This window comes from Methylophilus sp. 14 (assembly GCF_015354345.1).
In the GTDB taxonomy this organism is placed as follows: domain Bacteria; phylum Pseudomonadota; class Gammaproteobacteria; order Burkholderiales; family Methylophilaceae; genus Methylophilus.
Window position 1 is genome coordinate 452,401 of sequence record NZ_JADKYS010000002.1, and the last position, 114,432, is coordinate 566,832.

General features: G+C 45.7%; 114 protein-coding genes, 1 tRNA gene and 1 pseudogene (2 of these 116 cut by a window edge). 70 read left to right on the top strand and 46 right to left on the bottom strand.

Annotated features, from left to right (window positions below; genetic code table 11):
• Positions 1-1,121, bottom strand: partial view of a histidine kinase gene (locus tag INP78_RS07440; protein WP_194741532.1) — the 5' portion only. Its footprint begins 253 nt before the window's first position; the window shows 1,121 of its 1,374 coding nt (coding positions 1-1,121); it begins with the start codon at positions 1,119-1,121; its stop codon lies off the left edge, out of view.
• 361 nt (positions 1,122-1,482) lie between these two features.
• On the opposite strand from INP78_RS07440, the gene INP78_RS07445 reads away from it, so the two are divergent.
• The 15 genes from INP78_RS07445 to INP78_RS07515 all read left to right on the top strand — a co-directional run bounded on the left by INP78_RS07445 (position 1,483) and on the right by INP78_RS07515 (position 16,228).
• Positions 1,483-3,384, top strand: coding sequence for a PQQ-dependent dehydrogenase, methanol/ethanol family (locus INP78_RS07445; RefSeq protein ID WP_194741533.1), 1,902 nt, complete (start codon positions 1,483-1,485; stop codon positions 3,382-3,384).
• Between the two features lie 234 nt (positions 3,385-3,618).
• Positions 3,619-5,208 carry a quinoprotein dehydrogenase-associated putative ABC transporter substrate-binding protein gene (locus tag INP78_RS07450; RefSeq protein WP_228522756.1) on the top strand — a complete coding sequence of 530 codons (1,590 nt, stop codon included), beginning with the start codon at positions 3,619-3,621 and terminating at the stop codon, positions 5,206-5,208.
• Between the two features lie 121 nt (positions 5,209-5,329).
• Positions 5,330-5,896 carry a c-type cytochrome gene (locus INP78_RS07455; protein ID WP_368667975.1) on the top strand — a complete coding sequence of 189 codons (567 nt, stop codon included), beginning with the start codon at positions 5,330-5,332 and terminating at the stop codon, positions 5,894-5,896.
• Positions 5,897-5,919: 23 nt separating this feature from the next.
• A complete protein-coding gene (locus tag INP78_RS07460) occupies positions 5,920-6,876 on the top strand; it encodes a beta-propeller fold lactonase family protein (RefSeq protein ID WP_194741535.1) in 957 nt (318 codons plus the stop codon).
• On the top strand, positions 6,873-7,457 hold the full coding sequence (locus INP78_RS07465; RefSeq protein ID WP_194741536.1) for an SRPBCC family protein: 585 nt from the start codon (positions 6,873-6,875) through the stop codon (positions 7,455-7,457). Before INP78_RS07460 ends, INP78_RS07465 begins: the two co-directional genes overlap by 4 nt.
• Positions 7,457-8,017, top strand: coding sequence for an SRPBCC family protein (locus INP78_RS07470; RefSeq protein ID WP_194741537.1), 561 nt, complete (start codon positions 7,457-7,459; stop codon positions 8,015-8,017). Before INP78_RS07465 ends, INP78_RS07470 begins: the two co-directional genes overlap by 1 nt.
• Positions 8,018-8,039: 22 nt before the next feature.
• Positions 8,040-8,582, top strand: a complete 543-nt coding sequence (locus INP78_RS07475; protein WP_194741538.1) for an SRPBCC family protein — start codon at positions 8,040-8,042, stop codon at positions 8,580-8,582.
• Between the two features lie 169 nt (positions 8,583-8,751).
• A complete protein-coding gene (locus tag INP78_RS07480; RefSeq protein ID WP_194741539.1) occupies positions 8,752-9,714 on the top strand; it encodes a beta-propeller fold lactonase family protein in 963 nt (320 codons plus the stop codon).
• A 28-nt stretch (positions 9,715-9,742) separates the two neighbouring features.
• Positions 9,743-10,489 (top strand): quinoprotein dehydrogenase-associated SoxYZ-like carrier, encoded by a 747-nt coding sequence (locus tag INP78_RS07485; protein WP_194741540.1) that lies wholly within the window; start codon positions 9,743-9,745, stop codon positions 10,487-10,489.
• Positions 10,490-10,658: 169 nt separating this feature from the next.
• A complete protein-coding gene (locus INP78_RS07490; RefSeq protein WP_194741541.1) occupies positions 10,659-11,678 on the top strand; it encodes a MoxR family ATPase in 1,020 nt (339 codons plus the stop codon).
• 4 nt (positions 11,679-11,682) lie between these two features.
• Complete coding sequence (locus INP78_RS07495) at positions 11,683-12,597, top strand: DUF58 domain-containing protein (protein WP_194741542.1); 915 nt, start codon at positions 11,683-11,685, stop codon at positions 12,595-12,597.
• 20 nt (positions 12,598-12,617) lie between these two features.
• Entirely contained in the window at positions 12,618-13,526 is a 909-nt protein-coding gene (locus tag INP78_RS07500) for a hypothetical protein (protein WP_194741543.1), read from the top strand.
• On the top strand, positions 13,523-14,632 hold the full coding sequence (locus INP78_RS07505; protein ID WP_194741544.1) for a VWA domain-containing protein: 1,110 nt from the start codon (positions 13,523-13,525) through the stop codon (positions 14,630-14,632). Before INP78_RS07500 ends, INP78_RS07505 begins: the two co-directional genes overlap by 4 nt.
• On the top strand, positions 14,613-15,224 hold the full coding sequence (locus INP78_RS07510) for a hypothetical protein (RefSeq protein ID WP_194741545.1): 612 nt from the start codon (positions 14,613-14,615) through the stop codon (positions 15,222-15,224). The genes INP78_RS07505 and INP78_RS07510 overlap by 20 nt, the downstream gene beginning before the upstream one ends.
• The gene (locus tag INP78_RS07515) at positions 15,221-16,228 is read left to right on the top strand and encodes a vWA domain-containing protein (RefSeq protein WP_194741546.1); all 1,008 of its coding nucleotides are present in this window, start codon (positions 15,221-15,223) and stop codon (positions 16,226-16,228) included. Before INP78_RS07510 ends, INP78_RS07515 begins: the two co-directional genes overlap by 4 nt.
• Before the next feature lie 2 nt (positions 16,229-16,230).
• Here INP78_RS07515 and INP78_RS07520 read toward each other — a convergent pair whose 3' ends face one another.
• Both INP78_RS07520 and INP78_RS07525 read right to left on the bottom strand, forming a co-directional pair.
• Positions 16,231-16,887 carry a hypothetical protein gene (locus INP78_RS07520; protein ID WP_194741547.1) on the bottom strand — a complete coding sequence of 219 codons (657 nt, stop codon included), beginning with the start codon at positions 16,885-16,887 and terminating at the stop codon, positions 16,231-16,233.
• Positions 16,888-16,973: 86 nt separating this feature from the next.
• Entirely contained in the window at positions 16,974-17,378 is a 405-nt protein-coding gene (locus INP78_RS07525; RefSeq protein WP_194741548.1) for a hypothetical protein, read from the bottom strand.
• 334 nt (positions 17,379-17,712) lie between these two features.
• Here INP78_RS07525 and INP78_RS07530 point away from each other — a divergent pair, with 334 nt between their 5' ends.
• From INP78_RS07530 to INP78_RS07540, 3 genes are read left to right on the top strand one after another with little or no spacing between them, the layout of a single operon-like run.
• Entirely contained in the window at positions 17,713-19,095 is a 1,383-nt protein-coding gene (locus INP78_RS07530) for a histidine kinase (protein WP_194741549.1), read from the top strand.
• On the top strand, positions 19,086-19,724 hold the full coding sequence (locus tag INP78_RS07535) for a response regulator transcription factor (protein WP_194741550.1): 639 nt from the start codon (positions 19,086-19,088) through the stop codon (positions 19,722-19,724). Before INP78_RS07530 ends, INP78_RS07535 begins: the two co-directional genes overlap by 10 nt.
• 14 nt (positions 19,725-19,738) lie before the next feature.
• A complete protein-coding gene (locus tag INP78_RS07540) occupies positions 19,739-20,539 on the top strand; it encodes a tetratricopeptide repeat protein (protein ID WP_194741551.1) in 801 nt (266 codons plus the stop codon).
• Between the two features lie 369 nt (positions 20,540-20,908).
• On the opposite strand, the pseudogene INP78_RS07545 reads toward INP78_RS07540, so the two are convergent.
• Positions 20,909-21,210: pseudogene (locus INP78_RS07545) on the bottom strand (transposase); the annotation flags it as partial.
• 95 nt (positions 21,211-21,305) lie between these two features.
• Here INP78_RS07545 and INP78_RS07550 point away from each other — a divergent pair.
• Together INP78_RS07550 and INP78_RS07555 are read left to right on the top strand one after the other, a co-directional pair.
• Entirely contained in the window at positions 21,306-22,226 is a 921-nt protein-coding gene (locus INP78_RS07550) for a hypothetical protein (RefSeq protein ID WP_194741553.1), read from the top strand.
• Complete coding sequence (locus INP78_RS07555; RefSeq protein WP_194741554.1) at positions 22,214-22,963, top strand: hypothetical protein; 750 nt, start codon at positions 22,214-22,216, stop codon at positions 22,961-22,963. The genes INP78_RS07550 and INP78_RS07555 overlap by 13 nt, the downstream gene beginning before the upstream one ends.
• 194 nt (positions 22,964-23,157) lie before the next feature.
• Here INP78_RS07555 and INP78_RS07560 read toward each other — a convergent pair whose 3' ends face one another.
• The 7 genes from INP78_RS07560 to INP78_RS07590 form a co-directional block, all read right to left on the bottom strand.
• Positions 23,158-23,847, bottom strand: a complete 690-nt coding sequence (locus INP78_RS07560; RefSeq protein WP_228522736.1) for an alpha/beta fold hydrolase — start codon at positions 23,845-23,847, stop codon at positions 23,158-23,160.
• A gap of 391 nt (positions 23,848-24,238) precedes the next feature.
• A complete protein-coding gene (locus tag INP78_RS07565) occupies positions 24,239-24,817 on the bottom strand; it encodes a PEP-CTERM sorting domain-containing protein (RefSeq protein WP_194741556.1) in 579 nt (192 codons plus the stop codon).
• A 127-nt stretch (positions 24,818-24,944) separates the two neighbouring features.
• Positions 24,945-25,655: a hypothetical protein gene (locus INP78_RS07570; RefSeq protein ID WP_194741557.1), complete on the bottom strand. Its 711-nt coding sequence runs from the start codon at positions 25,653-25,655 to the stop codon at positions 24,945-24,947.
• The gene (locus tag INP78_RS07575; RefSeq protein ID WP_194741558.1) at positions 25,652-26,812 is read right to left on the bottom strand and encodes a hypothetical protein; all 1,161 of its coding nucleotides are present in this window, start codon (positions 26,810-26,812) and stop codon (positions 25,652-25,654) included. Before INP78_RS07575 ends, INP78_RS07570 begins: the two co-directional genes overlap by 4 nt.
• A 148-nt stretch (positions 26,813-26,960) precedes the next feature.
• A complete protein-coding gene (locus tag INP78_RS07580; protein WP_194741559.1) occupies positions 26,961-27,236 on the bottom strand; it encodes a hypothetical protein in 276 nt (91 codons plus the stop codon).
• Positions 27,237-27,427: 191 nt separating this feature from the next.
• Positions 27,428-27,829 carry an SH3 domain-containing protein gene (locus tag INP78_RS07585; protein ID WP_194741560.1) on the bottom strand — a complete coding sequence of 134 codons (402 nt, stop codon included), beginning with the start codon at positions 27,827-27,829 and terminating at the stop codon, positions 27,428-27,430.
• 13 nt (positions 27,830-27,842) lie between these two features.
• Complete coding sequence (locus INP78_RS07590) at positions 27,843-28,229, bottom strand: hypothetical protein (RefSeq protein WP_194741561.1); 387 nt, start codon at positions 28,227-28,229, stop codon at positions 27,843-27,845.
• Between the two features lie 134 nt (positions 28,230-28,363).
• Between INP78_RS07590 and INP78_RS07595 the strand changes: the two genes are divergently transcribed.
• From INP78_RS07595 to INP78_RS07615, 5 genes are all read left to right on the top strand, one after another.
• The gene (locus INP78_RS07595) at positions 28,364-29,506 is read left to right on the top strand and encodes a sensor histidine kinase (protein WP_228522737.1); all 1,143 of its coding nucleotides are present in this window, start codon (positions 28,364-28,366) and stop codon (positions 29,504-29,506) included.
• The gene (locus INP78_RS07600) at positions 29,503-30,270 is read left to right on the top strand and encodes a LytTR family DNA-binding domain-containing protein (protein ID WP_194741562.1); all 768 of its coding nucleotides are present in this window, start codon (positions 29,503-29,505) and stop codon (positions 30,268-30,270) included. The genes INP78_RS07595 and INP78_RS07600 overlap by 4 nt, the downstream gene beginning before the upstream one ends.
• 79 nt (positions 30,271-30,349) lie before the next feature.
• The gene (locus tag INP78_RS07605; RefSeq protein ID WP_194741563.1) at positions 30,350-30,979 is read left to right on the top strand and encodes a hypothetical protein; all 630 of its coding nucleotides are present in this window, start codon (positions 30,350-30,352) and stop codon (positions 30,977-30,979) included.
• A 216-nt stretch (positions 30,980-31,195) separates the two neighbouring features.
• Positions 31,196-31,924, top strand: coding sequence for a hypothetical protein (locus INP78_RS07610; protein WP_194741564.1), 729 nt, complete (start codon positions 31,196-31,198; stop codon positions 31,922-31,924).
• 256 nt (positions 31,925-32,180) lie between these two features.
• The gene (locus INP78_RS07615) at positions 32,181-32,864 is read left to right on the top strand and encodes a hypothetical protein (RefSeq protein WP_194741565.1); all 684 of its coding nucleotides are present in this window, start codon (positions 32,181-32,183) and stop codon (positions 32,862-32,864) included.
• A gap of 334 nt (positions 32,865-33,198) precedes the next feature.
• On the opposite strand, the gene INP78_RS07620 is transcribed toward INP78_RS07615, so the two are convergent.
• Complete coding sequence (locus tag INP78_RS07620) at positions 33,199-34,260, bottom strand: exodeoxyribonuclease VII large subunit (RefSeq protein WP_194741566.1); 1,062 nt, start codon at positions 34,258-34,260, stop codon at positions 33,199-33,201.
• 331 nt (positions 34,261-34,591) lie between these two features.
• Between INP78_RS07620 and INP78_RS07625 the strand changes: the two genes are divergently transcribed.
• Complete coding sequence (locus tag INP78_RS07625) at positions 34,592-34,906, top strand: DUF1905 domain-containing protein (protein ID WP_194741567.1); 315 nt, start codon at positions 34,592-34,594, stop codon at positions 34,904-34,906.
• Positions 34,907-35,146: 240 nt separating this feature from the next.
• A complete protein-coding gene (locus INP78_RS07630) occupies positions 35,147-35,725 on the top strand; it encodes a hypothetical protein (RefSeq protein ID WP_194741568.1) in 579 nt (192 codons plus the stop codon).
• A 129-nt stretch (positions 35,726-35,854) separates the two neighbouring features.
• Here INP78_RS07630 and INP78_RS07635 read toward each other — a convergent pair whose 3' ends face one another.
• The 4 genes from INP78_RS07635 to INP78_RS07650 all read right to left on the bottom strand — a co-directional run bounded on the left by INP78_RS07635 (position 35,855) and on the right by INP78_RS07650 (position 39,927).
• The gene (locus INP78_RS07635) at positions 35,855-36,187 is read right to left on the bottom strand and encodes a cupin domain-containing protein (RefSeq protein WP_194741569.1); all 333 of its coding nucleotides are present in this window, start codon (positions 36,185-36,187) and stop codon (positions 35,855-35,857) included.
• Between the two features lie 26 nt (positions 36,188-36,213).
• A complete protein-coding gene (locus INP78_RS07640) occupies positions 36,214-38,475 on the bottom strand; it encodes a nitric-oxide reductase large subunit (protein ID WP_194741570.1) in 2,262 nt (753 codons plus the stop codon).
• Between the two features lie 437 nt (positions 38,476-38,912).
• Entirely contained in the window at positions 38,913-38,999 is an 87-nt protein-coding gene (locus tag INP78_RS14700; protein ID WP_194741755.1) for a D-alanyl-D-alanine carboxypeptidase family protein, read from the bottom strand.
• A gap of 16 nt (positions 39,000-39,015) precedes the next feature.
• A complete protein-coding gene (locus tag INP78_RS07650; RefSeq protein WP_194741571.1) occupies positions 39,016-39,927 on the bottom strand; it encodes a LysR substrate-binding domain-containing protein in 912 nt (303 codons plus the stop codon).
• A 121-nt stretch (positions 39,928-40,048) separates the two neighbouring features.
• Between INP78_RS07650 and INP78_RS07655 the strand changes: the two genes are divergently transcribed.
• The 6 genes from INP78_RS07655 to INP78_RS07680 all read left to right on the top strand — a co-directional run bounded on the left by INP78_RS07655 (position 40,049) and on the right by INP78_RS07680 (position 44,889).
• On the top strand, positions 40,049-40,708 hold the full coding sequence (locus tag INP78_RS07655) for a cupin domain-containing protein (RefSeq protein WP_194741572.1): 660 nt from the start codon (positions 40,049-40,051) through the stop codon (positions 40,706-40,708).
• On the top strand, positions 40,705-41,862 hold the full coding sequence (locus tag INP78_RS07660; RefSeq protein ID WP_194741573.1) for an FAD-dependent oxidoreductase: 1,158 nt from the start codon (positions 40,705-40,707) through the stop codon (positions 41,860-41,862). The genes INP78_RS07655 and INP78_RS07660 overlap by 4 nt, the downstream gene beginning before the upstream one ends.
• Positions 41,859-42,902, top strand: a complete 1,044-nt coding sequence (locus INP78_RS07665; RefSeq protein WP_194741574.1) for an alcohol dehydrogenase catalytic domain-containing protein — start codon at positions 41,859-41,861, stop codon at positions 42,900-42,902. The genes INP78_RS07660 and INP78_RS07665 overlap by 4 nt, the downstream gene beginning before the upstream one ends.
• Before the next feature lie 52 nt (positions 42,903-42,954).
• Complete coding sequence (locus INP78_RS07670; RefSeq protein WP_194741575.1) at positions 42,955-43,842, top strand: c-type cytochrome; 888 nt, start codon at positions 42,955-42,957, stop codon at positions 43,840-43,842.
• 17 nt (positions 43,843-43,859) lie between these two features.
• A complete protein-coding gene (locus INP78_RS07675) occupies positions 43,860-44,321 on the top strand; it encodes a DsrE family protein (protein WP_194741576.1) in 462 nt (153 codons plus the stop codon).
• A 73-nt stretch (positions 44,322-44,394) separates the two neighbouring features.
• Complete coding sequence (locus tag INP78_RS07680) at positions 44,395-44,889, top strand: hypothetical protein (RefSeq protein WP_194741577.1); 495 nt, start codon at positions 44,395-44,397, stop codon at positions 44,887-44,889.
• Positions 44,890-45,000: 111 nt separating this feature from the next.
• Here INP78_RS07680 and INP78_RS07685 read toward each other — a convergent pair whose 3' ends face one another.
• Complete coding sequence (locus INP78_RS07685) at positions 45,001-45,450, bottom strand: MarR family winged helix-turn-helix transcriptional regulator (RefSeq protein ID WP_194741578.1); 450 nt, start codon at positions 45,448-45,450, stop codon at positions 45,001-45,003.
• Positions 45,451-45,552: 102 nt separating this feature from the next.
• Between INP78_RS07685 and INP78_RS07690 the strand changes: the two genes are divergently transcribed.
• Positions 45,553-45,921: a VOC family protein gene (locus tag INP78_RS07690; RefSeq protein ID WP_194741579.1), complete on the top strand. Its 369-nt coding sequence runs from the start codon at positions 45,553-45,555 to the stop codon at positions 45,919-45,921.
• 106 nt (positions 45,922-46,027) lie between these two features.
• Here the strand turns inward: INP78_RS07690 and INP78_RS07695 are convergent, their stop codons facing one another.
• Genes INP78_RS07695 through INP78_RS07705 form a run of 3 tightly spaced genes read right to left on the bottom strand, consistent with a single transcriptional unit; the run spans position 46,028 to position 49,189 of the window.
• Complete coding sequence (locus INP78_RS07695) at positions 46,028-46,558, bottom strand: TlpA disulfide reductase family protein (protein ID WP_194741580.1); 531 nt, start codon at positions 46,556-46,558, stop codon at positions 46,028-46,030.
• A gap of 9 nt (positions 46,559-46,567) precedes the next feature.
• The gene (locus INP78_RS07700) at positions 46,568-47,431 is read right to left on the bottom strand and encodes an MBL fold metallo-hydrolase (RefSeq protein WP_194741581.1); all 864 of its coding nucleotides are present in this window, start codon (positions 47,429-47,431) and stop codon (positions 46,568-46,570) included.
• 12 nt (positions 47,432-47,443) lie between these two features.
• Complete coding sequence (locus INP78_RS07705; protein WP_194741582.1) at positions 47,444-49,189, bottom strand: SulP family inorganic anion transporter; 1,746 nt, start codon at positions 49,187-49,189, stop codon at positions 47,444-47,446.
• A gap of 318 nt (positions 49,190-49,507) precedes the next feature.
• Here INP78_RS07705 and INP78_RS07710 point away from each other — a divergent pair, with 318 nt between their 5' ends.
• Positions 49,508-50,764: an FAD/NAD(P)-binding oxidoreductase gene (locus INP78_RS07710; protein WP_194741583.1), complete on the top strand. Its 1,257-nt coding sequence runs from the start codon at positions 49,508-49,510 to the stop codon at positions 50,762-50,764.
• Between the two features lie 182 nt (positions 50,765-50,946).
• Positions 50,947-52,101, top strand: a complete 1,155-nt coding sequence (locus INP78_RS07715; RefSeq protein ID WP_255526773.1) for an MFS transporter — start codon at positions 50,947-50,949, stop codon at positions 52,099-52,101.
• A gap of 26 nt (positions 52,102-52,127) precedes the next feature.
• On the opposite strand, the gene INP78_RS07720 is transcribed toward INP78_RS07715, so the two are convergent.
• Genes INP78_RS07720 through INP78_RS07735 form a run of 4 tightly spaced genes read right to left on the bottom strand, consistent with a single transcriptional unit; the run spans position 52,128 to position 55,956 of the window.
• Entirely contained in the window at positions 52,128-52,580 is a 453-nt protein-coding gene (locus INP78_RS07720; protein WP_194741585.1) for a copper chaperone PCu(A)C, read from the bottom strand.
• A gap of 1 nt (position 52,581) precedes the next feature.
• The gene (locus tag INP78_RS07725; RefSeq protein WP_194741586.1) at positions 52,582-53,772 is read right to left on the bottom strand and encodes a cytochrome-c peroxidase; all 1,191 of its coding nucleotides are present in this window, start codon (positions 53,770-53,772) and stop codon (positions 52,582-52,584) included.
• Between the two features lies 1 nt (position 53,773).
• Positions 53,774-54,553 carry an SCO family protein gene (locus INP78_RS07730; RefSeq protein WP_194741587.1) on the bottom strand — a complete coding sequence of 260 codons (780 nt, stop codon included), beginning with the start codon at positions 54,551-54,553 and terminating at the stop codon, positions 53,774-53,776.
• A 47-nt stretch (positions 54,554-54,600) separates the two neighbouring features.
• Positions 54,601-55,956, bottom strand: coding sequence for a selenium-binding family protein (locus INP78_RS07735; protein ID WP_228522738.1), 1,356 nt, complete (start codon positions 55,954-55,956; stop codon positions 54,601-54,603).
• 460 nt (positions 55,957-56,416) lie between these two features.
• Here INP78_RS07735 and INP78_RS07740 point away from each other — a divergent pair, with 460 nt between their 5' ends.
• Both INP78_RS07740 and INP78_RS07745 read left to right on the top strand, forming a co-directional pair.
• On the top strand, positions 56,417-57,751 hold the full coding sequence (locus INP78_RS07740; RefSeq protein WP_228522739.1) for a sigma-54-dependent Fis family transcriptional regulator: 1,335 nt from the start codon (positions 56,417-56,419) through the stop codon (positions 57,749-57,751).
• 260 nt (positions 57,752-58,011) lie between these two features.
• A complete protein-coding gene (locus tag INP78_RS07745; protein ID WP_194741589.1) occupies positions 58,012-58,764 on the top strand; it encodes a hypothetical protein in 753 nt (250 codons plus the stop codon).
• 205 nt (positions 58,765-58,969) lie between these two features.
• Here INP78_RS07745 and INP78_RS07750 read toward each other — a convergent pair whose 3' ends face one another.
• On the bottom strand, positions 58,970-60,229 hold the full coding sequence (locus tag INP78_RS07750) for an OmpP1/FadL family transporter (protein ID WP_194741590.1): 1,260 nt from the start codon (positions 60,227-60,229) through the stop codon (positions 58,970-58,972).
• A 119-nt stretch (positions 60,230-60,348) separates the two neighbouring features.
• Here INP78_RS07750 and INP78_RS07755 point away from each other — a divergent pair, with 119 nt between their 5' ends.
• Positions 60,349-60,513, top strand: coding sequence for a hypothetical protein (locus tag INP78_RS07755; RefSeq protein ID WP_194741591.1), 165 nt, complete (start codon positions 60,349-60,351; stop codon positions 60,511-60,513).
• 13 nt (positions 60,514-60,526) lie between these two features.
• Here INP78_RS07755 and INP78_RS07760 read toward each other — a convergent pair whose 3' ends face one another.
• On the bottom strand, positions 60,527-61,144 hold the full coding sequence (locus INP78_RS07760) for a TetR/AcrR family transcriptional regulator (RefSeq protein ID WP_194741592.1): 618 nt from the start codon (positions 61,142-61,144) through the stop codon (positions 60,527-60,529).
• A gap of 386 nt (positions 61,145-61,530) precedes the next feature.
• Here INP78_RS07760 and INP78_RS07765 point away from each other — a divergent pair, with 386 nt between their 5' ends.
• The 13 genes from INP78_RS07765 (at position 61,531) to INP78_RS07825 (ending at position 72,845) form a co-directional block, all read left to right on the top strand.
• Positions 61,531-62,070: an OsmC family protein gene (locus tag INP78_RS07765; RefSeq protein ID WP_194741593.1), complete on the top strand. Its 540-nt coding sequence runs from the start codon at positions 61,531-61,533 to the stop codon at positions 62,068-62,070.
• Positions 62,071-62,123: 53 nt separating this feature from the next.
• On the top strand, positions 62,124-62,507 hold the full coding sequence (locus tag INP78_RS07770; RefSeq protein ID WP_194741594.1) for a rhodanese-like domain-containing protein: 384 nt from the start codon (positions 62,124-62,126) through the stop codon (positions 62,505-62,507).
• Positions 62,508-62,541: 34 nt separating this feature from the next.
• Positions 62,542-62,925, top strand: a complete 384-nt coding sequence (gene gcvH, locus INP78_RS07775; protein WP_194741595.1) for a glycine cleavage system protein GcvH — start codon at positions 62,542-62,544, stop codon at positions 62,923-62,925.
• 58 nt (positions 62,926-62,983) lie between these two features.
• A complete protein-coding gene (lipA, locus tag INP78_RS07780; protein WP_194741596.1) occupies positions 62,984-63,922 on the top strand; it encodes a lipoyl synthase in 939 nt (312 codons plus the stop codon).
• Between the two features lie 46 nt (positions 63,923-63,968).
• On the top strand, positions 63,969-65,423 hold the full coding sequence (lpdA, locus tag INP78_RS07785; RefSeq protein WP_194741597.1) for a dihydrolipoyl dehydrogenase: 1,455 nt from the start codon (positions 63,969-63,971) through the stop codon (positions 65,421-65,423).
• Between the two features lie 70 nt (positions 65,424-65,493).
• On the top strand, positions 65,494-66,159 hold the full coding sequence (locus tag INP78_RS07790; protein ID WP_194741598.1) for a hypothetical protein: 666 nt from the start codon (positions 65,494-65,496) through the stop codon (positions 66,157-66,159).
• An 87-nt stretch (positions 66,160-66,246) separates the two neighbouring features.
• Positions 66,247-66,936: a DsbA family oxidoreductase gene (locus INP78_RS07795; protein WP_194741599.1), complete on the top strand. Its 690-nt coding sequence runs from the start codon at positions 66,247-66,249 to the stop codon at positions 66,934-66,936.
• A gap of 89 nt (positions 66,937-67,025) precedes the next feature.
• Positions 67,026-67,361 (top strand): carboxymuconolactone decarboxylase family protein, encoded by a 336-nt coding sequence (locus tag INP78_RS07800; protein WP_194741600.1) that lies wholly within the window; start codon positions 67,026-67,028, stop codon positions 67,359-67,361.
• Between the two features lie 140 nt (positions 67,362-67,501).
• Complete coding sequence (locus INP78_RS07805) at positions 67,502-67,888, top strand: DUF2946 family protein (protein ID WP_255526774.1); 387 nt, start codon at positions 67,502-67,504, stop codon at positions 67,886-67,888.
• A gap of 278 nt (positions 67,889-68,166) precedes the next feature.
• On the top strand, positions 68,167-68,916 hold the full coding sequence (locus tag INP78_RS07810; protein ID WP_194741602.1) for a hypothetical protein: 750 nt from the start codon (positions 68,167-68,169) through the stop codon (positions 68,914-68,916).
• A 54-nt stretch (positions 68,917-68,970) separates the two neighbouring features.
• Complete coding sequence (locus INP78_RS07815) at positions 68,971-69,720, top strand: PEP-CTERM sorting domain-containing protein (protein WP_194741603.1); 750 nt, start codon at positions 68,971-68,973, stop codon at positions 69,718-69,720.
• 43 nt (positions 69,721-69,763) lie between these two features.
• Positions 69,764-72,031 (top strand): TonB-dependent siderophore receptor, encoded by a 2,268-nt coding sequence (locus INP78_RS07820; RefSeq protein ID WP_194741604.1) that lies wholly within the window; start codon positions 69,764-69,766, stop codon positions 72,029-72,031.
• Between the two features lie 121 nt (positions 72,032-72,152).
• Positions 72,153-72,845 carry a hypothetical protein gene (locus INP78_RS07825; protein WP_194741605.1) on the top strand — a complete coding sequence of 231 codons (693 nt, stop codon included), beginning with the start codon at positions 72,153-72,155 and terminating at the stop codon, positions 72,843-72,845.
• Between the two features lie 710 nt (positions 72,846-73,555).
• Here INP78_RS07825 and INP78_RS07830 read toward each other — a convergent pair.
• From INP78_RS07830 to INP78_RS07850, 5 genes are all read right to left on the bottom strand, one after another.
• A complete protein-coding gene (locus INP78_RS07830; protein ID WP_228522741.1) occupies positions 73,556-74,050 on the bottom strand; it encodes a ProQ/FinO family protein in 495 nt (164 codons plus the stop codon).
• Positions 74,051-74,156: 106 nt separating this feature from the next.
• Positions 74,157-74,297, bottom strand: coding sequence for a hypothetical protein (locus INP78_RS07835; RefSeq protein WP_194741606.1), 141 nt, complete (start codon positions 74,295-74,297; stop codon positions 74,157-74,159).
• On the bottom strand, positions 74,291-74,677 hold the full coding sequence (locus INP78_RS07840; RefSeq protein ID WP_194741607.1) for a hypothetical protein: 387 nt from the start codon (positions 74,675-74,677) through the stop codon (positions 74,291-74,293). Before INP78_RS07840 ends, INP78_RS07835 begins: the two co-directional genes overlap by 7 nt.
• Before the next feature lie 122 nt (positions 74,678-74,799).
• A complete protein-coding gene (locus INP78_RS07845; RefSeq protein WP_194741608.1) occupies positions 74,800-75,432 on the bottom strand; it encodes a PEP-CTERM sorting domain-containing protein in 633 nt (210 codons plus the stop codon).
• Positions 75,433-75,471: 39 nt separating this feature from the next.
• Positions 75,472-76,305: a hypothetical protein gene (locus INP78_RS07850; RefSeq protein ID WP_194741609.1), complete on the bottom strand. Its 834-nt coding sequence runs from the start codon at positions 76,303-76,305 to the stop codon at positions 75,472-75,474.
• A gap of 77 nt (positions 76,306-76,382) precedes the next feature.
• Between INP78_RS07850 and INP78_RS07855 the strand changes: the two genes are divergently transcribed.
• Positions 76,383-76,619, top strand: a complete 237-nt coding sequence (locus tag INP78_RS07855; protein ID WP_194741610.1) for a helix-turn-helix domain-containing protein — start codon at positions 76,383-76,385, stop codon at positions 76,617-76,619.
• A 15-nt stretch (positions 76,620-76,634) separates the two neighbouring features.
• Here the strand turns inward: INP78_RS07855 and INP78_RS07860 are convergent, their stop codons facing one another.
• The 3 genes from INP78_RS07860 to INP78_RS07870 are packed head-to-tail and all read right to left on the bottom strand — an operon-like array spanning position 76,635 to position 78,936.
• Positions 76,635-77,432, bottom strand: a complete 798-nt coding sequence (locus INP78_RS07860) for a hypothetical protein (RefSeq protein WP_194741611.1) — start codon at positions 77,430-77,432, stop codon at positions 76,635-76,637.
• A gap of 27 nt (positions 77,433-77,459) precedes the next feature.
• On the bottom strand, positions 77,460-78,710 hold the full coding sequence (locus tag INP78_RS07865) for a site-specific integrase (RefSeq protein ID WP_194741612.1): 1,251 nt from the start codon (positions 78,708-78,710) through the stop codon (positions 77,460-77,462).
• Positions 78,703-78,936 carry a hypothetical protein gene (locus INP78_RS07870; protein WP_194741613.1) on the bottom strand — a complete coding sequence of 78 codons (234 nt, stop codon included), beginning with the start codon at positions 78,934-78,936 and terminating at the stop codon, positions 78,703-78,705. The genes INP78_RS07865 and INP78_RS07870 overlap by 8 nt, the downstream gene beginning before the upstream one ends.
• A 148-nt stretch (positions 78,937-79,084) precedes the next feature.
• Here INP78_RS07870 and INP78_RS14705 point away from each other — a divergent pair, with 148 nt between their 5' ends.
• From INP78_RS14705 to INP78_RS07900, 6 genes are all read left to right on the top strand, one after another.
• Positions 79,085-79,291: a helix-turn-helix transcriptional regulator gene (locus tag INP78_RS14705; RefSeq protein ID WP_194741614.1), complete on the top strand. Its 207-nt coding sequence runs from the start codon at positions 79,085-79,087 to the stop codon at positions 79,289-79,291.
• Between the two features lie 316 nt (positions 79,292-79,607).
• A complete protein-coding gene (locus tag INP78_RS07880) occupies positions 79,608-80,540 on the top strand; it encodes a hypothetical protein (RefSeq protein WP_194741615.1) in 933 nt (310 codons plus the stop codon).
• Positions 80,533-85,779, top strand: a complete 5,247-nt coding sequence (locus INP78_RS07885; protein ID WP_194741616.1) for a DEAD/DEAH box helicase — start codon at positions 80,533-80,535, stop codon at positions 85,777-85,779. Before INP78_RS07880 ends, INP78_RS07885 begins: the two co-directional genes overlap by 8 nt.
• Positions 85,776-86,975: a Druantia anti-phage system protein DruA gene (locus tag INP78_RS07890; RefSeq protein ID WP_194741617.1), complete on the top strand. Its 1,200-nt coding sequence runs from the start codon at positions 85,776-85,778 to the stop codon at positions 86,973-86,975. The genes INP78_RS07885 and INP78_RS07890 overlap by 4 nt, the downstream gene beginning before the upstream one ends.
• Positions 86,976-86,977: 2 nt before the next feature.
• A complete protein-coding gene (locus tag INP78_RS07895; RefSeq protein WP_194741618.1) occupies positions 86,978-88,537 on the top strand; it encodes a competence protein CoiA family protein in 1,560 nt (519 codons plus the stop codon).
• Positions 88,538-88,540: 3 nt separating this feature from the next.
• Positions 88,541-91,078 (top strand): hypothetical protein, encoded by a 2,538-nt coding sequence (locus tag INP78_RS07900; protein WP_194741619.1) that lies wholly within the window; start codon positions 88,541-88,543, stop codon positions 91,076-91,078.
• A gap of 187 nt (positions 91,079-91,265) precedes the next feature.
• Here INP78_RS07900 and INP78_RS07905 read toward each other — a convergent pair.
• A tRNA-Arg gene (locus tag INP78_RS07905) sits at positions 91,266-91,342 on the bottom strand.
• Positions 91,343-91,500: 158 nt separating this feature from the next.
• Here INP78_RS07905 and INP78_RS07910 point away from each other — a divergent pair.
• The 6 genes from INP78_RS07910 to chrA all read left to right on the top strand — a co-directional run bounded on the left by INP78_RS07910 (position 91,501) and on the right by chrA (position 97,927).
• On the top strand, positions 91,501-92,640 hold the full coding sequence (locus INP78_RS07910; RefSeq protein ID WP_194741620.1) for a sugar phosphate nucleotidyltransferase: 1,140 nt from the start codon (positions 91,501-91,503) through the stop codon (positions 92,638-92,640).
• Between the two features lie 105 nt (positions 92,641-92,745).
• On the top strand, positions 92,746-94,230 hold the full coding sequence (locus tag INP78_RS07915) for a choice-of-anchor I family protein (RefSeq protein WP_194741621.1): 1,485 nt from the start codon (positions 92,746-92,748) through the stop codon (positions 94,228-94,230).
• A gap of 149 nt (positions 94,231-94,379) precedes the next feature.
• The gene (locus INP78_RS07920) at positions 94,380-94,883 is read left to right on the top strand and encodes a cytochrome c5 family protein (protein ID WP_194741622.1); all 504 of its coding nucleotides are present in this window, start codon (positions 94,380-94,382) and stop codon (positions 94,881-94,883) included.
• Positions 94,884-94,960: 77 nt separating this feature from the next.
• Positions 94,961-95,800 (top strand): symmetrical bis(5'-nucleosyl)-tetraphosphatase, encoded by an 840-nt coding sequence (locus INP78_RS07925; RefSeq protein WP_194741623.1) that lies wholly within the window; start codon positions 94,961-94,963, stop codon positions 95,798-95,800.
• Positions 95,801-95,814: 14 nt separating this feature from the next.
• The gene (locus tag INP78_RS07930) at positions 95,815-96,579 is read left to right on the top strand and encodes a TSUP family transporter (RefSeq protein ID WP_194741624.1); all 765 of its coding nucleotides are present in this window, start codon (positions 95,815-95,817) and stop codon (positions 96,577-96,579) included.
• The gene (chrA, locus tag INP78_RS07935; protein WP_228522742.1) at positions 96,566-97,927 is read left to right on the top strand and encodes a chromate efflux transporter; all 1,362 of its coding nucleotides are present in this window, start codon (positions 96,566-96,568) and stop codon (positions 97,925-97,927) included. Before INP78_RS07930 ends, chrA begins: the two co-directional genes overlap by 14 nt.
• Positions 97,928-97,934: 7 nt before the next feature.
• On the opposite strand, the gene INP78_RS07940 is transcribed toward chrA, so the two are convergent.
• From INP78_RS07940 to INP78_RS07960, 5 genes are all read right to left on the bottom strand, one after another.
• A complete protein-coding gene (locus INP78_RS07940; RefSeq protein ID WP_194741625.1) occupies positions 97,935-98,684 on the bottom strand; it encodes a 1-acyl-sn-glycerol-3-phosphate acyltransferase in 750 nt (249 codons plus the stop codon).
• Between the two features lie 16 nt (positions 98,685-98,700).
• Entirely contained in the window at positions 98,701-99,489 is a 789-nt protein-coding gene (locus INP78_RS07945) for a GNAT family N-acetyltransferase (protein ID WP_194741626.1), read from the bottom strand.
• A 177-nt stretch (positions 99,490-99,666) separates the two neighbouring features.
• Positions 99,667-100,125 (bottom strand): glycine zipper 2TM domain-containing protein, encoded by a 459-nt coding sequence (locus tag INP78_RS07950; protein WP_194741627.1) that lies wholly within the window; start codon positions 100,123-100,125, stop codon positions 99,667-99,669.
• Positions 100,126-100,155: 30 nt separating this feature from the next.
• Complete coding sequence (locus tag INP78_RS07955; RefSeq protein WP_194741628.1) at positions 100,156-101,124, bottom strand: carbohydrate kinase family protein; 969 nt, start codon at positions 101,122-101,124, stop codon at positions 100,156-100,158.
• 85 nt (positions 101,125-101,209) lie between these two features.
• Positions 101,210-101,776: a TetR/AcrR family transcriptional regulator gene (locus INP78_RS07960; protein WP_194741629.1), complete on the bottom strand. Its 567-nt coding sequence runs from the start codon at positions 101,774-101,776 to the stop codon at positions 101,210-101,212.
• 150 nt (positions 101,777-101,926) lie between these two features.
• On the opposite strand from INP78_RS07960, the gene INP78_RS07965 reads away from it, so the two are divergent.
• The gene (locus INP78_RS07965) at positions 101,927-102,424 is read left to right on the top strand and encodes an SRPBCC family protein (protein WP_194741630.1); all 498 of its coding nucleotides are present in this window, start codon (positions 101,927-101,929) and stop codon (positions 102,422-102,424) included.
• 54 nt (positions 102,425-102,478) lie between these two features.
• Here the strand turns inward: INP78_RS07965 and INP78_RS07970 are convergent, their stop codons facing one another.
• Genes INP78_RS07970 through INP78_RS07980 form a run of 3 tightly spaced genes read right to left on the bottom strand, consistent with a single transcriptional unit; the run spans position 102,479 to position 104,141 of the window.
• Positions 102,479-103,219 (bottom strand): hypothetical protein, encoded by a 741-nt coding sequence (locus INP78_RS07970; RefSeq protein ID WP_194741631.1) that lies wholly within the window; start codon positions 103,217-103,219, stop codon positions 102,479-102,481.
• Positions 103,220-103,223: 4 nt separating this feature from the next.
• The gene (locus INP78_RS07975) at positions 103,224-103,634 is read right to left on the bottom strand and encodes a CopD family protein (RefSeq protein WP_194741632.1); all 411 of its coding nucleotides are present in this window, start codon (positions 103,632-103,634) and stop codon (positions 103,224-103,226) included.
• Entirely contained in the window at positions 103,635-104,141 is a 507-nt protein-coding gene (locus tag INP78_RS07980; RefSeq protein ID WP_194741633.1) for a peroxiredoxin, read from the bottom strand.
• 95 nt (positions 104,142-104,236) lie between these two features.
• On the opposite strand from INP78_RS07980, the gene INP78_RS07985 reads away from it, so the two are divergent.
• Complete coding sequence (locus INP78_RS07985) at positions 104,237-108,106, top strand: DUF3683 domain-containing protein (protein ID WP_194741634.1); 3,870 nt, start codon at positions 104,237-104,239, stop codon at positions 108,104-108,106.
• A gap of 57 nt (positions 108,107-108,163) precedes the next feature.
• Here INP78_RS07985 and INP78_RS07990 read toward each other — a convergent pair whose 3' ends face one another.
• Positions 108,164-108,289, bottom strand: a complete 126-nt coding sequence (locus INP78_RS07990) for a DUF3149 domain-containing protein (RefSeq protein WP_194741635.1) — start codon at positions 108,287-108,289, stop codon at positions 108,164-108,166.
• A 168-nt stretch (positions 108,290-108,457) separates the two neighbouring features.
• Between INP78_RS07990 and INP78_RS07995 the strand changes: the two genes are divergently transcribed.
• Both INP78_RS07995 and INP78_RS08000 read left to right on the top strand, forming a co-directional pair.
• Complete coding sequence (locus INP78_RS07995) at positions 108,458-109,474, top strand: quinone-dependent dihydroorotate dehydrogenase (RefSeq protein ID WP_194741636.1); 1,017 nt, start codon at positions 108,458-108,460, stop codon at positions 109,472-109,474.
• On the top strand, positions 109,474-110,094 hold the full coding sequence (locus INP78_RS08000) for a glutathione S-transferase (protein WP_194741637.1): 621 nt from the start codon (positions 109,474-109,476) through the stop codon (positions 110,092-110,094). Before INP78_RS07995 ends, INP78_RS08000 begins: the two co-directional genes overlap by 1 nt.
• An 846-nt stretch (positions 110,095-110,940) precedes the next feature.
• On the opposite strand, the gene INP78_RS08005 is transcribed toward INP78_RS08000, so the two are convergent.
• Both INP78_RS08005 and miaB read right to left on the bottom strand, forming a co-directional pair.
• The gene (locus tag INP78_RS08005) at positions 110,941-111,894 is read right to left on the bottom strand and encodes a PhoH family protein (RefSeq protein ID WP_194741638.1); all 954 of its coding nucleotides are present in this window, start codon (positions 111,892-111,894) and stop codon (positions 110,941-110,943) included.
• Between the two features lie 2 nt (positions 111,895-111,896).
• Positions 111,897-113,234 carry a tRNA (N6-isopentenyl adenosine(37)-C2)-methylthiotransferase MiaB gene (gene miaB / locus INP78_RS08010; protein ID WP_194741639.1) on the bottom strand — a complete coding sequence of 446 codons (1,338 nt, stop codon included), beginning with the start codon at positions 113,232-113,234 and terminating at the stop codon, positions 111,897-111,899.
• A 109-nt stretch (positions 113,235-113,343) separates the two neighbouring features.
• On the opposite strand from miaB, the gene cysG reads away from it, so the two are divergent.
• On the top strand, positions 113,344-114,432 hold the 5' portion of the coding sequence (cysG, locus tag INP78_RS08015) for a siroheme synthase CysG (protein ID WP_194741640.1). Its footprint extends 303 nt past the window's final position; 1,089 of the gene's 1,392 nt are visible here — the first part of the coding sequence; it begins with the start codon at positions 113,344-113,346; the stop codon falls past the right edge of the window.

A 114,432-nucleotide genomic window follows, 5' to 3' on the forward strand; every position in this document is an offset into this window, starting at 1 on the left:
TGGCTAATGACTGTGATGGCAATAGAAATCTCGCTTGCCTCGGCATGCTTTGTAATATTCGTTAATCCTTCTTGAATGATCCGATAAGCGACGATATTGATATCATCATTTAATCTCTCTTTATCGGCGTGCATTTCTGCATGGCAGATTACAAAGGGATTCAACTTCCTCCAGTCATTGATCAATAGCTCTACTGCGCCTATCAAGCCAAGTGAGTCAAGGGATGGTGGACGTAAATGCTTGATTAACGCCCTAATTGATTGTTGGACATGCTGCGTGTTGGATGCAATTCTGGCCGCAATCGCGTTTGCCTGTTCGGGGCTGCTTTTTTGTAACGCCATGACGTCCATACGAATAGCAGTCAGGTATTGCCCAGTTTCATCATGAATTTCGCTGGCGATATATTTGCGCTCCTGCTCCTGAACCAGAATTGCATGGCGAGCAAGCACGCGGTTCTCTTTTAGCGTGCGTTCCAGATCAAGCTCAATGGTGTATTGCTCGGTCATATCGACTAAGTAAGCATGAATTTGGGCCTGATCAGTTTCCGTTGCACCCAGAACATAGACAAAGCGGGCCTCTACGAAGCAAGGCCGATGGTCGGGGCGCTGAACCTTGAGTTTATTAAAATTGATTTCTTTATGCTGGATAAGCTGTAAAACAAAAGTCGGCCAGTCAAAAGAAAACAAATGGCACGCACTCAGGTCTTGATGAACCGGACCGCAGATCCGATGAAATGCACGATTGTGCATGCCGATATTGCCGTTTATATCAAGAACAACATTTCCTGTCAGGTCACCATCAAAAAGTGTTTTGTACAACTGCTGGCTGTTGCTCAGTTGCGCTTCGGTTTGTTTGCGTCGTTGGATCTCGGCCCGAATTTCCTGCATGCGTCTTCGGCTAAACCAAACGCTCAGCAATGCATACACAAAGAGGGGAAATGGAATTTCATCTAGCTGCACACTTTCATATCCAGCAAACCAATGATTGAGTTCTTCGGATAGGTTGAAATATAAAGAAATGCTATATGCCAATATGACACCTAAAACAACAGCTAGGCTATCTTTGCCAGAATGGCTTAAGTTTTCATATTTCCTGAAAGCATGAATCAATGGAGTTCGCATATTGATATCTAATAGTTTAGGCAGCGGAATGCACGGATGCATCCATTTAGGCATTGAAACTATAGACCACAACAATCATCCGTGTGATGTGAAAAATTCCCGTTATTAATCATCTGCAAAAATAATAATAGCTGCCTTGTCTCTCAACGCCGGCGCTCTTAAACGAGGGGTAATGTTCACTTCTGCGAGTCTTTTAAGCGCAGTTGTCATTACGCATTCATTCCCGGTATGTCAGTGAATAATTCCCAACTCCTTGCGGGAACTCATCTCAATCCTAACTGAAAACAAAAAATTATAGTTCCCACACTCGGATCAGAAGTAATGCCGGGGTTCATAAACACACTAAGATTAGGAGGGTTGCATGAAGCAACAATGGACAATGAAAGCCGTTATGGCGGCTGTCGGCGCCATCACCTTGTTTGGCATGGGGACACAAACCTGGGCCAACGAGGAGATTATCAAGCGCAGTCAAAACCATAATATGTGGGCAGCACCTGGGCAAAACTTTGCACTACAACGGCACAGTGAGTTGAAAGACATCAACACTGGTAACGTAAAAAATCTGCAAATGATCTGGTCCCAGTCATCCGGTACATTGCGTGGTCATGAAGGTCAGCCAGTTGTGGTTGAGCACAATGGCAAGCCGATGATGTACATGGTCTCCGGCTGGCCGAACATTGTGCAGGCGCTGGACTTGTCCGATCCTGATCATCCTAAACAAATCTGGAACTACACCAAAAAGTCTGACCGTGATGAATCTGCAGTGCCGCGTGCCTGTTGCGATACGATCAACCGTGGTTTGAACTACGCAGATGGCAAAGTTGTGTTTCATACACTGGATGGCTTCCTGATAGCATTAGACGCTACTACCGGTAAAGAAATCTGGGTCACCAAGCATGCGTTCCCAGATAAAGGCGAAACCCATTCAGGCCCCGCCATGGTTGCTGAGAACCTCGTTCTGGCAGGCTTCGGTGGTGACGAATTTGCAGCGCGTGGCCGTGTCGTTGCTTATGATCTGAAAACCGGTAAAGAGGTATGGAAATGCCACAGTACTGGTTCAGACGAAGACATGTGTATGACTAAAGATACCAACAAGGCTAACCCACATTACGGCGTGGCTGGCATCAATGTTGGTAAAACTTATCCAGGCGATGAGTGGAAAATTGGCGGCGGCTCTCCATGGGCTTGGTTCAGCTTTGATCCAAAACTGCGCATTGCATACATGGGTACTGGTAACCCGGGCCACTGGTCTCCAGCCTACCGTTGCGGCTTCACAGGTAAAGACTTGACACACGAGAAGTGCAACACGCCTGATGCTAAAACAAACGTTGGCCCTTACGATAACAAATGGTCTATGACCATTATGGCGCGTAAGGTTGATACCGGTGAACTGGTTTGGGCGTATCAAAAAACCCCTTACGATCAGTGGGACTATGACGGCGTGAACGAAAACATCCTGGTGGATAACCTGGAAGTGGACGGTAAAAAACATGACGCCTTGGTGAACTTTGACCGTAACGGTTTTGCGTATGTACTGGACCGTAAAGACGGTACATTGCTGCGTGCCAACAAGTTTGTGACTGTAAACTGGGCTGAGAAAGTTGACCTGAAATCAGGTCGTCCAGTGAAGGTGAAAGAGCACTCACCATTTGCGCGTGATGTGAATACACAAGCTTGTCCTTCTGCGATGGGTGGTAAAGATCAGCAACCTGCTGCAGTGGATCCAAAAGAACCTAACTTATTCTACGTACCCACCAACAACTGGTGCATGGAAGACGAACCACAAGAGCGTACTCACACCCAGCAAGGCACTGTTTACGTGTTTGCTAACGTTTACATGTATCCCGAAAAACCAGGCGTGACCGGTAAGTTCAAGAAGTTTGACGTGGTTTCTGGCAAGACCGTTTGGGAAATTCCTGATCCATATCCAAACTGGGGTGGTGCTTTGGTGACCGATGGCGGCCTGGCTTTCTACGGCTCCCTGGGCGGTGATTTCCGTGCGGTAGATCGCAAGTCCGGTAAAGTGCTGTGGCAACGTAAATTGGCCTCCGGCATCATTGGTAACCCAATCACTTACAAAGTGAAAGGTAAGCAATACGTGTCTGTTTGGACAGGTATTGGTGGCTGGATCGGTTTACCAGTGACAGCAGGGCTGGACATGGATGACAAGTACGGCGCGATTGGTGCAACGGCCATGGCTAAAGCGGCAGGATTGGACAAGATCCCACAAGGCGGTACTTTGTTCACTTTCCGTGTTGACTAATGATCGTGCGGGTTAATGCATGACATTCGGATAGATTGAAACGTATACCGCTCACAGAAATGTGAGCGGTATTTGTCTTTAAACATTCTGATGAATGCGTTTCTAAAGAGAGCATTCATCAGGCTGAATAGATCGCAGTCTGTTATCTAAAGCAGTTTTTGGAGAAGAGAAATGCAAGTGCGTATGAACAAAATAATTTCTGCCTTATGTGCTGGCTTAACAATCGCTGTCCAAATGGCCAGCGCTCAAGCTGAAGAGTCAGTATTGCCTAAACGAGCTGAGCCCCTCAGGGTCTGTGCGGATCCCGGCAATATGCCCATGTCGAATGATAAGGGTGAAGGTTATTCCAATAAGATTGCAAGCATTATTGCGGAAGGAATGGGCACCACGGTCAGTTACTTCTATCGCCCATATTTGAATCGTGGCCTGACGCGTCAAACATTTGATAATAATGAGTGCGATATTCTGATGGATATGACGCCGGATGATGAGCGCATGATTACGACAATCCCCGTATTCAAAAGTACCTTTGTACTGGCTTACCGTAGTGACAGAGACATCAAGATTGCCTCGCTGGATGATCCTAAATTACTCAATGATTATCAGGTTGGCGTCTTCCAGCATTCTGCGATTCGCACCGTGTTGCAAGAGCACGGACTCAAACGGGAAAACACCCATGTACGCACGATTGCACATGATGCCGATTTGAGACCTGAGCGCCAGCCACACATGGATGTGCAAAATATGCTGGATGGCAAGCTGGATGTGGCCGCTTTGTGGGGGCCTATGGCTGGCTGGTATAAAACCATGAAGCATGCGCCTATTGAAATTGTGCCGGTCCATCGTATGGATGACAGAACCCCCATGGAATTCCCGCTGGCGATTGGTATGAAGCGTGGCGCCAAAGACCTGAAGGCTAAAATTGAAGCAGTGATGCTTAAAGAGAAGGACCGGATTAAACAGGTTTTTGTTGATTATGGTGTCCCGCTGGTTCAATGTGATGAATGCGTAGTCTCTGGGGACATCCCCTCACACGGGGCCTATCAGCCAGTCGTGCGCCATGCCGAGATCCCCCCCCAATCTGATGTTGCAACCTTGCCTGCAAGAATTGATGAGGCCTTAAAACAGGGGTCTACGCTTGAGCAAGAGCTGTTTAGTGCGGTCATCGCACGCGACAATCCCCGCATTGAATATTTGCTCAAACGAGGGGCCAAGATTGATACGCGCGATCAGGATGGTCAAACACCTTTGATGACGGCGGTAAAAAGTGGTGATTTGAGCATCATTAATGGACTACTGGCCTATCAGGCGAATCCCAACTTACAGGATCATGATGGCTGGACAGCGGCCATGTATGGTGTTCGAAGCAATGAACCCAAAATTTTCCGTTTGTTAGGCAAATTTAAAGCCGATTTTAACAAGATCAATAAAGATGGATTAACGGCCTTGGCGCTCGCTGTGATTGATAACAAAGCGAATGCTGCTGTGGCCATGCTCGATAATCAGGCGAACCCGGATGTCGCTATGGGTGAGGCGAAATATAACGCCATGATGCTGGCAGTGAAAAAAGGAAATCTGCAACTGGTGCAGACCTTGCTGCAATATAAAGCCAATCCTAATGCAAAAAATGCGGCGGGTCTTACGCCATTGATGATTGCAGCGTTTGATAACCAGGAGATGATTGCCACGCTATTGCTTAAGTCAGGGGCAAATCCTGATTTGAAAGATGTCGATGGTAAAACGGCATTGAACCTTGCAACCGAGAATCAGGCTGAGAAGACGCAGGCTGTCTTAACTAACATTCATTCGATCCCTAAATCTTAAAGGAAGAATTCCCACTGTAGGTGGGATGATGTCCTTCATCAAAAGCCCAGCCAAAAGCGTTAAATACGCTCTTGGCATTTTATTCAGCCTGTCATCAAACACATAATAGTAAGGAACTTCTGTGAACATCATTAAACCTTTTTCTCTGCTGCTGGGAGTAGCAGTGGCTTTTGCCATCATGGGTAATCAAGCCTTTAGTGAGCCTGAGACGTCAGCCGAGGCACCGGCACCTGTCGTTCGCACAACCGCTGAAATCACAGGTGTGGATCAGGCTAAAATTACCATCATGCAAAGACCGCCCCTGGATGCCGTCAAAGATACGCCCGTAGGGCAACTTAAAAACCCGTTTAATGCCGATAATAAGGAACTGGTTGAGCTGGGCCGTAAGCGTTATTTGGGCGCCAGTTGTAACGGATGTCATGGTGGAAGCGGTGGTGGGGGTATGTGCCCGCCATTATCGAATGAGGTCTGGGTGTATGGTAGCGATGATGACACTTTGTTCCGGTTGGTTTCGTTGGGCTCTGTTGAGTTGACTGCTCAGACCGGGCTCAGCCGCAAGGGCCGTGAAAATGTGGTTGGCCCCATGCCGCCACATGGCACGATTGTGAAAACCGAGGAAGATTTGTGGAAAATTATTACCTTTATCCGCTCTAATTACCGGGGCGATCCAGCCAAAAAAACCTGGTAGTCAGCAAAGTTAATCAGTTTTTTATGCAACAGTTGTTAAGTCGACTGCTTCTACTTGGGTGTTTATACCCGGGCCTGTTGTCAGCGAGTGATTTTGCATACATCACCAATCAGGGTGAGCATACCGTGTCGGTGGTCAACCTTAAAGATAGGCAGGTAGTGTCTACCTTAAAGGTTGGCCAGGCACCTGTCGGTGTCGCTGTCGATAGCCTCAACCACAAGGCGTATATCAGCAATGTTGAGGGCCGATCCATTAGTGTGATCAATACCTTGCAGCAACGGGTAGAGCAAACGTTTAATTTGCCGATTGCACCGGTAGGCATTGCGCTCAGTAAGAGCGGTGACCGTTTATTTGCAGCAGACTGGTACCACGATGCACTGGTGGTGCTGGATGCGACTAACGGTCACACGCTGGCGCAGGTGCAGGTTGGTAAAGCGCCGGGTGGATTGCAGTTGAGCCGGGATGGCACCACGCTGTATGTCGCCAACCGGGACAGTAACGATATCAGCGTGATTGATACCCGCTCATATCAGGAAATTCATCGGGTTGCAGTCGGGCAACATCCTTTCGGCTTGAATTTAAGCCCGGATGGCAGACAGCTTTATGTGGTGAATGTGTACTCAAATTCAGTCAGTGTGATGGATACCCGTAACGATAAAGTGGTTGATTCGATTGCTGTGGGTGATCACCCTTACTGCGTTACCGCAGATAGCGATGGGCGCCGACTGTTTGTGACCAATACTGGCGAAGACTCTGTCTCGGTGATTGATCTGGCCACAAAAAAAGAAATCCAGAAGTTGCGCGTGCCGGGCACACCAGAAGGTGTTGCTTATGATGCCGAACATCGGCAAGTGCTGGTGGCTAGCTGGATGGACAATGTGCTGGTGGTCATTGATAGCAGCAGCCTGAAGTTATTACCCTCGGTGACTGTTGGCTCCCAACCGCGCGCATTTGGCAACTTCATTGGGAGCATACATTGAACCTGCGTTGCACATTCGGCTTATTGTCTTTGTTCATACAGCCATCGGTATTTGCCTGTGGGCCTACGCCACAAAAGGTGGTTGAAACCATAGAAATACATGCACCGGTGAATGCGGTTGTAGAGGTATTAACACATCCAGAATTAATGCCACGCTGGCATCCCATGGTGGAGAAAGTGGCCACGACACCCGCCTTGAGTCTCAGTGAAGGGGCTTTTCCCGAGCAACGCAGGGAACTCATGTTGCGCAATGGCCAGACCTTGCACGAACGCCTGCGCCAGCCCGGCAAGCCTACAGTGGTTGAAGACAGTCTGATGGCTGGAGGTAATTTCCCCATGAGCCAGTATCGGGGTGTTCTGGAAGTTCGCCCTTCTGATAAGGGGGACGTCGTGACCCTGGTCTGGTCGGCGCGATTCAATAATCAGGCCAATCTGCTGGATGCACCAGCCGGGCAGGATAACGCGACCGCGATAGCAGCAGTGACAGCGTTTTATCTAAAGGGGTTGCAGGGGTTAAAACACTACCTGGAAACAAGCCCTGATCAATATTCATATCACACACCTCAAACAAAGGAAAATTAATGAAGTTCTTTAAACATCTCACCTTATTTGTTGCTTGCGCGCCGTTGGTCTTGTTGCCGACAGTCACACAGGCCGCAAATGCACCTTCACAGCAGAAAGTCATCCGAGAAGTGGTCTTGAAAGCCAGTCCGGCAAAAGCCTGGTCAGTCGTGAAAAATTTTGGCGGGATTGATAAATGGCACCCTGCCGTTGCAGAAACCAAAACGGAAACCAAGCAGGATGAAACAGGGACTGAGCTTCTGCACCGCATGCTCACTCTTAAAGGTGGCGGCACGATTCTTGAGAAGCAAACAATCAACTCCGATGAAGAAATGAAGCTGGAATACCGCATTGTGGAAGGGGTGCTGCCAGTGAGTGGCTATCGTTCAATCATGCAAGTGAAAGCAGGGCCTGGTGCCAATGAATCTACCATCACCTGGACTGGCCGCTTTTACAACAAGGCAAATGATGTGCATGCAAAACCGGGAGAGGATAACGAGACGGCTGTGAAAGCCATTGAAGGTGTATATGACAGTGGCATGCCGGCACTCAAAGCCTATATCGAAGGTTTGCCAAATTAAATAATGATTGAAGGATAACACTATGAAACGTTGGATGTTAATGGCTCTGGCTTTTGTCGCGTTTACCGCGCATGCACATGGACCCAGTGGTCAGAAGGTTGTGAAAGAAATGGTGATTAAAGCGGCACCCGAAAAAGTTTGGCAGGCCATCAAGCAATTTGATGCCATCAAGCAATGGCATCCTAATATTGCCGAGTTGAAATTAGAGGATCGTAAGGATGCGGAAACGGGTAATACGCTGCCGTTTCGTGCGATCAAAATGAAAGATGGCGTGACCTTGCTGGAGAAGTTGCGTGAGGCCAGCGATGAAGAGATGAAAATTGATTACAAACTGGTAGATGGTGCCGAGAGCTCGATTGCAGTCAGTAATTATCGCTCAGTGATGCAGGTGAAAGCGGGTCCAGGCGCGGGCGAGTCTACAGTGACATGGACAGCCCGTTTCTATAATAAGGCCAATACGATGGAAGCGCCTGCCGGGCAGGATAACCCTGCGGCGAATGCAGCCATTAACGGTTTTTACAATACAGGTGCCGAAGGCCTGAAGGCCTATTTGGAAAAGAAATAGGGTCGGGATTTTTTCATGATTGATTGCGGGATAGTTGCCGCTGTCAACAAACAATTGCGTGTTTATTATGAGGCGTCAATTAAATTTCGGATTTAACTGACTTGCATAAAGTATATCTCTGTACAGGCCAGTTGTTGCAGCAACTGGCCGTTTTTTTGAAGGAATGGTAATGCAAAGAAAAGTTTTAAATGTAGTGGTCACTTGTGTTTTATCCGCCCTGGCTATGACTGCAATCGCTCAGCCCCTGGCCTATGTGCCAAATGAAAAAGATGGAACCGTTTCAGTGATTGATACGGTGACGGATGAAGTGGTGAAAGTGCTTCCATCCAAGAATAAACTAGGTAAGAAGATTCAAGCAGCCGCAATTCATCCAACTAATCATCAGCTATATGTGGTTGTCAGGGATAAGAACGCGGTTGCAGTGGTCGACGTTGATTCGGGCAAGCAGACGGCGTTAGTCAAAGTAGGCGATGAGCCTGAAGGCATCAGTATCTCTCCGGATGGCAAGCTACTGGCTGCCTGTCTGGAGGAAGAAAACGCGGTTTCACTGGTCGATCTGCAAACAAACAAGTTGCAGAGAACCATCCCTACCCAAGGCCAGAATCCTGAACATTGCGTTTTTTCACCTGACCAGCAATGGCTGCTGGCCAGCAATGAGAAAAGTAATAATGTGGATGTAATCAATCTTAAAACGTTTAAATCCGAGCATTTGATTGCTGCAACAAAGCATCCCCGCGGGATTGGTTTCAGCCCTGATGGCCAATGGGCATATGTGGCTAACGAAGCTGCAAGCCTGCTGGAAATCGTCTCTGTGGCCGACTGGAAGGTGGTCGGTAATATCAAAGTCGGGCTGCGTTCTAACGGTGTATTAGTGAATGCGGATGGTAGTCGAGTGTATGTCAGCAATGGCGGTGACCATAATATCAGCGTGATTGATCCTGCCGCGCGTAACATTGTGGCGACGGTAGCGGTGGGCCAGCGACCCTGGAATATGGCGCTCACACCGGATGGAAAAAAGCTGTATGTTGCGAATGGGCGCAGTAACAGTGTCTCGGTGATTGACACCCAAACTAACACCAAGCAAAAAGATATTGCAGTAGGTCAACTGCCCTGGGGTGTCGTCATCCAGTAGCTGAATGCGTTAACCGGGAAGGCTGTCCATGTTTAAGCGAGCTCTGGTTGGCTGCTTATTGCTTTTTCAAGCAATTCCAGCGATTTCAGCACCTGTCGTAGATCATTGGTCAGTCATTGCTGAATCTTTTTTCAAAGACCGGGCTGTGATTGAAAAGCCTGACACAATTTCAATCACAGCGCCCCTCCAAGCCGAAGATTCTGCTTTAGTACCTATTAGCATTCATTTTGCTGAATCTCACGGCTTTGTTAAATGGTATCTGTTCGTGGATGCCAATCCCATCATGTTAACGCTGACAACCCGGATGCCCGATTTAAAACGTGCGTTGTCACTGTCTACTCGCATTCGCCTGGATGCCAATAGCCAGGTGCGTGTCATTGGTGAGAGGCCTGATGGTCAACTGAACATGGCAGTGGTGGCGATTAAAACGCCTGGAGGCGGGTGTGGCGGGGCGGTGAGCCAGGATGAAGCGGCCTTGCGAGCCAGCGCCGGTAAAATGAAATTACGCCAGGCGGATGATGGGGAGGCTGTGGTATTACAAATTCAGCACCCTATGCGCACCGGATTTGAACGTACGGTGTATGGCTATTATGCCAAGGCATGGTATGTAGACAAGATCGCGCTGTTATCGGCCGGTGAGCCTGTGCTCGATTTGCAGCTGGGTCCTGGCATCAGTGCAAATCCTTATTTCAGGATTGAGCTTCCTCTCGATATTTCAACGCTTTCTGTGCGGGCCTCTGATAACGAAAACCAGACGTTTCGCTATCCTTTGTAAAAATTTTCGCTGCTTCAATCTTTCACAGTGTTTGTAGGGATATTTTCCCTAGAAACCGGGTTGTCATTTCTGTTTCACTATCGACAAATGAATTCTCGAAAATGAATTCGCAAAAAAATCAAAATTGGCCGATTGATCACATTTCGGCATTTATATTGTGGGTTACAGGATGCAACAAACAGAACAACTCCTCAGCGATTGGCGTAGTCGGGCACTGGCATTTGAAACTGAATTAAATGATATCGTCCTGGGCTTGGCACCTGCAATCCGTCTGTTATTGATCAGCATTTTTTCACGCGGGCATGTACTGCTGGAAGGTAATGTCGGGGTGGGTAAAACCACCTTGCTGAAAGCTGCTGCGCGTGGGATCGGTGGTGGCTATCAGCGCATAGAAGGCACGATAGATCTCATGCCGCAGGATTTGATCTACTACACTTACATCAATCAGGATGGCAAGCCGCAGGTAGATCCCGGCCCTATCCTGACCAATGGCGAAGATCTCTCGGTGTTTTTCTTTAATGAAATAAACCGTGCCCGCCCACAAGTGCATTCACTGCTGTTGCGGGTCATGGCAGAACGTAGTGTGACGGCCTTCAATCGCGATTTCCAGTTCCCGCATTTACAGGTGTTTGCTGACAGGAATGCGGTCGAAAAGGATGAGACTTATGAGCTCCCCGGTGCATCCAGAGACCGTTTCTTGATGGAAATTGAAATTGCGCCTGATTCCTCTTCCGATATCCATAAACAACTGAGTTTTGATACTCGTTTTCATGACACTGACCTCTTAATCACACAGGTACAACCTCAGCAACTGGACTATCGTGCCTTGAATGAAGTGGCTCATGAGATTCAGTCTGGCGTGCAAGCCAATACGGCCATGCAGGATTATGTCGAGCGTTTACGCCAGGCCAGTCATAAACCGCAGGATTTCAATATCCAGATGGATGATATTGATGTGCATGAATTGGTCATGGCTGGAATCGGTCCGCGTGGCAGCAGTATGCTGGTGCGGGCTGCACGTGTGGCTGCCTGGTTAGATGGCCGATTGAACTTGATGCCTGAAGATATTGCACAGGTGTTTCCAGCCGTGGTTGGGCACAGGCTGTTTTTCTCACCCATGTATGAGTTACAGCGTGCTCAAGTGTCGAAAGCATTCACCCGTGCCTTGCTAGCACAGGTGCCTGCCTGATTGTATGCGCTGGTGGCATAAAGAGTCAGCGCCAGGCTTGTTCAAGGGCAGTCCTGCAACCCACATGCATTTGCCATCAGGCCTGGTGCATTATCGGCTAGGCTGGAAACCAAGGGGGAATCAGGCCGGGCTGGTGAGTGGTAGCAGCGCGGGCATGGGAGATACGCTACGGGCAGTAGTGCCATGGCTGGAATATCCTGACCCACGTCGCCTGGATGTGAGGGCCACTTTACGCGACCCTTTTGAAAAGTTATGGGTGAGGGATTTTAAACTGGACACAGCGATTCCGGTGATTGCATTGGTGGATAGCTCAGCTTCGATGGGCTATCAAGGGGTTTACGACAGAAAGCAGGTGATCGCACGTATCCTGACTGTGTTAGCCCGGTCTGCTTATGCAGCGGGGGATGCCTTTGGCATGGTTGTCGCCAATGCAGATATCCACCCTAAATTGAGATTGCCTCCCAAAATACACCGTTCAGCCCCTTTATGGATCGCCAAACATTGGCCGCTGTTTCATCCTGAAGGAAATACTGCGCAAGGCTTGTATCGATGCATACCCACCTTGCCCAAGCGCAAATCGCTGTTATTTTTAATCTCGGACTTTCACTGGCCGGAGCCGTTGCTGCTTGGCCTCTATAAAAGCCTCTCGCACCATGATGTCGTCCCCCTGATGTTGCGCGATCCGGCAGAGTCAGAAAAATTGCCGTCGTCCGGGTTTGCGCAATTACAGGATGTAGAACGCGGTGACAGGGTGTTTGTCTGGATGAATCATCGCGTTCAACAGCAGATGCAGCATCGTGCCAATGATCATCTGGCGTGGCTGACCGAACGTAGCAAACGATTTGGTATTGTGCCTCATGTGATTGCTGATGATTTCAATCCCCAAGCTTTGACGCAATATTTTTTAAAACGCCAATGAATCACACTCTGAAATGGATCATGCTTTTGTTTTGGTTATGCGGCCTCCCCTTGCAGGCCGCGATCAACCAAAACGTTGATATGTCACCGATAGTCAAAGTCGACATGCGCCAGCATGGATATCATCTGGGCGATATGATCGAGCAGAAAGTGCAGATACAGCATAGCGCAACGCAGGTGCTGGATAGCAAAAGCCTGCCGCTCCCTGGGCCCGTGACGCCTTGGCTGGATTTGAAGGCAATCAAGGTGACCCCAGCCAAAACGATGACTGTGATTGAGCTGCGTTGGCAGATTTTTGCGACGGTGGAAACTGCGCAGGAATTGCCGATGCCAGCATTCTCAGTAAATATGATTGGGCAGCCAGCGGTGACAGTGAAAGTGCCGTCGCTCACACTATTTCAGTCCCCCGTGTTTGGTCATTCGGTGAATCAGATCGTACGCAAACCAAGCAGGCCACCCTTAATGTATGCCTTGACGCAATGGCAATGGTTAACGATTGCTTGTTTGATAGTCAGTGCATTTGCCGCAGTGACTGCACTTTGGCTAAGAGACCGGATTCCTGGATTACCTTTCCGTCCAGGGCCTTTGCTACGCGTTAAACGTAAAATGTTGCGTGCGGATTCTTCCGCAGATGAGGCAGCACTGAAAATGGTGTATCAGGCACTTTGCGAGTGTGCCGGGCAAACATTGCATAACACCAATATCAATCGCCTGTTTGAACGGGCAAGTTACTTGTTGGTGCTTCAGCCGCAAATTTCCGAGTTCGTCGTTTCATATAGCCGTCAGGCATTTGGATACCGGCCAATTGATGGGCAGCAATCCGCTGACTATTCCTCTAAAAACCCTGCCGAAATGTTAGAACAACTACGCACCTGGTTACCCAAGGCCGTATTGCTTGAGCGCATCGCCCGGAACACATCCAGAAAATGACTTCTTTGCATTTTGCACAACCGGCGATGTTATGGGCAATGCCCCTGGCGTTATTGCCTTTAATGTATTTAGGGGTGAGGTCATTTGAGTTCCCGAATACACAAGGCTGGAAACTGCCATGGCATGCCCGTGTGATGCCTTGGCTATTGCGTATGCTTGCTTCAGCCACAATGGCCTGCCTGGTGCTATCTATGGCAGGGCCCTATAGCGAAGGCGGAATAGAGACGCGGATTGGCAAAGGCGCTGAGATTGTGATCGTGCTGGATAGGAGCGGCAGTATGTCGGAAGGCCTCAAAGGGCGCGACGTCAACCGCCAGGATGCAGAGGCGGGGGTTTCGGACGACCATTTTTTAAGCAAAATCGAAGCAGCCAGGGCCGTGTTGCTGAAGTTCATGCAACAACGCAGTGGCGATACTTTTGGCGTGGTGGCATTTAATTCATCACCGATCAATGTGGCGCCGTTAAGTGCAGATCGCGAGCTGGCGGAAGCTGCATTATTGAGCGCACAAAGCCAAAGTACAGGCTTTACCGCATTGAGCCGGGCTCTGGGAATGGCGCTGGAGTATTTTGAGGGGCGCCCAAAAACCGCGACGCGTGTCATCTTGCTGGTGTCTGATGGCGATGCCATCATCGAAGCAGAAGACCAGGCAATTTTGCGCGATGCTTTCCAGCATTATGGTGTCCAGTTGATGTGGATTTATGTGCAAGGGGAGCGGGAGCATTCGATACTTGATACGGTCCTTGCCGGAGATAACGAAATGATTACCCAGGAAGATAAGGCATTTGCCCAGAGCAAACAGTCTGCCAATATGCATCAGGTCTTTTCTGAGCTGGGTATGCCTTACCAGGCCTTCGAAGTGAATAGTGAGATTGGCTTCCGGCAGGCTTTGCAGGCGGTCTCTAAGGCCACCAACCAGCCCAGTCGCTATGAGTACCGCTTGCCCAGGCAAGACCTGGCAGGGGCGGGTTACCTGATGACTTTGATCATGGTCATGGCATTGGCCTGGGTCAGGCAAAAGATGCTGACTGCATGGGTTCCATTCGTATCCGCCAGGCAAGCGGAATCAGTTGTAAAAGGAGGACGTAGTGCACTGGCTAAATCCTGAGCAGGTCCAGATCTGGTGCCTGAGGCACCTGACCATGATAGAGCGCATGCTTTGGCTGGTGAGCATTACTGCCATGATAGTGGCGGTTGCCAGTGCCTGGCATTGGTCAGTGCTTTCCAGCCGCAATGCACGCATGTCACAACCTCAGGCAATTCTGGCACTGAAACCTCAACCGGGTGATGAAATCTGGGCATATGCCAAAGCATACGCCTCAGAATCGCACCCTGAGCAATCACTCAAGCTGTTTTATCAGCCAGAAAACAGTCAGCATGGCCGCTTGCGGGCGAACACCAAGTTTGCAATTGGTAATTTGTATTTCGACTGGGCGATGGCGCATCATGACGTGGAAAAAGGGGGGGCGCATCAGCAACAGGTAGCAATGATTATGCTGGCACGGGAGTCTTACAAGGATGCGTTACGGATAGATCCTGATTTTGCAGATGCCCGCTTCAATTTGGAGCTGCTGGATAGACGTAGCCCTGAAAAAAGAACGCAGGGGTGGGAGTCTGGTACCGATGGCTCTACCTTGAAACCCTTCAAGCGCAACGGGACGGCAATGATGCGGGATAACCAGCGCCGGGGCCTGCCATGAGTTTGCGCGGTCAATTGAAACGGATCCCGCATCCATGGCAATGGCGTGTATGGCTGAAACATCAATATTACCGGGGTAATATTGCTTTTTTTATCGCCGGCATATTACTACTAAGCACTTTCACTTATCCGACCATGCAGCAACCCAGTCTGGTGAAGGACGTATTGTTTGTACTCGATATTTCGGAGAGTATGAATGTCCCTGATGCCTCCCACCCGCATACAGGCAGCCTTCGCTTACAGCATGCCAAGACGCTCATAGGCGCGATGATGGCAGACCTGCCTTGCGGTTCACGTACCGCTGTAGGGTTGTTCGCCGGGGATGACACCGTCCTCCTGTTTGAACCCCTGGAAGTCTGTGCACATTATCCAGCCATGGAAAAAGTAGTCAGTCAATTAGACACGCGCATGCGCTGGATCGGTGATTCCTATGTCGTGCGTGGCGTGAAATCTGCCCTTGATATCGCCAAAAAAAATCAATTGCATCTGGTCTTTGTCACAGATGCAGATGAAATGCCGCACCATGAACATCCGCGGGTGGCAGAGCTTTTGACCTATAGAAAACAAGTGAAGGGGATATTAATCGGGGTAGGGAATACCAACCTGTCACCGGTTCCGCATCTTGATGTAAAAAAGGAAATCACTGGCTACTGGACCCCCGAAGAGGCGGTGATCCAGGGACACTACCCGAATTTACTGGCCTTGGTCAAAGAGTTGCCGCCAGGAGAGGCGATGCCGGCCGATATGGCGGCCGAAGTCAAAGAGCACTTAAGTCAGTTGAATGAGGCGCTGTTGCAGCAGATTGCCTCAGCGCTTGAACTGACCTACTTGCGTGCAGGAGAGACACAAACTGCATTGTCCACACTACACCAGCTGGACATGACTCAACAATCTGAAACCCCGCAAGATGCCCGTTGGATACTAGGTTTTTTTGCGGTAGTGATGATTCTTGTTGGCTGGTTCTGGCCGATGTGGATGCGCAAATTAAACTTGCGGCATGCGTAGCATCAATGCTGAGGGTTAATCTGGGTATGATCAATATTTTCAGTAAGCGATTTAATCAGGCTTAGATGGCGGACCAATAATATTTCGCATGCCCCATCCCCGTCATCATTTCTCACCCGCGAAGTACTCCAGATAAATCCATCCGGTTTTTTGACATCGGTTAAATGGCCTTGCAGGCTGATGACATCCCCTGGTTTCAATGTGAATAGTTTTTCCCGGATCACGGTGTCATGGGGAATCAGATGTAGATTGGTACTATACAACTCAATCTCGTGACGCGGGATTGGGAACTCATCCACATGCCAGAAGTAGAAACGATTGTCCTGTTCAATATGTATCTGGCTTAGGACCTCGGGATTGGACATTTTCTGCCAGCCGATCACGATATCCATGGGTGAAATGTCAGAGATGTCATCGTGATGAGTTATATCGTAACGATGTATGGACAGGACCACGCCTTGAATCAGGAAGGTGTCCGTCAAGCCTAGCTGATATTCTCCATGCGCTACCCACTCAAAGTCAGTTAAGGCATGTTGTTCTGGTTCTGCTTCGACCTGTATGCCCGGCGCTAACCGGGCGAATAAGCGTTGATTTTCAGTAGGAGGACTACCAGGCTGGATGATGGAGAATACTGTTTCTGCCCTGGATAGTACGGACATGATGCCGCAGATGAAGCATGCACATGCCATGCATAACACAAGAATATTAAATGAACGAACGTACGCTTTCACGCCTTTGGGATTGGTTAAATACGCTTGAAGGGGCCTACGCAGCTGCTGGTGTCGGGGGTGTCACAGGAGACATAGAGTTTGCCAGAGGGGTGAAACATGACATATTTCTGGTAACTTTCCCCGGTATTATTTTCCACGCTTTCGCCACAATCTTGGCCACCTTTATCTTCCACGATTTTAAGCGTCACAGCATAGTAACCATTGGCGTCTGGTTTCTCGCTGATGGTATAACTGGCCACAGAGCGTTCATCCCCACTGGTAATGAAGCCGGTGCCATCAACCCCAAAAATATATTCCTCGCGGCAACTGTTTTTGATATTCACCCATTCCCAGGTGCCCTGTAAAGGATTGCCCAAAGCCAAGGCAGGACACAACGTAAGTGACACAACTGCAAATGTTAGCGAATGGGCCAGTTTCATGACGAGGTGCTCCCTATCAATGTGTTATTGAAATATGACAGAAATTCAGAACGCCCACAAAGGGAAATATTCCTATGTTTTTTGCGGAGATATTTCTTGTCTCGGTAAGCCTACCTATTCACTAACCGTTTAGCACTTAACGTGAAGGAGGCAGAGTGATTAAAAGCCGCTAATAACTAGTTTTTTGAGGGTAGCCGTTTGATTTGAAACGCATGCATGAAATCAAGCGGCAGGGCCCACAGCGGCAAGTTTTACTGTAAGGCTATCTCCCATGAAAACGAGGGAAAAATTCCCGATAGCTTTTGATTGAAGCCCGCTAGTATCTGCATTGACCATGAAATCACTTAGTTTACAGATTAAACTGCATCTCATTATAAGCCTGTTGCTGATTGGGCTCTTGCTGTCTTGGGCTGGGTCTGTGATTAAGAATGCGCGTGAGGATGTCCTCGCAGAAGTGGAGTCAACGACCAATTTAGTGATCCATTTACTAGACGCGGAAGTTGTTCATTATATGACTGACTATGGCTGGTTGAATCGTGGTGCAGATGGTAAGACGAATATCTTCCGGTTGGAAGAACTGACGGATATCCGACATTTGCAAGTGGACTTTTTTGATGTTAACGGTCATTTGCGCGAGTCAAATCATGCTGCGAGATTACAGTCTGATGAGGATCAGCCGCCCAAATGGTTCGTGCAACTACTTGATATATCAAGTGTGTTAAGTGAGCCGAAACGTAAAAGTATTATTTTAAGTGGACGGTTTGTTGGCGAGTTAGTGATTACGCCAGACCCTAGTTATGAGTTGAAGGAAATATGGGAGGATACGTCCGGCCTGCTGACGATTGCTGGAGTGTTTGGAATAAGCGTCCTTTTTTTCGTGAACTACGCTGTGCGATTCACCTTTAAGCCTGTGAAGCAGATTATTCACGGCTTGAATCAAATTGAGCGTGGAGACTATAAGAGCCGCCTTCCCAGTTTCGAACAAATTGAGTTGAGTGAAATCAGTGAAAAATTCAACAAAATGGCGACAACACTGGAATCAAGTATTCGTAATAATCACCATCTCACTCAGCAAATTATTCATTTGCAGGAAGAAGAGCGTAAAAAGTTAGCACGTGATCTTCATGATGAAATTGGCCAGTATTTGACGGCTGTACACATAGATGCCAGCGCAATAGTGGCAGCAAATAAATTAACCGCTGCGCGGGAAAGTGCTCAGGCGATTTCTCAAATCACCCGGCAGATGATGTTTACTATCCAGGATTTGCTTGCCCGCCTGCGCCCGACGGTATTAGATGAGTTAGGACTAAACCTTGCCTTGGCAGAGTTGATTCATCATTGGCGTGATCGCAACCGTAATATTCTGGTAGCAAGCAATATTCCAAACCATACCATTCAGGCTGATGAATCAGTCAATGTGACGATTTATCGCATCTTGCAAGAGTGTCTCACTAACATCAGTAAGCACGCCTCTGCTACCCAAGTAAAGATTGGCATAGAAGAGGCAGAAGGTAGCCTTTCTATGTTCGTGGAAGACAATGGCCGCGGTTTTGATACCACTATTCAGCGACGTGGTTATGGGTTAGCAGGCATGCTGGAAAGAGTAGAGGGCTTAATGGGTACCATGAAAATTATCAGCTTCCCTGATCAAGGTGCGAGGATAGAAGTTAATTTCAGAACAGATGAGTCTTGGAAAGGGCAAGCATCGTGGCAGTGAGGGTCATACTGGTAGATGATCATACCGTGGTCCGTTCAGGCTTGAGACGGTTGCTGGAAACACATAAATCCATAGAGATTGTCGCTGAAGCCGGCACGGGTGAGGCAGCCTATCAGGCCTATGGGGAAATTTTGCCAGATATTGTGCTAATGGATATTTCAATGCCAGGCATGGGTGGGCTGGAGGCGGCAAAACGCATTTTGCAGCGCTACCCCAAAGCCAAGATCATCATTTTTTCTATGCATGAAGCGGTCTCATTTGCAGCCCAAGCCCTGAAGGCTGGGGTCAAGGGATACATCACTAAAACAGGTGTGGCAGAAGACTTACTCCAGGCTGTCCTCGATGTTTCTAATGGCCATACTTTTATCAGTCAGGATGTGGCCCAAAAAGTAGCATTGCAAACATTGATAGGGGAGAGTAATCCCTTGCACCAATTGACATCACGCGAGTTTGAGGTTTTTCGTCTGCTCGCTGAAGGTAAGCGGGTTGAGGAAGTGTCGGATATGCTGAAAATTAGCCAGAAAACAGTCGCAAACTACTACACGATGATCAAACAGAAATTATCGGTAAATAGTCCCGTAGAAATGGTAAGGCTAGCCATGAAACACGGTTTGATTGATACAGAATAGAAGTGGGGGGATGAGTGAACAAGATTTTAATTGGATTATTAAGTTTGTTTTTGGCTGGCAATGCATGGGCAGATTTTCAACAAGGTAAAGCGGCGTTTGTTGCAAGAGATTATGCCAAAGCCCTAAAAGAATTTGAGCCATTGGCAAAGGAGGGCAACGCTCAGGCGCAGCATATCCTTGGCATGATGTATGATGAAGGCCAGGGCGTGACGCAAAACTATGCCACGGCAGCGGAGTGGTACCTGAAAGCTGCCAGTCAAGGTGATCAGGATAGTATGTACAATCTTGGTGTTATGTATGCCCAAGGCCAAGGGGTTCCTAATGATGACGTCAAATCTGCTCAGTGGTTTGAAAAAGCAGCAGAAAAAGGACATGTCATGTCACAGTTTGCTTTGGGTAGGCTTTATATTCTGGGGCGCGGAGTCAAGGCAGATGGTGAGAAAGCCAATGCATGGTTTAAGAAAGCGGCATTGCAGGGACACTATAAAGCGCAATTAGCGCTGGGTAAAAATTATCTGGACGGGAATGGAATTAAGAAAGATATTATTCAGGCAGAGCAATGGATAAGGAAGTCTGCAGAGCAGGGACATCACAAAGCGCAATTCGAATTAGGGCAGTTATATCGTGATGGTATTGCATTGCAAAAGAATGCCAAGCTCGCTTATATGTGGTTCGACCTGGCAGCGAAACAGGATCACGTAGGTGCACAACAAGCACGGGAGCAGTTAGCAAAAACCATGAAGGCAGAAGACATTGCCTCAGCAAGACTGCTCTCTAACCAATGGAAACCCCAGAGCACCGACATTCATTCTTAAGATGCGGCTTTAAAACTACCCTCAAAAGTAAAAAGCACCCAATTGGGTGCTTTTTAGAAATGGTCAATATGCAGTTAACCGTATGCGGTTAGGGTTTGGTTTACCCCGCCAAAAACGAGTTGCATCATTTCTGATGGTCCTAGTGGTAAATCAAGCCCTGAATCCATATTGCAGGATGTATTTATTGTGTATATGGGAATTTTTTCCTGCCTATATGGGAGTCGACATTTCAAGATGACGATTCAGGTAAAAGTTATTTAAGTAGTAAATGTTAAGGCACAGCTCGATATTGGTGCAGGGTCAGCAGGGCCGAGCCCCGCATCTAATCCCTGTTCTGTTCAGTTAAAATTTAGAATCAGACTGCCGATGATGTTCGCGAATGAATGCGTACTTTACTGCGACACTTTTGCAAAGTACGCGGCGGCCTTTTTTAATATGTCACGCTCTTCAGTGACGCGTTTAAGTTCTTTGCGAAGACGGAGTATCTCTGCGTGATCCGCAGTCTTCGCTTGGGAAGCGTCCGAATTGGGGCCGTAGGCTTTTAGCCATGCGTACAGGCTATGTGTTGAAACGCCCAAACGGGAGGAAACCTCTGCAACAGAGTACTGCCGTTCGTTGATCAATCTGACCACTTCTTGTTTGAATTCCTCAGTGAATCTTTTATTGCTCATTTAATACTCCTGTTAACCTCAATTATGAGGCTAAAAAGTATCTAATGCAGCCGGGGCGATTCAATATACCACTCAGAAAAATGTTGGATTTAGGATTGTCTAAGATTAAATTAACCTCCCAGGTATTAGAGAAATGGCTAGGGATAAAGGCTAATACGATTAGAAAGCATGTAAGTAATCATGAGTTGGGCCCTCAGGCATATTATTGGAAACTCATGTTCACACCGTACAAAGGTGACTCTTCTTTCCCTCATCAAGGCGCTTTGATTGCGACCTCAGTAGCACAACTTCCTGGATTTTTAAGTGCTAATTTTTCTCTTGGCTTTCAATGTGTATTCGATGTGCTACACGATATGGTTTCGGATATATCAACTCAAGACATTTTACTGAAAAATGGATTAACCATGGAGGCTTTTCAACTGATTCAGATAAGTCTTGCAAACACCCTGAGTAAATACAAATTTGCTAGTGAGTTGGAAATTGATTACCACGACAACTTAACGATGGTTGATTTGAAAGAACTGAAATTGTTTGGCTTTGATTTCGAACAGGTTCGACAAAATAAGTACCTACCAATCTATCAGTATTTTCTAAAACTAAAGCCTAATCAAGCATGGGAGCAATTGGATGGTTGCAAGGCATGGGCTATTCTTAAAGGTGAACGGAAAACCCCATATTTAAGTCTTGAAAAAATCAAATATCTAGACCAGTTTTTTAGATTATTGAAGTCTGCCCGACTGAACATCTCAAACATAGCTATTTTATATGGGCCCAAAGCGTATCAAGAAGAGCTACATTTACGTGTTGGTGAGGTATTCATTTCATCTTTTGGAAGAAGGCCGTATTTCTTTGAGGTAAAGAATCACCGAAGTCATCCAAAAATTTACATGTCGTTATGCAATAAAGAATTGATGCCAGACAAAGTGGCATACGGCAGCGCAACGAGTATGGCAGGATTTAACGCAATTTTTCTTGCGGCCTTAATATGGATCGGATGTGTGACATGCAATCCATAATATTAGTGACTTGTCCTATTCTTCCAGTTGATTCAGAGTTTTCAATAGAAAAAATGCTCCTCCGCAGTAATCAAGCTATGAAAGAGTTAAGAGCGAAGGTTCCTTGTTTAACACAACGATATTTTCAACTTGTATATGATTTTAAAATCTCAAAAGAGTGGTTAGCAATCGTGGTAAAAGCCATTGATGTACAAATCAATTTAGAGCTAGGTGATTCGAAACCAACATTGACTGAATTCAAAAGAAATGTCAGATCTGAAATTGCAAGTCTTCAAACTCGACTAAATTTCATAGTTCTACAAGAGCTTACTGAGGACGTATTTGAGGCTTCTGTAAAAATGACTCTTACTCCAGAAGATGAGTTGAGAGCCTATCTGAAGAAAAAATCAGGTAAAGAAGATCTATACGAGTTTGATGGGCAAAGGCAATTAGTTTTTAATCCGGAGTCTAAGGAGAATAAATCAAATGACCCTCCTAGAAAAATTCAATGCGTCATAAGAGATAAGCTTCGGTTTCATGCAGTAATTACTCAAGTACGCGATCCGAGTGAGCTAACTCCAATAAAGCCTAATAAAGCTTTTAAATTGAATGTTGAAGACTTTATGATTAACGATGCTTTTCACATTCATATTGGACCCTACATGCGCTTTGCATCCATAATTCAGCTTGAGGTAAAGCCAATTCGGAATGCAGCTACTAACGATATCAAAGAATATCTACTGGTTGATTACAATTGAGCGATTCATTTTTACCAACTATCGATCAGTCAGAGTGCCGGACTCATAATTCGTTGGTGCTGTGTTCTACTCACAGATGGGCAACCAATAAAATAAAAGGGTTACGTAAATTCGCAACCCTTTTATGTCTAGTAACCGCATAGTAGCCGCGGGTGAAATCAAATATATATAAGATTTTCGTAACCAAGACAATTTCATTTATTGGGCTCTATAGACATTAAGACTTCACGAATGGCTGAGGCAACAGATTCAGGTTCTTCTAAAGGAATCGCATGACCGCTATCAACCCAAACTTGCTTGCTTCCAGGATAAAGCCTCATAAAATCCTTACGCTTATCGTTCGCATAATCTGCCAATTCAGACTTATTTTTCATTGGTTGTGATGCACTCAATATGATGACTGGCTTTTCGGTGAAAGAAGGCAGGCTTAAAACAGCCTCTCCTGTTTGATTGATATATTCCATTTCGTCTTTCTCCACTTTCGATGTCCATAGGCTAAATGCCACCTTGAACCATGAAGGCCAATTATCTGGCGCTCCTTTACCTTTGAATTGTTCCGGATGGGTGGAGTCGACAAGTATTAGTGCACTGACTTGATTGGGGTATCGCCGAGCGAAAAGCTGCATATAAAGCCCGCCAAGTGAGTGCCCAACCAGCAAATAAGGGGGATTTAAACCTTTGCTTTGGAGTAATGACCGCAACTCATCAACCACATGAGTACCATCCCGAGGTGTTGAAACCTCATCGCTCCTACCGTAGCCTGGTCGGTTATATAAGAATGTCGTGGTATCACTTGATATCTTTGGGATTACCTTATTCCAATATTCCATCCTACCGCCCAAGCCATTCTCAAAAACGATAGGTATCGTGTCATGCTTAGTCAAGGCGAACTCGACGTTTCGATCTCGTATTTTTTCAGTCGTAGTATTGGGTAAGGATGCGCATCCTGATACTAAAGTCGCTAATAAAATCCCTAGGAGTGTTGAAAATGACCGTACATTCATTTTTGTATCTCGTTGTGAAAATTGTGTTAACTCAACCACACTAAATGATGAAGATAAGCTCTTAAATGTGCTCTGTTATAAAACGGCCTGCTAGCTAAATACCTTGTGAGTTCACTATGCACTTTGGTTCCAAAGCATAGGGGGACTTTTCTTAGATATAAAAACTTACATGGCTGTAGCTCATAGTCTTGATAGCACCTTATAGATGCTGCTTCATTCAATCCCTTTATAGAGCTACGCACCTAGTCTTTAGTATTATTAAGTACTTTGGTTAATTCCTACATTTCCGACCTCTCAGCGCAAGAGTCATTAGGCCCATCACAATTAACCCATATGTCGATGGCTCTGGGACGGCACTTACTTCATAGGTGAGGTTGTCTATAGCCATGCCCTCAGCGCCTCCTCTAAGTACAATCCTGTCCACTAGGCCATGATAGTCAGAGTTTAGCCATACGAGCCCGTTGCCCGATTGGGGGTCTTGAATGGAGTGTACTGAAATACCTTTGTAGAAAAGTTCGATACTAACAATCGGGTCACTTGCACCGTAGGATTTATAATATGTGCCTTGAAAAACGACAGGAGCATTGTCGAAGGTTAACTCGCCACCATTCCCATAAAATAGGTTGGCGCCTATCCCTTCATTCAGGCCATCGGCATATCCATAGACGGCACCTGCTGACTGCCAGCCTGAAATACCGCCATACCCGTCGCTCAACTGAGCGGTGCCATACAAAGGGGAGTCTGTTTGTTGGACGTCTACATCTTCAAACGTGAGTACAGTCGCAAATGCCGGGGTGGCCATTGCCAGAGATAGAGTACTTGTGAAAGCAAGCTGCTTGAGGTTTATCATGGAGAACTCCTGATTTAGTGGTTAATAAATATTGCTGTGCGCGTAAACTGTTTGCGTGAATTTTTTACTTCTGGAAGCCAGGCACTCTTCTCATGACTAGCTTCCACCATATACATTTTGACTATGATCATATAGCGTCTTTCAAACGGCTTTTATCGTCAAAGGGTTTGCCTAAAAGACATTTTTTTAGTTCTTCGCGAGCTTTGGTTCCAGAATGCCAAGCAATATCTGCAATAGATTTATTCTGATAAATCAGTTCAAAGCTCCATTTGTCCTCCATGACTGTCATCAAATCATCCATACTGGGTACTGCAAAGGCAATCATAGGTAATGCTGTTTTACCTACAGTCATATAGAAGGCGTTGAGTGTGGTGGGCATTTCGTTACCCTGCTTGAGCGTAATGAGTACTTTTTGCCCGGCATTTAACCTAGGAAAGACGTGATCTTCTGATAACGGGGTAAAAGCAAGCAGGGCACCACGATAATCTCCGCCCGGCCCAAACAAGGTGATGGCGACGCCTTCCTTGAATCCATCTACACCGTGATCGCGCACTTCACGTTTGGCACGCATAAAGGTTGCGGTACAGTACTCGCCTGGTTTTGCCGTTGAATTTGCCTGCATGAACTCCCACCATCCCGCGACGAGCTTTTCCCTAAATTGCTCTGCATCTTCTTTGTTGCCTTTGAGGATCGCTTTAGCATTGATCTCTTTTTTTGTTTGATCCATGACTGAGCCAAGTACATCGAATGTGTCTTTTTGCACATTTGATCCCGCGTGTACGGGCATGGTCAACAAGGTGCTGACTAATCCAGCGCCTGTCAGTAGATTTTTAATCATGAGGGTTTCCCTGTGTTTAGATGGAGTGTGCGGCTGGCTGTGCTGGCCAGGTCCTGGCATAAGTCTTTAGTTCTTCCTAAACCCGCATCTTCATAATCGGATCTGACCAAGATATCGGCGACACTCCATCCCCCTTGCATATTCTGTCGGGTTTGAAATTCCACAAAGCACTCAGCATACCCGCCCACCTCGCCACCAATCACCTCACCTCGTACGTTGTATGCTGTGAGACCGGATTTCTCCCAATATTTGGTGTATCGCAAGAATCGACTTTCCCCAACCTGGTTGAATTCAGGATTGCCCATGACTTGAATTACCTCGGTTTCGGACCTTCCTCGCCATAAAGTCAGTAGATTGGATTCTATAGGGGTCATTTTCTTACCATCTGGACGGGTGGCAAGCGTGGCTCTGGCGGATCTCTCCGCTTGGCTCTTCTGTATCTCGTTACTTAGACTTTGCTTGGCGGCTTCAATCTCTGGTTGCATTCTCTTTTGTGTTTCGTCTAGCTTTTTGAGGGCAGCCAGTTTCTCGGCTGGAGTCACTTTCTTTGCCCATTTGCCACTTGGATCTGGGCGCCTGCCTGCAGTAACTGCGTCATGCCATAATTGGCTCCAGGCAAAATCTAGAAATTCAGTAGAGAGGGATTGGCCGAGTAAAGGCATTTCTGATGACAATCCGAGTTTGCTGATGCGTGTGTAAAAAGCCTCCATATTAAATTCGGTGTCGTGGATGGCGGCATGTAAGGCCTGGTCGAATTCAATATGATTGCAGGCAATAGTTCCTGCTTTTGAGAGCATGCTCGAGGTAGATGTTTTCCAGTTACTGACAGGAACTGGCTCTGAGTTTAAATCTGCGCGGCGCAGGGTATAACTCCCCTCACCCAGCTTGAATGTCACTGTATCACCTGCTTTGATTTTTCTGGGATTCTCTGTGAGTTTGTAGGATTGCATATCCATAGAAAAAGCAATGGGACACGCAAACTGCAATTTCATATGTACAAATTCCGGTTTGCTGGGATGTTCATATACCGCGGTAATCACTATTTCCCTTATCTCTGTCTTTTCCTTCATTTGTTCAGCCGAGGTGCGATTTGAAATGGTGCGCACGTCTGCAAAATAAGCCTCTCTATCCCCTGGCTCACCTTGATAGTGCAGCAAAACTCCAAACGCGTGCGCGCTAGCGGTATGGCAAGCCAGAGTGATTAGGCACCAGCATCTGGCAAGCCATAAGGGCAATACAGACTGGGCAAAGTGCCTGAATGTTGGATGCAAGCGCAGCTGACAGATATGGAGCCAAGGCATATGCTTAAGCCTGTGTATCGATTCTGACGGGCATGACCATCCCATCCAAATGTTTGATATTGCTAAGGACCTGATTTAAAAAATCCACGTTCTCGCCTCTGCTTTGTTTGAAGGCAATATGCGCTTCAATCTGCCCGATAAAATCGACCTTAGCATTGACGTCAGATGATGGCTCCTTAGCGTCAACAAGGGCACCAGGTATGGCAGGCAGAATGTCCAGCAATCCATCTACTCCAGCTTGAATCAGCGTGTTGATTTCTTGCAAAGAGACACTATGCATATTCAGCGTTCTTGCAGGTGCGGGCAGACTGGTAGTTGCTGCTGGAACTTTCGGTGAGTCCTGACCAACTGGTTGACGAGCCCCCCCATGACGAGATTCAATGGGTGGCAGAGTTATACTGGATATCTTCACACACAGTCTCCGATTATCTATGGATGTAAAAATAGTAGTTTGAGAATTTCTCTATATGGCTAGCGTTTCTTTACCAGTATTTTTTCTACCCAGGCATCATCTTTGTTACTAGTTGTTACAGAATAAAATCCATCTACTTGATTGCCGGTGTAGATCATTTCATCTTGTTTACTCAAGGTCCCGATGGACACGGATTTCTTTGAAGGCTCTTTGAATAGCTTGATATTGGAAATTTTTGCTACCAGAATGTCGCCCTCTTTGACTCCTTGCCTAGTGGTGCCTGCGCTCTCGTTGGCATCACTGTTCCTAGAGTCCTCGGTGCTCCCGGCAAAGCTACCCAATTCTTTACTGGTTTTGGCTGTTTCGGATATGGTGCTTCTTAACTGACGCAAATCAGAGGCAAGGTCAGCACGGGATTCAGAGTAAAGCATCAGCAACAATACACAAGCTAAGGTGCGCATGACGTTTTCCTTATTATTTGCACTGATGTGCGGCTTTGGACAAGGCGTCACACTTTTTTGCGCCTGATGCGTTTAGATCGTCGCATAACGCCATGTCACCATTAGAGCCTAGAGCGCTTGAGACATTGCACCGCAGTTTTTTTCCGCTTTGAAAGCTGACATTAAAGTATGTCTCGGTGGTGTTCCAGTGCTTTTGCTGGTCAATATCGCTGATCTTGAAACTCGCACGGTCAACACCATATTGTCTTGCAATCAGTTTATACAAGTCGTCTTCGTTTTCAGAAAATGCGCCTGACTTTTGTCCGCCAACCACGGCTGCTGGTGCCAAAGCAGCAATGCATCCGGTCAATAGTGAAGCCACGGCAAAAATGACCGTCAAACGTAGTAAAGTACTCTTCATAACCACCCCTTGTGCTGATTGTGTTAACTGTTGAAGATGGATTATATTCAGGAGGGTCGCGAATTTTTTTGTATGTTCGATAGTCGTGCGTAGGGCCGGTACCAATGACAAGATAATCGACGAATGGCTCAAAAATGCCGATCAACGACATGAGGTTAACGCTGGTGGTAAGTGATAATACTGACATGGATACAGCAGTTAAAGATGGCGTAGCAAGCCAATCAGACGATACATGTGGCGTCATACAGGCCGCATTTCGTCTCAACATACTCTATTGGATATGCATGTTTTTTGCTGATAGCGTACTTGGCTATTTCATCAAAATTGACCCGATTGATTCGGCTCCACTAAAGCTTGTGTTATTCGGAGTTAGCGGGGTGATGACTTATGGCATGGCCAGGTTACTGATACACCTGCGAAAACTCTCGTTTCCGCAAAAAGCCTTGCTTTGCTTTGGTATGACCATGCTGGCAGCACCCGTTTATACTGGAATTGACTTTATTAACTACACAATTTGTCAGTATCCCAAAGCGGTTACTTTTGATCCAATGTATTCCGGTTATACCCTGATCGAAGGCGCATCTATATTGTTTGGCTGGAACTGTCTTTTTGTGGCCGTCATCGATAATTTTGAAATCGTGGACAGAGAGCGTCAGCTTGCTGCTATGCGCGAAGAATCCTTAAACGCGCAGATGCAGGCGCTTCGCTATCAAATCAATCCTCATTTTCTTTTCAATACCTTGAATTCAATAGCCGGGCTTATCGAGGAGGGCGCCGCCACGCGTGCCGAGCGTATGGTTCTCTCACTCTCAACATTCATGCGAACAACGCTTTCCATGGACCCTATGAGTGATGTGACCTTGGCGGATGAAATAGCCTTGCAGCAAGAGTATCTGGAAATCGAGCGTGAACGCTTTCAGGATCGAATGACCTTTGAAATTCATATTTCTGAGGAGGCGAAGCAGGCATTGATGCCAAGCCTGATTCTGCAGCCGCTCATTGAAAATGCGATTAAACATGGGGTTGGTGCTTCCACAGGGCATGTCAACATCTCCCTTTCCGCGCGACGCGAGTCTGACCGTTTGCACCTCTTGATAGAAAACGATATGCCTCAGTTGCAAGGCTCTTACAAGGCTCCTTTGGGTATGGGGGTAGGCCTGAAAAATGTGGCAGAGCGACTGCGTTTACGCTTTGACGGCAATAGCCAGTTTTCCTCCGGTGAGACGACGCTTGGGCATTATCAAGCAGAAATATATCTGCCCTGGAGAATACAATGACGGGGTTGCATGTACTGGTTGTAGATGATGAGCCTTTGGCTAGACGACGCCTTATCAGATTGCTTCGTAAGCTTGAGTGGGTGGATCGCATCGATGAGGCAAAACATGCCGCCGAGGCTAAGTTTAAAATAGAGCAAGAGACTCCTGATATTCTTCTGCTGGATATACAAATGCCTGGCGGAAGTGGTTTCGACATGCTGGCTGAGCTGAAAGCTTCCCCACCGGTTACCTTGTTTGTGACTGCATTTGACCAGTATGCCTTGCGTGCATTTGAAGCCAGTGCGATTGATTATTTAACCAAGCCTATTGATGCAGGCCGTTTTTTTGCTGCCATGCAAAAGGCCAGGTCTGCCGTTGGTTGCCGCTTCCAGACGGATAAGATTGCTGAGCTACAGGAAGTGATTGCCTCGCTAAAAGCCGCCCTCAAGCCGCATACGCGTCACAAGCATGAGTTATGGGTGAAGTCATTGGGAGAGTACGTTCGCCTCTCTCAGGATGATATTATTCGACTTCAAGCTGAGCGCGACTATGTGCGCATTCATGTGTCTGGTAGCAGCTATCTTCACCACGAGACACTGACTTCGCTCGAGCAACGACTAGATCCTGATGAGTTTCTCCGAATTCACAGGAGCTGGATGATCAGAAGAGATGCTATTGCACGGCTAAAGAAAGCACCTTTTTCAACATTAATAGTCGTTCTGAGTGATGGTACTGAATTGCGTGTCGGTCGATCCTACGCTAAGAAGTTAGCACATATGCTTTAAACGACTTTTGGATTTCGCATTGACTTGCTGATGGCTTTGATTTAGTGCATTGTTAGGAAAAATTCAGAAGAAGCTGATAATGTCAGATAGCCATGTGCACCTTATTTTAGAACGATCTGAGCAACTTGATAGTGAGATTATTTCTAGATTCACACCATATAAGTCTACAAATAATAAAGATCAAATCACACAAATCTGTAGTGACCTTTCCTTTCAGCATGCCAAATCATTACGCGTATTGTATGATTTAGAACTGGATGGCACTGCTACAGCAATACTGCGGATGCAGTTTGAGTCAGTCGTAAGGTTGATGTGGCTTCATTTTTCGGCACCGGATAGCTTCATTCAAAGCTACTCAGGAAGCATTTCTGTTGATAATCCACCTAAAGACTTTCCAACAATCACCAAAATGTTAGAGAAAATAAAAAGGTCTGGTGTTAAAGGTCCAGGGGAAACTCTTGAAGAGTTCAAAGAGGTTGCGTGGAGGGGTATGAATAATCATATCCATAATGGTTATTTAGCTCTCTCACGTCATGTGAATAGCTACCCGGAGAAGTTGGTAATTCAAATTGTCAGAAATTCAAACGCTCTTAATTTGATGACAGCGATGGTCTTGGCAAGAATCGAACAGAGTCAAGATGACGTGAGTTTTGTCAAGAATTTACAGTTAAGCTATCAAGACATAATGCCCGAGTTAAGATTTAATTAAGTACTCAAAATCACCCGACGTACTCGAAGACTCGTCGCCTTTCGATGCTCTACAGGGTTTTCTGGATGGCGACGGTAATCCCGATAGAAGTCGTTGTCCGTTTGTTGACTTGGTGAGCAATTTTGGATTTGTATTGAGGTGTGGGGTAGTCCACACGCCTCAACGGGGACACCTAATGGGGCCCTTACTCAAACGTTATGTCATAAGGGAGTCTACGTGAGTCTTCAGGTATTCCGTGATCGATTACAGCATCAAAAGGCAAAAGGAAAACCTAATACTATTTTTCCTGAAGGTTGCTATGGAGCATCCAACGCGCCACTCGTGTTCGTAGGACCAAGTCCAGGTGGTGGTAACACTGATACGGCATATTCTGAACGGGCCTCTGACGGTGATGGTGCTTATTGGAATTTTGAATTTAAGGAGCCGTTTGAAGAATGGAGTAATGGTTTTAGAACTTCATTGAAGCCAATTGTCGAGACAATGCTGCAAATTCCGTTAGCTGAGGGTGCAAATAAGCTATTTGCATTTATTAATTTTGATTGGATTCAAAATCCAGACTCATCAAAGGTACCTTCGGTAAGGATTAATGAAGGGAAAGAGATAGTTTTAAGCGTATTGAAGGAAGTTAACCCTAAAATAATCGTCGCCCTTGATGCAAGAGCATATCAGGCTTTGGTTCAGGTGATTGAGAAAGATTATTGTTTGGTTGATTTAAAAAAACAAAATGTACGGGTTCGGACAGCAAGCTCTAATAGCTTCCATCGAGAGGTAAAGGCCCATTTAATAGTGGGTCATGGCGAGCTAAGCGGAACTGTATTTTTAAAGTCACTCCAACACCCTGCTCGTATTTATAATGCTGATTATGCAGAGCGGGTATCAATTACTCTTCGAAAAGCTTACGAGGCCGTTGTTAATTCGGAGGAGTTGTGCGTAATTCTAGAATAGCTCTTGTGTTGGCTTAGCGTTGGAGTTGCGACTTGAACATGCGGAAGTGACTTGGTATTGTAATCAGATTCGATTGTTAGCTGGCAATGCTTCATGAGAGACTCAAGGTTAACGCTTTGGGTCTTTTTTTTGTGTAGCTAGCCTACAAGAATTGCGATTACCGTAGTTAAGTTTTAATGAACTCAGCACTAGCTACTACTTTAACGGGATAGAGCCTACGTATACTTGCAGGCTTTCGTTATATGGCCTATCACCAATGTTCAAGTTAATTGTCAGTCTAGCCATCTCAGTCTTTTGTACGCATGTCTCTGCCGCAATTCAAGAGCGCGATTTAATACCTAACTCAGATGACGGGCTTATTTCATACGACACCGTTAATAACCTTGAGTGGTTAGATTTAACCTATACAAATGGGCGAACAGTTTATGAAATTCAAAGCAACTGGGGAGGTTTGTTAGATTTGGGGTTTAGATATGCCACCTTGTCTGATTTAACAAAATTGTTTAATTCCTTAGGTTTGGAGATTGGCAAGAACTATACAACTGCTCCATATTATGCTGATAGCAGCACAATTTATTCGATCGAAGCTACAAGTTCCATTATCGATGTCATCCATAAGTTCGGTGTACTTATGACCACTGATAATGCAGGGGTTATACAGCAGGAGTGGACACTTGGTATGTATGGATTAGATCAACCAGATGAATATTTCCGCTACTCATATTTAGTTATCAATTACCAAATTACGAGCTATATCAACTCTTCAATCTATACGGCAATGTCTTCGAACGGGGCTATTAAGCTTGGTGGGGGCCCAATGGGAAGTTGGTTGGTTCGAAATGTCCCATCTCCTGTACCAGAAATAGATACTTGGGCGATGATGTTAATTGGTGGATTCATGGCTTTAATAGTCAAGAAACGCCGATTTAATAGATATTGAGCAGTAAGATACCAGGGGCGAGGTTCAAATCTATTTTTTTAGATTGGAATCGCCCATGTGCATGATACTTACCACTTGCGCCCGAAACTCTGCCCATAGTCGCACGTCTTGAGCCGAAGGTATGCAAACCGGAGCTGGCCGATAAACGATCTGGTGGTAATCGTTGGCCATTATGTTGGTTTAGCGTGTGGGGATTTGCCCTGGTGGGGGTAAGCGAGAGTCGCATAACGTTTACTTTTGAGACGATAAGCTCAGAACTATCATTGCAGGCGCTTTTTTGCTTTCACAGTTTCTGTAGATAAATCACTAGGTTTGTGTAAATAGATTAGTTAATTCACTGAATTAATTGATTTATCGCATGGTGATTAAAAATATACGTGTACGCCAGATAAATCACCACAATCACCAAGACAGCGTTTATCACCATACCTGCTTTGCTGTTTGTATTTTTCTGAATTGGAATTTCTCTTGTTGGAGCAAGGATTGGGGTTTCTTTTTTCATTCGCTCGATCTCAGCTTTAAATCCATAAACTTGCTGATTAAGATTTTGAATTTGTTGATTTTGCTGCATGCGGTCTTTCAGCAATTTAAGGTATTGTTCATATTTTTCCCGGATATCTACCGCAAGCTGCGTGGGGGTATCGCCAGAAAAATCAGCAATAAGATCGCAATATGTCGCGTCTGATGCGTGCCCCAGGCCCACAGTCCTGTACCCCTTAAATTCAGCAAGGGCAGTCATTACTTCTGGTTCATTGAAGACTTGAAATTCCGAAGCGCTGCCACCGCCACGAATGATTGCGAGAATGTCTCCCTTGGCCTCTGTAATCGTTTTTGTAATTGCGTCCTTATCCAGCATGCTCACATACACTGGCTTAACTTGAATAAAATCATTTATAGGTAATAGCGCGTTATTGAAATCATCTTCAACTTTTGAATGAATGCCAGTGATATAAGTAATCGACAGACGTTCTTTAAGTGGAAATGATCTGCTGCCAGGATTGAGGTTTAGTAGTTTCTGAACTCTCTCTTGATTCTCCCTGTGCTTTTCACTCTGTACAGGGGATTCAGTTGCCTGAATCGCAGTCACATCTATTTTGAATTGAAGCTTATTGTGTGTGTAACTAGAAATATCGGGTTTGATGGTTCCGGTGACCTTCACATACTGTTTCGTATAAATACTATTGCCTTCTATGAGTGTCTTTGGGATATCCAGACTGACGTAATCAGTACCTTGCGATAACTTAACGCCGAACAGGGTTGCATAGTTCTTGACGGTGACATCACCTATTTCACCCTCCACCTGGATAAGATGGCCATGATGATCTTTGGTCAGATTAATGGCTTGTTCTGTGATTGATTTAAATAATTGGTTTAACGTGTTGATAGTGTAGATCATGATAACTCTAGTTTTTCTTATTCAAATGACGGTAGGTTGCTACCCTCATTTAATGATGGCAACCTCAAGTGGTCGGCTATATGAATCAAGGGGATACAAGCTGTTTTAGGATGGTCTTGTTTTACCGGCTTTAATCATCTTAAGTCTCAATCACAAGTTTTCGTTGTATTACCAGTCTTCATGCGTTATGTATCCCTCCATTACTTTAAAAACTGCCAATCGATACGCTAAATACCGTCGTGGTAAGGATTCAGTGATTAGCAGTGGAACTAATTTTTATATTCTAATTAATCTCTGGCTAATTTAAATATTTTTAATCATAATTTAATTTATGACAATTCACTTTCCTATTACCATTCAGGCTGTATTGCAATTAACCGATCCACGGTTGCCTGTCTTTGTTGTTATTCCGTTCTATATCGTAGAGGCTTGGAATCAAACTGGTTCCAATATTGTGGAGGTCATAATTGATGGTTATGAAACAGGGCGGAAAACTCTTAAAAAGATTGGTAGCTCTGATCAATCTGACTGGTTTGTTGAGTTGACTTTACCTTTCTGCAGAATTGCTAACATCAAAGTTGGAGACACTTTAGATGTGTCTATCAAAGTTGCAACTAATGAATTTGCATCTGATGTCATTGGCTAGCTCAGAGAATGAGTTCCAATCGTGTCTTGTATTGCCCGCGGTTGTGCCCATTCATTCAGGCAAAGTTGTGTCCGCGTGGATTGATCCCGAGTTTCTGGAAGAGCTGAACAACAGATGATTGGCCGCCAGACCGTTAAAGCTGCAGTCGAGAGGGACAGGCAACAAGCTGAGCTTGTTGGTTTCCTTCGTGCTTCGTACCCCGGCAGCCTCTCACTTTTACGTTAAGCAGCAAAGGGAAATATGGGACTCAAATCTGATTTTGATGAGGTGCTAGAGGCTTGGCCAAAGTATCCTTGGATACTTCGTTTTTGGCTGATCATCTCCGCGTTTACGGCATCTGGAGCAATTGCATCATTGAGCGAGACTGTGTTCAAGTGGAAGGGCTTTCTGTTAGATGCAGTAGTGTTCTATCGATCATTTCTTTCCGAGCCGCTCGCACAATGTATCCATGTACAAAACCCTCACATTGGCCCAGCGATGGCTGATGCTCTACTGCTTGCCACAGTATCTTCACTGGCCCAAGTAGTCGTTTCCGTAGAGCAAAATGAACCACCAAGTCTTCGTTTACGCAGAGAGTTCCAACTCGCTTTTCTTTTAGTCGTTTTCCTTTCAATTGGGGGAATGATTGAACGTCCTGCTCTGAGTCTGGAGTCTCTGCTTGTGTGGTGGTGGTTAGGTATATTGGGGTGGCAGCTAATTCAATACATCAGGCTTCGAGGGAGTACCAGGCTATTAGGCTTGTCTTCCTTACTATTTCCATTTGTGCTACTTGGGATCGCGGCTGCCATTAATGCGGGTCTTTCTCGTGTTGCAGCCTAACTCTGCGCTCACGCGAGACTGCGCAAAAAGAGCGCGACCCCTTAGCTCCACGTTTGTGATCATGACAATTTGAGTCCTTGTTTCAGTTTTGCTCTTTACGATGCTTCCTACATCATAGCCTGCTTTGTATTATTCGCGTTGAAGTAAGATGGTAATCAGTAGCGTACTGTCCAAAAGAGCTTTAACTGTATGGGCGGCTCCCGCACTCAAATAAATTAGATTATTTGCTTTCAAGACTCTGATTTGTCCTGCCAGATTCAATTCAACCTCACCTTCAATACACTGAATAGTGACAGCACCGGCTGCTGTATGCTCTGGTGTGGTTTTGCCTGCGTTTAAAATAAACCTGAAAACCTCAATATGGCTTTCGCGTATTAAGGTTTCCGATTTGGCAGACTCAAATTTGGCGCCATCAGGACTAATGTTGATCACTTCACCTGGCGCGTAGTGTTGAATGCTCATATGGAAACCCTTCTGCTCAATTGTAATTAAACAGTACTTATATGATGGTACGGCTTCCTATCCAAAAGACTCAGTGTAACTTGGCTTGCAATGGATAAGGCCCCAATAATGAAGACAACATCCCCAAAGGTTCTTACCCATCTTAGGGTTTGCAATAATGGTTGTTGCATGAACTCCTCACTACGTGCGTACCAGAGGCCTTCGTTAAAGCTGGCTTGGAATTGCATAAAACCAATCGGCAAGAGGCTGGTAAATATCATTAACAATAATCCGATATTGAGCGCCCAAAAGCCTGTTCTCATTAGCTTTTCGTTAAAGATTACGTGCGGGCGGATATATCGTAACACTAGCAGGCAGAAGCCGATAGCAAGGAAGCCATATACACCAAACAGTGCAGCATGAGCGTGTACCGCTGTCGTGTTGAGCCCTTGAATGTAATATAGAGAAATAGGTGGATTGATTAGAAAACCAAATACGCCTGCGCCCAGCATATTCCAGAAAGCGACCGCTGCAAAGCAACATAAAGGCCAACGTAAGTTCTCAAGCCATATTGCTCGTTTATGCAAGTGCCAGTGATGCCACGCTTCATGACCGAGCACAAGTAAAGGAACAACTTCTAGCGCACTGAAACTGGCGCCGATTGCCATAACTGGCGTAGTCGTTCCAGAGAAATAAAGGTGATGGAACGTACCCGGAATGCCACCAACCATAAACAACGATGCTGATGCCAAGCTAGTGGTTGTTGCAACAGACCTAGATACCAGGCCAAGTGACATAAAAATGTAGGCCAACGCTGCAGTGGCAAATACCTCGAAAATACCTTCCACCCACAGGTGCACAACCCACCAACGCCAGTATTCCATCACCGAGAGATTGCTATGTTCACCATAGAACAGGCCACTGCCATAAAATAAACCAATCGCAATCACCGAAGCGGTCAATAATGCCAGTAGATTTTTATCGCTATCTTTTGCCTTAAGCGCGGGGATCATGCAGCGAAGCATTAAACCTAGCCACAATAACAGGCCAACAAATAATGCAATCTGCCAGAAACGGCCAAGGTCTATATATTCATAGCCCTGATGCCCAAACCAGAAATTAAATGCAGTTGGTATTAGGTGAGCGATCGCTGAATATTGGCCAAGGAAAGAACCTGTGACCACAATCAGTAAAGCGATAAACAGAATATTCACCCCTAGTTTTTGATATGCAGGATCTTTGCCGCCATTAATGATCGGTGCCAAAAATAATCCAGCGGCCAGAAAGCCGGTGGCGATCCAGAATAAAGCACTCTGGATGTGCCAGGTACGGGTGAGTGAATAGGGAAACCATTGTGATACGTCAACGCCATAAAACTCTTGGCCTTCTACCGTGTAATGTGCAGTAAACCCACCAATAAACACTTGGAATATCAGCAAGGCAACCACAATAAACAGGTATTTTCCTAGGGCTTGCTGCGAGGGTGTTAATGCGAAACTGGTAATAGGATCAAGCTTGCCTGCTTTGGGAGGTACATCATCTTCTTTGCGTAATGCTGTCCAGCCTAAAATTAGCAGCCCTATGCCAGCCAACAAAAATACAATACTGCCCATGGACCAAAGGATATTCTCGCTGCTCGGTTTGTTGGCGATCAAGGGCTCATGAGGCCAGTTATTGGTGTATGTTACCGCTCCCTCGGCACGCTCGGTTGCTGCTGCCCACGATGTCCAGAAAAAGAAATATGCCATCTTTTGCCTGGCCTTCGCATCGGGCAATGTATTGTCTTTCATGGCATATGCGATACGGGTTTTCTTAAGCTCTGGTGCATCAGAAAACAATGCTCCGTAATATGCGGCGGTTTGTTGCACCGCTTTAGCGCGACGTGGTGTCAGTGACAAGATGCCTTGGTCATCCAGTCGATTGCTGCGATATTCTTGCTTGAGCATCTCACGCAGGCCTGCTTGTTTAACCGGATCCAGCATGTCATAACTTGAACTATAGGTTTCCTGAGCTGCTAAATTCAGCCAAGCGATCAATTCACGATGTAACCAATCGGCAGTCCAGTCTGGCGCCTGGTAAGCGCCATGTCCCCATATTGAGCCCATTTGCATTCCACCAATTGATTGCCAGTGTGATTGCCCCGTCAGAATGTCAGCTTCTTTAAATTCAAGTTGATGGTCATTGCTCATCACGCTGTTGGGAATCGGTGGTGCTGAACGATAAACCTCGGCGCCCATATAGCCCAGAATAGTAAATGTAACGATGAGTACTGCAATGAGGATGAGCCAAAGCTTTTTATATATACCCATGAAACGCTCTCTTTCTTATATAGAGGCTGCTGTACAAAATAAATACAATTTGCACAGTGCATTATTAATGTGACCGTGACGATGATGCAAGTCTAGACTATAAAATATGTCCCTCTTTGAGCTTGCGATAGATCAATAAATGGATTCTTAAAAAACAATATTTAGACGTTTGAGAATCGCCCGGGCACGCTTGAATGGCTCGAGCTTCTGGTGACTCCCCGTTGGCAATCGCTGGCTTGGTCCAGGTGATAGGACTCATTCAAGTGGAGGCAATGACTGATAAAGAAAAAGCCTAACACTCGGAGGAATGCTAGGCTTAAACCATCACTTTCCTCGGGGAAGTGATGGATGCTTATTTAGTATAAATATTCATAATCCAACTGTCAAAGCAGGCGTTACTCTGATGATGTCTGTGGTGTTGGTTCTTTGGGAAAGCACTAGTGCCATGGTTCATATTGGAGCATGTTTGGGTTATTTGGTGGGTAGGACATATAAAAACCAAACTCGTTTGCATTTTCACGCAATAGGCTTTAATGGTATTCATCGGGCCTCTTGGATCAACCAATCTCTAAAGGCTCGGATTCTTGGTATCGATATGTGGTCCGCGCGGTAGACGACAAAATAAGATAGCTCAGATGTGTAGGAGATGTCTGGTACCAGGCGAATGAGTCTTCCGCTTGCTATATCGTCCGCTACCATGGCGCTACGAGCTAAAGCAATTCCGTGTCCATCAATTGCTGCTTGCAATACAGCTGCAGAATTGTTGATTTGCATACTTCGATTCTTGATGGGGATAGGAATGCCTGCTTTAGCAAACCATTTATTCCAGGTGACGAATTCAAGATTGTCTCCCAGTGATAGGTCGTGAATGAGAGTGTGATATTCAAAAAACGAGGTGTCGGAGATAGGTTTAGTGTCTCGTAATATCAATGCTGGAGAGCACACCGGAAATAATTCCTCATGCATCAATAATTCGGCATTCAAACCAAGCCATGATCCACTTCCATAGCGCACGCCTATATCAATATTGTGCGAAATAAAATCCAGTAATTTTAAGCTTATATCCAGTCGAACATCGGTGCCAGGATTCCTCGATTGGAATCTATCAATACGAGGCATTAACCACTTAGTGGCGAATGCTGGGCTGACCGTGACAGTTAACGCGCCAGCCAATGCATCTTCTTTAAGTGTTTCGATACCTAAACTCAACTTCTCAAATCCCTCCTGAATAATAGGTAGGGCGCGCTTAGCTGGAGCCGTTGTGATTAGCCTCTCTTTTCCGCTTGTGCTGCGATGAAACAATGCAACACCTAGCCAATCCTCTAAGCCGCGCACAAGTTGACCTACTGCAGCGGGCGTTACGTTTAATTCATTGGCTGCAGCAGAAAAGCTTTTATTTCTTGCGCTAGCTTCAAATGCACGCAAAGCATTCAGATAGGAGGGTAGTTTCATGTGGGATAGTTTTTCTTTAATGAATGCACAGATTATCTCATTTGATTTGGCTGGCTAGAAATTTAAGAATTAAGTCGTAGATTGATTCATAAAATTTATGGAGTAGTTTTTCGTTTTAAATATGTTGGTTAATTCAAATTTTTTGCAACAGGTGGTAATCACTCCTGATCAGTATGACTGGGTTAATTCAAATCAACCCGGTGTTATACGCATGATGTTGGATCGTATGGGAGGCGAGCAAGCTCGGGCAACTAGTCTTGTTAAGTATGCAAAAGGAGCCCATTTCCCTCATCACTATCATCCAGGTGGTGAAGAGATTTTGGTCTTAGAGGGGACTTTTAGTGAGGGCTCTAATCACTATTCTGCAGGTTGGTATCTAAGAAATCCTCCCGGTTCGAAGCACCAACCATTTAGTCCTGATGGAGCTACCATCTTTGTAAAGTTGCGCCAAATGCATCCTAGTGAAAGTTTACCACTGCGTCTCAATACAAATGATCAATCTCTGTGGACGTTGGAGGGGAGAGAGGGAAAGTGCCCACTGTTCGTTAGTTCAACAGAGACAGTCTGGTTAGAGAGGTTGCGCATAGGGGCAATACTTAATACTACAAAGATGATGGGTTTGGAGTTGTTGGTAATGAAAGGTGAGGTTGATATGGATGGCTTAGCCTATCCAGCAGGTAGTTGGATACGAGTGCCTGTAGGACATATCACAGCCATAACTGCTACTCAAGCGAATACAACTATCTATATTAAGACGGGCCACCTACAGGGGGTTATATGAAGTCTGCCCAAATTGGTATTGTTGGTGGTGGGCTGAGTGGCCTATATGCAGCTCATCTTCTAGAGCAAATGGGAGTGACAGATTATGTGCTGTTGGAGGCTAAGCCTTATCTTGGCGGTAGGTTGAGCTCTCCGTTGTCTGAAAGTAACGCAGATAAGCTTCCAACGGAGTTTAGTCATTTTGATCTTGGAGGTACCTGGTATTGGCCCGATATTCAACCAAGGCTTGATAGAGTGATTAAGCAATTCGGATTGAAAACTTATCCTCAAAATGAGGTTGGTGAAATGATCATAGATCGAGCCAATTTTGCAAAACCCATGAGAGTTAATGGATATATATCTTCTCCTCCTATGATGAGGCTTGCAGGAGGAATGAACTCATTGATTTTGGCAGTTGCTAATAGTCTCCAGTCTCAGCGCATCTTGACTGGACACGCGGTGCACGAAATCACGCTCAATAAGTCTCAGGTCGAGCTAAAGATCAAAACTCCGAGGGGCAAGCAATTATCCATTACGGTCAATCATGTTTTGATTGCCACTCCTCCAAGAATAGCCACTTGCACAATCAAATACAGTCCGAATTTACCTGATCATATATTTGAGAGTTGGCAGGACGTAAATACTTGGATGGCACCAAATGCCAAATATTTGGCTGTTTATGACAAGCCATTCTGGCGGAGCGCTGGATTATCTGGAGAGGCGCGCAGTGATAATGGCCCACTAGGCGAAATTCATGATGCTTCAATTCCTAATGAAGCTGCTGCCCTATTTGGATTTCTGCAACTGCCTGCATTGAGTAGAAGCACAATGACTGAGCGTAAGCTTAAGGCAATGTGCCGTGCACAGCTGGTACGCATGTTCGGGCCAGAGGCAGAGAACATAAAGTATGACTATTTAAAAGACTGGGCGACAGATAAATACACATCAACTAGTGCAGATATCACCAGTAATCACGGGCATTCGCTAGCTCCATCACCCACTATCTCATCGGGTGTCTGGCGTAGAAAATTATTCGGCATCTCTAGTGAGTGGTCAATGCTACTGCCTGGCTATATTGCAGGCGCTATTGATGCTGCCACCAATGGGGTACAAAAGCTACAAAAAGAAATGCTGCAAAAGCATTCTGATATTACAAATGTTGAGGAAAAGATATGAGTCCCACTTACCGTGCGATGCAAATTGCAAAACCAGGGGAGCTAGAGTTGGTTGAGAGGGAGTTTCTAGTGCCTCATGTAGACCAGGTCCTGATAGAGGTAGAGGCCTGTGGTATTTGTGGTGCTGATATCAATGATATTGATCATCCAGATGTCACGTTAGAGCAGCCTAGAGTTCCTGGACATGAGGTCATTGGTCGAATCATTGCACGTGGAACGGATGTGCCAATGCATTGGCGTTTAGGTCAACGTGTTGGTGTTGGTCGTTTGGGAGGGCAGTGTAATGAGTGTGCACAATGTCGGAGAGGCCAGTTTCAACTCTGCCAGAGTCAGCATTTTGTAGGCTCCACTTGTGATGGAGGCTACGCAGAGTTGATGTTGGCTAGATACACCGGTCTTGTAGCGATACCAGATGAGCTAACTTCTGAGGAGGCTGCGCCCATTTTGTGTGCTGGACTTGCAACATTCAATGCACTGAAGAAAAGTGGAGCAGAGGCTGGTGACACCGTGGCGATATTGGGTATAGGCGGACTTGGTCATATGGCTGTTCAATATGCCCGCAAAATGGGCTTTAGGGTTGTGGCAATCGGGCGAGGAGAGGCCATTTCAAAAGATGTCAGGCATTTAGGGGCTCATTTTTATTTGGACTCGAACAATAAGGACACTATTGCAACACTTAAGAGCATAGGTGGAGTTCAGGCTTTAGTGACAACAATCACAAATGCTGATGAGGTTTCGCCTTATCTTAATGCCATTGCCCCTCAAGGAACGATGATTGTTTTGGGGGCTGGTAAGTCTCCGCTATCTGTTTCGACTGGTAATTTGGTGGCTAGTGAAAAAGAGATTAAGGGATCGATGACGGGATCGGCCTGTGATAGCGAGAAAGCGTTGAATTTTAGCGCGCTCTTTGAGGTATTACCTAGGGTTGAAACGATGCCACTTTATCTGGCTAATCAGGCACTCGTAAAGTTAAGGTCTGGGAATGTAAATTTTCGAATTGTATTAACAATGGATAAGGTTACATTGCGTGTGCGCTCTTAATGCTGCGCTACGAGGAGTATTTAACGGCTGGGTAATACTCATCATTTTCTGCATGCACGCCTATGCGGAAACTAAGCCTGTGGAAGAGGTAAATGCAATACCAGAGGACTTTCAAATAACACCCTTTTCAAATAGCGAAAGCGGACAACTGGCGGCTTATGGGAGGAGCTTAGTTGTTAATACCTACAAATTAATCGGTCCAAATTCAAATCAGCCAATTATCGGGAACAAGCTTTCTTGCACCAGTTGTCACCTCAAGGGCGGGACTAAACCATTTGCAGCACCCTATATTGGGCTTTCTAATATTTTTCCTATTTACATCGCTAGGGAGGATAGGGTTGTGAGTTTGGAGGAGCGAATCAATGGTTGTATTGAGCGAAGTTTGAATGGACGAACGATAGATCACGATAGTTATGAGATGCGTGCAATCGTGTCATATATCCAACATCTCAGCTCTGAGTATTACAGTAATCGTAGAGTTAAGGGGCATGGGTTTTTAACATTGGAATTGCCAAACCGTGCTGCCAATCCGCTAAGCGGTCAGCGAGTGTTTGAAAGACACTGTGTTTCATGTCATGGAGTGGATGGACAGGGAGGTTCTGTCACGGCCGAAATGAGGATTGCTGGTAAGTCTTTTCCACCTTTGTGGGGTGATAGCTCATATAACGATGGGGCTGGGATGGCGCGTGTATTAACGGCTGCGAGGTACATAAAAGCTAATATGCCTTTGGGCACAAAAGCGAGTGCACCAATACTATCCGATGAAGAGGCTTACGATGTTGCAGCGTATATTAATAGTCATGCTAGGCCAGTAAAAGCTAACAAAGAGAATGACTATCCCGATCTTTCAAAAAAGCCCAAGGATTGCCCATATCCACCTTATGCAGACGCCATTCCGCAATCTCAACATAAGTTCGGCCCTTTTAATTTCACCCGGTAGATTATTCAAGGAGTCTCATGAAAAGAAGTTTACTTACGATGGTTTTTGCGTTGCTTTTTGCTCAAACTTCAATCGCACTAGAGGACCCTTTCGAGCGGAATAGATTGTACGTTGGTGCGGAGGCGACGAAGGGGAGCTATAAAGCTATCTATCAGATAGATTCCAACAATCCTGATGTAATTAAGAAGGCGATTCGCAATATCAAAAACTTGATTGAAGACCCAAGACTAAAAGGTAAGGTGGAAGTGGAGCTTGTTGCATTTTCAGGAGGTACAGAATTGCTGTTGAAAACAAGTGAATATGAGGCGGCTTTAAGAGAACTCATCACTAAAGGTGTTGTCATCGTCCAATGCTTGAATACATTGAAAGAGAGAAAGTTAGAGAGGTCTCAATTCTTTGACTTTGTTGGTTTTGTACCCTCCGCAAATGGTGAGCTTGTGATTAGGGGCGGGGATGGATGGGTGATCATCAAGCCTTAGAAGTCTGAGGTGCCGTCAAAGTCAAGAGTTTGCCACAAAGGCTGGATGAAAATTTAATAGTTAGGTGAGGGAAATGAGAAAGATTATTACTATTTGCATGGCTGCGTTTATCTGTTTCTTATCGCATATTGCACTTTCTGAAGAGATATCCGGAGCATCCTATTTACTAGATAAAGGAACATCTAGTGTTATCTGGGATATTAATACGGCCAATCTCACTAAATTAAAAACTTATCTGGAAATTATTGAGGAAACATACTATCAATTGCAAGCTGAAGGTAAGAGTCCCGAGATGGTTTTAGCATTTAGGGGGGAAAGCGTAAGAGTGATATCGTCAAGAATGGAAAAGGCTTCTACTGATGCATTTCCAGAGCTCTTGGACATTTCAGCTCTCACAAAAAGACTATCCAATCTCAAAGGAGTTCGACTTGAAGCTTGTTTAATCGCAGCTCGTATTTATCAGGTAGATAAAAGCGAGTTATGGGCTAATTTTGTGCCAGTGACCAATACTTTCTTGTCTCTTATACAATTTCAATCAGCAGGTTTTGCGTTAATTCCTATATATTAATATCGATTTTCTAATTATTGATTTAGCTCCAAGGGTAAATTAATAAATAATCAGGTTTACATAATAAGATTTGGCTTTCTAGATTCTGAGGCATGTTGAAGTTCACACGCTTTACGATATATTTTCTAACTGTGTAGCGCATTGGATTAGAAGCTTTGTAAAGCTTGATACATCTTCTTCACTCATCCCAGTGAGCATTTGCTCTTGAATTGCGTTAACTTTCGAGTCGCAAAGGTCTATCACTTTCTTTCCTGCATCCGTGAGTGACATATCAACCACTCTAAGATGGTTGATATTTTTTGATCTTGCAATGTATTCCAGCTTTTCTAAGTCTTGAACAATCCGAATCATTGTTGGTGCGGTGACAAAGCTACGTCTGGCCAATTCTGCATTTGATAGGCCTGGTGATTTACGTAGGTGAGCTAAAACTGCGTATTGAGAAGTTGTTAGACCATGAGTTGCTAAAGCTGCATCCATCTGCGCCCTAAATGCTTGCTGAACTCGTTTAATGAGAAAGCCTACTTGATTCAATCTGTCACTTTGAAAATTATCAATGGTCATCTTTTGTCTTTGATTAATTGTAAATTATGCTAATTGTTATTAGCATGCTAATATTGTTGGTCAGTTCAATTTATTCATTTGGTTAAATTATAAGGAATTTGTATGCAACAACCGACAAATCTAGACTTTGTATCAATTCAGGTTGTAGATATGCAGAAATCAGAAGATTTCTACAGTAAAGCTCTTGGTTTTAAGAAGGGAATTTCTCCTAATCCCCATGCGATTGTTTTTGAAACGGGTGCGGGATCAATATTTGCAATCCGTACACCGATGCCGGGATTTGAGCATGCCGAGGTTCGGGGTGCTGGTATAGCACTTTGGTTCAGGGTTTCTGATGCGGATGAGCTCTACAATCGTTTAGTTGATGAGGATGTACCCATCATTAAGCCTATCGAGGATGGACCGTTCGGAAGAGTATTTATCTTAAGGGATCCGGATGGGTATGCCATCACAATTCACAATGATCAATAAAGGCAAAAGTGAATAATTGGAACTTCAGAGTTAGTAAGTATTTGAAAAAGCCAAAGTTTATGGAAAGGATCCAAAATTAGTGGTCATTCAATTGAGTAACTAAAATTTATTCCTTTTTTGACAGCGCAAGATCTACAACCTCCCGAATCTTTTCAGGAATTATACGACCTGCGTGACGGAATAAAACATTTCCTTCAGGGGCAAGAATGACAGTGAATGGAAGCACGTTTGATTCATTTCCTAATGAGTTACTAATATCAATCGCTTCAAATTCAGCTGCCACGTTTCTATACGATACCTTGGTTGTTTCAAGGAACTCCTTAACGTTGTTCATTTCATCGGAGGCGATTCCCAGAATCACTACGTTGTTATCTTTATACGAGTCACTGATATTTGATAGGTCGGGCATTTCATCACGACAGGGGCCACAGTAGGTTGCCCAGAAGTTTATTACTGCAATCTTTCCCTTCAATTCACTCAAACGAAATTGCCTATCTTGGCTGTCAACAAAGGTCAGGTCGTATATGGTCTTTGCCGATTTATCAGTTATCGGATTCTGTGACATTTTTAAATAGACCAGGCTTGCGATGAAAGATACAAGTAGGATCATGATCGCAGTGCGTATTGTTTTACTCATGAGGTTTTCCTAGATGCCGTTAATCGGTATTTTCAAGTAACTAACGCCATTTTCCTCGGCCCCAGGCATTTTTCCTGCTCGAATGTTCAGTTGGATTGAAGGCAGGATTAATGTCGGAAAGGCTAAAGTTTTATCGCGATCTGTCCGCATTTTTACAAACTCTTCCTCGGTAATTGAGTCCTTAACATGAATGTTTTTATTCCGTTGCTCTGCTACCGTAGTTACATATTGAGGTGGTCTTGAATCAGGTGGGTAGTCGTGACACATGAAGAGTTGTGTATCAGGGGGTAATGAGAATATCCGTTTAATTGATTTAAATAAGATATGAGCATCGCCTCCCGGGAAGTCACAGCGGGCAGTTCCTACATCCGGCATGAATAACGTGTCTCCAACAAATACCATCTTACCTTCTACGATATAAGCCATATCGGCTGGAGTATGGCCTGGTACATTGATTGCCTGTACATTTAGGTTTCCAATGTTGAACTCTTCACCATCTGCAAACAAATGGTCGAAGGCAGAGCCATCAGATGCTTCGAGTTTGTCGTAATTAAAAACAACATTAAATACAGTTTGGACTTTCAATATATGTTCACCAATCCCGATTCTGCCCCCTAGTTTCTTTTGAAGATAAGGGGCTGCAGTCACGTGATCTGCATGTGCATGAGTTTCTAAAATCCATTCGAGACGCAAATCATTATTAAGAATGTAATCAATAACTTGATCTGCCATCTTTGTTGATGTTCTACCTGATTTCGCGTCGTAGTCCAGAACTGCATCAACAATTGCACAAGCTTTAGTGGCTTGGTCACTAATGACGTGTGTAATGGTGTACGTAATTTCATCAAAAAAAGATGTCACTTTAGGACTCATGAAGGTTTCTCCTTAAATAATTGTTCTCTTGTCTGCTAAGCATTCAAAGGCCTCATATGCATGCAGGTAGGTGCTACCAGTTAAATTTGAAATCAGATCACTGTTTTTTAAGCGATCCATGACAGGTCCTTTAATTTCTGCAAGGTGCAGTTTCTTCCTCATTCCCTTAATTTGGGTGTTTAGCGTGCAGAGGACTTCAAGTGCTGTAGAGTCAATGCTATTGATTGCTGCCCCCAATAGAACAACGTTTTTAACCTCTGGGCGCTGTTGGAGGATGGTGTGTACCGTCTCTTCAACAGCTTGGATGTTCCCAAAAAAAAGATTCTCATCAATGCGGATGAATACTATATTGGGTGCTGTCTGGACATGGTAACGTTCAATATTACGGAAATGCTCAGTTCCCTCTACGCGACCAACAATTGCGATATGAGGGTTGCTGGCGTTCCATAGATAAGTCAGGATCGAAATTGATACACCGACAAGGATGCCTGGCTCCACCCCGATGATGATAACTGTCAGCGTTGTGCCAAGTAATGAGAGAGCGTCAGCTCTAGAGTATTTCCATGTATGGCTGACTGTATTGAAGTCCACCATCCCTAAGACTGCCACTATGATGGTGGCAGATAAGACTGCATGCGGAAGAAAGTAAAAATAGCCTGTAAAACCAAATAGCACTAACGTCATTAAAATAGCGGATAAGACACTTGCGAAAGGAGTGTTGGCACCAGCAGCATAATTCACTACTGATCGTGCAAATCCACCAACTACTACATAACCGCCCGAGAATGCGCTTGCCACATTGGCCGCGCCAAGTCCGTAAAGCTCCTTATTCGGCTTGATTTTCTGTTGCTTCTTCAGCGCTAGTGATTGAGCAACAGAGACGCTTTCAATAAATCCGACAATGAAAATCAAAAGAGCTGGCATGAGTAGAGATTTACTTTGCGCAAAGGTTGGGAAGGTATAACTTAAATTAGGTACTCCCTCAGGGATGCTACCTACAATTTTGACTCCCAGTTTGCTAGCAAAGTCATGCTGAGCCACCAGCATTGTGGAGACGATAACTACAACCATGGGAGCCAGTTTGGTCAGCAACCCTGCTTGTTCTTTGGGGATGCCGAACTTACTGAGTAAGTGAGCAAGTCCAGTTCTTGCATAAAAAAGAAATGCAATAGATGCGAGGCCAATGTATAAGGTCGGATAATTAATGTGTTGTCTGGAGGTGTAGATATTTGTAAGAGTGTCTACAACGCTTCCATTGGGAATGCTCACCCCCAGAATGCCTTTCAACTGACCTACCGCAATTAAGATCGCAGAACCGGTAATGAATCCATTAATGACCGGGTGGCTTAGGAGGTGCGATAGGAATCCAAGTCTGAAAATGCCACAGAGTAAATAAATCACCCCTGTAAACATTGCCAATTGCATTGCTAGAAATGTGTATTCTGCAGAACCCGAGGTAGCTAATGGTGCAAGTGCAGTAGCTGTCATTAGGGAAGCGACTGCTACTGGACCGACCGCTAATGTCATACTTGTGCCAAAAACGGCATAAGCTAGTAAGGGCAAAATGCTTGCGTAAAGTCCAATTTGCGGAGGTAGTCCAGCAAGAAGTGCATATGCCAGACTCTGTGGAATGAGCATTATTGTGACAATAAGGCCAGCTGACATATCACCTTGCAGATATGCTCTCTTGTAAGACTGGAGCCATTCCGGAGCCAGTTTTCTATACAAACTAGTTTGAATATTTTCTTTTGAAACCATACTAAATACCAAAAAAACATTAAATTTTCATTGATTGAAAAATTATTATAGGCAGTTGAATATTGAGTACATGGCATTTTTCAAGAAAATTGATCATTTATTTTTTGTTTTAAGTTGCTTGTGTCATGTATGGCGCAAACTCTATTTTTTCTCTAAATAATGCGACATATCTTGCAATCAATCAGCGTGCTAAATCTTCCTTAGACCTTATGTAGGTTAATTACTTGATATAAATCAAATGTTTGATGGTGATGGCAAAAGTCTTGCTTTCAGCTTACGACCAAGTATCAATATCAAACCAAAAACGGAGAAATTGGCATGGCGAATTTAGGCCAGAATGTAGTCACAAACCAGAAGTTTGACGTCGTTGTAGTCGGGGGAGGTTCAGCAGGTATTAGTGTTACCGCAAGTTTATTAAAGAGAGATTCGAGTTTAAGAGTCGCCATTATCGAACCGAGTAATTTTCATTACTACCAGCCAGCTTGGACATTGGTTGGTGGCGGTGAATATCCCATTGAAAAGACCAGAAGGCCAATGGGGGATGTGATCCCATCTCAGGCGACTTGGATTAAGGAGAAGGTGGAGGAGTTATTACCTGAACAAAATGGGGTAAAACTCTCTAATAATGTAATCGTTTATTATTCACAATTAATTGTTTGTCCAGGTTTGCGATTAGCTTGGGAGAAGATTGAGGGATTGCAAGAAACCTTGGGGCGCAATGGGGTCACCTCTAACTATCAGTTTGAGCTTGCTCCATATACTCAGCATATGATCGAGAAAACTAGCAGTGGTACTGCAATTTTTACTCAGCCACCTATGCCAATCAAATGTGCTGGGGCACCACAGAAGGCTATGTACTTGTCATGTGATTATTGGCTTCGCCATAAGAGACTTAATTCTATTAAGGTTGAATTTCATAACGCCGGTGCTGTATTGTTTGGCGTGTCTGAGTTCGTAGCACCTTTGATGGAGTACGTTAAAAAATACAATGCCAAATTAAACTTCAACTCAACTCTGGTGAAGGTAGATGGGTTTAACAAGAGAGCATGGTTTGATGTGAAGGATGCTGAGGGCAAGGTTAATCGAATCGAACGTAACTTCAGCATGATTCATGTCGTGCCTCCACAGGTCCCTCATGATTTTGTAAAAAACAGTCCATTAGCTGACCAAGCCGGCTGGTGTCTCGTAGACAACAAAACCTTGCAGTCTCCAAAATACCCGAACGTATTTTCCTTGGGAGATATTGCTTCCACGCCAAATGCTAAAACTGCTGCAGCCATACGCAAGCAGGTAGTTGTTGTTGCGAAGAATCTATTGTCATTGCGTAAGAAGCAGCCTTTGGAATCCAGCTATGATGGATATGGCTCTTGCCCACTAACTGTACAGAAAGGAAAAATCATCCTGGCTGAGTTCGGTTATGGTGGCAAATTGCTTCCTACATTCCCGCTGAAAGCAACAGTAGCAAGAAGATCAGCCTGGTTCTTGAAGGCTACTTTCCTGCCCAGATTCTACTGGTCAGGGATGCTAAAGGGATGTGAGTGGATGACTAAGTGCTCGCCTGACAAACCAGATTAAATAGATATTCTTAATCATAGAGTTTTTTTATGGGGGTAGTTGTGTTCTTTAGTCGAGTGTTTAACTAACTAATGCAAACTGCTCCCCTAAAGCTCGGCCTAAGGGAAAACTTTGGTCAATTCTCCCTTCTAGTGCTGGTTAACGCGTTTGTCGGGGCAATGGTTGGGCAGGAGCGAAGTATCTTGCCGATTATTGCAGAGCATGACTTCTCATTAACAGCACATTCTGCAATCCTATCGTTCATCGCTGTCTTTGGTATTAGTAAGGCATGTACTAATCTCATCGCAGGATTTTCTGCCGATCTATTGGGTAGGAAAGTAGTCTTGGTGGCAGGTTGGATTATCGTACTACCCGTACCTTTTCTCCTGATGTTCGCGCCCAGTTGGGGTTGGATACTGGGCGCAAATGTTTTGCTTGGCATCAGTCAGGGGCTTACCTGGTCTACAACCGTAATTATGAAGATTGACCTCGTTGGGGTGAAGCAACGTGGCTTAGGGATGGGGTTAAATGAGTTTGCTGGTTATTTTGCTGTCTCTGGAAGTGCTTTTATAAGCGGTTATGTTGCATCGATCTATGGCTTGCGGCCAGCTCCATTTATTTTAGGTGCTGGCTATGCAGTGATTGGCCTGCTTCTCTCTATTTTCACAATACGGGAGACCCGACAATATGCAGCTTATGAGTCTACCCTGGCTCAATACCAAAAAACTGCCCAGAAGACATCGCTCAAAGATATTTTTTCAAGGACTTCAATTGGAGATAGAAATTTATCTAGCATTAGCCAAGCTGGTTTAGTCAATAATCTCAATGATGGCATGGCTTGGGGATTATTCCCTTTAATTTACGCTAGTGCTGGTATTGGGCTGCCAAAGATTGGTGTGTTGGTTGCAATATATCCTGCTCTTTGGGGCGTTTTTCAGTTGATTACAGGCTACCTCTCTGATCATCTCGGACGAAAGTTTTTTATAGTCTGGGGGATGTGGATTCAAGCCATTGCTCTTGCAATAACAGTATCAAGTGCCGATTTTCTCGGATTTGCCTTTGGTGCTTCGCTTCTTGGGATAGGTACCGCAATGGTCTATCCTGTACTTTTAGCAGCAATCGGGGATGTGGCTCATCCTGCATTGCGCTCATCTACTGTTGGTGTTTATAGGTTTTGGCGAGATATAGGTTATGCAGTTGGTGCTGTGTTGGCTGGCGTGATGGCAGATATCATAGGATTATATTGGGCTGTGTGGATTGTTGCGGGTATCACCTGTTTGTCTGGGCTGATTGCCTTGGTAAGAATGGGCGAAACCTTGGCAAGTTCTGATACAGGGAAAAATAAGCCCATCCACTGATGGGATGGGCTATTTAATTGGATAGCTTAGTGTTTATGCGTTGAGCTATCGTGATTTGCTGCAGTTTTTACTGGAATAGCTAGAGTTAATTGATTAACTGTGCCGTCCAAGTTTCTAAAAGAAAGCGTAACAGGTATAGTGTCTCCAGCTTTCATTGGTTGCTTAATGTTTCCCAGCATGAGGTGATACCCACTTGGGCTTAATGTCACAGGGTGACCTGGCTTAATCACCAACTTTTCGAGCTTACGCATTTTCATAATATCTCCTTGCATGCGCATTTCATGAACCTCAATACTTTCAGCAATCGCTGTGGTCCCGCCCGTAAGCTCTGTTTCAGAATCAGAAGTAATTGTCATGTAGCCAGCAGCAACTGACTGGCCAGGAACAGTTTCTCGTATCCATGGATCCTTAATGCTCACGCCAGCATTTACCTGCAAAGCTATGGCTAGCAAGCCAAATAATAGTTTTTTGTATTTCAATCTAGTTCTCCTTGACTGATGCTGCCGGCATTTCTACTGGTGTTACGAAATAAGCATCCCTTGCTTCTTTCTCAAGTTTGGACACATTGTCTCCCGTGAGCGCTTTCATGAAAGCCACCAAATCTACTTTCTCTTGTGCGGTTAGCTTGAGTGGCTTAAGCAGTGGGTCTTTAAGGGGGTTATCTTCCCCACCTTTATTGTAGAAGTCGACAACAGACTCCAGAGTAAGCAAAGAGCCATCATGCATGTAGGGAGCTGTTAAGGCGATATTGCGCAGGGAGGGCGTTTTATAAGCCCATCTGTCTTTGGGATTCTCAGTCACCTCAAATCTACCTACATCATTGGGTGGGCGCTCGCTTGCGTGGTCAAAGTGATCCGATGGTGTTTGAACCGTTATACCTGGTGCTAGCGTAATTGGCATGGTTGGTTCTCGATGATAGACCGTATTATTTCTGGTGTATCCGATACCTGTGTTGTGGAACCCCTGATCTGTAAATATTGCTACTTTTGCTTCTACGGTATGGCACGACACGCAACGACCTTTACCCATGAATATTTTGAATCCATTTATCTCAGAGGCGTTCATTGCCTCCTTATCATTACCGTATTGATAGCGATCGAACTTGGAATTTCCGGAAACTAGAGTTCTCTCGTAGGCGGCAATTGCCTTGTTAATATGATCTAGATTTACCGGTGTTCCGAAAGCCTTTTCGAACATGCCATCGTAATCACGTGTGTTCTTGATTTTATCGATAACGTAACCGACAGAAGGGTTGCCCATTTCATTGAAGGCAACGATAGGGCCAATGACCTGATTCTCAAGGCTGTGCTCTCTCCCATCGTGGAAGAATCTATTGTAGAAGACAGCATTAAGAATGGTAGGGGCGTTACGTTTATTTGTTCTGCCTTCAATACCTACTGCCATCGCTAATTCATTAGAGGTAAATGCCTGCTCAGGCACATGACACATTGCACAAGAGATTGTGTTGTTATGAGAAAGACGTCGATCCATAAACAGTTTCCTGCCTAATTCGACTTTTGCGTTTGTGATGGGATTGTCATCGGGGACAGGTACTTTTGGTAACCCTAAGACGTCTGGTGGATGAATGTCCTTGGTGATACCAAGCACAGTAGCAATGGCTACAGATAATAAAATCGCCGCTCCAATTGCATATTTAGTGACCCCGCTCAATTTAAACTCCTTTTTCTGTTTCTATCATTAAGGTTTCAATATCATTCAACAACATTTCCGGACTGAGATAGGTTGTTGAATAGATTTCGCGTATAACCCCCTTAGGGTCAATAAGATATATTTTTAAGACATGTGGATATTCCATAGTTCGTTTACCAGAGTCCTTATCCAGAGCGATATCAACGTTCTGGCCGTAAGCGTCAATCAATGGAATCAATACGTCTACGTTCTTAGTAGTTAAATATCTCCAGTCAATGCTGAAGTCTTTGTTATTTCTGTTCGCACGCTTTTCGAGACCTGCCATCATCATCGGAGTGTCTCGTTCAGGATCAAAACTGATATTCACAAAGCGGACTTGCTTCGAAAGCGCGGGGGTTTTTTCAAGATAGTTTTTGACTGTATGCATTGTAGTAAAGGCATAAGGGCAGCCTTTTGCATCTGCGCACATGTCGTAGAAGAATGTGAGTAATGTGTATTTACCAGAGGTGTATTGGCTAAGCTTGACGGCGTTGCCTTTACTGTCCAGGACGTCACCATCTGGAGCATTGAAAATTTTTTGTAATTCGTAAGTGCCGGCAGCCGCTAGTTTTTGTTCAGCAATTCTTGTCTGTAATTCTTTATTGAATTCTTTCTCAATAGGTTTGGAGCTAGATAAAGCAGAAAAAGCATCTACCTTACCGCTACTTGGAATATATTGGGAAAGAGCAATATATCCAAGCAAAGTAGATGCTATAAAGATCAACCCTGCTACTAGATATTTATACTGCAAGTTTTGGATCATATTTAACTATCTAAAGCAGGATTGGGGGTCCTAGTGTGAAACAATAATTATGGATTTGAAGCAAAGTTCAACTTATTAGCAGTAGAAGCTTGCAATGGTTGTAATGTTTTCAGATCACGTGCCTGGAATTTCATGTGGTGAGCACGGCCGAGTTTTTCTTTGTAGAAGTCAATCTCGAATGCTAGCTTCAGATCTTTACCATCCCAGTTGTACGCTTTCAGGAATTGGTCGTCGGATTTACCCTTCATATCCCAGTTTGACAGCAGAGATGTTGTGAAATAAACACGCTTGCCATCGTAGCTAGGTGAAACCATATTTACCTGCTCACCAATTTTCTTGGTGTAAACTTCGCTTGGGTGCAATGGGTCTGTCATATCCCAATAGCGGGCTGTGCCATCCATGAATGTGTTGATCCACAGGCCTTTACCGCTAGACACTAAGCTGATATCCACTGGCAGTGGGATCTTGGCTGGATCGCCGATTGTGCCAACTTTGTGCTGTTGCCACTCACCATGGTCATCTTGTTTGTACACATAAATTTCTGATGTCAGGGCAGTTGTAGTAACTGCCCAGTTGTCACCAGGGGCATATGACCAGCGTGCTTCCAACGCAGCACCAGGAGTATTGAAGATTTTTGTTGGTTTCATAGTTTTGTAATCCCACATAACGGTGGTATTACCAAACTGCTTCATGGCGTCCTTGTCTTTAATCAACTTGCCCAAGTCCATCATGTAGTTGTTCCAGCCAGTGAAAGCTGTCGTCAACATTGCATTTTTGTTTGGGTTAATTGCTGCATCGTAACCGAAGCCATCGCCACCGTTGGTAGTCGGCATCATGGTGGTGGACACATACTCACCAGCATTCGTGTAGATTGCCATACCTGTTTGTCCGCCGTGATCTTTGGCATTAGACAAGGCAGCAACGATCATGCGGCCTGGAATTGCGTAGAAAGTGTGTGGACCAACTAAGCCGGATTTGGCTACAAAGTTATTCAAAGTTTTAACCAGCTTTGGTTTGGATGGGTCAGTCGCAACGTCGAAGATGAAAATCTTGTTGCTGTCCAATGCACCTGCCCACATGAATTTGCGATCATCAGTGAAACCCATGTGATGTGCTTCACCACGGCCGCCAACAGAAAGCTTGTTAATTACTTTGCCGTAGGTTTTAGATGCTGGATTTGCGTCAACTGTTACCAACTTGTCAGACTCATCGCCCAAGCCTTTGACACCCAATGTCCAAACATAAACGAAGTCTTCTTGACCTTTTACCAAAGGAGTAAAAGGTGAGCAGCTGGTTTCGTCCGCAATTGCGCTTGGCATTTGAGTGGCTGCACCAACAACGACTGCCATAGCAACAGCTTTTGTAAGTGCCTTAAGCTTTGGAAACTTATCGGTAAGATACATTCTATTCTCCTAGATCTTTACGAATTTTTTAGAATTAAACTCTCAAAAATTGAATTAAAAAACTTATAGCAAGAGTTACTTGCGTGCCTTACTAAGGCAACTCCTGTGCCAGTTCCTCTAATTAGCTGTTTTGTAAGTAGATATTTCAAGATGTAAATGAATTGTTTCGGCGGTGCCCTGAAAATATGGACAGTGGTGTCACAGTGCTAGGTGGATTTTACCTATTTGCGCCAAAAATGGCATATGGTGTATCAAATTTGGTAGGTGACAAAAGTCATATAATTCAATGTGATATTGATGTATTAAGTTAGTTATATAACTTGAGGGTCAAAAATGCCACTAAAAATAATAACAATTGACATTCATTTCTAGAGTTGTGTATTTTGTAAAAAAGACGTTATAAGTTTTGTATCCATAAAATAATTAATTGGCTTGATTCGATCAGGCCAAGGGGAAGATGATGGGCTCTGAAATTACTGTGAGCAAGGATTTAATTGATTTCTTAAACTCCTTGCCTGAACCAAGGCTTGTGTTAGGGACTGATTACAAAATCATCGCGTCCAACACTGCGTACCAAAAGATTTTTGGCGAAGGTAAACCGCTGAAAGGCAAGCACTGTTATGAGGTTTCACATCATTACCTTAAGCCATGTGACCAGCAAGGGGAGTCTTGTCCTTTAAAGGTTGCAAAAGAAACTAAATCCACGCATCGAGTATTTCACATTCACCATACTCCGCGTGGCCGTGAGCATGTAGATGTGGAGTTGACTCCTATTCTCAATGAAGAGGGGCAGCCTGCTTTTTATATTGAGACCTTGCGGAATCAAAATCATCATCTAAAAGAACATAGTCCAGATTGCGTAGCTGGTAAAAGCCCATGGTTTACAAGGGTTTTGGGATTGGTTGAGCGCTCCTCTGCTAGTGATACACCCGTGGCCCTCCTCGGTGAGTCTGGTACTGGTAAAGAGGTAATGGCACATCTTCTCCATAAAAAAAGCAAGAGGAACGCAGGGAGTTTTATTATTGTTGACTGTTCTGGCTTAACTGAGACTCTTTTTGAGAGTGAAATGTTTGGTCATGAGAAGGGCTCTTTTACCGGGGCTTACAATGATAAGAAGGGCTTGGTTGAAATGGCCAATGGTGGAACTCTGTTTTTGGATGAGGTTGGTGATATTCCATTGAGTCAGCAGGTAAAGTTGTTGCGCTTACTGGAGTCAAACACGTACCGTAAAGTTGGCGGTCTAGATGTCAAACGAACTAATTTCAGATTAATATCTGCTACGCATCGAGATCTTAAAAAGATGGTCCAGGAAGGTACTTTCAGGCAGGACCTTTATTATCGCATTAATGCATTTCCAATACATATTCCTTCTCTGAGAGAACGATCTGAAGATATTTTGATGTTAGCTGAGTATTTTCAGAAGAAACTCTCCCCAACTAAAGAGATGATTTTTGAGGATAGTGCAAAGCAATTTCTTCAAAGTTACTCTTTTCCAGGCAATATTCGAGAGTTACGCAACATGATTGATCGGGCTATCTTGCTTTGCGACTCTCAAGTGATCACAAAGCATCATTTGATCCCAGATCAAGCGTTCCCAGACGAAACTGAGTCTATCTCGACTAATAAGTATTTCAGGGGGGATATATTGCCCTTGGATGAGCTTGAGTCTATGTATTTGCAGTGGGCAGTTAGTGAGAGCAATGATTCGAAACGAGATTTAGCAGAGAAGCTGGGACTAACACCGAGGACTTTGTATCGGAAGCTTAAAGAGATTAAGAGTCAGCCATTAGAGTGAATGTTTTTAACCGTCCATTGCGTTTATCCATTCTTCGAATAGTCTGAGTAATTCATTATCGTTCCCTATTTTGATTTTATTCTGACAATGGTAATTTTGTGTATTGAAGTATCAATTTACTTATAGTAAATTAATCCAAGGTTGCTTGAACCGAACCTGCCATCGGGTTAAACAAGTATTTTGCTGTATTTTCTGCCTCTAATCATTGGTGGATGATGTGTAATCGATGGACTTCATCCAATGTGATTGGAGATATCCTTATGGCGTCTATCGCTATTACAGCAGATTCTGTTTCCGCTTTAAAAAAAGAGCTTCGCTTCTTTTTCCCAGAAATTAAATCATCGCATTTATCCGAAGCAATTGCAGTAGCGTTAGATCGCAAAACGCATGCTTCACTAATAAACGATATCAATAAATTCGCTATTGATCCGCCTATTGAATTATTGAATGAAGAAGCTTTCTTCAATAGGTTAGTTCACCTCGGTTATCAAGACGATCCAGAGTTCAGTTTTGAAGGGGTTGATATTCCTGAAGTCATCTCGACAATACCAATGACAGCATTCGAAATTGAGTATAAGTCTAAGCGTCAACTTGCCTGGCGCAATTTGATGGTGGTAGCGATTAATGAAGGCATTAATCAGAAGATATTTTCCTTGAGACCAGAAGATAACCGTTGGATAAATGGCAAATTTAGTCATACCGATCATAATTCTGGTCATATCTTTGATTTCCATTTGCCCAATGATTTACCCGGAAGATGTTACGTTAAAGACATTGGCTTTGATGAGTTAGCCATTCACGTTGCAGTTAATCCAAGGGGAAATATACTGAAAGCATTCAACGCGAAATTTGATGCTGGAGACGCTTTTGCATATAGTTGGCTGGAAAGACGAAAAGGAGCATGGCTGCAAACTTCAAATACGCTCAGTTGTAGAAACAGCTTACTTGATTACTTAGCCGGATTAAGCGCAGTGCCAAAAGGGTTTGGTGATAAAGGTCGAGTAATAATGTGATAAGTAGTTTTGATTAATCACTAAAATAAATAAGAAAAGCCTGCTTTAAGCAGGCTTTTTTAGTAATGGCATGTTTAATCATAAAGTCATTACCAAACAAGTTTTATGCAACTGCAACCACATAGCGTTAAGTTGCAAAAGATGGCTAAAAGCGAGTTTGGTCAAAAAGGGGAGGTTTGCTTTCCCCTTTTTTATCTTCTCAAAATTATTTGAACGACCAAGTCAAACCAACACCAGCTTGCCATGTACTGGCTGAAACTTTTGTATTACCAATAGTTTCGCGATTATTAAGTGCAAATGCAACATGAGAGTCGAGGGAGAGCGCTTCAGTTAAGGCATAGCCGAAGCCAGCAGAAACTTGATCTTCCCAAATAGGCTCAGCATTCGTTGCTTGGAAATATTGCACCAGAGACGGGTTCAACGTTAAGGTCCCCACAGGTGAGCCCATAGAGGATACGCCGGCAATTGTGCTGCCAACATTTCTTTTAATTGGGCTGCGTGCATGGCTATAACCTAAGCGCCATTTGGCCGCACCGGTTTTCAATTCGCCGCCCAATGCGAACACTGTTTGATCACGGAAAATATCTTTGTATAGGTCAGCAGAAGACCAGTCTTTGTAGATGATATCTGCACCAAGGCGAAGGTTGCCGTCTAACAAGGAGTTATTTGAGATACCCACTGCAAATTCTTGTGGTTGTTCTACATTGACATCCCAGAAGTTGCCTTTGCCTGGAGCAATAGGTGCACCATTATCAACGACATTGTCATATTTGATTTTCAATGGGCTACGATAGTAGGCGCCAAGGCTAGTAGACTCAGTCATGTCATATTTTGCGCCTAAGGTGCCGCGAACCCCAAAGCCGTGAGAGGAGGCTGTATTGGATGATAAGCCCATTTGCAGATAACCATTGCCTACAGTTGCCGTACCACCAACAGACAGTTTGTCTGTAATTTTGTAACCTAAGCCAACGTTAGCCATGAACACAAGCAGTTCTGAGTCTGGGTTCAGACTGCCAGCTTTGTCACGAAAGTCCGATCCAATACCTGATTGAGCCGTTAACCCAAGCCCTGCAACCAGTTTGTCGCTAAATGCTTGAGTAACTGCAACTGTTGGCACTAAGTAGTTAGTCGCTTTTGACTTTCCTGACCATGCTGTTCCAGTATTGAGACCGTTATGGTTTGCTTTTACTTCTGGTTTGTAGAATGTTGCACCAAAGCTAAACTTGGTCCCTTCGTTGAATTGCGTCAGCGTGGCAGGGTTACCAAAAACAGCAGCTGATGGTTCAATTGAGTGCGCAATACTCACACCAGCCATACCGCCAGCGGCAGGAAGCATTGTGTTGTTCAAGTCAGTGCCATAGTTTGCTGCAAACGCTGAGGCTGAGGCAAATAATGCCGAAACCATCACTGTGATAGATGAGGTTTTTGTAGAGCTTTTTATAACATTGGTACGTTTCGTACACATACTTTCTTCCCTCCTGTAAATCGCTCAAATCTCATTTGATTTAAGGTATTTAGTTGGTTGTTAAAATTACATTACAAATTTGTAACTAGCTGAAATCAGCTGAAGGTACATAGCAACAGATGGGCCAGCAGGTGCAAGCTGTTGAAATGAAAGTTAAAGTTGGATTTTTTGCGGAAATTCAGAAAGAGTTTTTGATGTGCGGAATGTCAAAAGTGACAGTCAATTTTGAGGAGATCTGGCAGGATGGGACAAAATTGTCCCATCCGTTATTGGCGGAAATTTGATGTTATAGAGTTGTTACTTGGCTTTAACTTGTGTTGCGCAATTAAGTAGTATTGTCTTGTATAAAGTTAGTGATCGCGTAATGACGCCTGGATCATCGTTTGCCTTTGCTAGCAATAATGCTCCTTCTAATGTTGAGATGTAGAAGTCGCTCCAGTGGGTTGGATCCAATTGAGAACCTGTATATTCTTTCACTTTTTCAAGCATTTCCACGAGCTCCGTTCTCCAACTACTAAAGTGTGATGAGGCAATCTTGAACAGCGTTTCATTACTTTCAGCTAGTTCCATAGTAAAAATGGCTAGCATACAGCCTTGGCGCAACGCGGGATCCTGATATGACTGGATTGCAAAGTCCAAATAGCCCTCAAGGTATTCTAACGGGGTGGCCGCGTTTTTATAGGGGGCTTTTGCATTGCGACTCTCAACATCCTCCCAGAATTGAGTGAGTACAGCTTCTCCTAATATTTCCTTATTGGCGAAATGATGGAAGAAGCCACCCTTAGTAATTCCAGCATATTGGCAGATTGCATCTACTGTCATGGCAGTGTAGCCGCGTTTTAGTATTAAACTCTGCGCGCCTTCTAAAATGCGCGCTTTAGATGCTGCAGCGGCTTCAGCTTTTGACGTGCCCATGGCTGGATCTCCAAAGATTCAATATGTTGTTGATAAATCATACCATAATCTAAAAACATACCAACCAAATGGTATGTGTCTTGTTGTGGTTTTTCTGAGTCATGGAACCAATCGCGCTTATATACAAAATCTAAGCAATTGTCATATTTGACAAATCTCACGCCAAATAAGACATATCGCAGTCTTTTTTGACATAGTTCTACGTGAAACTCTGTAGAGAGAGTTTCTGAGTTTTTCGTATTTCTCCAATAAAACAATCGCTTATGTGTGCTGGCATTAGTCTTGCTGAAAATGTAACGCTGATTTAGCCGGAAAAAGAAAATTCCGCAAGTTAGTAATGCAGTTCAAATCATAAATATCTAAATAGCGATTAGGAGGGTAATAGGATGTCCCAGGAGTCAGTAAAACATGCCCTAGGCAATTTGATTGACGCAATCAACGTTAATCCATCTGCATCACGCGTAGTTTTTCGCGCATCTACTAAGTTGGAGGAAGATGTACGCTGTTCCGCAACAGTGCGTAACTTTCCTCCATTAATCATAGACGAGCCTGCGGATTTGGGTGGCGGTGATCAAGGTATGAATCCCGTGGAGTTGGTGTTGGTCGCGTTGGGTACATGTCAGGAAATCATGTATTCGGCTTACGCTGCATTTATGGGTATCAAACTTGATGAGTGTAAGGTCGATGTGAAGGGGTACCTAGATTTGCGTGGCTTGCTCAGCATTGATCCAGAGGTTAGCGCTGGATATCAGCAAATTTCTTATCAAACCACGCTACGTAGCTCTGCTGATGAGAAAGCCATCCTTCAGCTGATTGAAGTGGTTGAAGGCCATTGCCCAGTGATGGATATTCTGGCTCGTGCCCAAAAGGTTACGGGTCAGACCACACTGAATGGTGAGCCTGTTCATAATCTTTCTTTAAATTAATAGTACTTAATTAAGCTCACACAACAGTGGGCTTCTTTTTATTGGAGTCGATGATGGAATTCCTAACCGCAAAACAGTTAGTGGCTAAGGCAAAGCAAAATATCAATGAAGCTGATGTACACGCAGTGAGCGATATGATTAAGGATCCTAATACCTTAATCATAGATGTACGTGAGCCCTCGGAGTTCGCCGAAGGCCATATTGCTGGCGCTACTAATATCCCGCGTGGTGTTCTGGAGTTTAAATTGGATCCAGATAGTTCAAGTGATTACCCAGACTTGCAAAATAGAACCAAGCAGATGGTCGTTTACTGCCGCTCGGGTTCTCGTAGTGCTCTAGCAGTACAGTCAATTCGTATGCTGGGTTTTAGCAACGCTTACTCGATGGTAGGTGGCATGGAGCAATGGAAGCAATCTGGTTTACCTTGGACAAATTAATCAGTCAAATTACAAAAAACATTCAGGAATTCTTATGAGTCTAGCAAATGATTGCTTGTATCACGGTGAGCACGCTTGGGTAAAAAAGGCAGAGGGCGATGAGGTAATTGTCGGCGTTTCTGATTTTGCACAAGACACCTTGGGGGATATTGTTGATGTATCGCTTCCCTTTGTTGGAAGCACGATAACTATCGGCGCGCCGTTTGGCACTTTGGAGTCACGCAAAACAGTATCTGATCTGATCGCTCCAATTAGCGGGGTAGTTATTGAGGTAAATAATGCCCTTATGAGTGAGCCAACATTAGTGAATGATGACCCACATGGAAAAGGTTGGATTGTCCGTATCAAGATATCTAATCCTGATGAGTTGGAGCTTTTAATGGATGTCGACAGTTATAAGGACGCTGTTGGTGCTTAACTAAAATGAAGCTTATTGTTTCTTCGCGAAGTAGTGGGCTTTTAACGGTTGAATAATCATGAGTTCTATAACAGAGATAAGAGAAGTTGGTCAGTCCAAGACAGCCCGAATTCCCATCAAAATTGTCCCCGAACCCCGCTTAAAGAAACCGTCTTGGATAAAGATGCAGCCAGTTTCTAGCCCAAGATTTATGGAGGTAAAGAATCTTCTTCGTGAGCAGAAACTAGTCACAGTATGTGAAGAAGCATCCTGCCCGAACATCGCAGAGTGTTTTAGTAAGGGGACAGCCACATTCATGATTCTCGGGGACTTGTGCACGCGCCGCTGTCCATTCTGCGACGTGCCCCACGGTCGCCCTAAGCCACCGGACACTTTGGAACCCTTGCATCTTGCCGAAGCCATTGAGGTTTTGAGTCTGAATTACGTGGTGATTACTAGTGTGGATCGGGATGACCTGCTGGATGGAGGTGCTAAACATTTTGCGGATTGTGTGCAAGCCATAAGGATGAGGAGTCCTGCAACACGTATTGAGTTGTTGGTTCCGGATTTCAGAGGGCGTCTTGACTCTGCAATTTCTCTACTTAGCCAACACGCACCGGAGGTACTCAATCACAACCTTGAAACTGTGCCTAGGCTTTATAAGCAGGTGCGGCCAGGTGCTGATTACATGCATTCGTTGCAGCTTCTAGAGGTGTTTAAAGCGGAGAATCCGCACGTGTTGACTAAATCTGGGTTGATGGTGGGATTGGGTGAAACCGAGCAGGAGATTCTAGACGTAATGCAGGATTTGCGTCGTCACAATGTTGATATGTTGACTATTGGTCAGTATTTACAGCCAACGGAATATCACTTGCCAGTAAAAGAATATGTCGCGCCCGCGAGGTTTGAGTTTTACGCTGCCAAGGCTCAGGAGCTAGGTTTTTTACATGCAGCGTGCGGACCTATGGTTCGTTCATCGTATCACGCAGATAAACAGGCCTCACCTTTAATAGGCTAATAACGTACTACGTGATCATCAATAAAAAATTGGAGGAAATTAAAAAATGCATACGGTAGAAACAACGCATACCACACCAGCAATTGAGGCAGATGTACTCGTCGTCGGAGCAGGGCCAGGAGGTTATACCGCAGCATTTCGTGCAGCGGATCTTGGCTTGAAAGTCGTATTGGTCGATAAAGGTGATGCACTCGGTGGCACATGTTTGAATGTTGGTTGTATTCCATCTAAAGCATTGCTTCATGCCGCCAAGGTAATTACCGAGGCAGAAGAAATGACGCCGCACGGCATCAAGTTTGTAAAACCAGAAATTGACTTAAATGAGTTAAGAAAGTGGAAGTCCGATAATGTCGTTGACCAACTTACGGGAGGACTAAATCAGCTGGCGAAGCAACGTAGCGTTCATGTGATTCAAGGCAAGGGCACGTTTATCTCATCTCACGAAATGCGTGTTCAGTTGCATGATATGCCAAGTCAAATTGTTAGATTTGATCATGCGATTATTGCAGTTGGCTCATCGCCAGCTACTTTTCCAAATGCCCCAGTGGATTCGCGCATTATGAATTCCACAGATGCATTGGCCATGAAGGATATTTCTGAGCGCTTGTTAGTCATTGGGGGCGGAATTATTGGTTTGGAGCTGGGTACAGTTTACGATGCATTTGGTTCACGTGTGACTGTTGCTGAGCGCTCTCCGACCTTGATGAAAGGTAGTGACAAAGATGTTATTAGGCCATTGCATCGCCGCATGGCTAAACGCTTTGAGAGGATCATGGTGAACACCGTGGTCGATAAAATGATAGCCATGGAAGATGGCGTGCATGTCGATTTTTCTGGCGAAAATACCATTCAAGATGCTGTCTTTGATCGTGTCCTAGTCGCGATTGGACGCAAACCTAATGGCCATCTCATCGGAGCGGAACATGCAGGAGTTTTTGTCGACGATAAAGGGTACATCCCTGTCGACAAGTGTATGCGTACTAATGTGCCACATATCTTCGCTATTGGAGATGTCATTGGTAATCCAATGTTAGCGCACAAAGCGACTCACCAGGGCAAAGTGGCTGCAGAGGTGATTGCAGGACATGCGGCAGCGTTCGTGACTACTGTTATTCCATCGGTGGCTTATACCGATCCAGAAATTGCTTGGGCAGGAGTGACAGAAAACGAAGCAAAAGAACACGGTATTGCCATCGAGGTTTCATCTTTCCCTTGGGCGGCAAGTGGTCGCGCTATGTCTATCAATCGAACTGAAGGTGTGACTAAACTGATTTTTGATAAATACACAAATCAGCTTATAGGCGCGGCTATTGTGGGGGCTAATGCAGGAGAGTTGATTACGGAGGCCGTACTTGCTATTGAAACGGCCACTAAAGCCGAGGCACTTGGGCAGGTAATTCATCCGCATCCAACACTCTCAGAAACCATTTGTTTTGCAGCAGAAATGAATCTTGGGACCATCACTGATTTATACATGAAGAAGCAAACCAAGGCAGCCTAATTCTTGAAAGTATAGAGCGTTTGCTAACAGTCGACAGTTATTAGACGTCTTTTTAAATTTACATCATCAAATGAGAAACCAGAGAACAGTTGTAACGTTAGAAAATTCGATTGCATCAGAGGAGAGTTATAAACCTTTCCGATGGGAATATTCAGATGTGATCAATTTACCAATACCAGAGGATTATAAAGCGTTCACTATCGACCATATTCCTTTTGGTGTTTCTGCAAAAAAGAAGTTTAGAGCGGTTTCACTTGAAACTCTTGGTGCGCTTTTATGGCTGACATCCAGGCAGCAGTTTTCTGAAAAACACACAATGCGTTATTACCAACGATTGCGACCATGTTTTTCAGAGAGAAGTGTTCAGCCGATTCATTTACTGACCTGGAACCAACAGGATTTGATGTTGAAAAGATATAACCCATACAACCATTCTATGGAAGTGATTCAATCTCTGAATCCTAAAAGCTTGAGAGCTGCGTATCGAGCAGTTGACATTCAACAGGGCGAATTGATTATGTTGGTGGCTGAGCCTGGAAAAGCGCCTAACTATATCAAAGATCGAGAGCAACAGTTGTGGAGGGATACTCATATCATTCAAGGTTATCTATCCCTTGCAGCTGAGATGCTGCAGCTAGAATTCACCTCGCTTGCAATGACTGGGGAGACCTTGATTTATCAACTTGATCCTCGTGGGCGGTTGCATGGGGTAGGTATGAATATTGTTGGTTCTTAATGAGTAAATAAAATCTATTTGCATAAATACCGACTGGATGGTATGTTTTTAAAAAGAGAATATTAATACGAGTGATGTGAGAGTTTTATGGTTACTAACAAAGTGATTACTGTGGATATCTGGTCCGACTTTGTCTGCCCATGGTGTTGGATTGCTAAACATCGTTTTGAAAAAGCACTAAAGCATTTTGAGCATCGCTCTCTGGTAGAGGTAAGTTATAGAAGTTTTCGTATTGCTGCTGAAGCAGATCCTTCTCCATTCAAACAAGCCGTGACTATCAAATTTCTGAGTGAGGAGCGGGCCAGTAAGTTAGTCGCTATGGTTGAATCTCAGGGGCAATTAGAGGGCCTGACCTATGACTTCGAGAGTATGCAGTTTGGCGACACCTTACAAGCACATTGTTTAGTTAAGTCAATTATCGATCCTGCCAGGCGCAGTGCATTGATGGAGAGGCTCTATCTTGACTCTACAACCTATGGTAAGTCCTTGTTTACAAGGGAGTCACTTAAAGAAATTGCACTGGATGTTGGCATTTCAGAGATTGTTATTGATGATGCCTGGAGAAATCAAAGACTGACTGCTGAGGTGCTGAGAGATGAGCTGATGGCATTGCAATACGGTAGTAGCGTGCCCCTATTTGTTTTTAATTCAAACCAGGTTCTTTCTGGGGCTCAATCAGCTGCTGCACTTTTAGAGATGCTTAACTCATTAAAGCCAGGCATCGATGCAACAATAGTTGAGGATGCCCCTACGTGTGGGCTTACTAGCTGTGATTAATTAACCAATCAACTTCAATGGGTACTTATAGTATCTGTTAAATGGCTCTGTAATACAGAGGTTTTAATAATGAAAATAGGAGAGAAATCATGATGGACTGGAATGGTTATCGTGCTGAGTTAATTGGCCGCATTGGTGATTTGGGTAAGTTAAGTCCAGATACAGTTAATGGGTATATGGTTGCCAGTGGTGCTGGGGCAAAGACGAATCATTTGGATGCTAAAACCCGGGAATTAATTTCATTGGCCGTTGCAGTCACTACGCGCTGTGATGGATGTATCACTGTTCATGCCGCAGCAGCAGTAAAGCATGGCGCAACTGAAGCCGAGATCGCCGAAGCACTTGGCGTTGCTGTTGCGATGAATGCTGGTGCAGCATTGGTTTACTCAGCAAGAGCTTTAGATGCTGTAAAAAACGTTGAATAAACTTGACCAAGCTCAAGAGGCGCTGGATATCAAGATTGTAAAAGATATCCAGCAATGCTAAATTTAAAAATGGAAAATTAGATCATATAAGCAATATGGGAAACGTTAAGTTACAGAGATTCGTTGCTCAGTTCGCCATAATGGCCATGCTGATGATTAGTCTCGTCCCAACATTAACAATTGCTTTCCCAATGCATGAGGATCACGGTTTTATTCAACAGGTTTGTACCACACAAGGAAATAAACTTGTCATAGTATCTACAACTCAAGGTAAGCAGCTATCCATGTTGATTAGCTACAAGCCTTCTGAGAAACCAATCTCGCTCAGCCATCATCTGAATCATTGTCCATTCTGCCATATCGCCATGGACAAGGTTGTCATACCCTCACACAGCCCTGCATTTGTACTCTACCAGCAAGCACAGATACGTATCTCACTGAGCGACTATAAATCTCCAGTTATATCCAATTTCAAACCCACGGCACACACCTCTCGTGCCCCACCTCAAGCGCCACTCCAAAGCTAAAAGATCAGCTCGTCTGGATCCAGCTTTGCGTCGAGTGAAAGCATCATACTGATATGTTAGACGTCATTGACTCGTCAGTGGCGAGCATGTTTGTCATGAGTAAATCCTTCGGCTGCATTTCAGGTGCATTCACGCATCTCATCCATTCTTTGTACTGATCAAATCAATCAAATGGTTGAGCAATTATCTTGCTCGACAGGGCCATGGCTGTATGTACTTTTCTGACACGTAGTTAGGACAGATACCGGTATTGGTCTAGTTTTTAGGAAAAATTTCGAATGAAAAAATCATTATTAGTACTAGCTATGCTCTTAGCAACGCAAAGTGCTTGGGCACATCTTAGTTATACCGGGCGGGATTTTGGTACGTTTTCTGGCTTAGTTGACGCCAATAACAGCATTACAACTACAGCTACTAATAACTATGCCTGGACCGATGCGGCAAGCGGCAACTTGGGTGACAGTCATGGCGCTCGTGCATTCCGCTTCACATTACAAAACGAAGCATGGGTTGACTTCAGTGTCGATGCCGTTTCTGCGGATTTGTTACCAGCATTTTCTATTTATTCTGGTTTAGGCGCGGTCCGTGTAGATGGTGTGTGGCCTGGCACTCAAACCAGTGCAGATTACGACAGTTCTCTAGCTTCGATAGCCTGGCGTGATAGCTGGGCACAGGCAAATTTAGGAGTAAGTAAAACGGCTGTTGATACTGATGGCGTATGGAACTCGCTAGGTGATTGGCAAATGGGGGGCGATGGAGATGCCGCTGGAGTAGATACCGCTTTGAGTCACTTCATCTATGCAGGCTCTGCAACTACTCACACCAACAGAGTCTCGGGTAAGTTTCTGCTCGATGCCGGTGATTACACCATCATGGTGGGAGGCAATAACAGCAATATTGTTGCAGGTCCTTTTAGTTACACCGCATTGCTAAGTGTGTCAGCAATACCTGAGCCTGAGAGTGTCGCTCTGATGTTAGCGGGCTTGTCATTCATTGGTTGGCAAATGCGACGTACAAACAAGGTTTGAAGTTAATTTTATTGAGTGGAGTCAGAACTTCACTTCTTTTAATTGGAGAAGACAATGAGTATTTTGAAAAAATCAGTAGTAGTGGGATTAATGGCGTTAGTAACTACACCGGCAATGGCTACTGTGTCCACTTACAACGTGACAACAACTTGGTTCGAGCCAGATACTCAACCAAAGAACACATATTTTGTGGGCTCTTTTACCTATGATAGTGCAACGAAAACAATTACTGGCCTTGCAGGGCAGTTGAGCGAAGCGATGACTGGATCTACGAATTACAACCCTGGTACTGGTGTGAATGGCGCAGATGACATGACTTGGCTATCTTTAAATCATCAGCTTGTGTCATGGTATGACGCATCACTCGGGGGCACATTCGCCGCTACTTTTAAAAATACCAGTACTAATACATTCTGGACAGGCCTGGGTGGTAATGGTTGGAGCCCTGCCTCTGGTGTTGCCGCAGGTGGTATCTACTATGGTTTTCCATCCGCTAAGGGGAATCCAGGCAATGCTTATGCTTTGATTTTTGTGCCTGACAATCCGCTGACTGCTTTGACGCAGACGCAGATCAATAAGCTTGCTTATGCGGATTGTGCTGCTGGCGGCATGATGGGAGCTACTTGTATGACGGGCACATCGGTAAGCGGATATGGTGCAGTGGGTACTATGAGTGGGTATCCACTGGCGCAGACAATCAGTGCTGTGACCGTACCTGTGCCAGAGCCAGAATCCTACGCAATGTTTATGGTAGGAGTGGGGTTGCTTGGTTTGGCAATAAGACAAAAACGTCAAATCGGCTAATCCAGAAAGGAGAGCTGCGCTTGGTTTCCGGGCGCAGCCCTTTATGAAATCAATAAAATCTTCATCTATTTTGAGCCATCAACCTTATTGGCTTGCCAGCTTTTTACTGCTATCGAGTTATTCGGGACTTGCTTTTGCCGAAGCCTCTAGTCAGGAAGTAGAGGATGGTACGCTAAACATCCAATCAGTTGAAATTGTGATGGAGCGACCTCAAGCAGTTCCACTATCAGGAACAGAGGTGAATGAAAAAGCTATAAAACAACGTAGCACCACCGCTATGGATTCTGCTCGGCTATTGGAGGATATTCCCGGAGTCAACGTCTATGGTGCAGGTGCTATATCTAGCTTACCTGTTATTCATGGTTTGGCAGATGAACGGCTCAAGCTTGAAGTGGATGGTATGGACATGTCTGCAGCCTGTCCCAATCACATGAATTCAGTGTTGTCATATATCAACCCAGTGAAGGTTGGTAATATCAAAGTATTTACTGGCATCACACCTGTGAGCGAGGGTGGGGATAGTGTGGGTGGGGCAATCCAGGTATCTTCTGCCAATCCAGTATTTGCTGAAGCGGGCAAACAGTTAATCAATGGTAGCTTGGGAGGCTTTTACAGGAGTAATGGATATGCAAATGGCTGGAATGCTTCTGCCAGCTTTGCTACGAATCAATTGAGCATGCAGTATTCAGAGTCTCATTTGAGTTCTTCAAATTACAGGGCAGCCAGAAATTTCAAAGATGCGAATACCTGGGCGCCGATTTTGAGAAATGGTTTGTATAAAACTGATTTAGATGAGGTTGGGTCAAGCGCAATTTCAAACTCCGCGAACAAGTCTCTTGATATTGCATTAAGGCATGATGTTCATCTTTTGCAATTGGGTATTAGTCAGCAAAGCGTCGGGTTTGAGGGTTTCCCAAATCAGCGCATGGATATGACAGATAACCAGAATACCTCTTTTAATATGCGATATAGCGGACTATATGATTGGGGTGATGTGCATTTCAAACTGTTCCGACAACGGGTACAGCATGCTATGGATATGTCTTATGAGCGGAGCCTTTATATGCCTGCGATGCCTATGCTATCTAATGCTGAAACTAAGGGAGGAAGTTTAAATGTTTCCGTCCCAATTAATGAGCATGTGCTTAAGGTCGGCGGAGATTTTAAATTATACGATCTGGATGATTGGTGGCCTCCATTGCTAGGGATGGGTGCCGGATCTATGTGCTGCGACAATTTCCAGAATGTGCGTAATGGGCGTCGCGATCGGATTGGTCTATTTAGCGAAGTGGAAAGTAGTTGGAGTGATGCGTGGCAAACATCTTTTGGTTTGCGTACAGATGTCGTCACTGCGGATGCTGGTAAGGTACATGGATATAGCAGCACCTCTATTTACCGCACTGATGCCAATGCGTTTAACGCGCAAAGCCAAGGTCGGCATTATCAGAACTATGATTGGACGGCATTAACCAGATTCACACCAGATAGAAAGCAAAGCTATGAGTTCGGATTTGCTAGAAAGAGCCGTGCTCCAAGTGTCTACGAACTATATCCATGGTCGTCTTTTACCATGGCTGCTCTGATGAATAATTTCGCTGGAGATGGTAATGCCTATATTGGAAATTTGAATCTGGATTCTGAGGTTGCGCATACTGCCAACTTTACTGCAGACTGGCATGATGATGAGCGCTCTGTTTGGTCAACTAAACTCAACGCATATGTGACTTATATAGATGATTACATTGATGCGGTAAGATGTCGCTTAGCTTCTTGTGGCGCTAATAACATAACTCGTAGCAATGCTTTCGTTACTCTGCAATATGAGAATCAATCCGCAAGACTTTATGGCTGGGATTTGTCGGGTGTCAGAGTGTTAGATAAAGATGGTGCATCTGGGCTGTGGACTACGAAAGCCAGTATTTCATATGTCAGAGGTGAGAATACGACGACGGGTAATAATCTATATCACATCATGCCACTGAATGGTCGCTTCTCCCTGGAGCATAGGTTGGGAGGCTGGACATCTACTGCGGAGGTGCAGTTGGTTGCTGCCAAAGAACATGTTGCACAAGTCCGTAATGAGACAGAAACAGATGGCTATGGTCTGTTTAATTTGCGCACTAGTTACGGTAATAAGTTTATGAGAGTGGATTTGAGTCTTGAAAATGTACTAAATAAGCTTTACTACTCGCCACTGGGTGGGGCATATCTTGGGCAGGGTTTTTCAATGACATCTGGTATCCTTCCATGGGGCGTAAATGTACCTGGCATGGGAAGGTCCGCCAATGTGGCTGTGACAATCATGTATTGACTTATTCATGGGGGAAAAAGATATGAAAGTTATTTCTTTGCACTTTAACTTAGCTTGTAGTTGTTACTTGTATTGAGTGAACGAGTTTTAATATGCAAGCATTACCTCTAACCGTAGTCTTATGAATCAAGAAATCAAATCCGTAGTCCTTTCCTTAGGGAAAGAAATCAAAAAAGATCTCCCATTTTTCGGCATATGTGGATTCTTGGTGGGATGGTTAATGATTGTGCAGTTTCGACTCAAGGAAACTGGAGTGGCTCCGAAAGACTCCTGGGCTGATGCATTGTTTTCAGACTTTGTTTCTTTCAATGCTTTTGGTTTGGTCTTTGTCGGTCTTCTCGGCATTGCGTCATTTGTTACATGTATTAATGCATGTGGCTGTCGTTTTCCAAAACTTGAAAGCATGGTTGCTCATCTAGAGGTGCGCTTGACACAGTTAGCCAGCTCAATAATATCCTTCACTATTGGGTTGTCTTGCTGTTCTGTTGCTCATGCGTTCTTCACAGTCAGTGCTAAAGGAGGTTTATTAGCATTGCTTATTGTTTTGTTCGACGGTCTGATTGTCTCCGGTTTCGTGTCAGCATCACTTACTGCACGTCGTTCACCTCCCTTTGACAAATGGTTTGTCGCGTTGGGAATGCTTGGCATAGCATTGGTCTTAGTTGCTTGCTTTGTTTTCTATGGCACAAAGCCAGAAAAAGTGGCTCATTTACCCGCCGAAAGGGATAACCCACAAGTTGAGGCTTATATAAATAGTCACAAACTCCAAACCTGGAACTCTGTGGTATTTGGTTCAATTGTAAATGGTTTGTAGTGACTTTTATGGTCTTTTGAGCTTATTGTTCATCTCAGATGATCGCGAATTCTTTTGTTTTAAATTTTCTTTTGTGCGTAACATTTACATGAAGCTTAAATAGTTAAATGCTGGTATACCCTCTGAGATGGAAATACTGACCCAGTTTATTCTCTTATCTTTAGGGATCTCAGATCTAGTCTGGGTATTGGGGGACCAAAATTTGCCAGGGGGAGAGGCGATTCCAGGTGCTTCTAAAACACCAAAGGAATAGTAAAAATATCCACCCCATGATCCATAATAGGCCTCAGTCCAGTAGTGATAAAACTTGGAGGAAAGATCTGAGTGTATTGGGTTTTCATCCTCCAGCACGTCTAGAAATGTTGTTTTACCTAAGATGTACGACAAAGGAGGGATCTTGAAAGTCGAGATATGTTTGTCAATGCGGCTGAGATGGACCTAATGCTATTCTCATTGTCTATCGAAATCTGTACACGAAGATCTCTAAATGAGTATAGATAGTCTTCACCGATATTCTTGTGTGGAGCCCCAAGTATTTCTCGCATTCTTTCAACTGTAACACCAGGTTTGATGTGGAAGAAGAAATTTGCAGGGGCTTTCTTCAGTTCTATAGATGGCCGCTTAAATTTGCCATATGTCCAAGAAATCAAACTCATGAAAGGGGATATGAGAGATTTTCCTATTGGAATTAATAGATTCTCAAGCACGAGTTACTCAGTCGGTGATTGTTTAGCCTTGGCCTGTTTTCGCACCATCCCTTTTGCATGGGCTGCTCCGGTCGCCTCGACTACACCATCTGGGTTCCCGTCTAAATCTAAACGATCAGCCCCTTCTTTGCATGCTTGCCAGTAACGTGAGCTTTTGCACCAGGTTTTAATTGCCAACTGTAAGTCTTCCGTTGAGATGCCAATTTCTTCAGATCGTGCTTGAAGGTCTTCCAGAATTCCAATTTTCAATGGTACTTTGGGTGTTGGATTCTTAGGGAATGCTTTGGGGTAAAGCCTCTGGAGCTTGCCTATGATCAACACCACAGGATCGACTGGGTTCGGGTTCTTCTTTTGTGTTGGTTTTGCAGTCTGCTTAGATTTCTTTTCTTCAGCAAGTTGCTTCTTGAGTTCGGCGAGTTGTTCGAGGCCCATAGCAGTAAATTCAACAGGTTGTTTTTCTTGAAGCGAATTTTCTAACAGATTGTTACGTTCACGCAATCTATTTAATATGATTTATTTAGTGCAGTTCAACGTGTTTGCCGAGACTTAGACACCTTGTTCAGAGTATAAATCTTGTACAAATAAATGCTTTTCAGGCTAGATATTAAATTTTAGTTTGGCTGCTAGGTTGCTGACGCAGCTTCCGTCTGGCAATGTTCTTTTTTCTTAGAATATATACGCCAGTAAACGCTGCTATTGTGGCAATAATGGTAATAATTAATAAAGCAATCATCAGTGCTAACATTTTTCTGAATCTCCTTTCATGTCCTCAATCATGGCTTTGCCTTCGTCGGTGAGAATGTTTAGAAAGTCATCCCAGATTTCAAAACTAAGATGGCGAGTGACTTCTGGAATATTGCCTTCTCTTATGGCCTGCGTTTGTCTATGCCATCGCTTTTGCGTTTCTTCAAAAGGCTCCACGTGAATTTGAATGGTAAAGCTCGCATTTTCGTCAATTGATGTAGAGGGCTTTAAAGAGGTTGGTTTCTCGCAAAACACTAAACCGTGTTTGTTGTTCTCGGTCACTTTTGACATCAACACCTCAAGCTCAACTTCATCACAGCTTTGACGGCTAAACCTGAGTTTCATTTTTGTGATGAAGTTTTTCCAGTGGTGTGCCGACATACATTTAGTCACTTTCTCTGGTCGCCCGAATCTCCAGTCACTGACCAAACGGGCGTGATGGTTTTCGCATCCAAATGAATCTGAAGCCCTGATCCATATGGCGCTTGTTTTATAGAATCACGTTATTGAGCTCGATTTGATCTGTATTTGCGTGCTCGCCAGCCTGCAAACATTAGACCTGCAAATAGCAGGGTGATTGATTCAGGCTCCGGGACAGGCGTTGCGACTCTCACCAGGAAAGAGGCTAGATTGGCTGCTGATCTATCATCGTTGTAGCGACCAAAACTCACGGAGCTATAAATAGTGGGCTTGTCATAAGTGCTTGTGATGAGGCCGTAGAGTTGGGAGTCTTCATCACGGTTTTTGTAGTCCTCAGCAGTCAGTCCTAATAGGTCTTTTTTGTCAGTACCGGTATCTGTTGCACCAAGTAAGTCGATCAACGTGATAAAGAAATGATCGTTATCTATTTTCCCGGTAACAGCTGTGATGTCAGATGTACCATTTAAGCTATATCCGCGACCAGTAAATATCTGCTTGAATTCATCATAGCTTGCATAGCGCCAGCCTTCTAATGTCTGGCCATGACCAAGCAAGGCTAATACTTGATTATAGGATTTCCCCTGGGTAAAGCTGGTATCCAACCACTCTAATCCGGAGTTTTGATCCAACGTATAAGTACCGTAGTCAACGAGGTTGTATGAGGTGGCATTGGCTGTATTGCACAAGAACATGAGTAACAGCAAAAGGTGTTTCATATGTGAGTTTCCTATTATTTAAGTGAATCATTAAAAGTCTTATTTATGCAGATTGAGTTCGTCGACGGTGTCGCAGGGAAACCATTTACTTGCAGCGTCTACTGCTACAGTCGATGTGAAAAACCTGTCCCTTACCCCGTTCGAGGACTTTGTGTCTACCAGAACCTGAATTCTTTCATTCTCGATTTTGTTCACTATGCCTGAGTAAGTCCAAATGCCAGACTCCTTGCAAGCTCTACGACCTACGCCTCTAGCTAAAACCATGGTCCCGTTGGTTTCTGCCAGGATACGGCGATTGACCAATTCTCTTTCTTTATATTGATTCGCCTGCTTTTCCTGTTGGAGCACATCTGACAATGGGATGTAGTGATAGGTATTCGCCGCTCTGTTATTCCAGTCTTCTGGTGCCGCGCCCTCGGAGGTAGAAACCACTAATGCGAAAATATGGTCAGGCTGGCAATACCCTGCAATGTTCGATGGGCCAAAGAAACGCATATCCCCTGTTGCGATGAAGAATAAAGGCTTGTCCTCTGGTGAACGGCACCATCTGTCATTAAGCTTTCCTCCTAATTCATAGCAGTAGTTGCTGGCGATATTCTTGGTGCGTCTTTTCATTTCGGTCACATCAAATGAAGAGCACCAATAGCGACGATATTCGTTGACGCCCTTGATCTTGGTCTTGCCGAACTCGGTATCAAAGGTCATCCACTTTTTAACCTTTTCTGGATCAAAGATCTCGCCGATAGTCGCTTTGTAGAAGGCGTCGTATTGCTGAATCAGATCCTTTTTTGCTGTGTCATTCTTGGTGGGAGCGGAGTTGCAACCACTCATGCATAGTGCAATAAAAGCAAGTAATACAAATTTGATGGGCATAGTTATCCTTATTCGAATGTTAACTATTGTAGATTATATTCCGTGGACTGTTAATCTCATTCGTAAAAGAATGAGGCATGTCCTCAATGCTGGAAACTATTCAAGCCGATCTGGCGCGCAATATCATCGCGCGCAGAAAAGCTTTGAACATGTCTCAGGAAAAACTGGCACTGCAGGCAGGTGTGGATAGAACATATGTCAGTCAGTTGGAGCGGGGGATTGCTAACCCATCCATTTCCATCCTTTGTCGGATAGCGGAAATCTTGCAGTGCAAAATGCAGGATCTTGTATCCGACGAACTCAGCATTGCCTAATCCAGATTGGTTTTGCTAGGGTAAGTACTCGAAGTCCTCATGCAGGATCACACTGATCAGGCGATCAAAAATTAAATGATTTTCCATATTGAGTGCTTTTCTGGCCTTGCTGATTAAATCAAGCGCGACCTGCCTTGGATCGTGCGTAACTTTGGCCGAGCGCTTTTTATAACAATGACTGCGGGTGTCATAGTCAAACTGATTGTAGCGACTGATCCCAAGCAAAATGACCGCTGCCATGAGTTGCTCTTTGGGGCGCTGTAATCGCTGATAGGTCAGATCAGATTCCAGGTGTGTGAGGTTGAGTAATGTTTTCTCAATCAAGCCTCCCAGCCACTCAAACTCCCCGTTCAAAGCTCCTGGGGTTTTGAGGAAGTGATAAAACACATAGTGATTTACCAGCACCTGGTTGATCAGCTTGTTGTATTCCGTCGGCAGGCCGTCAATTTGGTTCAAAAGCGCATGAACAGCATAGGGGTCTTTCTTCCAAGCGGGTAGTAATGTCGTGTCCAGGTTTTCATCATTCAAGAGCGTGCCAACCGAGGTCAGCGTCTCAATAATATTGGTACCCTCTGTGAAAATTTTCTTAGTCATCCACTCAGCACGGACCAATACGCCATAGCCTAAGTCCTTACGCTCATGTTTAGATAACCAGGTGACGCGTAGGGTGCGGAAGTCTCTATACAGTGTTGCTTTGTAGATATAAGTCGAGTCAGAATTCTTCTCGCGAGACAGATGCTGGATTCTGAACAGGTTGTAGATACTGCACACTGCCAGTAACTGTGTATTTTCAATTGCCTTCAAAAATTTCATTGTTTTATCCTTTTCATTAAACGCTGATTACTGACCGTTGTTGGGGGCCGCGTTGCCTGCCGGCACAATTAAATTCCCCGAGAGCAAACGGTTGAATGCCGAGCCATCATTTCTGGTGAGGTTAGGAACATAGCGGCTATATACCCGGAACAACATCTCAGTCGTTGAATGCCCCATCTGCCTGGCAATCCACTCTGGGTTTTCCCCTGCAGCTAACCAAAGCGTTGCCGCGGTATGACGTGAGGTATAAGGCCTACGTAATTCAAAGCCCAAGTAGCGGAGTAGGGGATACCACACACGATTGGTGAGATTGTTCAGATTGAGTGGTTTGCCTTCAGCATTACAGAACACAAACTCTGATTGTTTGGCCGTGACCTCAAGTTGACGCTTGAGCGCATCAAACACCACATCTGACATGAAAATCTCGCGGATGGATAAGTCGGTTTTACCCTCATCCTCCATCTCATCACCAACCAAGGTTTCACGAATCAGGATCTGACGACTCTTAAAGTCGACATACTTCCATTTCAAGCCATGGATCTCCCCCGTGCGCATGCCGGTAAAGAAGCGAACAATGAAGTAATCGCGATAGTCAGGCCTCACAGTTTTAAGAATCAGGTTCACTTCGTCGAGCGTAAATGGCTTGATATCCAGACGCTTAATCTTGAGGGGTTTGATTCTTTGACCTGGTGAGGTAAAGTTATAGCGGTCAGCGGCCTCATTAAGAATTTGTCTTAATCCCAATACAATGGCATTGATGCGGCGTGCGGAGAGTGTTTGACCTTTTCGTCCAGGGACTTTGGCGAGTTGCGAACGAAAATCAAGAATGTCTTCACGACGGATGCTGCTGACTACCTTCTCTCCGAAATACGGCACCAGATGTTTATCGATAGTGTCTCGCATGGTCTGCACGTAGCTTTTGCGCCAGCCAATCTTGCACTCATCAAACCATTTTTCAGCGAAAGCTTTAAATAGCGGACCACTGAGAGTTGGCTGATGCGTCGAGTCAAGATGTGCAAGTCCAATTGCTGAATAGGTATTTGAGTTGTTAGCAATGCGGTGACTAACTGCAAAAGTCTTTACTAATTTGCTGTTTGGGAAGTATCTAGCATAGTCAAAGATGTTCTCCTTAATTTCAGCTTCGATCTTTTCAAGAAGCTTTCCGAGTTTCTGCCGATTAGCTTTAGTATCGTTAAGCGCTGTGTATTCTCTACATCTTTTTCCTTGGTAGCGGAAGTCGCAGAAAAGTTTGCCGTTGTAATCGCGGACACTAGCCATGGCAATAACCACCATTTGCCATAGGGATTGCAGCAGGGCTAACTGAGCGAGTTAATATTTCGTTCTCAATGGCTTCCCAGATGTATAAAATTTTTCTACGCCCAAATGGGCGAATGTAGTGTTTGCCTTCAATTAAAACGCTATCTTTCAATTGATTTCGAATGGTTCTGGCGTTGTAGTTGATCCGCTCTGCTAATTGATCTGTGGTGAGAAACGTTTGTGACATAGTGATTCCTTCCTAAAAATAAATAGTCAATGTAGAATGAATATATATCGTTCAAAACATATAAATTTCATTCTAAATGATATTTTAGGTGTAATTATTTCACTTTGCAACAATTATTTTCATTTAGAATGAAAAAAGAGAGGTCTGTGTGATTAAGTGTCACTTATCCCGAATTATGGGAGAGAAAAAATTAAAGGTTGCTGATGTAGCTCGGGCAATAGATGTGCATCGCAACTCTATTACACTTCTTTATGATGAAACTGCGACGCGAGTAGATTTGGAGGTGCTAAATAGGCTGTGTAATTATCTAAATTGCAATATTGAAGATCTGCTAGAGTTTATTGCTGATAGTTAAGAACTCATCCAATGCGAGTAATTTAGTTACCGATTACGAGTAGATTACTGATCTTCAACGCTGCCTTATCTACTGTCTAATATATAGAAACTCTAATTAAAAACGACATCAAGATTAGTATGAGTGCATGTTGCATACCTGCTTTCTAATCAGGTACGATGTATATTAGTATAAATATTACAACCAAATTCTTTATCGATTCTAAAGTTACGCAGGTGTGAAATTGATTCGATAAGGGGGTGTTCAATGTGGTTAAAAAAGATTGCAGAAAATGTGATATGAACCACGTTGGTACAGATTTGCTGGAGCAATAAGTGTGTTACCTCATGCAATATCTTCATTTGACCCGATAGAACTTGTCAGAGGGGTGTTGGCCTTATTAAGCCATAATGGAGACATTCATTCTCGCCGAATCCAAGAGATCCTTTCGAACTTAGGAGTGGTATCAGATGTTCAGGTCAGCTCGCTTAGAGAACTGAGATTATTAAAGGAAATAGAAGGGTTGGGCTACGGCTATTGGGTTGCTACACCAACAAGGTCTGTTCCAATCAATGATCATTTTTCACTTCTAGTAAGTATTGCACCAACAGACGAGCTAAAGCGACATTTTCCTAGTATTGTACGAGCAGGAATTGGCCGTATAGTGCCAACATCTGAAGTTCTGAATTTACCGACCCAATCCATACTGTCATGGAGGGGGCTAGATGAACGGAGTAATGCAGATTTAACTCGAGAATTTATTGAGCATAATAAAGAAAACTTCAAATCGTCAATAATGCCTTTAAATTTAGAGGCGTTCAGTATCAAAGAAACTTCACTTAAAGAACATACAGTCATTCAGGAACCGACTTGGCTTTCATATAATGACTCTCGAGTATTGTCTTACGCTAAAGTCAGCTTATTCCGAACTAAAGTTACAAAAAAATACTATCGCTACTTTATTGGTCAAATTGACCATAATGGAAACTTTCTTGAGGGCGTGCCCATTCTTGACTACAGAGGTTTTCAATTTGGTTTTTCAGCAATATTAGAAAAGCCCTTAAGTGTCTTAGTTAGGCGCTCTGGCAATGCTATCGTAATAACCTTACCTCTATTCCCTTCGGACTCTTTAAAACAAATACTTACCTCAATGTGCAAAATTGATGAAGATAGATATGGATTCGTTTGGTTTTGTAGCAATGTTGAATGCTGGGAGTTAATAAGCTCAGTATTTAAGAAAATTGGATGCGAGATTATCAATTATGGCTAATGTTTCCACATATTCTGCTAAAACTGTATTTGATGGAATGAAGAAAAGATTCCATCAGTATTTAGAAGCTCAGTACCATATTTGGGATGAGGGCCTCATCAATGATCGCATTGAAATGTTTGAAAGTGAGGGTGTTACATTCAGGGCTCCAATGCTTGAAGCTACACCTTTCTATATGCCTGGGAAGCTATATTCAGAGCTCAACATACCCGAGGCAGCAAAATCTCTTCTAACTATTTCTTCCAGTCTCGCAAGTACAGGCATACCTGCAACCCCTTATCAGCATCAGGTGGAAGCATTGGAATGCTTTATTGGAAATGATCGAGAAATTATTGTGGCAACTGGTACCGGTTCTGGAAAAACGGAAAGTTTCCTGATGCCCATTCTCGCCTCAATGGCTATTGAGGCAGAAAATCGCCCAGAGTCATGGATCAGACCCGGATGCAGAGCCTTACTTTTATACCCCATGAATGCACTTGTCAATGATCAGGTTGCGAGACTGCGTAAAGTTCTTGGTAATACTCTGGTAGCAGATAAATTAAGGGGAGCGAGAGAGCATTGTGTGACATTCGGCATGTACACAAGTAGAACACCATATCCAGGGGAGGAAAGTCACTCTAAAAATGAAACGCGCTTAGAGTCATTTATACAAAAAGCATTTATAGAGTTGCCTGAAGAAGCTCAAGCTAAATTAAAAAAAGAAGGGAAGTGGCCAGCAAAAGACTTAAGTCAATTTATTGCAACAGAATTCTCGACAGGTTCATCAGATACTGAGATGCTATCTCGACAAGAAATGCAGTCTCGTTGCCCAGATTTGCTCGTAACAAACTATTCCATGCTTGAGTATATGCTTCTAAGGCCAATAGAAGCATCAATTTTTGATCAAACAGCTGCATGGTTGGCTTCTGATCCTAAAAATAAGTTCACCGTGGTTCTTGATGAGGCTCACATGTATAGGGGAGCTGGTGGAGCTGAAGTGGCATTTTTATTAATGAGATTGCAAGCACGGCTTGGCATACCGCGAAATAGAATCAAATTTATATTAACAAGTGCAAGCCTTGGAAGTACGGAAGAGGCTCATGCTCGCATGAAAGCGTTCGCAGCTGATTTAAGTGGATTGCGAGAGCCTTGTAGAGAGTTTGTTCTAATCACTGGTAAACAACAAGTAAAAGCTGGACAGCGACCTGCTACATCAGAAGAGGCAAATGCTTTATCAGATTATGACTTTACTACATTGCATACAGTTAATGAGATGCATGACAATGCTGAGGGTGAGTTTCTTAAACTTTGTTCTAAATTAAAATACAAGCCTACACATAAGTTTACGGATAAATCTTCATTCCAAAATGTAGTGTTCGACTGGATACAATCGTTTGGTCCTGCAGCTTTAGTGGCAAATAAAATAACTTCAAAACCTCAAAGGCTTCATGAAATTGCCGAGGCTGTTTTCCCGCAAACAAGTCAAGCTGAGAAGTCGCTTGAAGGGTTGCTAGCATTAATGTCTTTTGCTAAGCAAGAAGGTACAGGGAGGGTGTTTTCACCCGTTCGGTCACATCTCTTTTTCAGAGGTCTTTCAGGAATTTATGCATGTATAAATCCTGAGTGTGATTCCCGTAAAGGCTCAAAACCATCAGTTTTAGGAAGGCTTTACTCCTCTCCAAAATTAAAGTGTGATTGTGGGAGTCGTATTTATGAGGTTCTGACTCATCGTGATTGTGGAGCGGCCTTTATACGAGGATATATGCGTGACTCTGATGGGGACTTTCTATGGCATCAGCCTTCAAATGGGTTATGGGGGGCAAGTGGTCTTTTTGAGACGCATTTATTAGTTGAACTGAAGAGACGTGCATCAGATATTCATGGTAAGCATCAGGGTTCAAGTAATTGGTTGCATAAAGCAACTGGAAAATTATTAAACCATAGGCCTAGCGAGGATCAGTTACAACAATATCTTGAAGTACTTCGACCAGATAATGCAGTTTTAATATCAGGTAAGTCAATTTTAACCTTTACAAATCGATGCCCTATATGCATGAAGAGATGGCAGCCAGGGACAACAAAAATTATGGATTTAGCTACAAAAGGAGAGGCACCTTTTGCTCAGCTAGTTCGCACTCAAGTTGAGCTCCAGCCTCCGACTATATTCACAAGTAATCAATCACCTAACGGAGGAAGAAAGTCATTATTGTTTTCTGATGGGCGCCAAAAAGCAGCAAGGTTAGCACGTGATATCCCACGTGAAATTGAAAACGATGTTTTTCGCCAATTGCTTTTGCTTGCGGTAAAAGAGCTCACTGCAATTGGCCAGGAACCTCGTTTAAAACGAATTTATATTGCAATGATTCATTCGTTGGCTAAAAGCTCAATACTTTTGTTTGATGGAAATGATCGTCATCAACTGCAGCAAGAAGTCAGGAATTATATAGCGTACTACGATAAAGATTTGGAAAGCGCACTACAGGACCAGCACAGTGCATCGCCAAGTTTTAACGCTCTCTTATTAAGAAATCTTGGGTCACCATTTTACTCTGTGAGTGCGTTGACATTGGCATATTTATTCGTTTCGAGACAGGCTCATAAGGCGATTTTGAAAGCTCTCAAAGTTACGAAGAGCGATGACTTGGATAAAATATTAATTATTTGGATTCAATCCTATGCTAATGCATTCGCTGTCGACGGTAGCCTTGCTTATGGCATAAGGATGAATGCTGCGGGACATCCTTTACCTGGGGGGTTAGATATTTCTGCTGGTCTTAGCCAACCCGTTCAACATTTTTTGAGAAGTTATTATCCAAATCTGGATGAGGCATTTAAAGCTTTTTCAGATGCTCTCTGTCAAACAAACCCCAGTAGTTCAGGATTTTTCTTAGACCCCAATAAACTTACTTTGATACTAGCTAATGAGGAGCAGAGCTGGTATCAATGCTCATATTGCGCAACAGTTTCTCCCGTCGAGTGGTGGGGGCATTGCCCATCATGTTTGGCTAGCGGAATGGTTTCTGTCAATCCTGGAAAGTCTGATTATTTAAGGGCTAGAAAAGCTTTCTTTAGAGACCCAGTCATTGAGGTTCTCGAAGGAAGTAAGCGCCCTTTCAATTTATCAGTTGAAGAACATACTGCTCAGCTTTCTTATCGTGATGTTGATGATCCTAGTACTACAACTGAAGATTTTGAACGTAGATTCAGGGATATTTTAGTCTCAGAATCTGATACTTCAATAGATGTTCTAAGTAGTACTACAACTATGGAGGTTGGTATCGATATTGGGTCGCTTGTAGCAGTCGGATTAAGAAATATTCCTCCTCTTAGACAAAACTATCAACAACGTGCTGGACGTACTGGTAGGCGAGGATCCGCCATTTCGACAGTTGTTACATATGCTCAAAATAGCCCGCATGACAATCATTATTTTGAAAATCCAGAGCCTATTATAAGCGGTGAGCCAACTTTGCCAGGTATTGATATTAACAATCCAAAAATTATCGAAAGGCATATTCGGGCCCAATTAATTCAATCATTTTTCCACGCGGAATGGCCAATACCGGTAGGGTCAGATATATTTTCTGTTTTAGGTAAAACAATGTCATTCTTTAATGGATCGGACGAATTTAGCCTTACTTCATTCGAGAAGTGGTTAGATGAGTCTGACGCATCTGAACTCATTTACGCCTCTATCCAAAAATGGTTGCCAGTTTCATATAAACGTTCTCCTAAAGCGGTATCAAACGAATTCATTCATCAACTACGTAAAGTATGTCCTGATAACGACGATGAACTCGAAGCTTCCGAGTTAAATTTGATCGAGTTTCTATTTGCTAGAGGCTTTTTACCATCATATGCATTTCCCAGAGACATTTGCGCTCTTCAAATTGAAGGGCCTCCTGATAAAACCAAAGGGTATGTCAAATTAAACATTCTTCAACGACCTCAGCAGGGGCTGAATGTGGCGCTTTCAGAATATGCGCCTGGTCGATTTGTCGTGGTAGATAAAAAAACATATCGGATCGGGTCGGTGGCAGCTAATGGGTCAGGCTCAGTCGAAAATAGAGCCTTGAAACTGTTTTCTGATCGACGCTATTATTTATCTTGCACCCAGTGCGGATACACGCCAGGCTTCAGAAAAACTAAGCCATTAAATGAAAAGTGTCCACTTTGCATAAGTGGAATAATTGATGGGATGAGTGTCATCGTTCCTCAGGTTGTTTATCCTTCGGGACGGCAAGAGGTGGATGAGTATGATGATGATCAGCTTTTTACTACTGTTACTAGTGCACAGCTATCTATACCTGAGGATGAAAATATTAGTTTTGAAACTTTTGGGGTTAATGGATTAATTTCATTTACAAGAGACCAGCAGTTGGTGATGGTGAATAGAGGGGAAAATAAAGATGGGGCATTTGAGGGTTTTAATATATGTAATCAATGCGGTAAAGCATCATTAGACAATAATATTAATTCGCATGAACGAGATTATTATATTGCTGGACGATCATCATCCATGCGCTGTCATGGGGCATTTGAAAGGGTATACCTAGGTTATGGCTTTAATTCAGATATTCTTTTGTTGCGCTTACCATTAGGAGGGTCTCTAAGATTTGACCCTTTAGACACTAGCATGCGAAATCCAATTTCTGATGCGATGCAGTCTTTAGCAGAGGCCATTGTGTTAGGAATCAGTCGAAGTTTGGATATTGATATTCGGGAAATCAATGCTGGATATCGCTATCTCCCTGTAGAAGATAAGAACTATGCTGATATTTTTATCTACGACACCCTTTCCGGTGGGGCTGGATATGCGACTCAAGCGGGAGATGAAATAAATGAGGTAATGGCGAAGGTTGAGCAATTATTGGTTAATTGTGATTGCGCAACTTCATGTGATAAGTGCTTACGTCATTATGGAAATAGATTTCATCACACAAGCCTAGATAGGTTTCTAGCTTTAGATCTATTGAAATTTATTAAAGATGGGCAATTACCTCCATTGCCTTCAACTAACGAACAAAGAAAAATCCTTGAGCCACTCATTAACATTCTAGAACTGGCTGGCTGGGAGGTGACTTATTCTGATGAGTATCCTGTACAAGCATCTAAAGATAAAAAGTCCACTATCATCTATTCTTATCCTTCACTGGTTAGACCAGAGCATTATGGATTCTTGAAAGCAAATCTAAATTTTGCATTTTCAGAATATGAGTTATCAAGAGATTTGCCTGGCGCCTACGAGAACATTGTATGAAAAAGAATGCGGTAGTTAACATTCCCGGTAGAGAGGCTCGTCTAATTCGAAAAATTAGGAGGCATTTTAAAGATTTAGGATTTACGAAAGGCCCAGATGGAGCTCTGGTACCTCCTGGCCTTGATAAAGAAACGTATCGCGAAATGCACTCACATCAAAGAGCCGCAAAACTAGCTGAGAATAGAGTTTGGATTGATGCTCATGCAAGCAAATTGATAAATTACTTCGCATCTGGCGATGAGCTAAATGTTGAGAGAATTTCTCCTAGGCTGGAGATCGTTAAGGCTAACACTTGGCAATCAGAGCTATTTCGGCTAGCGACTTATTATTGGAGAATTCCTATATCAGATGGATATGGGCGACGAATGCGGTTTCTGGTATGGGATGATTACCACAACAAACTTATTGGTATTTTTGCACTTGGTGATGCTGTATTTAATCTTAAGGCTAGGGATGAATATATAGGCTGGGATCACCATAGAAGAGCAAAGGGCTTGGTAAACTTAATGGATGCTTATGCCCTAGGAGCAGTTCCTCCCTACAATAAGTTATTGGGAGGAAAGCTCATTGCTAGTCTGATTCAGACGAAGGAGGTAGTTGATGAATTTCAACGTAAATATAAAGACTCCAAGGGAATTATATCGGGGGAGTCAAAAAATCCTAGATTAGTCGCAGTAACCACCACATCAGCATTAGGTAGGTCTTCTTTATATAATCGCCTAAAAATAGGAAATGACTCAATATTCGAAAGCATCGGATATAGTTCTGGTTGGGGGCATTTCCACATTTCTGATGAACTATTTAATGATTTGAAAAGCTACTTAAATACTTTTGAAGATTCTTATTCAGACTCACATAAATATGGTCAAGGTCCTAATTATCGATTGAGAGTTGTAAAACAAGCCTTCACTAAACTCGGTATGAGTCAGGATTTAGCAAAACACGGCTTAGCTCGTGAAATTTTTTTCTCATCCTTAGCGAGTAACTTTCTACAAGTGTTGCGCGGAGATGAGTTGGAGCCAAATTACATAAATCTCGTTTCAGTTGAAGAGCGTAGCCGGGCATCGTTAACTAGATGGGTAATTCCTCGATCTTTTCGTAACTTAGAGTTTAGAAACTGGAAGAGTCATGATTTTTTAAGCGAGATACTGCTACAAGAAAATAGAGTAAGTTTTCTCAATAAAGAGGTGAGTTAGGAATGCGTTGGGCTAAAAACTATCGAGGTGAAATAGTCGAGGCTCAGCGTGGGAATTACGCTTACGGACTTGAATGCCCATATTGCAAAGAGCCCGTCTATTTACGATCTGGGCATGATAGACGTCCACATTTCGCTCACTTTAGTAATCGGGCAAAACCTGACTGCGAGAACTACTCTCCCTCCCACGAGTTGTCTTTAGGTGTTTACTCTCAGGCAGCACATAATCCAATTCCTTTATTTAAGAAAAACTCACTACAGGTTGGATTGTTCTTAGCAAAACGTTCAACACCCGTTGGATTTGAAATTTTTTTACGACTTCCATCTCTTTATAATGGCCAAAATGGATGGGATGGCCAAGTAGTAATACAGCATCGACTGGGAGAGAAAACGTTAACTTCCAATCAACTAACAAATGTAAGTATTGTTTCGTTATCTCCCCAAACACCATTATTCAAATGCTATGGCTCAGGTGACTTAATTGAATTTGCTCATAATCTGCTATTGCAAGCAGATGAATTCAATGATGAATTCAATATATTTAGAGCGGTTGAATCAGGAGGGCGAGCTGTTCTTAAAGATGAGGCTTTAGAGTGTGGTACAACCTATTGGGTTGTTGGGAGTGCGGTATTAACTCCTCCGTCTGAGGTTTTGGAGTTAGTAGATTGGACACTCAAGGGTATGGTTTCAAAGTGGTACGTTTATGAAACAACATTGCCTACTATATTCGCCGAGCACAAATTCAGTCAGCATCAAGCCGTTTTATCAGATTTTTTTAATAGATTAATTAAGGTACGCAAAGCACGAGCTTTCTTACTGCACCCATATCCCCATCATATTGATCAGGATGGGGCATATATATATCCACAAAGTCCAGATGTGATTTTTCTTAAAAGGAGCAGCCGGAAAGTTATTAGTATTGAAGGGCCGCCAAATTTGATTGGATACGCTCGAGTAAAAGAGCTCTCTGATGACACAGTCAAAATAGATGGCTTAAATCTTGGAAAAGAGGATGTGATTATCTCAATTGATGGGGTTGAGCAATTTTTGATTAGGAGCGAAAAGTGTGAGCTGATTCAGCCAACCGGAATATATGCGCATACCGAAACTGATACATGGAACATCTTACAAGCACCTCCGTTAAATCGAGATCAAATCAATGCGTTGGAAGTTAAGATCAAATTCTCCAATTTGAAGTTAGCAACAAGAATTGCCGCGATTAACAGCAAGTCGCTAATTAATGGAGTTGAAATAGTTTTAGAAAGTAATACCGAGAAGCTCTTTTTTGCGAATGGTTTCGGGCGGATTCTGCCCGAGTCATCTAATTTTCTTAAGTCCGTGAGCAATAATCCAAATGATGCGAGACATTTATTAGGGAATGAGGTTTGGCTATACAGCTTGACACGAGAAAAGTTTGGTATCAGAGCATCACAATTAGTTCGCGACTACATTGAAAGTCCTGAAAGTAAATGCTTAAGTATGTTGGGACCAATTTTACAAAGTACTTTAATGCCATATATACGTGCAGCTAAAGCATTGCTACATAATCAAAAAGGTATTTAATTTATGGCTTTCTTGAATATTGATAAAAAACGATATAAATATTTACTAAATTTTGGTGCGGATTCAGATGAGCTGAGAAAATTCTTTCTTGAAAATCGCAAACCATTAATATTAGCGGGAGCGAAAGTTCAAAATTTACCACGAGGTCCGAGTGTGGCCGTAGCGACAATGATCAATTTCCCACGTGCCACCGACTCGATTGTTCAGAAGTGGTTTCATTCAAATATCACAATGATCAATCCAATTGATGTTGATGAGGTAATTGATACTTTTCATTTGTATGAGCTTTATCAAGGAGATGGGGAAGGGCATTCAGATGCTGAGGCTAAGAAACTTTGTCGTTCATGTTTAATCCATTTATTTTCTCCATCTCCACCTCAGAAACTTATTGAGTTTCTAAGTTCGTCTATAAATGGGTTAGGGGAGGAGCGAGACTCCGCTCTAGAAATGGATATATTAACTTCCATAAAACAGGCAGAAGTGGATCTTTCTTTTTTGCAAAATGGTCTAGCGCCAGCTATGGTTTCTTTGCTTGAAAGCACGAATCCAGAAAAATACTTAGTAAATTTACCACCATTAGTAGCAAGTTTTATTACGGGACTGTATGCGGTTAAAAGTCATGATGATGCAGAGCTTAACAATACATTTGAAGATTTAAAAGATAATCCCAATCTCTTGCAGCTATTAACTGAATTTACAGCCCGTTCAAGAAATCTTTCCACAGAACCTCTAGCAGTTGGCTTTCAATTAATTCGCTTTGAGGACGATGATCAACAGGACTTTGACATTGATTTAGATGAAGTTATAGGCAAATGTACTAGGGACTTTCCAGAAAACGCAGTTTTTATACAGCCAATTGCCATAAGAAAGCCTGATGGCCGTCTATTCGATTTACATTTAAGAGAGAGGCGAGTGTCCCTGTTTCCGAATAGCGGAGACATACAGGCATTTTTGGGGCGTGTATATCCCAAACAACCAAAACGAAATGAAATTGGCATTTGGAGAGTATGCCCAAATGACCTTAATGGAAGCGGAGTGGCCCGGAACAATAACTATCATCTGAAGAGCGCTAAAACAGATGTTTATGAAGTGCAACTCGTTCCATTCTCTTCATCGGCCCCTGAGTCTGTAAGAGGGTTTATCAAGCACACACTATTACAAGTCAAAGATAAGGCATTAACAGAACCATTTCTTTTCTTGCTAACAGATGATTTGTTCCTTAAATGTCCGTCTGGTCGTGATTTTACTCGTGATGAGGCATTTGATGATGGCCTCATGAGTTGGAGATCTTTGACTGGGTTTCGTTTTGAAGGGCGGCTTTTAGTACCAGGACCTCTGCCTGTGCCTGAAGTTTATGAATGTGGAACACTTGCTTCAACTTTAAAAAAATTTTTGGCAACTCAGAAAATAGGTATTGATAAGCTGACAAAAGCTCAACAGCGGTATTTGATAGATTCTATTAATTCTGGCGAGGCAAGCCTAAATTCAAAACGCGGGCAGCGCTTAATCAAAGAGTTGGAATATATAGGAACTGATAGTGAGGCTTTGGATATTTTACTTGATGAGGCTATTAAAGATGAAAGAATAGCAACTCGTATTAATGCTCTCATTCAGGAAAAAGTATTGGAGCAAACCGAGCTAAAGAGTGAGCTTGTTAAAGAGATTTCTCAATTAGAGATACAACGAAATATTCAAAAAGAACAAATAGCAAACCAAGAAAAAGAGTATCGAGCATTGCCGCCAGCGATCTCTAAAGCCATCAAGGAAACTATTAAGAGGACAAAGGGTGATTTGTTCAATACTTTAGCTGAAGTTGTTGTTTATAAGGAGTTGCTTGAGGGACTCGGCATGAATCAGACTTCGGCTTCAAGTAATATTCCAAATGTTACAACACAAGAGCTAAGCTCCATTTCCGAGCCGATTCTCACCCATCTAAAAGATGTTGGTTTATCGGTCAAGCATTCTCGCGCTATCGAGCTGACAATAGATATTGTGCTTAGATCTGGCTTAATACTTATCATAGAAGGAAACGCGGCTAATTTAGTTGCTGAGGCTATTGGCCGCAGAAATGCTTCTGGATGCAAAGTATTTAATTGTACTGTGGGATTAATGCAAAACTTGCCATTGATTAAACAAAGCTTGAGTGAGGATAATCGAGCTATTGTGATTAAGGATGCGAACCTATCACCAATCGATGTTTATGCAAGGTCCTTAATTGAAAATATTCAGCATAAACTAATAAAACCAACAGGTACGGAATTCCCTTGGGTTTTGATGTCCTTAACGGAAGGAGTGGCAAGTTTACCTTTGTCTAGGGAAATAGATTCTATTGCGGTGCACCTAGATTTAGATAACAAGCCAGAATTTATTCGAGAGGATGACGCAATTACAAAAATGGAGGAGTTTGAAGAGGATGTCGTTACTGATAAGTGGGCCGCACATTTATGGAAGCCTGCTTTGAGATCCTTTTTGAGGGTCCTAAAAGAGTCTAATCCAGGTGACACTTCTCTTGTACTCTCGGTACTTTCGTTAAAAAAATAAGGAAAGTGTTTATAAAGACGAATTTATACGGATTGTCTTAAGCTAAAGGGCAATCAACCAATGGTCAGAATTTGAATTAGATGTAAATGTGAGTTCTTGATGGGCTATGAGTGGGCCATTAGAGGGCTATGACTGGGCCATGCGATATTAAAGTTAGCATTTACTTCTACATGCTTACCAATAAATATGGTGCGCCCGGCGGGAGTCGAACCCACGACCCTTGGCTTCGGAAACCAATACTCTATCCAGCTGAGCTACGGGCGCAATCCTGCCATTATAGCAAATAAGTCGCGCAGGCTTGGCGCGCGTGCTGGCTATTTTCTCTTCTTGCCCACCTGGCAACTACGCTGCTGAAATAATGTTGTCATAGTGCGTGGCTATGCTTAGCCGATAAACGTTAAGTTATTTAAGGGTGTTGCACTATGAAAGCCATGATTCTGGCCGCGGGTAAGGGGACACGTGTCCGTCCGCTGACTTATGAGTTGCCTAAGCCGATGATTCCTGTGTTGGGTAAGCCGGTGATGGCGTATCTGATTGAGCATCTGGCCATGCATGGCGTGGCCGATATCATGATCAATGTGAGTTATTTGCATCAGAAGATTCAGGATTACTTTGAGGATGGCCATCGTTTAGGGGTGAATATTGGCTACTCGTTTGAGGGCGATATTGTCGATGGCAAGATTGTGCCGCATGCGGTGGGATCCGCAGGTGGCATGCGCAAGATTCAGGACTTTAGTGGCTTTTTTGACGACACGACCATTGTATTGTGCGGCGATGCGATTATTGATCTCGACATTACGCGTGCGGTGAAAGAGCACAAAGAGAAGGGCGCGTTGGCGAGTCTGGTGACCATGCAGGTGCCTATGGATAAGGTATCTGGCTATGGCATTGTGGTCACGAACAATGATGGCCGCATTATTTCTTTTCAGGAAAAGCCTAGCCAGGTGGAGGCGCGCTCTAATTGGGCGAGCACGGGCATTTATATTTTTGAACCCGCGGTGCTGGACCTGATTCCATCAGGTAGCGAGTTTGATATTGGTTCGGATTTGTTCCCTTTGTTAGTCGAGCGCGGTTTGCCGTTTTATGCCATTCAGCATCCGTTTAACTGGATTGATATTGGTGTAGTGACGGATTACTGGCTGGTGATGCAGCAAATGATGCAGGGCTTTTTCCCGTCTATGCCTATCCCCGGCAAGCAGGTCAAACCCGGTGTGTGGGTGGGGTTGAATGTGCATATTGATTGGGAGCACACGCAGATTGAGGGGCCAGTGTATATTGGCTCTGGTTCGCGTATTGATAAAAATACCCGCATTGTCGGCCCGACCTGGATTAACTCGGGTTGCCATATTCAGCGCGACAGTACAGTCATCCGCTCGATTTTGTTTGATTACACGCGCATTGCGCAGGGCTATGAAATTGAGGAGCGCATTGTGTGCGCTGAGTATTGTGTGGACCGCAATGGCCGCATGATACACATTGATGATGAGACTTGCGACATTATCTGGACCGATGCGCGCGAGAAGGTGGTCTATCCGCAAAACTACGCTTACGCCCGGCTTTAAGCAACCTTAAACGTAGTCCGCTGCCATCTTTTTGACACGCGGACGTCAAGGATTTGTCATGTTTGCTGGCTATGCTCTTTGCTGTTTTGAGGAGAGGATAAACACATGAAAAAAATGACTTTAATGATCGGCCTGTTGCTCGGTAGCATGAGCATGGCACAAGCGGCAACCACGTACCAGATTAGCAAAGAATGGACATTTTCCCACACCGGTGGTGGCTATTTGTCTGAAATCCCAGCTTTTGATGCAACGACCAACACCTTGTGGGTGGCTGGTGTTAAAGGCGTGGATGTTTTAGATGCATCTAGCGGTAGCTTGCTGCAACGCATTGATACCAGTGCTTACGGCAATATCAACAGCGTGAGCATTAGCAATGGCATGGCCGCTTTTGCCATTGAGAACACCGCACGCACGAATGCCGGTATCGTTCAGTTGTATAACACTTCCAGCAGAAGCCTGGCCGCAGGCACCAACACTTTTACAGTGGGTGCATTGCCAGACATGCTGACATTTACCCCGGACGGCAGCAAGATTCTGGTGGCTAACGAAGGCACACCAGACGTGTATGGCACACGCAAAGGCGGCACTGTGCCACGCGTGTACAACCCGGCTGCCAATGACCCAGTCGGCAGTGTGACGATTATTGATGTGACCAACCGTACTGTAGCTGCGACTGCCACGTTGGCCGGTGTGCCAACTTCCGGTAGCCATATCCGCACCAACACCGGTATGGATTTTGAGCCTGAGTATATTGCGGTGAGCGCCGATGGCAGCAAAGCCTATGTGACGCTGCAAGAAGCGAATGCGATTGGTATCCTGGACTTGAATACCAACTCTTTCACAAAAGTGGTGGGTTTGGGCGCAAAAGACTTCAGCCAGCCGGGTAACAGCATTGATCCGTTGAATAACGGCAGCGTTAACTTTATTAGCGCTAACGTGAAGGGCTTGTACATGCCTGACGGTATCGCGACCTACGACGTGGCTGGTAAAACCTACCTGGTGACAGCCAACGAAGGCGACTTCCGTGAAGACGACGGCGACCGTTCTGCGGCCAGCTCATTGGGTGCGACCGGCGACTTGGCCAATATCCGTGTCTCAAATACGGATTCCTCCCCAGGCGATCTGTACGCTGCCGGTGCACGTTCTTTCAGCATCCGTGATGCGGATGGCAACCTGGTGTATGACAGTGGCGACATCCTCGATAAAGAAGCGTTTGCACGTGGTATTTACGATGACGGCCGTAGCCGCGACAAAGGTGTAGAGCCAGAAGGCGTAGACCTGTTCACGCTGGGTGGCCGCACGATTGCTGCTGTCGGTTTGGAGAGAACGCTGAAAGGCGCGATTGCTTTGTTTGATATCACTGACCCGACCAAGGCCAGCTTTATCGACATGATCGTGTCTGATGGTGATTTGGCGCCAGAAGGCCTGGTTGCCTTTGAAAAAGATGGGTCTATCTTCCTGGCATTTGCCAACGAAGGCTCTAACACCACATCATTGTTCCGTATCAGTGCCGTGCCTGAGCCAGGCTCTGCGGCGATGCTGGGCTTGGGGCTGGTGGCAATGGCAGCGATGCGTCGCCGTCAGAAGTAAACCATCCTTCTGTCAATAAACAGCCGGGCATGGCAACATGCGCGGCTGTTTGCTTTTGGCGCATGGAAAAGCCCGTATGCGCGTTTGCTGCGTAGTCGTTCTGCGTTATAATCGCAGGGATATTTTTTCTAACGCAACGGGATACGGATATGTCGGATTACAAACAAGGTTCAAGCATTAAAGAGTTAATTATTGCGATTCCAGGTGCCATTATCGGTTTCACTTTGCTGGTCTCGCTGCTGGCTTACCTGTTTGGCGTGTTTGGCAGTGAAAAAGCAGCGCCTTCCAAAGAAGAAGCTGACGCTGTCGAGCAAAAAGTGGTGGCAAACATCAAACCGGTGGCGACCATTGAAGTGGCTGAAGCCGCAGGTGCCCACGTTGAAAAAAGTGGTGAAGAAATCGTGAAAGGCACTTGTGTCGCCTGTCACGGTGTAGGCGCACTGGGTGCACCAAAAATTGGTAACGCCGGTGACTGGGGCCCACGTATTGCACAAGGCTATGAAACCTTGGTGAAACACGCCACAGAAGGTATCCGCAGCATGCCTCCACGCGGCGGTGCGGCTGACCTGAGCGATCATGAAGTGGCTGATGCCGTGGCTTATATGGCAAATCAGGCGGGTGCAAAATTTGACCCTGCCAGCTTGAAGAAGTAATTGTAGTGATTGTGAGAAGCCGCTTGATTCAAGCGGCTTTTTTATTGGTGAATTGATTTTTTTGCAAAGTTGACGCCATGGCGAGATATGCAATTGGTGATATTCAGGGCTGCTACCACTCCCTGATGCATTTACTGGCACAGCTGGATTTTCAGCCTGGCCGTGACAGCCTGTGGCTGGTGGGTGATTTGATTAACCGCGGCACTGGTTCGCTCGAGGTGCTGCGTTGGGTGTATACGCATCGCGACCATGTGCGAGTGGTGCTAGGTAATCATGATCTGCATGCGATTGCGGTGGCGCATGACATCCGGCCGCCGCATCGCTTTGACACCCTCACCGCATTGTTTGCGGCGGAAGATGGCAGCCAGTTGCTCACCTGGTTACGCCAGCAACCGCTCATGGTGCTGGACGACGATTTTGCCATGCTGCATGCCGGGCTCTATCCGCAATGGACCTTGCCGCAGGCGAGAGCGCTGGCGGCTGAAGTAGAAGCGGTGTTGCAGTCAGCAGATTATTTAAGCTTTTTGCAGCAGATGTATGGTAACCAACCCGCCGCCTGGGATGATCGTTTGATCGGCATTGACCGTCTGCGCGCTATTACCAATGGTCTGACGCGTATGCGCTTGCTGGATGACGCAGGCACTATGGAGTTTGCCTTTAAAGGCGAGGTGCAGGATATTCCGGCAGGCTATCAGCCCTGGTTCAAAGTGGCTGCACGGCAATCTGCGCAAGCCCGCCAAACCATTCTGTTCGGGCATTGGTCTGCCCTGGGGTTGTATCAAGGCGAGGGCGTGGTTGCCCTGGATACCGGTTGCTTGTGGGGGCGGCAGCTCACGGCTTATGCGTTGGAAACCGGAGCGTTTACGCAGGTGCCATTAGATCCACGTGACCAGCCAGCTGGCACGGTCGGCGAGTAGTCGGCGCGTCTGTCATGGAAGTGTGGTTAGTGATGGCGGCAGCATTCGTGGCCGGGGTCATGGATGCGATGGTCGGCGGTGGTGGCCTGCTGTCGGTGCCTGCACTGTTATCGACTTATCCTGCCTCGTCGCCATCATTGTTACTGGGCACGAATAAATGTTCCAGTGTGTTTGGCACCACGGTCGCCGCCTGGCGTTACGGTCGCCGTGTACAACTGGAATGGACTTGGCTGGCCCCGGCAGCACTGCTCGCGTTTGCCGGGTCTGGCCTGGGGGCGTGGACGCTGACCTGGATGGATCCGCAGTGCTTGCGCAAACTGTTGCCCTGGGTGTTGCTGCTGGTGCTGATTTATACGTTCAAATATCCCCAATTTGGCCTGCAACATGGCAAGCCGCAACACAGCCCTAGAGCACGTTTGTGGCTGGCACTTGCTATAGGCGCATTCATCGGTTGGTATGATGGTTTTTTTGGACCGGGTACGGGCAGTTTTTTTATTTTCTTGCTGGTGCGCTGCTTGGGGCAGGATTTCTTACACGCCTCGGCCTCGGCCAAAGTATTGAATGCGACTACGAATCTTGCAGCACTTCTCATGTTGGCAGCGACTGGCCATGTATGGTGGCAGGTAGGGCTGGCGATGGCTGTGGCGAATATTGCTGGCAGTGTGCTAGGAACGTCTCTGGCGCTCAAACATGGCGCCGGGTTGGTGCGTCTCGTCTTTATGCTGGTGGTTTCGTTACTGATCTTGAAAACGGGAGTGGATGCCTATGCAGGTACATGATGATTCTGCGCGTACCGTGTTAATGGAGACGCCGCCTGCGCCTGTGTCGCTCTGGCAAGCTTTCTGGTATTGGCTTAAACTCGGATTGATTAGCTTTGGCGGCCCGGCCGGGCAAATTGCCATCATGCATCACGACCTGGTGGAGCAAAAACGCTGGATCTCGGAAAAACGTTTTTTACATGCGCTGAATTACTGCATGGTGTTGCCGGGACCAGAGGCGCAGCAATTGGCGACCTATATCGGCTGGCTGATGCATCGCACCTGGGGTGGGTTGATTGCTGGCGTGCTGTTTGTCTTGCCTTCATTCTTTATGCTGGTGTTGCTGGCCTGGGTGTATATGGCTTATGGTCATGTGCCGACTGTGGCGGGCGCGCTGTACGGGATTAAACCGGCGGTGGTGGCCATTGTGTTGTTTGCAGCTTACCGCATAGGCATGCGTGCACTTAAAAACAAAGTCATGTGGGCGATTTCGGCCTTGGCGTTCGTGGCGATTTTCTTGTTCAAATTACCTTTTCCTTTCATCGTACTCACGGCCGCAGGCCTGGGGTTTCTCGGGGCACGCCTGGCGCCAAACCATTTTACTATTGGCGGGCATGGCGCCGCCAGCCAGCATTTTGGGCGAGCACTGATAGACGATGACACACAGACCCCTGCACACGCCAGGTTTAGCTGGCAGGGCATGGTGCGGATTGCCTTGACCGGAGTGGCACTCTGGTTGTTGGTCATGGCCGGATTGTATTGGCACTTTGGCTGGCAAGGCGCGTTGACGCAAATGGGCTGGTTTTTCAGTAAAGCGGCTTTGCTGACTTTTGGTGGTGCTTATGCAGTTTTGCCTTATGTGTATCAGGGCGCGGTGGATCATTATCACTGGCTCAGTGCGGCACAGATGATGGACGGCCTGGCCTTGGGTGAAACGACCCCCGGTCCGCTGATTATGGTGGTGACTTTTGTTGGATTTGTCGGTGGCTGGCTGAACCAGGCGCTGGCTGCACACGGGCAGTTGCTGGCGGGCTTTTTAGCGGCGACAGTGGTGACTTTCTTTACCTTTTTGCCCAGTTTCGTGTTTATTTTTAGCGGCGCGCCATTGATTGAAAATACGCGTGATAATGTGCGGCTGACGGCGCCGCTGAGTGCCATTACTGCTGCGGTGGTCGGTGTCATCCTCAACCTGGCGCTGTTTTTTGCTTACCATGTGTTTCTGCAAAGCCCGTGGTTCCCCGGCGTGGACTGGCTGGCGATAGGGTTGGCCGTCGCTGCATGGTTAGCCCTGGCGCGGTTTAAGTTGAATGTAATTGCAGTGATCGCGGCGTATGCGGTGATTGGTATGCTGGTGCAATGGTTGCGCTAGGCTGCCATCATTGTCGCGGTTGATGGCTGGCTAGGCTGGCCGTAATCTGGGCATGGGCCTGTTGCGCCAGTTGTTGCCGTGTTTGGCCACTGGCCGCAATGGGCGTGCCAAAGTGCAAGTGCACGGTGGGTTGCTGCATATTCAGGTAGGTGCTCATCGAGTCTATGAGCGTGGTATCGCCTGCGTAGGCGGCCTCCAGGTTGGGTTGGCCGTCAGGCAGGGGGTAGTGAATTGCTACCGGCACAATTGCCGTATTCGCTTCAATGGCCGCCTGAATCAGGCTGCTTTTAAACGGCAGCACACTCAGGCCCTCGGTGGTGGTGCCTTCCGGAAACACGCACAGATTGTCATTTAACTTGAGCGCATGGCTGCAAATATTCACCACGCGCGCGGCATCGCGGTTGCGCGTGCGGTTGATAAAAATGGTGCCCGACTTTCTGACCAGGTAACCAAATATGGGCCAGTCTTTAATCTCCATTTTGGCAACAAAGCGTACTGGGATAATGCTGTTAATCGCATGAATATCTGACCAGGAAATGTGGTTGGCGACAAACAGCACGCCGTGGGTGCGGATATCAGGCAACTCGCCGCTGGTGGTGACGCGCAGGTTAAAGCAATGCAACAGGCGTTTGCACCACCATTGAATCAGCCCGAGCCGCATCCAGCGATTGCATACCGGCAACACAAGGGCGGCTAATGTAACACCAGTCAGTACATGGATGAGAATGCGGGTGATGCGCCACCCGCGAACGATCATTGAAGTGTGTGGCAAGTTATTTCAAGAAATGCGCAGCATATCTGGGATTCATTCGAGACAAGGGTAACAATACCAGCATATCTGCGGTATTAAAAGCCGGGTCCCAGGCTGGTTCGCCACAAATATAAGCGCCCAGTCGCAAATACCCTTTGACCAGTGGTGGGCAGGTGACGGTCAGTGATTGGTCCAGTGCGTCAATTGGCAATGGATTGTGTGGGAAGACGCGGTATTCTGCTGGCGACAAATAGTCGTCACGCAGGCTGTTAAACAATGATGCCGCGGTGTGGCCGCCGTCATGCATGGAGATGCTGGCGCAACCGATCATATATTCATACTGGCGCGCCATCATGTACTTGGCCAGGCCAGCCCACAGCATGGTAATGGTGCCGCCACTGCGGTAGTCAGCGTGTACACAGGCGCGACCGACTTCTACCGTGCGGTCGCTTAATGGCGCCAGGCGACTTAAGTCAAACTCCCCAGCAGAGTAATATCCCCCGGCCAGCATGGCTTGCATCGGGTTTAAGATACGATAAGTGCCGACCACTTGCTGGGTGGTATCGTCGCGTACCAGCAAATGGTCGCAAAATGCATCAAAGCCATCCACATCCAGCCCTTGCTGGCCTTTGATTTGTGCGCCCATTTCTTCAGCAAACACTTGGTAGCGCAGGCGTTGCGCCTCCATGATTTCTTCTGCGCTGGTGGCCAGTGCCACACTCAGCGATGAGGCTGGTTGACGGGAGGGATTGGCTGGCGATTGAATCTCTGCCTGGTATGTGCCGTGTTCTTGCAGCTGGCGTTCTAACATCACGCAACTCCTTGGTTGAGGTTTAGCGTGATATTAGGAGTGTCACATGAATGATTGGTGACGTTGGTGTGACAGTTGTGTGACGGCGACAGGGAGATGCATACTGGCAAGCAAATCTAGATTGAACAAATAAAAAGAGCGGCACCTGGCCGCTCTTTTAAATGAAACAACTGATGCTTAGTGTGAAACGCGTGAAGTGCCGCCGTTTTCAACAATACGCACACGGTCGCCCGCATTAAATTGCTCGTCCGCTTCCTGCACAATGGCGACCAAACCACCACCATCCAGCTTCACAGTGATTTCGTAGGCATTTTTACGTGTCACCGCTTCCTCTGCGGCAGAACCTGCCAGGCCGCCTGCCACTGCGCCAATGACTGCGGCAATCGCGCTGCCTTTGCCGCCACCGACAGAACTACCAGCGATCCCGCCAATAGCGCCACCAGCAATCGTACCGACGGGGGATTTTGTGCCTTCCAGCTTCACGGAGCGTACGCTTTCCACGACACCGGTTTTGACGGTTTGTGCTTTGCGTGCCTCGTCCCGTGAATACACATTGCCAGAGTTTGAACTGGCGCATGCACCCAATACCCCGGTGATCACTGCAACTGCAATCCATTTTAATACGCGTGTTGTCATTTTTCTCTCCTAGTGTTTAACGCACATCATTTAGCTTGCAGGCTGGCGCAGGGATGGGTCTTCTTTGAGCGCATCCTGCACCAGTGCATGGCTATAAATATTTTCAATTTCTGCTCTGCTTGGCTGGTGGTTCTGGCCGCCGCGGCTGGCAATCTTGATGGCCCCCATGGTGGATGCCAAGCGGCCACAGGCCTTCCAGTCCCAACCACGTACAATGCCATATAACAAGCCAGCGCGGTAAGCATCACCACAGCCAGTCGGGTCTACCAAAGCCTCTGCTTTAACGCACGGAATATCATGGCGTTGACCATCGGCATAAATATGTGAACCTTCGCTACCCAGGGTCACGATCAGTGCTTTCACTTTGCCCGCCAGTTGCTCTAATGATAGTCCTGTTTTGTCTTGGATGACTTGTGACTCGTAATCGTTCACCGCCAGGTAGTCGGCCATGTCAATAAAGTGCAGCAGCTCTTCGCCATTAAACATCGGCAAGCCCTGGCCGGGGTCAAACATAAATGGAATACCGGCATCGTGGCATTCTTTGGCATGCTGGAACATGGCATCGCGGCCATCGGGCGCAATGATCGCCAGCCTGATATCCCGCGCATCATTCACGCTGTTGGCGTGCGCATGCTGCATGGCGCCTGGGTGAAAGGCGGTGATCTGGTTGTCGTCCATATCGGTGGTGATAAACGCTTGCGCGGTGTAAGTGCCTGCCACGGTGGTGATATGTCGTGGATCAATATTGTTTTGCTCCAGCCAGGCCTGGTAGGGTGCAAAGTCATCCCCCACAGTGGCCATGATGTGTGGCTGGCCTTCCAGCAATTGCAGGTTGTAGCCAATATTGCCTGCGGTGCCACCAAATTCACGGCGCATTTCAGGCACTAAGAAGGCCACACTGAGCTTGTGAATTTTGTCTGCCAGGATATGGTTTTTAAATTGGTCAGGAAACACCATGATGGTATCGTAGGCCAGTGAACCGCAAATAAGAATGTTCATGAATCAGCTTAAAGTCTTTAATTGAAAGTGAGGCTATTATTGCCGCCAGACTGGCTGCTGGCAAGTGATTGCGGCCTGATTAGGCTCAAGATTGTTTAATGGCAATGTCGATTAAGGTTTTGGCGGCTTTTTTAGCCGATTTGATGGCACCGGAGCCTCGCTTGATTTGCTCGGCTTGCACGGCGCCTTCAAACAGGATGGATAGTTGCAGCGCCAGGCCTTCGGCATCTTTAATATTCGCATCTTGCGCCAGCTTGGTAATAAATTGGCGAAACTCGCGTGATTGCTGTGAAGACAGCTGGTGTATGCGGTTTTCTTCGTTAGGGAATTCTGCTGAGGCCTTAATGAAGGCAATGCCGGTGAAGGAGGGTGAAGTCACCCATTCCTCAATGAATTCAAACAGTTTCTGGATTTTTTCATTCGGGCTGCCACCCAGGCCGCCCAGTTTTTCATTCATCCAGTTTTGAAAGTCCTGATGGCTTTGCTGCAACACGGCCAGAATCAGTTCTTCCTTGGTTTCAAAATACTTGTAAAGCGTCATTTTGGTGGTGCCGGCCACGGCCACAATCGTATCCACGCCGGTGGAGTTGATGCCACGCGTCTGAAACAGGTCAGTGGAAACCTGAAGAATCTTTTGCTTTAAAGTATTCATGTTTTGATTATAGCACTCTATACAGTCTTGTATAGAGATAAGCCGCGGCGCAAGGAATAAATCCTATTGATTTCCTTTTTATTATCATGTTAAATATACTATACCGTATAGTATAGTTTTATCGTCAATCAATCACAACAGGAGAGCATCATGCGTCAACTACAATCATTGGTATTAGCAACATTATTGGCTGCGGCAGGCAGTGTATTTGCGGCAGAGCCGTTATTTGTGGTCAAGTCGGTTGAGTTGAATCAGCCGGTAGATGTCGTCTGGAAAAAGGTCGCTGACTTTGGTGACTTGGGTGCTTGGCATCCGGCGGTGGCAAAAACCGAGATTGTGTCCGGTAAAAACAACAAAGCAGGTGCCAAGCGCGTATTAACCTTGAAAGATGGCGGAAAAATCAACGAAACATTGACCGCCTATAACGCCAAAGCCAAAAGCTATTCTTACAAAATCACCGATGGCGTCTTGCCAGTGAATGAGTATGCCTCTACCGTGAGTGTGCATAGCAATGGCGATGGCAAGTCTGTGGTAGTGTGGGAAAGCCATTTCTTGCCTAAAGCACCGGCCGATGAAAAGGCTGCTTCTGATGCCATCAAGGGTGTTTACGATGGTGGTTTGAACCAGCTGAAAACAGTGTTCCAGTAATATCCAGTCATTGTAAGTTGTGCTCATCAAGCCGTCGTGATTGCGACGGCTTTTTTATTTGGAGTTCACCATCAGCTTGGGCGTGTAATTGCATTTCACCTGGTCGAGCAACTGGTTGACGAGTACTTGTTCGTCGCGATTGGTGGTGACGTGGCCGTTGATGATGTTTTCGATATAGATGCTTTTCAGTCGTTCTGGCAGTTGAATAGCCTCCAGCAAGCGGCAGTCACCGTGTTTCATGGTTTCCAGGCGACTGTAAATGGCAGCGGTTTCGGACGGGCTGGCTTCGAGAGATAGCGGGTTGGGCGGCGGCGAGATTTCCACCGTTTGTATTGCAGGCGACTCTGCAAATTGCATATGCCAGTAATAGCCACCTATGAGGCCAAAAAATAATGTCGCCATCACCAAGCCATAATTGCGGATAGCTAGCCAGTTGATCTCGCGCCTGGTTTGTACATCCACTAGTGCCTGCGCGGCTTGCCTGGCGTGTTGCAGGGCGCTGGATTGCGGATGTCGCAGTTTTTCCTGGCAGGCACTGAGTGCCATGAAATACAACTGGTTAGCCAGCATGTCCGGCAGTCTTGCCCCTGCAAGTTGTGCCTGGGTGCTCAGGTAATGTTGTAGTCTGTCTGGCGGATTGAGGGGGACTGTCGTCTCGGGTGGCGCTTGCACTATCGGGCTGGACAGCAGGTCGTCGAGAATGCTGAACACTGCCAGCAACCTGTGTGCGGCCTGCTTGCCGGATTTGTCCAGCATGCGGATCAGCCATTCGGATTGCAGCAATGCGTCCAGCATGTGCTTAGAACGGTTTGGTCACAACCAGGATGACGACGGCAAATAGAATCAGTACCGGGACTTCGTTAAACCAGCGGAACCAGACATGGCTGCGGCGGTTTTGCTGCGCGCTGAATTTTTTCAACAGGCTGCCGCAGGCGTGGTGGTAGCCTATCAGTAACGCCACCAGGGTCAGTTTTGCATGCAGCCAGCCGCCCTTGAAGCCGTAACCTAGCCATAACCAAATCCCAAATGCCAAGGCTAGCAACATCAGTGGCTGCATAAACCGGTAGAGTTTGTGCGCCATCAGTAGCAGGCGTGCCTGGGCTTGCGGGTCTTGCTCCATCGCCAGGTTGACGTAAATGCGCGGCAGGTAAAACAGCCCGGCAAACCAGCTGGTGACAAAAATGAGATGAAACGCTTTCACCCACAACATTTAGCTGGCTTTCTGGTTGAGTAGTTTACGCAGCTCGGGGAAGTTGAGTTCGCCTATGGTTTTTTGCACGCGGTTGCCCTGGGCGTCAAAAATAAAGGTCGTCGGGGTGAGGTTGACCTCGCCAAACGCCTTCACCATTTCGCCGTAACCGTCGTGCATGACGTTAAAAGGCAGTGCTTTTTCTTTGGTGTAGTTGGCAACTTGTGCGGGTGGATCGTAAGGCATGGCGACGGCAATGACGACCAGGTTTTTGTCTTTGTATTGCTGGTAAGTGTCGATCAATTCTGGCATTTCCTTGATGCAGCCAGGGCAGTCTGTGGCCCAGAAATTGACCAGTACAGTTTTGCCACGCAGGGATTGCATGCTGATTTTTTCACCATTTAAAGTGGTGAATGTGACTTCGGGGGCTTGTGGCTTTTGCATCACCGCGACTGCCAGGCCCGCAAACAAGGCTAATGCGACCAGTGGAACTACCCATTTTTTACATTTGGATTTGAATGTAGACATCTTAAAACCTGATTACTCAAAAACCCTAGCCGTTGTACCGTGTTTGTGCCGAATGTGGCGTGGTATAATTAGCTTTTGTTTTTGATAAATTATCAATGAACGCACCTGTTAACGCAGATTTGTTAAAGCACAATTCTACTCCTCTCACGCGTTTACGCGAAATTCCGTACAACTATACTTCATTCTCAGACCGCGAAATTGTCATTCGGTTTCTGGGGGAAGAAATTTGGGGCATTTTGAATGCCTTGCGCGCTGAGCGCAAAACGGGACGTAGTGCACGCATGCTGTTTGAGGTGCTGGGCGATCTGTGGGTGGTTTCCCGCAACCCCTACCTGCAAGATGACTTGCTGGAGAATCCCAAGCGCCGCAAAGCCCTGATCGAGGCCTTGTATCACCGAATTTCTGCGATTGATGAACGCAGTAGCGGTAACGACAAAGTGCAGAAGCTGGTGACTGCGGCGACCAAAGCGGTAGAGAAATTTGCTGAAGACTTCAAGCAAACCGCCGATTTGCGTAAAAAAGCCCTGGCCAAACTGACCAAGTTTACGCGCAAAGATAATGTGCAGTTTGATGGTCTGGCACGTGTATCACATGTGACCGACGCGACCGACTGGCGTGTCGAGTATCCGTTTGTGGTGATTAACCCGGATACAGAAGCCGAAATTTCCTACCTGGTGCGTGCGTGTATCGAATTAGGCTTAACTATTATCCCGCGTGGCGGCGGTACTGGTTATACCGGTGGCGCCGTGCCGTTGACGCCTTTGTCTGCCGTCATCAATACCGAAAAACTGGATCAGCACACCGGCGTGCAAATGCGCACCTTGCCTGGCGTCTCACGCCAGGTGGCCACCATTGAGTGTGGCGCCGGGGTGGTGACACGCCGCGCCATGGACGCCGCCACTGCGGCCGGATTGGAATTTGCCTGCGACCCAACCTCTGCGGATGCCTGTTGCATTGGCGGTAACGTCGCCATGAACGCCGGTGGTAAAAAAGCTGTGCTGTGGGGCACCGCGCTGGATAACCTCGCCTCATGGCGCATGGTGACGCCAGATGCGACCTGGCTGGAAGTGGAGCGCCTGGACCATAACCTGGGCAAGATTCACGACATCGACCTGGCGCGCTTTAAAATCAGCCGCTACGACATTGATTTCAAGAACCTGCTGTCCGAGCCAGAGATTCTCGAAATTCCTGGTCCTAGCTTCCGTAAAGTCGGCCTGGGTAAAGACGTGACTGACAAGTTTTTGTCTGGTTTGCCTGGCGTGCAAAAAGAAGGTTGTGATGGCCTGATTACGTCAGCCACCTTTATTCTGCATCGCATGCCCAAGCATGTGCGTACCATTGCGCTGGAATTTTTCGGCAATGTGTCGCATGCCGTACCTGCCATTGTTGAAATCAAAGACTACCTGGATGCCACGGCCAAACAAGATCCGGCCGTGATCATGGCTGGCCTGGAGCACATGGATGAGCGCTATGTGAAGGCCGTGGGTTACGCGACCAAGGCTGCACGTCAGCAACGCCCGAAAATGGTGTTGTTGTGCGATATCGCTTCTGATGACGAAAACGCTGTCGGTGAAGTGGCGTCTGCCGTGGTGCGTATGTGTAACGCGCGTAACGGTGAAGGCTTTATTGCCGTCTCGGCTGAGGCGCGTAAAAAATTCTGGTTAGACCGTTCACGCACGGCGGCGATTGCGCGTCACACTAACGCCTTTAAAATCAACGAAGACGTGGTGATTCCGTTGCCACGCCTGGGCGAATACTCTGATGGCATTGAGCGCATTAACATCGAGCTCTCCATCAATAACAAACTGCGCCTGGTCGATGAACTGGAAGCGTTTGTGTCTGGCGACCTGCCATTGCAGCCGGACGAAGACGGTAACGCCGACCCTGAAGGTGTGAAATCCAAGCAGAATATTGCGCTGCAATTATTGCGCGATGTACGTGCCAAATGGCGTTTGTTGTTAAACACGCTTGATGAGCCTGTAGCGGTGTTGGGCGAGTTGGGCAAAGCGTTTACGCAATACGACAATGTGTTCCGCGCCGTGCAGTCTTACGATTTGCGCGTGTCCTGGAAGCGTGAACTCAAGCGCCCGATGGCCGATATTTTTGCGGGTCGCGAATTCCAGAAGATTCTGGATAAACTGGACGAAATCCAAAAAACCGTATTGAAGAGCCGCGTATTTATCGCGCTGCACATGCACGCCGGTGACGGTAACGTGCATACCAATATCCCGGTCAACTCTGACGACTACGGCATGATGCAAGATGCGCACGCCGCGGTGGCACGGGTGATGGATCTGGCACGTAGCCTCAATGGCGTGATCTCAGGTGAGCACGGCATTGGTATCACCAAAATGGAGTTTTTGGATCAGGCGACCATTGATACGTTTGCCAAATACAAAGCCAAAGTAGACCCGGAAGGTCGCTTTAACAAGGGCAAGCTGATGGCTGGTTCCGGGCTGGAAAATGCCTACACGCCGAGCTTTGGCTTGCTGGAACAAGAGTCCATCATCATGGAGCAATCTGCCATCGGCGAGATTGCGGATGATATTTCTGACTGCTTGCGTTGCGGTAAATGTAAGCCTGTGTGCTCTACCCATGTGCCACGTGCGAACCTGCTTTACTCACCACGTAACAAGATTCTGGGTACTTCGCTGCTAATCGAAGCCTTCTTATACGAAGAGCAGACGCGTCGCGGCATTTCACTCAAGCATTTTGATGAGTTCAACGATGTCGCTGACCATTGCACGGTCTGCCATCGCTGCGAGAAGCCATGCCCGGTCAATATCGACTTTGGTGATGTGTCAGTGAAGATGCGCAACTTCCTGCGCGAACAGGGTAAAAAGAAATTCAACCCTGGTACTGCGGCAGGGATGCTGTACCTCAACGCCAAAGATCCGGCGACGATTAAATTGCTGCGCGGCACCATGATAGGCATGGGCTACAAGGCCATTAACGTAGCCAATAGCCTGGCCAAAAAGTTTGGTCTGCTCAAGGACAAGAAAGCGCCGCCAGCGACCGTAGGCAAGCCTGAAATCAAGGCGCAGGTGATTCACTTTATTAATCGCCCGATGCCGAAGAAGATGCAGTCCAGGACCTCGCGTGCGATGCTGGGCGTGGAAGATGACACCATGATTCCGGTCATTCGGAATCCGCAAAAGGTGACCGAGGATTCGGAAGCCGTGTTCTATTTCCCAGGCTGCGGTTCCGAGCGCTTGTTCTCTAACGTCGGCCTGGCCACGCAAGCCATGCTGTACGAAGTCGGCGCGATCACCGTATTGCCACCAGGCTATCTGTGCTGCGGTTACCCGCAAACCGCGTCTGGCAACCACGACAAAGGCCAAGAGATTACGGCGGATAACCGCGTGCTGTTCCACCGTGTCGCCAATACACTCAATTACCTGGATATTAAAACGGTGATTGTGTCTTGCGGGACTTGTATGGATCAGTTGCAGAAATACGAGTTCGAGAAGATCTTCCCGGGCTGCCGCTTGCTCGATATCCACGAATACCTGATGGAAAAAGACATGCGTCTGCAAGGCGTCACCGGCACACGGTATATGTACCACGACCCTTGCCATTCGCCGATGAAGACCTACAAGCCGATGGAAGTCACTAACAAGCTCATGGGCACGGACGTGGCGCTGAATGACCGTTGCTGCGGTGAGTCCGGTACTTTTGCCGCAGCGCGTCCTGACATTGCCACCCAGGTCAAATTCCGCAAGCAGGAAGAGCTGGAAAAAGGCATGGAGAAAATGGGCCTGACCGTGGGTGCCCCTGAGCAGCCAGTCAAAATCCTGACCTCTTGCCCAAGCTGCCTGCAAGGCTTGTCACGCTACGGTGATGACACTGGTATTGAAGCCGACTACATTGTGGTGGAAATGGCCAAGCATGTGCTGGGTGAAAACTGGATGGAAAATTATATCCAGCAAGCCAATAACGGCGGCATTGAAAAAGTGCTGCTGTAAACAACACAAACCCCGCGCAAGCGGGGTTTGTGTTAGTGGTCGTGCCGTGTCGGCTACTTATTGCTGGCGTGCCTTTAGGTAGACATAAATGCCTGCCCAGGTCATGACCACAAAAATAATGGCAATCACGATAAAACTCATCAAACCATAGTCAGTAGATAACAAATCAATCAAAATTTTCATGGGGTTTCCTCCTGTAAGCTAGTTATCTGGCAAGCAATGCATCTGAGGAATATTTTGAACCCTATGATCAACATGGTTTTTGATGTAACGCAAAAGTGATGCAGGCAACAAGCGCTGAAATAAGCGACCGTTGCCAGGCATTAAAAAAAGATTCAGGAAAAGTGACGTATGAATATTTACCCGCTGCTTAAACCGCTGCTATTTCAACTGGATGCAGAACAGGCGCACGACCTGACTTTGCAATCACTCAAGCGTGCTGAAAAATTGGGGCTGCTGGCATTGGCTGCAGGCCGTTTGCCTGAGCAACCGACGCAAGTGATGGGGCTGACTTTTCCTAATCCGGTCGGTTTGGCCGCAGGCCTGGACAAAAATGCCGCCGTGATTGATGGTATGGCAGCGCTAGGCTTCGGGTTTATTGAGGTCGGCACCGTCACGCCACGCGCGCAACCAGGCAACCCAAAGCCGCGCCTGTTTCGTTTACCAGAAGCGCAGGCCATTATTAACCGCTTTGGCTTTAATAACCTGGGGGTGGATCAACTGATCCAGAACGTAAAAGCCAGCAAGTTTAAAGGCATTCTCGGCATTAATATTGGTAAAAACTTTGATACGCCCAACGACCGAGCCGCTGAGGATTACCTGACCTGTATGCGCAAAGTGTATAGCCATGCCAGCTATATCACGGTGAATATCTCTTCACCCAACACCAAGAACCTGCGCGCCTTGCAAGAAAAAGATGCACTTGGCCAATTGCTGGCTACGCTTAAATCCGAACAAAAAATCCTGTCGCAAGTGCATGGCAAATATGTGCCTGTCGCGCTCAAAATTGCACCAGATTTGACCGTTGAGCAAGTGCAGGAGATTGCTGAGCTACTCATGCAACACCGCCTAGATGGCGTTATCGCTACCAACACCACGCTGGCACGTGACGCTGTGGCAGGTTTAAAAAATGCGGAAGAGACGGGTGGCTTATCTGGCGCGCCAGTGAAAGCAGGCTCTACACGCGTGATTCAAACCCTGGCGGCGTCACTGCAAGGCAGTTTGCCGATTATTGGTGTAGGTGGCATTTTAAATGGCGACGATGCCAAAGAAAAAATAGCCGCAGGGGCCAGCCTGGTGCAGCTTTACAGTGGCCTGATTTATAAAGGTCCACAACTGATCAAGGATTGCCGCAAAGCACTGCTCTAATGGCATTGCCTATTCTTTACTCCTACCGCCGTTGCCCATATGCCATGCGTGCCCGTATGGCCCTATGGGTAGCGCAAGTCCAGCTTGAAGTGCGTGAAGTGTCATTGCGTGACAAACCTGCGCATTTATTGCAAATTTCCCCTAAAGGCACGGTGCCAGTCTTGCAACTGCCAGATGGCACGGTGCTGGAGCAAAGCCTGGATATTATGCAATGGGCATTAGCGCAGCGTGATCCACAAGGCTGGTTGCATGCTGACGGTGAAGCCGTTAATCACTTCATTAGTATCAATGATGGTGAGTTTAAAAAAGCCCTCGACCGCTATAAATACCCAGAGCGTTACCCGGAGCAAGCGCAATTGGTTTACCGCCAGCAAGGCGAGCAGTTTTTGCAAGTGCTAGAAACTGCTTTGCAGCAACATCGTTTTTTGTTGGGTGATTCTGCCAGTGTGGCCGATGTGGCGATTTTTCCGTTTATCCGCCAGTTTGCAGCGGTGAATGGAGAGTGGTTTTCGGGGAGTGCTTATCCACGATTGCGGGCTTGGTTGGAGGGGTGGTTGGAAAGCCCTTTGTTTGCAGAGATTATGCAGAAATTTCCTACTTATACCGAGATGACTGCGTAGGCCAAGATTCAGGCTTGGTTGATTGCAATAAAAGGTTATTCTTTTTTGTGAGGTCTCCTTCCGCTTTTTGGGCGACTCTCGTCATTCCGGCGTCGGCCGGAGTCCCGTCGTAGGGTGGGCATGGATGCCCACGCGGATTTTGTGGTTGGTTGGGAGATTGCTTTTCGCTTTTTCAGCGAGTTACTTTTCTTTGCTTGCCCAAAGAACAAGTAACCAAAAGAAATGCACCCCAGCTTCCGCTTATTTCCTGTGCTACTCGGCTTGCCGGGCGGCCATCGAAACTCGCCCTAGCGGCTTGCACACTGCGCAAGCCACCGCGGAACTCGAACAGCCGATGGCCGACTGCTCCCGCCAATCCTGCGTTGCTCGGCGCGGCAGATGGGGACCCCGAACACCATACGACTGCAATCATTAGCGAATTGAAGAAAAAATGAATCTGGTTTTTAACCGTCCAAACTGTAGTTGTGCTGCTTAAATGAGAAGAATCCCATTCCATCACGCTGAGTAGCGGAGACAAAATAAGAGAAGAGGGAGCGACTGTTTGAGCTCCGCGGCAGCTTGCGTATTGTGCAAGCTGCTAGGGCGAGTTTCGTGAACGGCTTATGCCTAAGTCCAGCAAAGCATCGGACGAAAGTCCTAGGCTGAGCAACGCAAGGGAGCCGAAGGCCGTGATGGCTGGGTGTCGTCCTCTTTGGTTACTTTCTGGGGGACAAGCACCAGAAAGTGACTCGCCAACAGGCGAAACAAAATGATGCTTAAACGCACGACACCTAAAGATTAGAAGAGTTGTTTTTCCAACATCATCCAGAGGTTTTGAGTTGGCTGGCGCACCAGCCTTAAAAGTGATCAGTCACTTTTCTGCGCCGTTTGCTCAAATTTCTCATAGGCATTAATAATCTTCTGCACTAACGGATGTCTCACCACGTCCTGCGACATAAACTGGGTAAAGGCAATCCCCTTCACATCCTTGAGAATCTTCTGCGCTTCTACCAAGCCGCTTTTCTGGTGACGCTGCAAGTCGATCTGCGTCACGTCGCCGGTAATGACGGCTTTGGTGCCAAAGCCAATGCGGGTTAAAAACATCTTCATCTGCTCTGGCGTAGTGTTTTGCGCTTCGTCCAGAATAATAAAGCTCTGGTTCAAGGTGCGGCCACGCATATAAGCGAGCGGGGCGACTTCAATCGCACCGCGTTCAAACATTTTGTTCACGGTGTCATAGCCTGCCAGGTCATACAGCGCGTCATACAACGGGCGCAGGTAGGGGTCGACTTTTTGGTTCAAGTCGCCCGGCAAAAAGCCTAGGCGCTCACCGGCTTCGACCGCTGGGCGGACTAACACGATTCTTTTCACGCGGTCGCGCGTCATGGCATCCACAGCGCTGGCGACGGCCAGGTAAGTTTTACCAGTACCGGCAGGGCCGATACCAAACGTGATGTCGTGGTCTTGAATCTGTTGCAAATAACTGACTTGGCGCGGCGTACGGCCATGCAAGTCGCCGCGCCGCGTCATGAGTGTCGGCATGTTACTGCTGGCGACTTCTTCGGGTTTGAGTTTGTCGATTTCTACCAGGCCCAGTTGAATATCTTCGAGCTCGATGGGTTTTTTGGCGCGTGCGTAAAAGTTTTCCAGCATTTGTGCGGCCAAACGCATATTGGTTTGCGTACCGCTCAGGTAAAACGTGCTGCCGCGACGGTTGATATCAATGTCCAGGCCGTTCGCTAACTGGCGGATGTTCTCGTCCAGCGGGCCACATAAGTTGGCCAGCATCAGGTTGTCTTCAGGGCTTAATGTAATTTCCATGCTTAATTCACAATTTCGCCAACCAGGCGATGGGGGTTGTAGACGTCGGTGATTTTGACCTGCACCATCTGGTGGATAAAACGCGCATCGGCGGCAATATCCACGACACGGCCGTTGTCGGTTTTCCCGGCCAGCAGGCTAGGATCTTTCCATGACGGGCCGTCAATCAGCACACGTTGCACCGTGCCTAACATGGCGCGACTAATGGCATCGCCATTGGTTTCGTTTTCAGTTTGCAGTTGCTTGAGCCAGGCCGCTTTGTCGGCTTGCGGGGTTTCGTCAGGCAGGTAGCTGGCTGGCGTGCCCGGGCGCGGGCTATACAAAAAGCTAAAGCTGTAATCAAAGCCCACGTCGCGCATGAGTTTGAGCGTCGCCTGAAAGTCCTTTTCGGTTTCGCCCGGGAAACCGACAATGATGTCGCTGGTAATCGTTAATTGCGGGTTGGCGGCTTTGAGTTTTCGGATCAGGCCTTTGTATTGCAATGCCGTGTAGTTGCGTTTCATCGCCATCAAAATACGGTCGCTGCCAGCTTGGACTGGTAAATGTAATTGATTCGCCAGTTTGGGCACATTGGCATGGCAGGCAATCAGGCGCTCGTTCATCTCGTTGGGATGGCTAGTGGTATAGCGGATGCGCTCGATTTGCGGAATCTCGGCCACCGTTTCAATCAGCATGGCCAGGTCGGCCTCTATGCCTTGATACTGCACGCGGTAGGCGTTGACGTTTTGTCCCAGCAGCGTGATTTCTTTGACGCCTTGTTCAGCCAGTTGGATGGCTTCGGTCAGGATGTCTTCAAATGGGCGCGAGAACTCCTCGCCACGGGTGTAAGGCACCACGCAAAAGCTGCAATATTTGCTGCAGCCTTCCATGATGCTTAAAAAAGCAGTCGCGCCTTCGATGCGTGGTGGCGGCAAGTGGTCAAACTTTTCAATCTCGGGGAAAGTGATGTCGACTTGCGGCTTGTTTTCGGTCTGTTTGGCTTTAATCAGGTCTGGCAGGCGATGCAGGGTTTGCGGGCCGAAAACCACGTCCACATAAGGTGCGCGTTTGATAATGGCGTCGCCTTCCTGGCTGGCCACGCAACCACCGACGCCAATCACCAGGTTGGGGTTTTTCTCTTTGAGCGGAATCATGCGGCCCAGATGACTGAATACTTTTTCTTCAGCTTTTTCGCGTACCGAGCAGGTGTTGAGCAGGATGACATCGGCTTCTTCCATATTGTCGGTCTGGGTCATGCCGTCATGCTCACGCATCAAGTCCACCATGCGTGACGCATCGTATTCGTTCATCTGGCAACCAAACGATTTAATGAATATCTTTTTACCGCTGTCCTGCTTCATTGCACGCTAAATTTCTCACAAAAACAGTATTTTAGCGTATTTGCAGATGAAACCCCAGCGCGCTTGGCGACTGCGGTAAAATAGGCATCTTTCAATTGAGCGTTGTTTCATGCAAGCCTTACCGATTTTTTTCAATATTGCGCAACGCCTGTGTATCGTCATTGGCGGCGGTGATGTGGCGACACGCAAGGTGCTGATGCTGCGCAAGGCGCAAGGTCAGGTGACGGTGATTTCACCTGTTTTGTGTGATGAATTGCGCGTGTTGTTTGAGCAGGGCGAGATTCAGTATGTGCAGGCTGAGTTTCAGCCTGAGCAACTGACCAGTGCTTGCCTGGTGATTGCAGCCACCGATGATGAGGCTGTGAATGAAGCTGTGTCTGTTGCCGCCAAACGCTTGAATATCCCGGTCAATGTGGTCGATGCGCCTGCATTATGTACGTTTACCATGGGCTCTATCATAGACCGTAGCCCGGTAGTGATTGCGGTCTCCAGTGAAGGCAATGCGCCGGTATTGGCGCGGCATATCCGCAGCAAGATTGAAACCATGTTACCTGCGGCCTACGGCCGGATTGCGGCGATTGCAGGTGAGTTTCGCGAGCAGGTCAAAGCCAAATTCAGCAATATGCCTGCCCGCCGCCGTTTTTGGGAGGATGTGCTTAACGGGCCCTTGGTTGAGCGCGTATTGTCTGGTCAGGAGCAGGCGGCGCGTGAGTTGTTGGGCGAGTTGTTGAGCCAAAGCGAAGATGCGCCCACACGCGGCGAAGTGTATCTGGTGGGCGGCGGCCCTGGGGATCCTGATTTGTTAACGTTCAGGGCCTTACGCCTGATGCAGCAATGCGATGTTTGTGTCTATGACAAACTCGTCAGCAAAGAGGTGATGGAGTTGGTGCGCCGTGATGCGGAGCTGATTTATGTCGGTAAATCACGCGACCAGCATACGTTGCCGCAAGAGGAAATTAACCAGTTGCTGGCCAGGTTGGCGCTGGAGGGCAAGCGTGTATTGCGCCTCAAAGGCGGTGACCCGTTTATTTTTGGCCGCGGTGGCGAAGAGATTGAAACCCTGATGCAGCGCGGTGTGCCGTTCCAAGTGGTGCCCGGCATCACAGCCGCCAATGGCGTGTCGAGTTATGCGGGTATTCCGCTCACACACAGGGATTATGCGCAAGCCTGTTTGTTTATTACCGGCCACCTCAAAGAC

What these genes read in the sequence shown, in the direction of transcription:
- INP78_RS07445 (WP_194741533.1), top strand. Translation starts at nt 1,483, where the DNA reads ATGAAGCAACAATGGACAATGAAAGCCGTTATGGCGGCTGTCGGCGCC.
- INP78_RS07450 (WP_228522756.1), top strand. Translation starts at nt 3,619, where the DNA reads ATGGCCAGCGCTCAAGCTGAAGAGTCAGTATTGCCTAAACGAGCTGAG.
- INP78_RS07460 (WP_194741535.1), top strand. Translation starts at nt 5,920, where the DNA reads ATGCAACAGTTGTTAAGTCGACTGCTTCTACTTGGGTGTTTATACCCG.
- INP78_RS07470 (WP_194741537.1), top strand. Translation starts at nt 7,457, where the DNA reads ATGAAGTTCTTTAAACATCTCACCTTATTTGTTGCTTGCGCGCCGTTG.
- INP78_RS07475 (WP_194741538.1), top strand. Translation starts at nt 8,040, where the DNA reads ATGAAACGTTGGATGTTAATGGCTCTGGCTTTTGTCGCGTTTACCGCG.
- INP78_RS07480 (WP_194741539.1), top strand. Translation starts at nt 8,752, where the DNA reads ATGCAAAGAAAAGTTTTAAATGTAGTGGTCACTTGTGTTTTATCCGCC.
- INP78_RS07485 (WP_194741540.1), top strand. Translation starts at nt 9,743, where the DNA reads ATGTTTAAGCGAGCTCTGGTTGGCTGCTTATTGCTTTTTCAAGCAATT.
- INP78_RS07490 (WP_194741541.1), top strand. Translation starts at nt 10,659, where the DNA reads ATGCAACAAACAGAACAACTCCTCAGCGATTGGCGTAGTCGGGCACTG.
- INP78_RS07495 (WP_194741542.1), top strand. Translation starts at nt 11,683, where the DNA reads ATGCGCTGGTGGCATAAAGAGTCAGCGCCAGGCTTGTTCAAGGGCAGT.
- INP78_RS07500 (WP_194741543.1), top strand. Translation starts at nt 12,618, where the DNA reads ATGCTTTTGTTTTGGTTATGCGGCCTCCCCTTGCAGGCCGCGATCAAC.
- INP78_RS07505 (WP_194741544.1), top strand. Translation starts at nt 13,523, where the DNA reads ATGACTTCTTTGCATTTTGCACAACCGGCGATGTTATGGGCAATGCCC.
- INP78_RS07515 (WP_194741546.1), top strand. Translation starts at nt 15,221, where the DNA reads ATGAGTTTGCGCGGTCAATTGAAACGGATCCCGCATCCATGGCAATGG.
- INP78_RS07520 (WP_194741547.1), bottom strand. Translation starts at nt 16,887, where the DNA reads ATGTCCGTACTATCCAGGGCAGAAACAGTATTCTCCATCATCCAGCCT.
- INP78_RS07525 (WP_194741548.1), bottom strand. Translation starts at nt 17,378, where the DNA reads ATGAAACTGGCCCATTCGCTAACATTTGCAGTTGTGTCACTTACGTTG.
- INP78_RS07530 (WP_194741549.1), top strand. Translation starts at nt 17,713, where the DNA reads ATGAAATCACTTAGTTTACAGATTAAACTGCATCTCATTATAAGCCTG.
- INP78_RS07555 (WP_194741554.1), top strand. Translation starts at nt 22,214, where the DNA reads ATGCAATCCATAATATTAGTGACTTGTCCTATTCTTCCAGTTGATTCA.
- INP78_RS07565 (WP_194741556.1), bottom strand. Translation starts at nt 24,817, where the DNA reads ATGATAAACCTCAAGCAGCTTGCTTTCACAAGTACTCTATCTCTGGCA.
- INP78_RS07570 (WP_194741557.1), bottom strand. Translation starts at nt 25,655, where the DNA reads ATGATTAAAAATCTACTGACAGGCGCTGGATTAGTCAGCACCTTGTTG.
- INP78_RS07580 (WP_194741559.1), bottom strand. Translation starts at nt 27,236, where the DNA reads ATGCATAGTGTCTCTTTGCAAGAAATCAACACGCTGATTCAAGCTGGA.
- INP78_RS07585 (WP_194741560.1), bottom strand. Translation starts at nt 27,829, where the DNA reads ATGCGCACCTTAGCTTGTGTATTGTTGCTGATGCTTTACTCTGAATCC.
- INP78_RS07590 (WP_194741561.1), bottom strand. Translation starts at nt 28,229, where the DNA reads ATGAAGAGTACTTTACTACGTTTGACGGTCATTTTTGCCGTGGCTTCA.
- INP78_RS07595 (WP_228522737.1), top strand. Translation starts at nt 28,364, where the DNA reads ATGCCGATCAACGACATGAGGTTAACGCTGGTGGTAAGTGATAATACT.
- INP78_RS07600 (WP_194741562.1), top strand. Translation starts at nt 29,503, where the DNA reads ATGACGGGGTTGCATGTACTGGTTGTAGATGATGAGCCTTTGGCTAGA.
- INP78_RS07605 (WP_194741563.1), top strand. Translation starts at nt 30,350, where the DNA reads ATGTCAGATAGCCATGTGCACCTTATTTTAGAACGATCTGAGCAACTT.
- INP78_RS07615 (WP_194741565.1), top strand. Translation starts at nt 32,181, where the DNA reads ATGTTCAAGTTAATTGTCAGTCTAGCCATCTCAGTCTTTTGTACGCAT.
- INP78_RS07620 (WP_194741566.1), bottom strand. Translation starts at nt 34,260, where the DNA reads ATGATCTACACTATCAACACGTTAAACCAATTATTTAAATCAATCACA.
- INP78_RS07625 (WP_194741567.1), top strand. Translation starts at nt 34,592, where the DNA reads ATGACAATTCACTTTCCTATTACCATTCAGGCTGTATTGCAATTAACC.
- INP78_RS07630 (WP_194741568.1), top strand. Translation starts at nt 35,147, where the DNA reads ATGGGACTCAAATCTGATTTTGATGAGGTGCTAGAGGCTTGGCCAAAG.
- INP78_RS07635 (WP_194741569.1), bottom strand. Translation starts at nt 36,187, where the DNA reads ATGAGCATTCAACACTACGCGCCAGGTGAAGTGATCAACATTAGTCCT.
- INP78_RS07640 (WP_194741570.1), bottom strand. Translation starts at nt 38,475, where the DNA reads ATGGGTATATATAAAAAGCTTTGGCTCATCCTCATTGCAGTACTCATC.
- INP78_RS07650 (WP_194741571.1), bottom strand. Translation starts at nt 39,927, where the DNA reads ATGAAACTACCCTCCTATCTGAATGCTTTGCGTGCATTTGAAGCTAGC.
- INP78_RS07655 (WP_194741572.1), top strand. Translation starts at nt 40,049, where the DNA reads ATGTTGGTTAATTCAAATTTTTTGCAACAGGTGGTAATCACTCCTGAT.
- INP78_RS07660 (WP_194741573.1), top strand. Translation starts at nt 40,705, where the DNA reads ATGAAGTCTGCCCAAATTGGTATTGTTGGTGGTGGGCTGAGTGGCCTA.
- INP78_RS07665 (WP_194741574.1), top strand. Translation starts at nt 41,859, where the DNA reads ATGAGTCCCACTTACCGTGCGATGCAAATTGCAAAACCAGGGGAGCTA.
- INP78_RS07670 (WP_194741575.1), top strand. Translation starts at nt 42,955, where the DNA reads ATGCACGCCTATGCGGAAACTAAGCCTGTGGAAGAGGTAAATGCAATA.
- INP78_RS07675 (WP_194741576.1), top strand. Translation starts at nt 43,860, where the DNA reads ATGAAAAGAAGTTTACTTACGATGGTTTTTGCGTTGCTTTTTGCTCAA.
- INP78_RS07680 (WP_194741577.1), top strand. Translation starts at nt 44,395, where the DNA reads ATGAGAAAGATTATTACTATTTGCATGGCTGCGTTTATCTGTTTCTTA.
- INP78_RS07685 (WP_194741578.1), bottom strand. Translation starts at nt 45,450, where the DNA reads ATGACCATTGATAATTTTCAAAGTGACAGATTGAATCAAGTAGGCTTT.
- INP78_RS07690 (WP_194741579.1), top strand. Translation starts at nt 45,553, where the DNA reads ATGCAACAACCGACAAATCTAGACTTTGTATCAATTCAGGTTGTAGAT.
- INP78_RS07695 (WP_194741580.1), bottom strand. Translation starts at nt 46,558, where the DNA reads ATGAGTAAAACAATACGCACTGCGATCATGATCCTACTTGTATCTTTC.
- INP78_RS07700 (WP_194741581.1), bottom strand. Translation starts at nt 47,431, where the DNA reads ATGAGTCCTAAAGTGACATCTTTTTTTGATGAAATTACGTACACCATT.
- INP78_RS07705 (WP_194741582.1), bottom strand. Translation starts at nt 49,189, where the DNA reads ATGGTTTCAAAAGAAAATATTCAAACTAGTTTGTATAGAAAACTGGCT.
- INP78_RS07710 (WP_194741583.1), top strand. Translation starts at nt 49,508, where the DNA reads ATGGCGAATTTAGGCCAGAATGTAGTCACAAACCAGAAGTTTGACGTC.
- INP78_RS07730 (WP_194741587.1), bottom strand. Translation starts at nt 54,553, where the DNA reads ATGATCCAAAACTTGCAGTATAAATATCTAGTAGCAGGGTTGATCTTT.
- INP78_RS07735 (WP_228522738.1), bottom strand. Translation starts at nt 55,956, where the DNA reads ATGTATCTTACCGATAAGTTTCCAAAGCTTAAGGCACTTACAAAAGCT.
- INP78_RS07740 (WP_228522739.1), top strand. Translation starts at nt 56,417, where the DNA reads ATGGGCTCTGAAATTACTGTGAGCAAGGATTTAATTGATTTCTTAAAC.
- INP78_RS07745 (WP_194741589.1), top strand. Translation starts at nt 58,012, where the DNA reads ATGGCGTCTATCGCTATTACAGCAGATTCTGTTTCCGCTTTAAAAAAA.
- INP78_RS07750 (WP_194741590.1), bottom strand. Translation starts at nt 60,229, where the DNA reads ATGTGTACGAAACGTACCAATGTTATAAAAAGCTCTACAAAAACCTCA.
- INP78_RS07755 (WP_194741591.1), top strand. Translation starts at nt 60,349, where the DNA reads ATGGGCCAGCAGGTGCAAGCTGTTGAAATGAAAGTTAAAGTTGGATTT.
- INP78_RS07760 (WP_194741592.1), bottom strand. Translation starts at nt 61,144, where the DNA reads ATGGGCACGTCAAAAGCTGAAGCCGCTGCAGCATCTAAAGCGCGCATT.
- INP78_RS07765 (WP_194741593.1), top strand. Translation starts at nt 61,531, where the DNA reads ATGTCCCAGGAGTCAGTAAAACATGCCCTAGGCAATTTGATTGACGCA.
- INP78_RS07770 (WP_194741594.1), top strand. Translation starts at nt 62,124, where the DNA reads ATGGAATTCCTAACCGCAAAACAGTTAGTGGCTAAGGCAAAGCAAAAT.
- gcvH (WP_194741595.1), top strand. Translation starts at nt 62,542, where the DNA reads ATGAGTCTAGCAAATGATTGCTTGTATCACGGTGAGCACGCTTGGGTA.
- lipA (WP_194741596.1), top strand. Translation starts at nt 62,984, where the DNA reads ATGAGTTCTATAACAGAGATAAGAGAAGTTGGTCAGTCCAAGACAGCC.
- lpdA (WP_194741597.1), top strand. Translation starts at nt 63,969, where the DNA reads ATGCATACGGTAGAAACAACGCATACCACACCAGCAATTGAGGCAGAT.
- INP78_RS07790 (WP_194741598.1), top strand. Translation starts at nt 65,494, where the DNA reads ATGAGAAACCAGAGAACAGTTGTAACGTTAGAAAATTCGATTGCATCA.
- INP78_RS07795 (WP_194741599.1), top strand. Translation starts at nt 66,247, where the DNA reads ATGGTTACTAACAAAGTGATTACTGTGGATATCTGGTCCGACTTTGTC.
- INP78_RS07800 (WP_194741600.1), top strand. Translation starts at nt 67,026, where the DNA reads ATGATGGACTGGAATGGTTATCGTGCTGAGTTAATTGGCCGCATTGGT.
- INP78_RS07805 (WP_255526774.1), top strand. Translation starts at nt 67,502, where the DNA reads ATGGCCATGCTGATGATTAGTCTCGTCCCAACATTAACAATTGCTTTC.
- INP78_RS07810 (WP_194741602.1), top strand. Translation starts at nt 68,167, where the DNA reads ATGAAAAAATCATTATTAGTACTAGCTATGCTCTTAGCAACGCAAAGT.
- INP78_RS07815 (WP_194741603.1), top strand. Translation starts at nt 68,971, where the DNA reads ATGAGTATTTTGAAAAAATCAGTAGTAGTGGGATTAATGGCGTTAGTA.
- INP78_RS07820 (WP_194741604.1), top strand. Translation starts at nt 69,764, where the DNA reads ATGAAATCAATAAAATCTTCATCTATTTTGAGCCATCAACCTTATTGG.
- INP78_RS07825 (WP_194741605.1), top strand. Translation starts at nt 72,153, where the DNA reads ATGAATCAAGAAATCAAATCCGTAGTCCTTTCCTTAGGGAAAGAAATC.
- INP78_RS07835 (WP_194741606.1), bottom strand. Translation starts at nt 74,297, where the DNA reads ATGTTAGCACTGATGATTGCTTTATTAATTATTACCATTATTGCCACA.
- INP78_RS07840 (WP_194741607.1), bottom strand. Translation starts at nt 74,677, where the DNA reads ATGTCGGCACACCACTGGAAAAACTTCATCACAAAAATGAAACTCAGG.
- INP78_RS07845 (WP_194741608.1), bottom strand. Translation starts at nt 75,432, where the DNA reads ATGAAACACCTTTTGCTGTTACTCATGTTCTTGTGCAATACAGCCAAT.
- INP78_RS07850 (WP_194741609.1), bottom strand. Translation starts at nt 76,305, where the DNA reads ATGCCCATCAAATTTGTATTACTTGCTTTTATTGCACTATGCATGAGT.
- INP78_RS07855 (WP_194741610.1), top strand. Translation starts at nt 76,383, where the DNA reads ATGTCCTCAATGCTGGAAACTATTCAAGCCGATCTGGCGCGCAATATC.
- INP78_RS07860 (WP_194741611.1), bottom strand. Translation starts at nt 77,432, where the DNA reads ATGAAATTTTTGAAGGCAATTGAAAATACACAGTTACTGGCAGTGTGC.
- INP78_RS07865 (WP_194741612.1), bottom strand. Translation starts at nt 78,710, where the DNA reads ATGGCTAGTGTCCGCGATTACAACGGCAAACTTTTCTGCGACTTCCGC.
- INP78_RS07870 (WP_194741613.1), bottom strand. Translation starts at nt 78,936, where the DNA reads ATGTCACAAACGTTTCTCACCACAGATCAATTAGCAGAGCGGATCAAC.
- INP78_RS07885 (WP_194741616.1), top strand. Translation starts at nt 80,533, where the DNA reads ATGGCTAATGTTTCCACATATTCTGCTAAAACTGTATTTGATGGAATG.
- INP78_RS07890 (WP_194741617.1), top strand. Translation starts at nt 85,776, where the DNA reads ATGAAAAAGAATGCGGTAGTTAACATTCCCGGTAGAGAGGCTCGTCTA.
- INP78_RS07895 (WP_194741618.1), top strand. Translation starts at nt 86,978, where the DNA reads ATGCGTTGGGCTAAAAACTATCGAGGTGAAATAGTCGAGGCTCAGCGT.
- INP78_RS07900 (WP_194741619.1), top strand. Translation starts at nt 88,541, where the DNA reads ATGGCTTTCTTGAATATTGATAAAAAACGATATAAATATTTACTAAAT.
- INP78_RS07910 (WP_194741620.1), top strand. Translation starts at nt 91,501, where the DNA reads ATGAAAGCCATGATTCTGGCCGCGGGTAAGGGGACACGTGTCCGTCCG.
- INP78_RS07915 (WP_194741621.1), top strand. Translation starts at nt 92,746, where the DNA reads ATGAAAAAAATGACTTTAATGATCGGCCTGTTGCTCGGTAGCATGAGC.
- INP78_RS07920 (WP_194741622.1), top strand. Translation starts at nt 94,380, where the DNA reads ATGTCGGATTACAAACAAGGTTCAAGCATTAAAGAGTTAATTATTGCG.
- INP78_RS07925 (WP_194741623.1), top strand. Translation starts at nt 94,961, where the DNA reads ATGGCGAGATATGCAATTGGTGATATTCAGGGCTGCTACCACTCCCTG.
- INP78_RS07930 (WP_194741624.1), top strand. Translation starts at nt 95,815, where the DNA reads ATGGAAGTGTGGTTAGTGATGGCGGCAGCATTCGTGGCCGGGGTCATG.
- chrA (WP_228522742.1), top strand. Translation starts at nt 96,566, where the DNA reads ATGCAGGTACATGATGATTCTGCGCGTACCGTGTTAATGGAGACGCCG.
- INP78_RS07940 (WP_194741625.1), bottom strand. Translation starts at nt 98,684, where the DNA reads ATGATCGTTCGCGGGTGGCGCATCACCCGCATTCTCATCCATGTACTG.
- INP78_RS07945 (WP_194741626.1), bottom strand. Translation starts at nt 99,489, where the DNA reads ATGTTAGAACGCCAGCTGCAAGAACACGGCACATACCAGGCAGAGATT.
- INP78_RS07950 (WP_194741627.1), bottom strand. Translation starts at nt 100,125, where the DNA reads ATGACAACACGCGTATTAAAATGGATTGCAGTTGCAGTGATCACCGGG.
- INP78_RS07955 (WP_194741628.1), bottom strand. Translation starts at nt 101,124, where the DNA reads ATGAACATTCTTATTTGCGGTTCACTGGCCTACGATACCATCATGGTG.
- INP78_RS07960 (WP_194741629.1), bottom strand. Translation starts at nt 101,776, where the DNA reads ATGAATACTTTAAAGCAAAAGATTCTTCAGGTTTCCACTGACCTGTTT.
- INP78_RS07965 (WP_194741630.1), top strand. Translation starts at nt 101,927, where the DNA reads ATGCGTCAACTACAATCATTGGTATTAGCAACATTATTGGCTGCGGCA.
- INP78_RS07970 (WP_194741631.1), bottom strand. Translation starts at nt 103,219, where the DNA reads ATGCTGGACGCATTGCTGCAATCCGAATGGCTGATCCGCATGCTGGAC.
- INP78_RS07975 (WP_194741632.1), bottom strand. Translation starts at nt 103,634, where the DNA reads ATGTTGTGGGTGAAAGCGTTTCATCTCATTTTTGTCACCAGCTGGTTT.
- INP78_RS07980 (WP_194741633.1), bottom strand. Translation starts at nt 104,141, where the DNA reads ATGTCTACATTCAAATCCAAATGTAAAAAATGGGTAGTTCCACTGGTC.
- INP78_RS07985 (WP_194741634.1), top strand. Translation starts at nt 104,237, where the DNA reads ATGAACGCACCTGTTAACGCAGATTTGTTAAAGCACAATTCTACTCCT.
- INP78_RS07990 (WP_194741635.1), bottom strand. Translation starts at nt 108,289, where the DNA reads ATGAAAATTTTGATTGATTTGTTATCTACTGACTATGGTTTGATGAGT.
- INP78_RS07995 (WP_194741636.1), top strand. Translation starts at nt 108,458, where the DNA reads ATGAATATTTACCCGCTGCTTAAACCGCTGCTATTTCAACTGGATGCA.
- INP78_RS08000 (WP_194741637.1), top strand. Translation starts at nt 109,474, where the DNA reads ATGGCATTGCCTATTCTTTACTCCTACCGCCGTTGCCCATATGCCATG.
- INP78_RS08005 (WP_194741638.1), bottom strand. Translation starts at nt 111,894, where the DNA reads ATGGAAATTACATTAAGCCCTGAAGACAACCTGATGCTGGCCAACTTA.
- miaB (WP_194741639.1), bottom strand. Translation starts at nt 113,234, where the DNA reads ATGAAGCAGGACAGCGGTAAAAAGATATTCATTAAATCGTTTGGTTGC.